Origin of the sequence: Comamonas piscis, assembly GCF_014109725.1 — a bacterium.
GTDB lineage: Bacteria > Pseudomonadota > Gammaproteobacteria > Burkholderiales > Burkholderiaceae_C > Comamonas > Comamonas piscis.
Genome location: NZ_CP058554.1, coordinates 1,814,498 through 1,929,840 on the forward strand (window position 1 = coordinate 1,814,498; position 115,343 = coordinate 1,929,840).

Sequence of the window (115,343 nt, forward strand, 5' to 3'; positions counted from 1 at the left end):
TGATCCAGGTCGCGCAGGAAGCCGCCTCGCGCAGCCAGATGGCTGGCAAGGTCGCCTTGCGCTCCATCCTGCCGGTGCTGTTGCTGGCGCCGCTGATCATGCTGGTGGTGTGGTGGGTGGTGGCCCGCACCTTGGCACCACTGGCAAGCACGCGAGAACAGTTGGCGGCGCGCCGGGCCGATGATCTGTCGCCCCTGGCCGATGCCGATTTGCCGCTGGAGGTGCAGCCGCTGGTGCAGGAGATGAACCTGCTGCTGGCACGCTTGCAGGCGGCATTTGATGCGCTGCAGCGCTTTGTTGGCGATGCCGCGCATGAACTGCGCACGCCGTTGGCGGCCTTGCGGCTGCAGGTGCAAGGCCTCGCCCGCGCGCCCGATGATGCCGCGCGGCGCGTGGCCAGCGAGCGGGTGATGGCCGGCATCGACCGCGCCACGCGCATGGTCGAGCAGCTGCTGCACCTGGCCCGCCAGGAGGCCGGGCAGATGCAGGCAGCGCCTGCGCAGCTGGTAGCGATGGCTGCGCTGTGCGAGATGGCGGTGGATGAGCTGCAACCACTGGCCCAGCAGGCCGGCCTGGCCTTGCAGCACCAGCTGGACGAGACCCTGGAGCCCGTGCAAGGCCAGCCCGATGCCTTGGGCCTGCTGCTGCGCAACCTGCTGGAGAACGCGCTGCGCTACACCCCTTCTGGCGGGCAGGTGCTGTGCCGCTGGTACCGCGATGCGCAGGGCCAGCGGGTGCTCAGCGTCGAAGACAGCGGACCCGGCGTGGACCCCGAAGAGCGCGAGCGGGTGCTGGACCGTTTCTACCGCGTGCCCGGCACCGTCGCGCATGGCAGCGGGCTGGGGCTGGCGATTGTCAGTGCGGTGGCGCGGCAGCATGGGGCGGAGCTGTTGCTGGATGCGTCGGAAGACTTAGGCGGCCTGCGCGTGCGGGTCATTTTCTAAGAGCCACTAATACGACCCTTGATACGTCGTTGCAAAGCCTTGCCGTACTACTGTACTGCCTGCGGCTTTGCGTCTAGTCTCAACCGCAAACCTGTGGTTTGCTGGGTCGTCTTAGCGGCTCTAAGCGCAGACGGCGCAAACTGATTCGTTGTAAATATCAGCTAATTCAATCTGCGAACTTCTAGGGTAAGCAGGGGGAGGGGGCTGCCGGTAGCTAAGGGATAAAGGAAAGCACAAGAACCTTTAGGAGACCGGCATGAACCCGTGGAGCATAACGCTCAGCGCAGCGTTGTTGGGGGTGTGGGGCGCTGCAGCGCAGGCGCAGCCCAAGGCTTATCCGCAGCAGCCCATCAAGCTGGTGGTGGGCTATTCGCCAGGCGGCTCGGTTGATATCGTGGCGCGCCAGTATGGGCAAAAGCTTTCCGAGCTGCTGGGCCAGAGCGTGATCGTCGAGAACAAGGCCGGCGCCAGCGGCACCCTGGCCGCCAATGCCGTCAAAAACGCGGCGCCTAATGGCTACACCCTGTACTTTGTGGCCAGCCCCACGATCAGCATCACGCCGGCGGTGACCAGCACCAGCTTTGACCCGGTGGCGGATTTTTCTCCGATTGGATCGGTGGTCAAGTACACCAATGTGCTGCTGGTGGGCGCGCAGTCGCCGTTCAAATCCTTGCAAGAGCTGCTGGCCTTTGGCAAGGCCCAGCCTGGCCAGCTGACCTATGCCTCGGCCGGCAATGGCTCGTCCAACCACCTCTCGGGCGTGCTGCTGGGCAAATATGCGGGCATCACGATGACGCATGTGCCCTTCAAAGGGAATGCACCGGCGATGGCCGAACTGATGGCCAACCGCGTCTCGATTTTGTTTGACCTGAACACCACCGCCGTCACCCAAGTGCAGAGCGGTAGCGTGCGCGCGTTGGCGCTGACATCGCCGGTGCGCAACCCACAGCTGCCCCAGACGCCGACGATGGCCGAGTCCGGCTACCCCGACTTCAACTTTGAGGGCTGGATTGGCCTGCTGGCGCCGGCCAAGACGGCGCCCGAGGTGGTCGAGGCGCTGGCCCAGGCCAACCAGAAAATCCTGGCCGATGCCCGCTTTGTCGCCGACATGGAGCGCTCGGGTTATGCCATCGACCCGGTCAGCACGGCCGATCTGAAAAAACGCATCGCCAGCGACTACCAATTCTTCAAGCAATTGGCCCCGGACGTTCAGGCCAGCCAATAACACCACCATGCCCCATACCTTCAATATCGGCGACCTGGTCGCCCAGTTCCTGCATGCCAGCGGTACCGAGCTGGTCTTCGGCATCATCTCCGTACACAACATCCCCATCATGGACGGCATAGCCCGGCAGGGCGGTATCCGCGTGGTGATGACGCGGGGCGAAATGGGCGCCGCCCATATGGCCGATGGCTATGCGCGGCGCAGCGGCAAGCTGGGCGTGCTGGTCTCCAGCACCGGGCCGGGCGCGGCCAATACGGTGTCGGGGTTGCTGGAGGCGTCGTTCGCTTCCACGCCGCTGCTGCATATCACTGGCCAGGTGCCGCGCAAGTTTTTGGGGCGGGATACCGGCGCTACACACAATGTGCGTGACCAGCTCGGCATGCTGCAGTCGGTCTGCAAGGCCAGCTACCGCATTGAGCGCGCCGAAGATGCGCTGCGCATATTGCAGCAGGCGGCCACCGAGGCGCTGACGGCACCGATGGGGCCGGTCAGCATCGAGATTCCGATCGATGTGCAAAAGCAGGCCATCCCGCAGGCTGATGTGGGCGCTAGCCTGGCGCTGCCGCCCATGCCCGCGCGCCCCCGCGCCAGCGATGCCGACATCGCGCAACTGGCCGAGCGCGTGCGCGCTGCGCGGCGGCCTATGCTGTGGGTGGGGCGGGGCGCCATCGATTGCGGCGCGCCCTTGCAGCAGCTGCTGGACAAGGGCTTTGGCATGGCATCGAGCTGGGCCGGGCGCGGCATCGTGCCGGAGGACCATGTCTGCAACCTGGGGGGTCTCAACGGCACCGGCGCGCCCGAGGTCATCGACTTTTACAAGACCGTGGATCTGATGATCGTGGTCGGCTCGCGGCTGCGTGGCCAGGAGACCGTGGACCAAAGCCTGGCCTTGCCGGGCCAGCGGGTGCAGATTGACGTGGACACCGCCGCCGAGGGGCGCAGCTACGACTGCGCGCAGTTTGTCTGCGGCGATGCCTGCGATGTGCTGGAGCGCCTGGTGGCGGTGCTGGGCGACTACCAGGCGGAACCCGGCTACCGCGAGCAATTTGCGGGCATGAAGCAGCGCGCCCGCCAGGCCTTTGCCGGCACCTTGGGCCCTTATGCCGACTTTGCCGAGCAGCTGCGAAGCCAGCTGCCGCGCAATGCGGTCTGGGCGCGCGACATCACGGTGGCGAACTCCACCTGGGGCAACCGCTTGTTCGAGGTCTATGGCCCCCGCGATGCCATGCACCCGGTAGGAGCTGGCATTGGCCAGGGCCTGCCGCTGGGCATAGGCGCGGCCTTTGCAGCAGGCGGTGCCAAGACGGTGGTGCTGAGCGGCGATGCTGGTTTCATGATGAATGTCTGCGAGCTCTGGACCGCCATGCAGGAGCAGCTGGACATGCTGCTCATCGTCATGAACGATGCCGGTTACGGCGTTATCAAGCACATGCAGGATGCCAATTTTGGCGGCCGGCGCGTCTATGGCGATCTGGCGCCGCCGGACTTTGCGCTGCTCGCTCAATCGGCCGGCATGGCCTACCGCAAGCTGGACCGGGCCAATGGCCTGGCAGAGGCGGTGGCGCAGCTGGCGAGCGCGCCGGGGCTGGCGATTTTGGAAGTAGACATGCTGGCCATTGGCGAGGCGCCGCCTTATTTTCCGTACCAAAAATCTTAAGGATGAAAGGAATGCGCGTCTAAGTTTCCGCTAAGTCTGGGCAGGCACATTAGCTCCATCGACGCCATGCATGTGGCATTCAGGAGTACAAAATGTCTGTTCCTTCTTTTCAACTCGGTTCGCGCAAACTGGTAGCTGCCTTGCTGACGGCAGGTGTGTTGGGTGGCGTGGGTGCTTCAGCATTGCAGCATGTGCAGTGGAGCGCCCACGCACAAGGCGCGCCTGCGGTGATGGCGCAATCGGCCCCGGCTGCCGCGCCGATGGTCAGCCTGCCCAATTTCACGGCCATCACCCAGCAGGCGGGCCCTGCGGTGGTCAACATCAGTGTGCGTGGCACCCGCAAGGTCTCGGACGATGAGGACGACGGCGATGATGCCGACGCCGCACCCTCGGCCAACCGGGGCCAGCAGGTGGACCCCAATGATCCGATGCAGCAGTTCTTCCGCCAGTTTGGCTTTGGCGTGCCGCAGCAGGGTATGCCTCGCGGCTTTGGCCGCCAGGTGCCGCAAGAGGTGCCCATGGCCGGCGAGGGTTCGGGCTTCATCATCAGCCCCGATGGCACGATCCTGACCAATGCCCACGTGGTCAAGGGCGCCAAGACGGTGACGGTCAAGCTGACCGACCGGCGCGAGTTCAAGGCCAAGGTGCTGGGCTCGGACCCCAAGACCGATATCGCGGTGATCAAGATCGATGCCAAGGATTTGCCCGTCGCCAAGATCGGTGACTCCAAGACCATCCAGCAAGGCGAATGGGTGCTGGCGATTGGCTCGCCGTTTGGCTTTGAGAACTCGGTGACCGCCGGTGTCGTCAGTGCCAAGGGCCGTGCGTTGCCCGATGACAGCTCGGTGCCCTTTATCCAGACCGATGTGGCGATCAACCCCGGTAATTCCGGCGGTCCGCTGATCAATGCCCGGGGCGAGGTGGTCGGCATCAACTCGCAGATCTACAGCAAGAGCGGTGGCTACCAGGGCCTGTCCTTTGCGATCCCGATTGACCTGGCGGTCAACATCAAGGACCAGATCGTCTCGCACGGCAAGGTTGACCATGCCCGCCTCGGTGTGGTGATCCAAGAAGTCAACCAGGCTTTTGCGGATTCCTTCAAGCTGCCCAAGCCCGAAGGCGCCTTGGTGGCCAGCGTGGAAAAGGGCGGCCCTGCCGACAAGGCCGGCCTGCAGCCCGGCGATGTGATCACCGGCTACAACGGCCAGGCGATTGTGTCGTCCAACGACCTGCCTGCGGCCATTGCCACCGCCCGACCCGGCACCAAGGCTGAGCTGCAAGTCTGGCGCAGTGGCAAGGCCACCAGCGTGCAAGCCACCTTGGGCGGCAACGTCAGCAAGGGCGAGCAGGTCGCCGGCAATGAGAAAGTTGGCAAGGGCAAGCTGGGCCTGGCGCTGCGCGAGCTGACCCCGCAGGAAAAGCGGGCCAGTGGCAGCCAGCAAGGCTTGATCGTCGAGCAAGCGGCTGGGCCGGCCGCGCTGGCCGGTGTGCAGCCCGGTGATGTCGTGCTGTCTGTCAACGGTGCGGCAGTGAACGGGATTGAGGATCTGCGCAAGCAAGTCTCCCAGTCCGACAAGTCGGTGGCGCTGCTGATCGAGCGCAATGGCCAAAAGATTTTTGTACCCGTGCAACTGGGTTAAGAACGTTGAGAAAGGCTAGACCATGACAAACGTATTCCCCACCTGGGCAAAGGATGGCTGAGCACTGAGCCCCCTGGCCGCAAGGCCCGTAAACACTCTCCTCGGGGGTTCTGATACCCCTTTAGGCCGGATCGCAGGATTCGGCCTTTTTTTGTCTGATGGGCAGGGGGCGGATACCGGCCTACATGCGCCAAGCGCGCCACAGCATCAGCGGCCCATCGCCCTTGCCAATCGTGCGGCGCTGCCACAGGCTCTGGCCTTGCAGCGCCTCGACCTTGTCCAGAATGCGCAAGCCCCCTTGCACGACTAGGCGCAGTTCCCAGCCGGCGCGGCCGGGCACGCGGTGTACCAGCGGGGCGCCCTCCAGCATCAAGCGGCGCGCCCAGGCGGCTTGCTGCATCACCAGCTGGCGCAGCGCCGGGCTGTCCTGGCGCTGCTGCATGGCGGTGGGGCTGATGTCGGCGGCCTGGCAGTCGGCATCGTTCAGGTAGTAGCGGCCACGCGGAATATCCACGCTCAGGTCCTGCCAGAAGTTGATCAGCTGCAACGCGCTGCAGATGGCATCGCTCTGGGCCAGAGATGGGGCATCGTTCACCCCATAGAGATGCAGCAGCAAGCGGCCCACCGGGTTGGCCGAGCGGCGGCAGTAGTCAAGCAGCTCGTTGCGATCGGCATAGCGCGCAGCTTGGGCGGTCTTGTCGATGTCCTGCATGAAGGCGCTGATCAAATCATCGAGCAGCACCACCGGCAGCTGCCACTGCTGGATGGCTGCCTGCAGCGGCGCAAACACGGCCTGCCAGCGCGTCAGTGGCGGCTTTCCCTCGGCGATATGGGCCAGCGCATCGCGGTAAGCCTGCAGCTCGGCCAGGCGGGCGGGGGCATCGGCATCGCCTTCGTCGGCAATGTCGTCGGCCGTGCGGGCAAAGTGGTAGATGGCGGCAATGGGCGGGCGCAGGGCGGGCGGGCACAGCCAGGAGGCCACCGGAAAATTCTCGTAGTGGGTGACAGGCGTGGCGGCAGTCGCAGAAGAGGAGGGTGTGGAATCTTTCACAGCGCCGATGCTAGCGCATACCGCGCTGACCACAGGCAAGCATTGACAGCTGAGAGCGAACTGTCTAAATTAGTGACCGTTTGGTCATTAAGGATCTTCTGCACAGCGCTCGTCCGGGGTGTTTTGCAGAGGGTCCTTGCTGCGTCTCCCCCTTTTTTATCTGCCGGGCCAGGGTCTTCTTGGCCTCTCACCGCCCGCATGCACACCATGTTCCTACCTCTCAGAGCGCCCCGCGCACCTGCCGCAGTGCTGTGGCTGTCGATGGCTGCCTTGGCAACGCTAACGGCCTGTTCACGCCAGGAATCCCCGCCAGAGCCGATCCGTGCCGTCAAGCTGCAAACGGTGGGCGCGGCGCCGCTGCAAGCGCAGACAGCCTTTGCCGGCGATATCCGCGCGCGCACCGAGGCGCAGCTGGGCTTTCGCGTGGCGGGCAAGGTGCTGAGCCGCAATGTGGAGCTGGGCCAGGCCATCAAGCCCGGGCAGTTGCTGGCGCAGTTGGATGGCGCTGATTACGCGCTGGCCGCGCAAGGCGCGCAGGCCCAGGTGCAGGCAGCGACCACGCAGCGTGATCTGGAGGCGGCGAACTACCGCCGCTTCAAGGAGCTGCGCGACAAAAACTTTATCAGTGCGGCCGAGATGGAGCGCCATGCAGCGGCGCTGAAATCGGCCCAGGCGCAGCTGGACCAGGCCAAGGCCAATGCGGCCAGCCAAAGCAACCAGACGGCCTATACCCGCCTGGTGGCCGATGTGGCTGGCGTGGTGACTGCCGTGAATGTGGAGCCCGGCCAGGTGGTATCTGCCGGCACCCCCGTGCTGCGCGTGGCCAAGGATGGTGCGCGCGATGCCGTGTTTGCGGTGCCCGAGGACCGGATAGCGCAGCTCAAGCCTGGCCAGCCGGTGCAGGTCAAGGTCTGGCCCGAGGAGCAGGCGCTGGGCGCACACATCCGCGAAGTGGCGGCCAGCGCCGATGCCGCCACCCGCACCTACCAGGTCAAGGCATCGCTGGATGCGGCGCCCAATGATGTGTTGCCCAGGCTGGGCGCCACGGTGACGGTGCTGCCCGCAGAGCGCCCCGCCGGCGCCGATAAGGCGGCCGAGATGATCAAGCTGCCTTTATCGGCGTTGTGGGACAAGGCGGGCAGCAGCCAGGTATGGGTGTTTGACCCGGCCAGTTCCACCGTCAACCCCCAGGCGGTGGCGGTGGCGCGCATGGACGGCAATGACGCCGTCATCCAAAGCGGTCTGCAAGCGGGGCAGCAGGTGGTGATTGCCGGCGTGCATGTGCTCAATGCCGGGCAGAAGGTGACCGTGTTCCAGTCCAAGTACGCGGCCAATGCGCCTGCGCAGACCCAGACGGATGCACCGGTAGTGAATGCGCCTGCCGCTGCAGATTCCGCTTCTCCTCCACCTGCGTCCAAGCAGCAATAAGAGGTGGCCATGCAAACACCTCAGAACACGCCGCAAGGCGATGCAACGCCATCCCCGGCCCCCGGGCCTGATGGCGAGAAGCACAGCAGCAGCCAAGGCTTCAACCTCTCGCGCTGGGCGCTGCAGCATGTACCGCTCACGCGCTACCTGCTGATCATGCTGCTGCTGCTGGGCATTGGCGCGTATTTTCAGCTGGGGCAGGACGAAGACCCGCCGTTCACGTTCCGCGCGATGGTGGTCTCGGCCGCATGGCCCGGCGCCACGGCCCAGCAGATGGCCGAGCAGGTGACCGACAAGGTCGAGCGCACCTTGCAGGATGTGCCCAATGCCGACAAGATCGTCAGCTACTCCAAGCCCGGCGAGATGCTGGTCATCCTGAACCTGCGCGAAGACACGCGCCCGCAGGATGTGCCGCAGACCTGGCTGGCGGTGCGCAAGAAGGTGGGCGATATGCGCGCCAGCTTGCCCCAGGGCGTCCTCGGCCCTTTCTACAACGATGACTTTGGCGATGTCTACGGCGTCATCTATGCGCTGCAGGGCGAGGGCTATAGCTATGCCGAGCTCAAGGAATATGCCGACAGCGTGCGCCAGAGCCTGCTGCGGGTGAAGGATGTCGCCAAGGTCGAACTCTTTGGCGTGCAGGACGAGAAGCTCTATATCGAGATCTCGCGCAGCAAACTGGCCCAGCTGGGGCTGGACATGAACCAGGTCATTGCCCAGCTTGGCCAGCAAAACGCGGTGCAAAGCGGGGGCGAAGTACAAGCCGGTGCCGACCGGGTGCAGGTCGAGGTGACGGGCGAGTTCCGCCAGTTGGATGATGTAAAAGCCATGCCGATCCGGGGGCCCAATGGCAATCAACTGAAGCTGGGCGATATCGCTGATATCTACCGCAGCTACCTGGACCCGGCGAAGACCAAGGTGCATTTTCAGGGCCAGCCCGCGGTGGCCTTGGGTATCTCCATGCGCAAGGGCGGCGATGTGATTGCGCTGGGCAAGCAGCTGCATGCGGCGGTGGACAAGATTGTGCCGACCTTGCCGGCGGGCCTGCGGCTGGAGAATGTGCAGGACCAGCCCAAGGCGGTGGCCACGTCGGTCAATGAATTTGTGCGTGTGCTCATCGAGGCGGTGGTGATTGTGCTGGCCGTGAGCTTTGTGAGCCTGGGCATGCATATCCGCAAGGGCAAGGACCCACTGTGGCGCCGCATCACCTTGGACCCGCGCCCGGGCTTGGTGGTGGGCATCACCATCCCGCTGGTGCTCTGCGCCACCTTCCTGGCGATGTGGTACTGGGGCATTGGCCTGCACAAGGTCTCGCTGGGCTCGCTGATCATTGCGTTGGGCCTGCTGGTGGACGATGCGATCATTGCGGTCGAGATGATGGTGCGCAAGATGGAAGAGGGCTATGACAAGCTGAGTGCGGCCACTGCCGCCTACGACATCACTGCCAAGCCGATGCTGACGGGCACCTTGATCACCGCAGCCGGCTTTATGCCGATTGGCATTGCCAAGTCCACCACCGGCGAGTACACGTTTGCGATCTTTGCGGTGACGGTGATTGCACTGGTCATCAGCTGGGTGGCCTCGGTCTACTTTGTGCCCTATCTGGGCACGGTGTTCCTGAAGAAGCCCAAGCATGCGCCGCAAGAGAGCGATGGTGGTCAGGGTGGCGAGCATGCGATGTTCGACACCCCTTTCTACAACCGCTTCCGCCGTACCGTCTCCTGGTGCGTGGAGCACCGCTGGCTGACGATTGGCGCCACAGTGCTGGTGTTTGCGCTGGGCCTGTTTGGCATGACGCGGGTGCAGCAGCAGTTTTTTCCCGATTCCAACCGCACCGAGATCCTGATGGATGTCTGGCTGCCCGAGGGATCGAGCATGGCCGCCAACGAGGCGGTGACGCGGCGCATCGAGCAGCGCATGCAGGCGCAAGACGGCATCGAGTCGGTCACCTCCTGGATTGGCTCGGGCGTGCCGCGCTTCTACCTGCCGCTGGACCAGATTTTTCCGCAAACCAATGTCTCGCAGCTGATCCTGCTGCCCCACAACCTGGCCGACCGCGACAGCCTGATGAAGCGGCTGCCGACCTTGTTGGCGCAGGAGTTTCCGGAAGTACGCGCCCGCGTCAAGCTGCTGCCCAGCGGCCCGCCGGTGCCGTATCCGGTGCAGTTCCGCGTGATGGGGCAAGACCCCAAACTCCTGCGCAGCCTGGCGACCGAGGTCCGCACCCAGCTGGAGGCCTCGTCCGATATGCGCGGTGTGAATGACAACTGGAACGAGTCCATCAAGGTGCTGCGGCTGGAGGTGGACCAGAGCAAGGCCCGCGCGCTGGGGGTGAGCAACCAGAGCATTGCCCAGGCCACGCGCACCCAGTTGTCGGGCAATACCGTGGGCCAGTATCGCGAAGGCGACAAGCTGATCGACATGGTGCTGCGCCAACCGGTGGACGAGCGCCAGGCCGTTACCGATGTGGGCAATGCCTATGTGGCATCCAGCAGCGGCCAGGCGATCTTGCTGTCGCAGATTGCCAAGCCCAGCTTTGTCTGGGAGCCGGGCATTATGTGGCGCCAGGGGCGGGAGTACGCCATCACCGTGCAAGGCGATGTGGCCGCCGGCCTGCAAGGCCCGACGGTGACCCAGAAGCTCTGGCCTGATCTGCAAAAGCTGCAGCAGGGCTGGGGGGACAAGGGCCTGAACCAGTACCGCATCGAGATTGCTGGTGCGGTGGAAGAAAGCGCCAAGGGCTCGGACTCGATCATGGCGGGCATGCCCATCATGGTGTTCATCGTCTTTACCTTGCTGATGCTGCAACTGCACAGCTTCAGCCGCTCGCTCTTGGTCTATATCACCGGCTTCCTGGGCATTGCGGGGGTGACGGCGGCCTTGCTGCTGCTGAACCGGCCTTTTGGCTTTGTGGCCTTGCTGGGCGTTATCGCATTGATGGGCATGATCCAGCGCAACTCGGTGATCCTGATCGACCAGATCGAGGCCAACCATGCGGCAGGCCTGTCGACCTGGGATGCGATTGTCGAAGCCGCCACCCACCGGCTGCGCCCGATTGCGCTGACCGCTGCGGCTGCGGTGCTGGCGATGATCCCGCTGTCGCGCAGCATCTTCTGGGGGCCGATGGCGGTTGCGATCATGGGCGGTCTGGTGGTTGCCACGGTGCTGACTTTGCTGGCGCTGCCGGCGATGTATGCGGCCTGGTTCCGGGTAAAGAAGGAGCACAGCGAGGTGCCCCTGTCGGCTGCGGTGTAAACCGCTGGCGATGCAAAGCCATGCCGCCGGGGCAAAAGGGCAGTTTTTGCCCGGGTTTGCCCCAGGCAGCAATGGCTTGCATGTAGAATCGCGGATTGACCTAAAAACAGGCAGGTTGGCTCACTAGCCGGCTGTAGCCGCAACCGCGCGGGTGGCGAAATTGGTAGACGCACCAGGTTTAGGTCCTGACGCCAGCAATGGTGTGGGGGTTCGAGTCCCCCCCCGCGCACCAAGAAAAATGATAGCTGCACAGCGATGTGCAGCTTGATGTGGTGATGAATCAGAGCCGAATTTCCAGCAGGAGATTCGGCTTTTTTCTTGTCTAGAGTGGTGCGGGCTTGTCGCCTGCCCGGATCTGACCCCGCTTCATCACGGGCTTGGCAGCTCGGATAAGAGCTGGCTTTATATATAATGTTTGGTTTCGGTCGATGGCGCCTTGCGCTGCACCGCTTTCGTGACCAGGCTGGTTTTTGCCGCGTCACGCCAGGTGTTGCTTGCTACTGAATGCGCTGTCATCGTTTGATTTTTGGGTGTGCTGGGCTTAGGGCCAGTCGCCTATCTAAATGGGACCCCAGGTTGTAAAACGGTGCCAAGCCCCGTTGGTGCCACCTCTGCTGCGACACGGATAGTCCTCGCAGCAGACGCAAGCTTCTCCGCTTGCACAGGTGGTGTTGATGGCGTTTGCACACTGTGGCCGGTAGGGTTCGTGCCTAACTAGGATTAACCATGGCAGTGAATGTTGAAACCCTTGAAAAGCTCGAGCGCAAAATTTCGCTGAGCTTGCCTCTCGCATCCGTGCAAACCGAAGTGGACAGCCGCTTGAAGCGCCTGGCCCGCACCGTGAAGATGGACGGCTTCCGTCCAGGTAAGGTGCCGATGAACGTGGTGGCACAGCGCTATGGCTATTCCGTGCAGTACGAAGTGCTCAACGAGAAGGTCGGCGAGGCTTTTGCCAAGGCTGCCAACGAAGCCGAACTGCGCGTTGCAGGCCAGCCCAAGATCACCGAAAAAGACGGCGCAGCCGAAGGTGAACTGGCATTTGACGCCGTGTTCGAAGTGTTCCCCGAAGTCAAGATCGGTGACCTGGCTTCCGCCGAAGTGGAAAAGCTGGCCGCTGATGTGGACGACGCTGCCATCGAAAAGACCATCGACATCCTGCGCAAGCAACGCCGCACCTTCGCCCAACGCCCAGCCGACACGGCTGCCGTGGACGGCGACCGCGTGACCGTGGACTTCGAAGGCAAGATCGACGGCGAACCCTTCGCTGGCGGCAAGGCTGAAGCCTTCCAGTTCCTGATCGGCGAAGGCCAGATGCTCAAGGAATTCGAAGACGCAGTGCGCGGCATGAAGACCGGTGAATCCAAGACTTTCCCCCTGGCATTCCCTGAGGACTATCACGGCAAGGAAGTGGCTGGCAAGACTGCCGACTTCCTGGTGACCGTCAAGAAGGTGGAAGCCGCCAACCTGCCCGAAGTGAATGAAGCACTGGCCAAGTCCCTGGGCATCGCTGACGGCTCCGTCGAAGGCCTGCGCGCTGACATCAAGAAGAACCTGGAGCGTGAAGTCAAGTTCCGCGTTCAGTCGCGCAACAAGCAAGCCGTGATGGAAGCCCTGGTGTCCAAGGCTGAGCTGGACCTGCCCAAGGCGAGCATCGACGCCGAAGTCGGCCGTCTGCTGGAAGGCGCCCGTGAAGAGCTGAAGCAACGCGGCATCAAGGACGCTGACAAGGCTGAAATCCCAGCCGACGTGTTCCTGCCCCAAGCCGAGCGCCGCGTGCGCCTGGGCCTGGTGGTTGCCGAGCTGGTCAAGTCCAACAAGCTGGAAGCCACGCCTGAGCAAATCAAGGCCCACATCGACGAGCTGGCATCGAGCTACGAGAAGCCAGAAGACGTCGTGCGCTGGTACTTTGGCGACCGCCAACGTCTGGCCGAAGTCGAAGCCGTTGTGATCGAAAACAACGTGACCGAGTTCGTGCTGGGCAAGGCCAAGGTCAGCGACAAGGCTGTGTCCTTCGACGAGCTGATGGGCCAACAAGGCTGATAGCCAGGCGCGCTGGCCGGCTATGGCCGCCAGCGCTTGCCAGTCAAAATCAGGGGCTTGTGCTTTCGGGCACAGGCCCCATTTTATTGGGGTACAGTTAGCGCAGTCACAGTGCATTGACGCTAGCTTCCACCAATCCTGAACGGAGATGTAATGAGCGCACAAGATATTCAGAACTTGGGTTTGATCCCGATGGTGATCGAGCAATCGGGCCGTGGGGAGCGCTCGTTTGACATTTACTCGCGTCTGCTCAAGGACCGTGTGATTTTTCTGGTGGGCGAGGTCAATGACCAGACCGCCAACCTGGTGGTCGCCCAGATGCTGTTCCTGGAAAGCGAAAACCCCGACAAGGAAATTTCGCTCTACATCAACTCGCCAGGCGGCAGCGTGACGGCCGGCATGGCCATCTATGACACCATGCAGTTCATCAAGCCGCAGGTCTCCACCATGTGCCTGGGCTTTGCTGCCAGCATGGGTGCCTTCCTGCTGGCCGCTGGCGAGAAGGGCAAGCGCTACTCGCTGCCCAACTCCAAGATCATGATCCACCAGGTGCTGGGCGGCGCGCGCGGCCAGGCGACGGACATCGAGATCCATGCCCGCGACATCATCCGCACCAAGGAGCAGATGAACCGCATCCTGGCAGACCGCACCGGCCAGCCCTACGAAAAGGTCAAGGCCGATACCGAACGCGACTACTTCATGACGGCGCCTGAAGCCCAGGAGTATGGTTTGGTTGATACTGTGGTAGAAAAGCGTCCATAAGACGGCTTTTACAGATAAGCGGCCGCAACCCTACCGGTTGAGGCCGCTTTGTAGTTGGTTATCATTGTTTCCACATAGATTCGATTGAAGGCATTGCCCCCATGGCCGAGAAAAAAGGCTCATCCAGCGAAAAAACCCTGTACTGCTCGTTCTGCGGCAAGAGTCAGCACGAGGTGAAGAAACTCATTGCCGGACCGTCCGTGTTCATCTGCGATGAGTGCATCAACCTCTGCAACGACATCGTGCGCGACGAGGTGGCTGCAGAAGGCAAGGAGGGCGAGAAGGCCAAGGGTGATGATCTGCCGACACCGGCCGAGATCAAGGCCACCCTGGACAACTATGTCATTGGCCAGGATCCCGCCAAACGCACCTTGGCTGTGGCGGTGTACAACCACTACAAGCGCCTGGCGCACAAGGACAAGGCGGGCAAGGATGATGTGGAGCTGTCCAAGAGCAATATCTTGCTGATTGGCCCCACCGGTTCCGGCAAGACCTTGCTGGCCCAGACCCTGGCCCGGCAGCTGAATGTTCCGTTTGTGATGGCCGACGCTACCACCTTGACGGAAGCCGGCTATGTCGGCGAAGACGTCGAGAACATCGTGCAAAAGCTGCTGCAAAGCTGCAACTACGATGTGGAGCGTGCACAGCGCGGCATTGTCTATATCGACGAAATCGACAAGATCACCCGCAAGGCCGACAACCCTTCGATCACCCGCGACGTATCGGGTGAAGGCGTGCAGCAGGCGCTGCTCAAGCTGATCGAAGGCACGATGGCCTCGATCCCGCCCCAAGGCGGTCGCAAGCACCCGAACCAGGATTTTCTGCAGGTCGACACGACCAATATCCTGTTCATCTGCGGCGGCGCCTTTGCCGGGCTGGAGAAGGTGATCGAGAACCGCTCCGAGGCCTCAGGCATCGGTTTTGGTGCCACCGTCAAGAGCAAGCAGCAGCGTTCCATCTCCGAGGCTTTCCGCGACATCGAGCCGGAAGACCTGATCAAGTTCGGCATCATCCCTGAGCTGGTGGGCCGTCTGCCCGTGGTCACGGCGCTGGCCGAGCTGTCGGAAGACGCGCTGGTCCAAATCCTGACCCAGCCCAAGAATGCGCTGGTCAAGCAGTACAACAAGCTGCTGGGCATGGAAGGCGTGGAGCTGGAAGTGCGCCCCGATGCGCTGAACGCGATTGCGAAGAAGGCGCTGGCCCGCAAGACCGGTGCGCGGGGCTTGCGCTCCATTCTTGAACAATCGTTGATGACCACCATGTTTGACCTGCCCACCACGGACAATGTGGCCAAGGTGGTAGTCGAAGAGGCGACGATCAACGAAGGCAAGCCGCCCCTCCTGGTGTACCGGGAAGCGGCCAAGAAGGCCTGATAGGCCCGGTGGCAGAGTCTTTAGGGGCTCTGCCATCTGCGTTTTACAAGGGTCGCCCGGCGCCGCCGGGCTGTATCCCAAGGGCTTGAGGTGCATTTGCCGGCCTGCACCCGCCCTGGCCCCTGGTTTTTGATGGCCAAGGGTTGAAATTTCACTTTTACGAATCATCTTCGTACAAGTTTCAAAAGGATTTTCATGTCCGACAACCAAACCCAATCCTCCCACCCCCTGGAATTGCCCATGCTCCCTTTGCGGGACGTGGTCGTGTTTCCGCACATGGTGATCCCGCTGTTCGTCGGCCGCCCCAAGAGCATCAAGGCGCTGGAGACGGCGATGGAAGGCGACCGCAAGATCATGCTGGTGGCCCAGAAGACGGCCGCCAAGGACGATCCCACGGTCAATGACATGTTCAGCGTGGGCTGCGTCTCGACCATCTTGCAGATGCTCAAGCTGCCCGACGGCACCGTCAAGGTGCTGGTCGAAGGCGTGCAGCGCGCGCAAGTGCTGGAAATCGCCGAAGGCGAGGACTTTTTCACCGCCAAGATCGAGCCTGTGGAGCCCGGTGATGCAGCCGACAAGGCCAGCGAGATCGAGGCCCTGCGCCGCGCGGTGATGCAGCAGTTCGACCAGTACGTCAAGCTGAACAAGAAGATCCCGTCCGAGATCCTGACTTCCATCTCCGGTATCGACGACGCAGGCCGCCTGGCCGACACCATCGCCGCCCACCTGCCGCTGAAGCTGGAAAACAAACAGGCTGTGCTGGAGCTGCAAAAGGTGCAGGCCCGCCTGGAAAACCTGTACGACCAGCTCGAGCGCGAAGTCGACATTCTCAATGTCGACAAGAAGATCCGTGGCCGCGTCAAAAAGCAGATGGAAAAGAGCCAGCGCGACTTCTACCTGAACGAGCAGGTCAAGGCCATCCAGAAGGAACTGGGCGAGGGCGAAGACGGCGCTGATCTGGAAGACCTTGAGAAGAAGATCAAGCTCGCCAAGATGACGCAGGATGCGCGCAAAAAGGCCGAGGGCGAGCTCAAGAAGCTCAAGCTGATGTCGCCGATGTCGGCCGAGGCCTCGGTGGTGCGCAACTACATCGAAACCCTGGTGAACCTGCCCTGGGCCAAGAAGACCAAGGTCAAGAAAGACCTGGTCATTGCCGAAGATGTGCTGAACGAAGACCATTACGGCCTCGACAAGGTCAAGGACCGCATCCTTGAGTATCTTGCAGTGCAGCAGCGCGTGGATAAGGTCAAGGCACCGATTCTGTGCCTGGTGGGCCCTCCTGGCGTGGGCAAGACCTCGCTGGGCCAGTCGATTGCCAAGGCCACCGGGCGCAAGTATGTGCGCATGGCCCTGGGCGGCATGCGCGACGAGGCCGAGATCCGCGGTCACCGCCGCACCTACATCGGCGCGATGCCGGGCAAGGTGCTGCAGAACCTGTCCAAGGTCGGCACGCGCAATCCACTGTTCCTGCTCGACGAAATCGACAAGCTGGGCATGGATTTTCGCGGTGACCCCTCCAGCGCCTTGCTGGAAGTGCTCGACCCCGAGCAGAACAGCAAGTTCGGCGACCACTATGTGGAAGTCGACTTTGACCTCAGCGATGTGATGTTTGTCGCCACGTCGAACTCGATGAACATCCCGCCAGCGCTGCTGGACCGGATGGAAGTGATCCGCCTGGCGGGTTATACCGAGGACGAGAAGACCAATATCGCAATGCGCTACCTGCTGCCCAAGCAGATCGAGAACAACGGCGTCAAGGCCGGTGAGCTGGAGCTGCGCGAGGATGCGGTGCGCGACATCGTGCGCTACTACACCCGCGAAGCCGGTGTGCGTTCGCTCGAACGTGAGCTGTCCAAGATCTGCCGCAAGGTGGTCAAGAACATCCAGCTGGGCAAGGCGCAGGCACCGGTGCAGGTCACCGCAGACAATCTGCCCGACTACCTGGGCGTGCGCAAGTTCAGCTACGGCCATGCCGAGCAGAAGAACCAGGTCGGCCAGGTCGTTGGCTTGGCATGGACCGAGGTGGGCGGCGATCTGCTGACCATCGAAGCCGCTGCCATGCCCGGCAAGGGCGTCATCAACCGCACCGGTTCGTTGGGCGATGTGATGAAGGAATCGGTGGAAGCTGCCCGCACGGTGGTGCGCAGCCGCGCCCGTTCACTGGGTATCCGTGATGACGTGTTCGAGAAGCGCGACATCCACATCCACGTGCCCGATGGCGCCACCCCCAAGGATGGCCCCAGCGCTGGTGCCGCGATGACGACGGCCCTGGTGTCGGTGCTGACCGGTATCCCCGTGCGCGCCGATGTGGCGATGACCGGTGAGATCACCTTGCGCGGTGAAGTCACCGCCATTGGTGGCTTGAAGGAAAAGCTGCTGGCTGCGCTGCGCGGCGGTATCAAGACCGTGATGATCCCGGAAGAGAACGTCAAGGACCTGGCCGAGATCCCGGACAACGTCAAGAGCGGTCTGGAGATCGTGCCGGTGCGCTGGATCGACAAGGTGCTGGAAGTGGCGCTGGAAGTCACCCCCACGCCACTGAGCGACAGCGATGTGCCGGCGGTGGAGCCCGTGCCCGTGGTGCCTGCTGCAGCCGTGGCCGCCACCGCTGCCAAGGCCGCGCCTGCACGCCGCACGCGTGCCATCAAGCACTGAGCGCCTGCTGGCCAGACAGGAAAACCGGCCCGTCATCAAAAACGGGCCGGTTTGCCAAAAAGTCCAAAAAATATGCGTTACAATGCATACCATCGCGGAGCCCGGTATATAATAGCGGACTTCCGGTAAAACGGATATGCGGGAATAGCTCAGTTGGTAGAGCGATACCTTGCCAAGGTATAGGTCGACGGTTCGAACCCGTTTTCCCGCTCCACATTCGCAGTGCTGAAATTTTTTCAGTGCAGCAAAAAATCCATGGCGCGATAGCAAAGCGGTTATGCACCGGATTGCAAATCCGGTTAGTCCAGTTCGACTCTGGATCGCGCCTCCAGGACATGCTAGTCAGTAAGTTTTGGGTTCGTTGAGATACGAACAATGTTTGCGGGAATAGCTCAGTTGGTAGAGCGATACCTTGCCAAGGTATAGGTCGACGGTTCGAACCCGTTTTCCCGCTCCAGTTTTCAAAGCTGGTGTGATCTGTGTTCATGCTAGTTTTTGCGGGAATAGCTCAGTTGGTAGAGCGATACCTTGCCAAGGTATAGGTCGACGGTTCGAACCCGTTTTCCCGCTCCAGTTTCAAAGCTGGTGTGATCTGTGTTCATGCTGGTTTTTTGCGGGAATAGCTCAGTTGGTAGAGCGATACCTTGCCAAGGTATAGGTCGACGGTTCGAACCCGTTTTCCCGCTCCAACACATTGCAAAAAAGAGTCTTCGGGCTCTTTTTTGCATTTCAGCTCCGGCCTTTTGCGTGGTGGAGCTGGCTGCCACCGCTGCCTGCGGATCGCGCAGGATTGGCAGCTTCCTTCTTCTCTGTCTTCATGCGCTACGACAAGCGCTTGCGATCACTGCTGCAGCGTTGCCCTCAGCCACGATCTGCCGCTGTCTTCGTCCAAGAGCCTGGCTGGAGCAGCTAGAATGGCAGGCTGCGTGCCTCGATGGTGAAATTGGTAGACACCCGGGACTTAAAATCCCGTGCCGCGAAAGCGGCGTGCCGGTTCGATCCCGGCTCGAGGCACCACTGCTGAGATGAATGCTGAACCTGGGTGCAATGCCTGGGTAGATCATCTGCAAAACAGCACATGCTGGCTGACATCGCAGCAGACTCCATCCAATAGACCCCATATAGCGTGCCGTCACAGGCAGGCTAACGGTCCTCCTTTAGCGGAAAACGCTGACCCGGAAAGAACACACGCTCAATCTCTCGCAGCGTGCGTGCGCCAATCGTGTGGATCTTCAATAATTTATGTGGATAGGCCTCGCGCAGTTGCTCAGGCGTCTTGATGCCGGCACGTGCAAGTGTGCGCACCGTCACCAGCGGCAGCCTGCCATTCAAGGCCGAATCCTGGGCAAATCGGATGGATGGCGGGGCAAAGTCTGGCTCAAAGCACTGCTCGGGGAAAAAGGCCATCTCGATCTTGCGAAAGCGCAGAACGCCGATGCCATGCATGCGCAGCAATCGCAGCGGATAGGCATGCTTGACGGCTTCCACTGAATGCACGCCATTCTTGGCCAGGATTCGGATGATGCGGTCTGACAAAAGACCGTTTAGTGGGGTGTGGGGAGGGGGAGATTTGTTGTATTCATTCGACATCCAGCCAGATCGTAGAACCTGCTAGTAGGGACGAACGACGGCCGGCAGAGGGCATCGGCTGTAGGCCTTGGCAGACAGCCGCCGTGGTCATCGCATCGTCAGCGGATGTCCCGTTTGCGGCGCTGGGTCTATTCAGTTACGTAAATAGCTCTTACGGCCGCTGTCTGACAAGCAATAGCGGCCGCCCCGGGGGCCCGTGCAATAGCGGTTGGCGCGGCAAGCGCAGTCCGAACTCGAGGCTTGGGCATTGGAGACCAGTGGCCGTATGCTGGGGGCGGGGGCGTCTGTGGCACTGCAGAGACGTTTAGAGCCGCTGACCGAGCCATCGTTGCAGACAAAACGCGTTCCCGCGCAGTGCGCGACGCCGCCTTTGCTGCCGCTGCAGGGGTAGTTGGCCGCTTGGCTCAGTGGTGCCAGCGCGGCGATAAGCAGGATTGCAGCAAAGCGGCTGGTAGTCCGCACCGCTGCCATAGGCTTTGCTCCGATCTTCGCCATCGCTTGTTCTGCCCTTTTCCCGGCCTGTTTGCGGCCCCTGTATTGCGCGAATCTTGCATCATGTTGTTACACAAGTCAAACTTGGGGGATGCGAAATTCGGTTCACCTGTTCCTCAACCAGGGATGCTCTGTCAAACCCTCGCCAAGCAGGATGGACGCGGATCGGGATGAGACGCAAGGCGTCTTTGCAGTCAATAGCCGTAGCTATTGACAAGGAAGACAACGCAGCGGATCGCCCGAGCCCGCGTTCAGACCACGGCAGGGAGTTTTGCAGAGGGTCCCTAGCGCTCCGCCGGCGTGACTTTGACTGCGCTGGTCTGCATTTCTTCGCGGTCTGCTGATTGATCCTCCTCCAACGGATGCAGCGGTCCCATCCATCGGAATGGCCTGCGGCTGGGACTTTGTTGGCGTGCCAGCGCATCCACCGATCGCAGCCACTGGGTCAGCTCTCCGGCCCGCATTGTGGCGCTGCGCTGGGTCCCCAAGCGGCCCAAAAAGCGGCCCAGTTCCTCGTGCCAAGAAGCATAGTCGCCGCAGCCATGGGTGCACCAGTGCGGGCGCATGCCCAGCCAGGCCTTGATGCTGGGGTGTTGGCTCAGCGCGCTGGTGTCGAGGATGCAATGCACATCGACATGCGGCGGGAACATGGCTTCCACCTCGCGCAGAAACACCAGAAACTCCTGGTGCCGCAGGCGTGGCTTGCACTGCGCGGCAGAGCTTTTGCAGACGCTGTTCAACGCCTTGCAAAGTGCGGCTGAGAGCGGGTGCTGGCAGTCTTCGCTGTCGGGCAGGACTTGGGCTTCGCTGGACTTTGCCGGGGCGGCGGGCAGGCTGAGCGGGCTCTTGGTATCCAGGCAGATAACCAGAGCCTTGTCGCTGCCGCTCAGGTAGAGCGCGGCGGGCGCCTGCAATTGCTCCAGCAGGAGCGGATCGCTGAACAGTGCAAAGTGGGGGCGGGACTTGGTCTTGCCCAGCAGCTGCAGATAGCGGGCCACGCTGCTTTTAGACATGCCCGTGCGTGCAGCCAGCGCACGCACGCTGTCGGATGCTGCTTCCTCAGACGCCAGTGCTGCTTTGGCGGTGGTGGCGATAGCCTGCAGCTGGCGGTCATCGATGGTGCGGGGTTTGCCAGTGCGCATGCTGTCGTACAGACCCAGGATGCGATGGCTCGTAAAGCGGCGGCGCCATTTGCCCACCGTCGCCTGGGTCAGCGCCATGCTGTTGGCAATGCTGACATTGCTGTCGCCCTCCACACTGCGCAGGATGATCCTGGCGCGGGTGGCGAGATGGGCGGGCTGGCCGGGGTGGTTGGCCAGGGTTTCGAGCTGTTCGCGTTCCCGCGCAGTCAGTGTGATCCCTGGCTTGGGTCTGCCTTTTTCCATCGTGGTTTCTCCGTCTCTTGGAATCTTCTGCAAAGCCTCTGCTGAGGGGAATGGCTAGGGACCCTCTGCAAAACTCCCTGCCGTGGTCTGAACGCGGTCTCGGGCGATCCGCTGCGTTGTCTTCCTTGTCAATAGCTACGGCTATTGACTGCAAAAGACGCCTTGCGGCTCATCCCGACCCGCGTCCTTCCCGCTTGGCGAGGGTTTTGCAGAGCATCCCTAGGAGTCGAGATGCAGCGTCAGGCATTTTCGCAAGCCAACATTCAGCGCTCGACTTGGGAAGGCCGCTGGGCTCGTCGCCCGAGCCTGCATCCAGACCACTCCAGGGTTTTCCAGAAGATTCCTTGCTATGTATTGAAGCAGCCGTTAATGCTGCTTATTTAGTGGACAGATTAAATGATTACTCGCTAGTTATGGCAAGTTATTCTGGGACGGTATCGAATATCGATTGCATATATATGTTGTGTAGTTGTGGGACGGTGAGCGGTCTGGATGGCTTGGGTCATGATTTCTATGAAATTATTGTGTCATCTCGCAGTTGCTGCTTAGGATTGTTCAATAACCCGTGGATGTCATCAATATGACAGTTGAAAAATTTCATCTAGCAACAAATTAATTTTGACAAATAAGCTTATTCAGTCTATTTAAGCGTCGAAACAATTTGTTAACATTTTAATGAAAATCGCATGTACATTGGCAAAACAGATCGATACCATTGCGCCGTTCAGTAATCGTGCTGGGTGGTGACGTGGCATGGTTTCTGAAACCCCTGAATTTTCATCCGAATGATCCATGAATGAGGAGCTAGCCTTGAATATGACAAATCACACCAATTCCCATATTGCAACCATCTCCAAGCCCGTGGCCAAGCGCACATCGCGCGGCCAAGGCATGACGGAATACATCATTATCTTGGGCCTGATCGCGATTGCCGCGATTGCCGCATTCAGCTTTTTCGGCCAAACGGTTCGCAGCCAGGTAGCGGGTATGGCTAAAGAAGTCGGTGGTGAATCGGGTAAGGAAGGTATTACTGCAGCGCAGGCTGCTTCGGGTAAGGCGCTGACCAATGCACAGAAGAACATGAATATGTCGACCTACACCGAAGGCGGCAACGACGGCGCCAAGTAAGGGCCAGGGTCGCACCCCCTGGTGCGCTGCTGCAAAGTTGTAGGCCTTCGGCCTCGTGGTACGCCAGTACTGCCTGTGATTTTGCAGCGCGCCTCCAAGCACTATTTGGGTTCTGGGGTTGCGATTATGTCTCTGAGGAATAAACGGGAGGGAGGACCTCCGGAATTGAATGAATTAAATAACATTGGCAATCATGCATAATCCAAATTCGTATCGGTCTAGAGATCGCGTACAAAAAGGGCAGGTGATTGTCTATTTGTTGGCCATGATTCCGGTGGTCTGTCTCAGCATATTCTTGGTCTATAACACGGCCATTGTTGCGCGAGACAAAATGAAGCTGCAAAATAATGCCGATGCGATGACCTATAGTGCATCCACCGTATTTGCGCGGCAATTAAATTTTCTGGCTTATACCAATCGGGCCATGGCCGCGAATGAAGCGGGCGTGGCCATGCTGGCGAGCTTTCAAACCTCCATCGGGATGGTGGTCAGCACGGCGGCCAATATCCAGGTCGCGCGGGTAGAGATCGAAGGGCAGAAGGGCGTCTGGAACCTGGCCCAGGCAGCTGCGGCCGCCGCGCGCTATGACTTCGTCAGCGCTATCAATTACCTGGTCAAGTGGGGCGGCAATGTGCAGGCCGCTGCCAAGTACCAGCGCCAGGCCAACAACATTGCCAAGGCGATCGAACCTTCGGCCCGGCCGTTCCAGATCATGGTGGATGCACTGCGGGTGCTGAACACCGCCATCTCCCTGGCGCAGGCGGCCACCACCGGCGTCAGCATCCCCGAAGCCATCGTGGTGGCCAAGGATGTGCTCAATGACAACGATGACAAGGCCTATTTGCCGGTAGCGGCCAATGCACCGCTGATTGCCAGTTCCTCGCTGGAGTTTCTCAACTTCATCAAGCTCTACAGCACCACGTCGGACCGCCGCAACGACGAAGACGATTTTTTTGATGCGATGCGCTTTGCCCATGCGGCGCAGGCGACACGCGATGACTTCACCAAGGACCGGCGCATTTTCCCGGGGCTGATCGGCCAGGGCATCAGCGGCATGCAGAACGAGGACTCCAGCTTTGACCTGTCCAGCGGCCCGATTGCCACGGCCATGCAAGAGCTGCTCAAGGGCACGGTGTCCTGGAAGGGCGGCACCGAGCTGGTCGCCACCCGGGGCTCCGACATTGCCGATGAGCGTGGCCGCATCCGCTGGCAATCTGCTGATTCGGTGAACGTGGCCGGTGCCGGGATGCTGCTGGCCGAGCGCTTTGTCGGCGATTTCGGGCTGGGCGCAGCCGCTGCCACCGGCGGCTCCGGCTATGCCGACAAGGGCTGGTCCGGCAACCGCCTGGCTCTGCGCTCTTACGACAAGAATTTCAAACCGCGCAATGTCGATCCCGAGTACCAAAGCGATGAAAAGCGCGACTACGGCAAGCTGACCAAGGGCGGGCTGTCCGACAGCGCCATCTATGCTGCTGGTCGGGACAATGATGGCAACAATTTGCTGGTGCCTTACGCGGTGCTGCAGTTCAACTCGGCCTATAAGTACAAGCCCCGCACCGACATTGGCCTGGTCACCAAGAATTTCTCGCTGCCCCGCTATTGGGATGTGCGCCAGCTGCGCACACTCAAGGGCCGCGACCAGGACAAGTGGTACGGCGACCTGTCGATGACGAGCATCAACCCGCGCAAGTGGGGCAGCCTGACCGACAAAGGCCCGACCATTTCGGTCATGGTCGCGCGCAAGGGCAGCGATGTGCGCACCGGGGAGCAAGCCGGCTTTGGCTATGCCAAGGATGACTACAGCATCGGCCTGCGCGACCGCCTGTTTGGCGGCGACATGAGCGCGCTGTCCTCCGCCCGGCTGTATTTCAAGCGGCCGCAGGACCGCTGGCAGCGCCGCGACATGACCAAGGACCAGTACAAGTCGCTGCAGATTGCCGGCCGCACGATCAAGGTCGGTTTTACCGGCGGCTATATCGAGCACAAGAACCTTTTTTCGCCGTACTGGCAGGTCCACCATGTCGAGCCCTCCATCTGGGCACGTGGCGTGGCCGTGGCTGGCTCGGCCCTGGGCGGGTCGGATGGCCTGTTCGGGGGCGGCGAGCCCGACAACCAGGATGCGGCGCAATGATGTTCCAGACTCCCCCGATGAAGGCCCAGCGCCGCCCCGCTCAGCAACGTGCGCAGCAGGGCAGTGCGCTGGTCGAGGTTACCTTGATCAGCGGTTTTGCCGCCTTGCTGATGGCGGCTGTTCCCTTGATTGCCGACTACGGCCAGGCGCGTATGCAGGTCACAGCGGCGGCCAAGCTCAATGCCTGGCAGCGCGCGGTCTGGTTTCCTGGCGCGGCGGAAACCGAAGTCATGTCGGCCGACCAGTACAAGGGAGCGAGCGGGGCCATCCGCAAGTCGGATACCGAGCTGAGCAATGATTTGCGCCGCCATGTGTTCCGCGACCCCAAGCAGGACACGGACACCGGCGTGCATGGCGAAGCCGTGTCCGAGTTCACCAACGGCCAGGCCCGCATGCCCGACTTCAACGAGTCGCTCAGCGCCAAGACCACGGCTGCACCGCTGCCCTCGGTGGCGGCCTTCATGGATACGGTGTTCTCCAAGGTCGGCGAGGTGCAGAACCTGGCCAAGGGCGAGTCGATCGCCAAGTTCCGCTTTGTCACCCAGGGCTATATGCGCACGGAGGTGGCTTTGCAGCGCGGCGCTGGCTTTGCCGCCGAGCGCTTTCCCACCGAATTTGGCAGGGTCGAATCGGCCTTGCACAAGAACGACACTCCGTTGCCGCTCAAGCTCGAGATCAAGGACCATGTGACCATGCTGTCCGAGCCCTGGAGCGCCGGCGGCACCAACCGCGAAGAATCCAAGATCCAGGGCCTGGTGCCGATGAAGCTGCTGGACCGGCCCGAGTACCAGGATTTCCGTGCACCGCTGGGGCAGTTGGGCAGCACGCTCAAGTGGCTCTGGCCCACCTTTGACCATAACAAGCTCACCATGGGCCTGGCGCCGGGTGATGCACAGGAGAAATCGGTACCGCTGGACCGCTATGAGTGGCTGCAGAAGGTACCTGCCGACGAGACCTATAACGACAACCCGGGCGAGCATGAATGCGGACCGCTGGAGAAGCCCGACGGCAAGGACTGCTTCCGCTTCTACCGCGCCTTCCCGCCGCCGCCCGTCGTCAACACCTTGCCATGACGATGAACCCTTTGTGCTGGCCCTGGCTGGGGGCGCGGTGGGCGCGGCTGCTTGGCCTGTTGTTGGCGGTGCTGGCCGTCTCGCTGCCGGTCGCGGCCCGCGCTGCGCCCGGCAACGCCATTGCCTGGCCGGCCATCCTTTTTCCCGATAAGAATCTGTCGCCGTATTGGGTGGCCGAGCTGATCGTTCAGAACAAGATTCCGATGCAGATCCAGGCCTTTGATGTGGATGGCGACACCCGCAAGGCCCAGCGCTTCTACCAGGAATGGCTGGGCGGTAAGGCCGATTTTTCGGAGACCACGCTCGATGGCATTCCGATCCTTGGCGCGCGCGATGGCCATTTCCGCATCACTGCCGAGTTCCGGCCGCTGCCCAACGGCAAGCAGCAGGTGCGCATCTCCTCGGCCTGGCTGCACGGCGCGGTGCCGCAGCTGGTCAGCGATCAGCTGCAGCGCCGCAGTTACCTGGCCGTGCCCATGGGCACCGATGAGTTCTCCGACACCTTTTCGTTTGATGCTGACCGGGTCAACCGCACCACCGTCTGGGGCAATACCTTGAGCGTCGAGGCCAATGAGCTCTACATCCGCGAGCAGGCGCTGGTGGCCGGCTGGACGGTGCTGAGCCGCAAGACCGTCAAGGGTGGCACGCGCGCCCAGGTGGTGCTGCGGCGCGGTGGCCAGGAGGCCGTGATCGCCATCGCCCACAACGGCGTGGGTTGCTCCATCGTCATCAGCAATACCTTGCCGCAGGCCTAGCCGTTTCCCCCATGCCGATACCCCACCCATCCATCCCTGTTCCCCGTGCCAGCCGGCAGTCCGGGCAGATCATGACCGAGTACGTGATCGTCGCGGGCGTGCTGGCGGCCGTTTTCTTTGCACCCATGCCGGGCGCAGACAAATCGCTTTTTCAACTGTTGATTGATGCCTTCCGCTCAGCCTGGGCTTCCTATTCCTACACGATCTCTTTGCCATGGTGACCCCAAACTCTCCCAAACCGAATCGTTTCTCGCGGCTGGCCAATGGCTCGCGCCGTGCTGCCCCACTGATTGCCGCCATCACCCTGGGTGTCGTCGCAGCAGGCCTGGGCTGGTACTACCTCAAGACCTCCGAGGCCGAAATCCAGGCCAATCTGGAATCCGAAGCCGAGCGCCTGCGCACCGATGTGGTGGTGCCGATCCAGAACATCCCCGCCGGTACCGCGCTGCTGCCCGAGATGGTGGCCAAGCGCAGCGTGCCCTCGGCCTATGTGCATGCCGATGTGCTGACCCCCGACATGATCGACGGCTTTCTGGGCCGCCAGCTCTCGGTGGATATCAGCGCCGGCAAGCCCTTGTTGGCCAACTTTTTTGTGACGCCGCGCAAGCTGTTCTCCGAAGAGCTCGAAGCCGGCGTGCGGGCGGTGACCATCCCGGTCGATGAGGTCAGCACCATCTCGGGCATGCTGCGTGCGGGCGACCACATTGACTTTCTGTTCATCGCCGACAAGGATGGCGGCACCCAGGCCGAAGATGCCATCGTCGTGCCGCTCCTGCAGGACGTGGTGGTGCGTGCCACTGGTCAGATCACTTCGGAACAGTTCTCCGAGTTGCGCAAGCGGCCCGACATCGCCAATACCGTCGATCCCTACCGCCAGCGCAGCTACACCACGGTGACCGTGGGCCTGCCACCGGTTGATGCGCAGCGCCTTATCCTGGCGCAGAAGCTCGGCAAGATTGTCGCGGCATTGCGCAATGCCGATGACCGCCAGACGCTCGACACGGGCACCAACGCCCAGCAGCTGGCCAGCTATATCAACAGCTTCCGTCCCCAGCAGCCGGTGGTGCGTGCAGCGCCCGGCCGTGCGCCGGCGATGGTCGAGTACATCGTCGGCGGCGGCGGGGTCAAAACCCAGCTGCAAACGCCGCTGGCAGCCTTGCTGGGCGCTGCTGCGGTGCCCGGCGCCACCGTGCCAACGCCCCAGGCGCCCGCCGTGGCCGGTACCTACTGATAACCGCTTCGCCCTGATTTATTCCCTGGCCTCGCTGCGCCATTCGCTCCAAAGATTTGCTAGACCATGAATTCCTCGATGATCTGTATGTCACGTCCCCGTCCGCCCCTTCAGACCTGGGGTGCGACGGCTTGCGTCGCGCTCGCCCTGGCCCTGCCCACGGCGCCGTTGTTGGCCGCGCAGCCATCCAGCGGCACCACGCAGCCGGCAGCCAATGGCGCACTGGGTGATTTGCTGCGCGCTGCGCAATCTGCCTCGCTGCAGGCGGAGGCCGAGCAGCGTGGCCAAGGCGGAGACGGTGGCGATTTCGCCCGCGACACCGAGGGCCAGACGGCACCTTTGACCTCGCCGGGCTTTCGTACCCTGCCCACCGTCAGCGTCAACACCCAGCCCGCCTCGGATGCATCCAGCATCGGAGGTGTGCAGCCCTTGGTGATCAAGCACCTGCCCGCATCGCTGTCGCTCTATGTCGGGCAGATGACCTTGATCGAGGTGCGCGATGTGGTGCGTGTGGCCGTCGGCAACGGCAAGATCATGGAAGCGCGCGTGGTGGACCAGAAGAGCCTGCTGCTGACGGCATTGGACGCCGGTGAAAGCACGATCCATGTCTGGCGCAAGGACGGCCAGGTCAGCAGCCTCAAGGCGCGCGTCAACGTGGTCGATCTGGACCGCATCGAAGGCGAGATCTCCATGCTGACCGCCGGCATCACCGGTGTGAGCATCTCCCGTGTCGGCGAGAAGATCATCCTCGACGGCTCCAACCTCGACCCCGCCGCAGTCACGCGGCTGCGCGAAATTGCACGCATGTATGGCCCGGCCGTGGTGTCCTTCGCCACTTCCGAGCGCCTGCGCGTGGACCGCATGATCGAGATGGATGTGCGCATTGTGGAGTTCTCCCGCTCGGCACTGGACGACCTGGGCATGAAGTGGGATACGACCGGTGGCGGGTTCAACTTTGGCCTGTTCTCCGATATCGCCTCCAACGGCGGCTACCGCATCCTGCCGGAGAACTCGCCCTTCTCGAACATGGACAGCGGCTACGGCCAGGGCTTTCTGGACCAGCGCCGGCGCAAGGCGCGCTACTACTTTGGCCTGAGCACGGCGCTGACCTCGGCCATCAACCTGCAGGTGCAGCGTGGCAATGCCATGCTGCTGGCATCGCCCAAGCTCACCACCCGCAGTGGCGGCGAAGCGCGCTTCCTCTCGGGCGGTGAAATCCCCTTGCCGGCCATGAGCGCGCTGGGTACCGGCTCGGTCAACTACAAGCCCTATGGCCTGCGACTGCATGTCAAGCCGATGGCCGATGGCGCCGGCAATATCTCCGGCTCGATTCTGGCCGAGGTCAGCAACATCGACCAGTCCATCTCGGTCGATGGCATCCCCGGGCTGCTGACGCGGCGCACCGAGAGCGAGTTCAATGTCGACGACGGCGACACCATCATCCTCTCGGGCCTCATCAGCCGCCAGTCCTCGCGCGCCACCGATGGCCTGCCGGGTCTGCGCAATGTGCCGGTGCTGGGCTGGGCCTTCAAGAACAACAACGACAGCGATAACCAGATCGAGACCGTGGTGTTCATCACCCCGCGTGTGGTGACCGCGCGCGATTCGCGCCCCCGCCTGGAGCGCACCCAGCAGATGGAGGAGCAGATCTCCAACGGCTTCACCGACCTGACCGAAGACCTCCACCGCAACTCCAAAAAGGTCGAGCCGCCGATGCCCGAGCGCGGTCTGGACCCCGATAGCTATTCGCACAACTGATGGCTGCGGCCGCTGATCCCGGAGAACACCGTGCATAAGTTACTAGTCAATTCGCCCCGCCAGAAGGCGCAGGAGTTCGAGCTCGGCGCTGAGACCTTCACCATCGGCAAATCTACCGACCGCTCCTTGCACCTCACCGGCTGGAACGTGGCACGCGACCATGCGGTGGTGATGCTGCATGACGGCGAGGTTTTCATCGAAGACCGGGGCAGCCTGTTCGGCACCTGGGTCAACAACGAGCGCGTGACGCGCTATGGCCCTTGCCGTGGGGGCGAGGAAGTGGTAGTCGGCGGGCATTCGATCATCGTGGTGCTCGATGACAAGCTGGGCGGGCAGCGCGAAGAGGCGCATGCCCCCGGCCAGACCGCCCAGCCCGCACTGGAGCACCAGCGCCCCACGCGCAAAGAGCCCCGGCCGGAAGACCCGATGCTGCAGTGGCGCCGCCTGCTGCACCGCCAGCTGCTGGAGCAGTTGGAAGCGCGCCGCATCGACACCATCAAGATGAAGGACGATGAGCTGCGCTCCAACGTGCGCGCGCTGATTGCCGAGATCATCCGCGACACCCCCAACCTGCCCGAGACCATTGACCGGGCCGAGCTGAGCCAGCAGCTGCTGGACGAGGCCATTGGCCTGGGCCCGCTGGAAGTGCTGCTGCAGGACGATTCGGTGACCGAAGTGATGGTCAACCGCTTTGATGAAATCTGGATCGAGCGGCGCGGCCGGCTGGAGCGCACCGATGTGTCCTTCACCAGCGACCTGGCCGTCAACGGCGCCATCGAGCGCATCGTGACGCCGCTAGGCCGGCGTATCGATGAGAGCTCGCCGATGGTGGATGCGCGTCTGAAAGACGGCTCGCGGGTGAACGCCATCATCCCGCCGCTGGCGATTCGTGGCCCCAGCATCACCATCCGTAAGTTTCCGAAGAAGCGCATGGGCGCCGAGGGCATGGTGCAGTACCAGTCGATCTCGCAGGCCATGGTCGATTTTCTGCAGCTGGCGGTGGAGAACAAGCTGAACATCGTGGTCTCGGGCGGTACCGGCACCGGCAAGACCACCTTGCTGAACATGATGTCCAACTTCATCCCCAACGACGAGCGTATCTTGACGGTGGAGGATGCCGCCGAGCTCTCGCTGAACCAGCCCAACCTGGTGTCGCTGGAAGCGCGCCCGGCCAACGTGGAAGGCAAGGGCGCCGTCTCCATCCGCGACCTAGTCAAGAACTCGCTGCGGATGCGTCCGGACCGCATCGTCGTCGGTGAGTGCCGAAGCGGCGAAGCACTGGACATGCTGCAGGCGATGAACACCGGCCACGATGGATCGCTCACCACCTTGCACGCCAACTCGCCCCGCGATGCCGCTGCGCGTATGGAGGTGTTGGTGACCATGGCGGGCATGAACATCCCCGTCACCGCCATCCGCGAGCAGATCGCCTCGGCCATCCACCTGATGGTGCAGCTCACCCGCTTTCCCTGCGGCAGTCGCAAGATCACCCAGATCACCGAAGTGCTCAATTGCACCGATGGCGTGATCCAGATGCAGGATATTTTCATGTTCCGCAAGACCGGGCTGGATGCCGAGTTCCGCACCCAGGGCCGGTTTGAGGCCACCGGCGTGATTCCCGACTTTGTTGCCAAGCTGGTGGAGCACGGCGTGCCGGTGAACATGGAGGAATTGTTCTTCCAAGGAGAGCCGGTATGAAGAACTGGCAGTTCCTCGGTTTTCTGCTGGCCGCTGCCGGCTTTGTGGTGCTCTCGGGTTGGCTGGTCTACAGCCGCATGGGCGCGTGGCGCGACAAGTCCAATGTCTACCTGCGTGGGCGCGGCCTCAGGATCCTGGGCATCTCGGAGTTCCATGCGCAAAAGGCGCTGACCCTGGCGACCGGCCATGTGGCCATGGTGGTCGTGGCCGGCATCATCACCTACCTGATTGCGCGCAACTGGTTGCTGGTGGTGGTGGTCTGCGGCGCCGTCTACTTTCTGCCAGCGCGCTATTTCGCCTGGCAGCGCAAGAAGCGGCGCGAGCGCATCGAGGCCGAGCTGCCCGATGCCTTGCTCTTCATTGCGAGCGCCTTGCGTGCTGGCAGTGCGCTGTCGGTGGCGCTGCAGATTCTGGTGCGCGACCAGAAAGGCCCGCTGGGCGATGAGTTCGCCATCGTGCTCAAGGAGCAGCGCATTGGCCTGTCCTTCGACGACGCGGTGCAGAACATGGCGCGGCGCATCCAAATTCCGGATTTCATGCTGGTGGTGGTGGCCTTGCGTGTCGCCAAGGAAGTGGGTGGCAACCTGTCCGAGCCGCTGCAGTTGCTGGCCGAAACCCTGCGCAAGAAGGCCATGCTCGAAGGGCGCATCAAGGCGCTCACCGCCCAGGGCCGTATCCAGGGCTTGGTGATGACCATGTTCCCGGTGGTGCTCGGCGGCATTCTGTACCTGATGCAGCCGACCATGCACCTGCTGTTTGTCACCCCCATCGGCTGGGGGGTGCTGGCCGTGATGATTGTGATGCTCACCCTGGGCTATATGTCCATCAAGAAAATTGTCGCCATCGACATCTGAGCCATGAAAAACGCCATTCTGCTTGCCGCCATCTTTCTGTCCGCTGTGATGGCGGCCATCATCTTGCTGTACTTTGTGGCCATCGTGCGCAAGGCCCGACCTTCGGTGCGCGAGCACATGGACCCACTGCCCTGGGGCATCCGGCTCATCTGGCCGGCGGTGAATGTGCTGCAGTTCCATGTCTCGGAGATCGCGCCCACCTCCAGCCTGCTGCGCTGGAAGCGCAAGCTCCAACTGGCGGGGCTGGAGTATGTGCTGAAGGCCGAGGAGATCATCGCCGTGCGGGTGATTGCGATGGGCGTGGTGGCCGCGGCCTTTACCGGCGCTGCGATGGCGCTGAAGATCGATGGACAGTGGGTGCGCCTGGCCTGTTTGACCGGTTTGCTGCTGGGCTGGATGCTGCCTGCCATCTGGGTCAACGACCGCAAAAAGCGCCGGGACAAGGAAGTGCTGCGCACCTTGCCCGGTTACCTGGACCTGATCACCCTGTGCTGCCAGGCGGGCCTGGGCTTGACGGCGGCGATCTCGCAAGCGGTGCAAAAAGGGCCGCGCGGTGCGATGCACGAAGAGCTGGAGCGCCTGCTGCGCGAGATGCGCACGGGCATGAGCCGCATGGATGCCTTCAACGCCATGGCCGAGCGCATGGACAACAAGCATGTGCGCGGCCTGGTCTCCAACCTGACCCAGGCCGAATCGCTGGGTGCCAGCGTCACCGATACCCTGGTCGCCATCTCCGAGCAGCGCCGTACCGAGCGCTTCCAGCACGCCGAAAAGCTGGCGATGGAAGCGCCCGTGAAGATGCTTGGCCCGCTGGTGATCTTTATCTTTCCGGTCACCTTCATGGTGATCTTTTTTCCACTCGCGGTGCAGATGTACCAAACCTTGAAATGACGCCGCCAGGTATGCCCGCACTCAAAGTCCAGGTCGCCCGGCGCTTTTCCGAGCGCGCCTTTGGGCTGATCTTTCGCCCACCACCGGCCAGCGGCGAGGCGCTGGCGTTCGATCGCTGCGCGGCCGTGCACACCTGTTTCATGCGCTATGCGATCGATGTGGTGTTTGTCGACGCGCAGCAGCAGGTGCTGCGTATCAGCGCCGGCCTGGCGCCTTGGCGCATGGCCTGGTGCCGGGGCGCACAACGGGTGCTGGAGCTGCGCAGCGGCGAGGCAGCGCGCCTGGGGCTGGCACCGGGCCAGCGGCTGCAACTATGTTGAAAGGGCTTGAAATGCGCATGAAAAAACCAAGCGGTGCTCAGCAGCGCGGCGTGTCGATGACGGAGACCTTGATCGCGTTGCCGGTGGTGCTGGTGTTCACGCTGTCGCTGGTCCAGTTTGCGCTGATCTACCGCGCCCGGCTGACCTTGCAGTACGCCGCCAATGAGGCGGCGCGCGTGGGCTCGCTCAACAATGCCTTGCCGCTGCCCTATGACCTGCGCATTCCGATGGCCAAGAAGGGCATGCTGGCTGATGTCAGCCTGGGCAATGTCAAATCTGCGCTGACCAAGGGCAGCGTCTGGCAAGGCTTTGTGCGGGGCATGATGCCGCTCTATGTATCGGATTCCAGTGTCTCGGGCCTGCTCAAGGGCTGGATCAATACCAACACCGACCTGATCCAGGGCAGCTGTATCGAGTACGTCAACCCCACGCAGAACACCTTTCTGGACTGGGCGATGGTGGAGAACTACGGAGAATCGCGCGGCATTGTGCGCATCCCCAACGACAGCCTGCGCTACCGCAAGCCGCTGCCCTATGAGCGTGATGCCCGTACCGGCGCAACCGACACCTACAACGGCGACACGCCGAACCTGGAAGACACGCGGCTGCGCGGTGCCGTCTCCAACAAGACCTTGGGCGAGACCAATATCCTGCACCTGCGGGTGCACTATGGCTACAAGCTCAGTGTGCCGATTGCCGGGCCGATCATCATCAAGGCCATGCAGGGCTACCGCTATGTCTCCAAGCACATCGGCTCGGTGCTGACCACCGGCGACGATGTGCTCAGCGCCGATGCCACTGGCGTCTCGGCCATCGATGCCTTCTTCCTGTCGAACGACCGCTTCCCGCTGACGCAGGAGGCCTCGGTGGGCATGCAGTCCTCGCTGTACTGGCATCCTTTCTATGCCTTTGGGCCGGCCCGCGATACCTCGGATCTCAATGCCAGCTTCAAATGGGAAGTCGCCGATGGCAACAGCGGCCTGGGCGACTACGCCACCCTGGTGCCCGACCTGGTCGGCAATATCCGCAATGGCGCGCAGTGGGTGACGGCCCATGTCGGCAATGCCGCCCTTGATGGCCTCAAGGACGTAGTGGGCCTGCGCAATGCCTTCTGCCCTGCGATCTGGACCAATCCGATGGGGGTCGAGAATGTTCCCAATCCATTCGATGCGGCGCCTTGAGACGCCACTGGCCGCAGCGGCCGCGCTGCTGCTGTCCGCCGCGCTGAGTGCCGCCCCGGCGGGGGCGCAAACGGTGTGCAAGGACGAAGGCGTTGAATACCTCCTCGGCGGTGCGGCTGCCGCTGGACCCGGCTGCAAGGCCGCTGTTGCGCCGCCAGCACGCCGCACGCTGCGTACAGCCGCTTCCGCTCCAGCCCCAACGCAGACCCCTTCGCAAAGTTCGCGCCCGCGTGAGCGCGCTGATTTTGGCCAGGACGAGCGCCGCCTGATCCTGGAGACCGAGCTGAAAAAGGCCCAGCAGGTGCTGCAGGGCTTTTCGCAGGCATTGGGTGGATCAGCGGGCAGCGCGGCACCGGCAGACAAGACCCGTGCGCTGGCCGATGTGCGCGCGCTGACTGCCGAGCTGGCACGGCTGCCGCAAGCGGTACGTTGACGGCCTAGTCAGGGTTCTCCAGCGACTGCACCAGCTCGGCCTCATGGGGGTAGCCGGAGGCCTTGGCCCGCTTGGCCCAGTACAGTGCGCTGGCGCTGTCATGCTCGTAGATGCCGATCTGGGCCAGGTTGAACTGCGCAGAGGCATGGCCAAGATCTGCCGCCAGGATCAGCCAGTCACGGGCCTGGGCATCGTCGTTTTCCACCGACCGCAGGTGCTGGTAGACATTGAAGGCTGCGCGTTTGTCACCCCCTTGCGCCAGGTGCTTTTGGCGCAGCAGTTCCGCTTCGGACATGCGGGGGATGCCGGCGCTGTTGGCGCCCGGCTCGTAATGGATGCCGGTGGGCGGAGCCGGCAAGGGCACATAGGGGATTTGCTTGCAGCCAGTGCTGGCCAGCACGGCCAACAAGGCAAGGGGGAGGGCGATGGGCGTTATGCGCATCGCCCCATTGTGGCATTGCGCAGCTGGGCGCAGCGTGCAGGGGTCAGCGCACAAAGGTGGAGGGCTGCAGATCCGGTGTCGTGGCCTTGCGCCGCTCCAGCCAAAAAGCCTCGTTCTTGGTCAGCATCTGGAAGTCCTGTGCATCCTGCAGCTTTTGCGCGGCATCCATCGGCCAGTTCGGGTTGTAGATCAGCTCCCGCGCCAGGGCGACGAGGTCCGCATGGCCATTGCGCAAAATCGCTTCGGCCTGCTGCGCATGCACGATCAGGCCCACGGCCATCGTGCGGGCGCCGGTGGCAGCCTTGATGGCCGAGGCCAGTTCCACCTGGTAGCCATAGGTCGCAGACTGGCCGCCGCGCAATGGCGAGCCGGCAATGCCGCCCGACGAGCAGTCGATCACATCCACCCCCAGCGGCAGCAGGCGCTGGACCAGCGCGATGCTGTCTTCCAGCGTCCAGCCGCCGGGCACGCCATCGCTGCAGGACAGGCGCACGAACAGTGGCAGGCCCGCCGGCCACACGGCGCGCACCGCTTCGACGACGGTCAGCAGAAGCCGGCAGCGGTTGTCAAAGCTGCCGCCCCAGGCATCGCCGCGTTGGTTGGCCAGCGGCGACAAAAAGCTGTGCAGCAGATAGCCATGGCCGGCATGCAGCTCCAGCACCTGGTAGCCCGCCTGCGCGGCACGGCGGGCGGCAGCGGCAAAGGCCTCCACCACCTGCTGTATGTCTTGCAGCGACATCGGCAGGGGCGTGTCCAGGCCCTTGCCCGCCGGGATGGCGCTGGGGCCTATCGGCATCCAGGCCTCCCAGTCGGCAATGTCCGCCTGGTAGGGCAAAGCGCCCCGGCCCTGCGCAGGGGTCAGTTGCCGGGCCTTGCGGCCGGCATGCATCAGCTGGATGCCTGGCGTGGTGCCGCAGTCGCGCATCAGCTGCACGATGCGCTGCAAGGGCGCCACCATATCGTCGTGCCACAGCCCTATATCGCCCAGGGTGCCGCAGCCACGCCGCTCCACCCCCGTGCCTTCCTGGAACACCAGGCCGCTGCCGCCTGCGGCCAGGCGCCCCAGGTGCATCAAATGCCAGTCCTGTACCTGGCCGTGGCGGCCCTGGTACTGCCACATGGGGGCGGCGACGATGCGGTTTTTAAGCACCACATCGCGCAGTTGCAAGGGGCTGAAGAGATGGGTCTGGGCCATGGTGCTGCGGCCTACTTCTTGACCAGCGGGCAGGCCGACTCGGACAGCGGCAAAAACGCCTTGTCCGCTGGCACCGTGCTGATGACCTTGTAGTAGTCCCAAGGCGCCTTGGACTCCTGCGGTGACTTGACCTGGAACAGGTACATGTCGTGCACCATCATGCCGTCTTCGCGCAGGCGCCCGTTCTTGGTGAACACATCGTTGATCGGCATCTCGCGCATCTTGGCCATCACCGCTTTGGCATCGGTGCTGCCAGCGGCTTCGACGGCTTTCAGGTAGTGCTTGACGGAGGAGTAGGCGCCCATCTGGCTCATATTGGGCATGGCATTGACCTTGGCGAAGTACTTCTTCGAGAAGGCGCGTGTCTCGTCATTCATGTCCCAATAAAAGGCCTCGGACAGCAGCATTCCCTGCGCGGTGCGCAGGCCCACCGAATGCACATCGTTGATGTACATCAGCAGCGAGGCGAGCTTTTGCTTGCTCTCGGGGGTGATGCCGAATTCGCGTGCGGCCTTGATCGAGTTCACCAGGTCATTGCCAAAGTTGGCCAGGCCAATCACATCGGCCTTGCTGGCCTGGGCCTGCACCACGGCCGACGAAAAATCCGAGCCATTGAGCGGGTGGCGGGTCTCGCCAATCACCTTGCCGCCGACAGTGGCTATGGCCTGGGTGGTGGCCTTGACGATGTCATAGCCGCCCGAGTAATCGGCGGTCAGAAAGTACCACTGCTTGCCGATCTTCTCGGCCGCCGCCTTGCCCACGGTGTTGGCCAGCGCATACGAGTTGTAGGCCCAGTGCGCCACGGTGGGGCCGCACATGTCGCCGGTGATGCGGTCGCTGGCCGGGCCGCTCATCACCAGCACCTTGCCTTTTTCCTTGGCAATGTTCAGCACCGCCAGCGCAGCGGCCGAGCCGCCCACGTCCTGGATCGCGTCCACGCCGTTGTCGTACCATTCGCGCGCCTTGGCTGCGGCCGAATCGGCCTTGCTCTGGTGGTCAAAGGTCAAGAGCTCGACTTTGCGGCCCAGCACCTGACCGCCTGCCTCGTCCAGCGCCATCTGGGCGGCGGTGATGCTGCCCTTGCCGGTGATGGCCGAGTAGACGCCTGACTGGTCGACGATCAGGCCGATGCGCACCGGCGGGCCCGATTGCGCCATGGCGCCCAGCGACAGGCAGAGCAGCGCTGCCGCCAGGCCCAGGGGTTGGAGGTGGGCGCGCAGCGCGGGGATCTGAGAAATACGCATGGTTTTGTCTCCTGTTCAGCTTGTGGTCAGTACCTGGGATTCGCGGATCATCTGTTGCCAGCGCAGGCGCTCGGCCTGCAGAAATTTCTCGTAGGCCTCGGGGCCTTGGGCGGTGACGGAGACGCCTTGTTTTTCGAGCAGGTTCTTCAACTCGGGCGCCTGCAGCTGGGCCACGGTGACCTTGCCCAGGCGATCGACCACCTGGGCGTTGGTCTTGCGCGGCACAAAAAAGCCGTTCCAGATCGGCGCGGCAAAGCCGGGGTAGCCCAACTCGGCCACCGTGGGGACTTCGGGCCAGGAGGCCATGCGCTGCGCGCTCAAGGTGGCCAGCACGCGCAGCTTGCCCGACTGCACCTGGGGCCGTGTAAAGAGCGCCGTCATCATGCCCATGTCCACCCGCTGCTGCAAAAGATCCGGCAGGGCCGGTGCCTCGCCCTTGTAGGGCGCATGGATCATCTGCGCGCCGCTCAGCTTGCCCAGGTATTCCATCGCCACATGCAGCGGGCCCAGCGGCCCCGTGGACATATAGCGCAGCTTGTCTGGTGTCTTCTTGGCATCGGCCAGCAGCTCGCCCAGGGTTTGGTAGGGGCTGTCTTGCGCCACCACCAGCACATAGTCCACATTGCAGATCGAGGCCACTGCCGCAAAGTCGCGCTGCGGCCGGTAGGCCAGGTCGGGCATCGTGTGCTCGAGCACGATATTGGTGCCGACGCCGCCCATCAGGATGTTGTAGCCATCGGGTTCGGCATGCGCCACCTGGGTCGCGCCAATGGCCCCTGCCGCACCCACTTTGTTGTCGACCACCACCGGCTGGCCCAGGCCCGGCTCCAGCGCTTTGGCCAGCAGGCGGCCGAGCACATCGGTGGCGCCGCCTGCCGCAAAGGGCACGACCAGCCGCACCGGGCGTGATGGGTAGGGGTTCTGCGCCCAGGCCTGGTGGCCGGCCAGCAGGCTGGCTGCGCCCCAGGCGGTGCTGCGTGCCAGCCACCGTCGCCTGCCGGGATTGACCGGCGCTTGTTCCAGGGAAAGCTTGTTGTTCATGGCATTGTCTCCGTTTCCTTTTTTGTGGTGTGCCGTGTCCTAAGCGAGATGAGAGAGGCGCTACAACCGGGTGGCGCTGATCGTCAGCCCTCCATCGATATGCAAGGTCTGGCCGGTGATGTAGCCGGCCAGGGGATGCAGCAAAAAGTCGATCGCATGGGCGATCTCCACCGGCTCGGACACCCTTTGCAGCGGCACGGCGGCGAGCAGCGCTTCGGTCTGTGGCGCTCCGGGGGGGCTGGCGGTCTTGAACAGCTCGGTGGCCACGGGGCCGGGGGCGATCACATTGACCGTAATCTGGTCAGTCGCCAACTCCAGCGCCCAGGTGCGGCTCATGCCGATAACGGCAGCCTTGGTGGCGCTGTAGGCGGTGCGGTTGGGCTTGCCCAGCGCGGCGCGCGAGGAGATATTGACGACCCGGCCGGCCCTTGCCTGGCGCATGCCCGGCAGCAGCGCCTGCATGCACACCAAGCAGGCATTCACGTTGAGCGCCATGGCCTCGTTCATATCGGCCACGCTGGTGTGGGCCAGGTCGGTGGTGTGGGCCAGTGCGGCGTTGTTGACCAGGCCGTAGAAGGGGGCCTGCGCGGCCAGGTCGCTGACCAGCGCCCGCGTGCCTTCGAGGTCCATCAGATCGCAGGCAATGAACTGTTCATCAGGCTGCGCATCGCCAGGGATGCTGCGGGCCAGGCCAATGGTCTGGTAGCCCTTGTCGGCCAGGTAGCGCATGGTGGCGCGGCCAATGCCCCGGCTGGCGCCGGTGACCAATACGCGGGGTTTGCGGGAGCTGTCTGTCATGCCAGGCCTTTCAAAATTTGCCGACCGATGATGGTCTTTTGCACTTCGGTCGCCCCTTCGTAGATGCGCATGGGGCGGACTTCGCGGTAGAGGCGCTCGACCACGCTGCCGCAGGTGATGCCCATGCCGCCCCAGAGCTGCACCGCCGCATCGACCACCTGGAAGGCGGCCTCGGTGCCCTGCATCTTGGCCATGGCCGCCTCGGTGCTGATACGACGCTGGCGCACATCGCGGCACCAGGCGGCCTTGTGCACCAGCAGGCGCGCGGCCTCCAATTGCGTCGCCATGTCGGCCAGCTTGTGCTGCACGGTCTGCATCTCGGCCATGGCCTGGCCATAGAGCTGGCGCTGGCTGACCCGCACCAGGGTCTCGTCCAGCGCACGCTGGCCCATGCCCAGCGCGGCGGCACCGACGGAGCTGCGGAAGATATCGAGCACGCCCATCGCCACCTTGAAGCCCTCGCCGGGCTGGCCCAGCAGGCGGTTGGCGGGCACCTTGCACTGCTCAAAATGGATCTCCGCCAGCGGGTGGGGCGCGATGATGTCGATGGCGCGGTGGATGCGCAGGCCCGGGGTATCCGCATCGACCAGCAAGGCCGACAGGCCACTGGCGCCCTTGGCCTCTTCGGTCCGAGCGATGACGACGTAGAAGTCGGCCATGCCGCCGTTGGAGATATAGGATTTCGCCCCTTCGAGCAGGTAGTGGTCGCCCTGCAGCACGGCACGCGTCTTGGTAGCGGCCACGTCCGATCCGCCATCGGGCTCGGTCAGCGCAAAGGCCGCTACCTTGCGGCCCTCGCTGCAGGCCTGCACATAGGGCGCCACCAGGCGTGGATCGCCTTTTTGCCACAGCGCGGCGCTGCCAATGCCCTGCATGCTGAAGACAAAATCCGCCAGCGGCGCGTAGTAGCCCAGGCATTCGCGCACCAGGCAGATGGCGCGAAGGTCCAGCGCTGGCGCCATGCCATCGGCCATCGCTGGCGCTGCATATTCCAGCAGGCCATGCTGGGCCAAGCTCTGCAGCCAGTGGCGGCATTCGGCCTGCAAATCCTGCGGCGTCTCATCAGCCAGAAGCGCGCGGTTGTCGCTGATCCAGCGGTTGAGCCGGGCGATAACTTCGTCATGCTGCTCGTCAAAAAAAGGCGTCTCGGCCAGTTTCCATTGCTGCTTCATGCGGTGGCCTCCTGCGCGAGCAGGCGCTGGGCCAAGTCGCGCAGCTCATTGCGTTTGACCTTCTTGCCATTGGGCCCCATGGTGTAGGGGAAGGTGTCTACCCGGAAGATGCGGATGGGCACCTTGTAGCGCGCAATCTGCTGCTGCAGCTGGGCCTTGATGGCCTCTTCGTCCCAAGGTCCACTGGCGCTGTCGCTGGGCTCCAGCACAAAGGCCACGGGCCGCGAACCGCCCGAGGCATTGACGGCGACCACCTGGCAGGCGCTGGCGCCGCTGAGGGCGATGACCGACTCTTCTATCTCCGCCGGGTTGACCAGAAATCCCCCTATGCGCAGCACATCGCCCAGGCGCGAGATATGGGTAAAGCCACCGTCGCCATTGAGGTAGCCCAGATCGCCGGAGCGCAGATAGCCGTCTTCGGTAAAGGCCTGCTGCGTGGTCTGCGCATCGTGCAGGTACTGCTGCATCAAGGTGGGGCTGTAGAACTCCAGCTCGCCGGGCTCTTGTGCCTCGGCGAGGGCCCCGGTCTCTAGATCACGCACGCGCACCCGCGCCTGTGGGCAGACCGGAAAGCCACCCGATTGCGCGCGGCGGGGCAGGGGAGCGGCCGGGTCCTGGTGGGCGAACAGCGCAAAGGTCTCGCTCATGCCAAAGCAGCCGACCATCGGTATGCCGAACTGGCCGGCGCGGGCCGGCAGTGCATCGAGCCCGGGCACAAAGTTGGCATGGCCAAAGAAGCGCAGCGCCTGTGGCTGCCAGCCGGCGGGCAGGTCGGCGATGAGCTTGTCCACCATGTCATTGGTGCCAAACATGTGGGTGATGGGCTCCTGCTGCAGGCAGGCTGCGGCGCGCGCGGTATCGAACACCTCATGCAGCACCAGGCAGGCGCCTGCGGCCAAGGTGGCCATCGCTGCGGTGTAGCCAAAGGCCCCGCACAGCGGCAAGGCCAGCAGGCTGCGGCAGCTCGCGTCGATGCCAAAGCCGGGTGCCACATCCTGCGCATGCTGGGCCACGCTGGACTGGCGGTGCACGATGAGCTTGGGCTGGCTGGTGGTGCCGGACGAAGACAGGATGATGCAGGTCTGATCGCCCTGGCAGGCGCTGGGGTGCTGGGGTGTTGCGGGCGCTGCCATCAGCGTTTGCCAGGGCTGGATCTGCAGCGCCGTGCCAGCGACTTGCATCGGCGCGGCTGCCGAGCTGGTATGGCCCAGGCTGGCATCGATCAGGCACTGCAGGCTGCCGCCTTGCTGCGCCAGGATCTGCTCCAGACTGTTGCCGGGCAGCAGGCTGGCTGCGCTGGCGGCAGCGCCATTCATAACGGCAAGCGCATTGGCGGTGGCGCGGTCAAAGGCCAGTGCCTTGCAGCCGGAGCGGTCGATAAAGCTGCTGATCTCCTTGACGCCGAGCTTGAGGTTGAGGCTCAAAGTGGTAACGCCCAGCTCGGCGCAGGCCAAGTGCAGCAGCAGCCAGTGGGGGGTGTTGGGCAGCCACAGGCCCAGCACATCGCCAGCGACCAGGCCTTGCTGGCGCAGGCCGGAAGCGCATTGCTGCACCTGGCTGCGCAGCTGCGCATAGCTGTGGGTGCGGCCGCCAAACTGCAGCGCGGGCGCGTCATCAGCGCCCAGCGCCAACAGGCTGCGCACATCGTTGGCCCGCGCGCCGCTAGGCGCGCTGGCCATGGGTTGGAGTGTCATAGGGTGGCCTTCAGACGGTGGCGACGGGGGTCACGGGTGAGCCCACGGCACCGGGCAGGCGCAGCGCCGGCGCGGTGAGCATAAAGCGGTAGCGGCCATGGGCCTCCAGCCACTGCGCCAGCGGGTGCAGGTACCAGAGTTCGCCAAACGGCATGCCGAGCTTGAACAGGCAGAGCTCATGCAGCGGCAGAAAGGCGCAGCTGCCGTCCACTGGCCGGCCGGGCACCGATTCGATGCCGTAGTTGTCAGCCACCAAGGTGGTGATGTGGCTGTCGATGATCCATTGCTGGAGCTCGGGGCAGCGCCCATCGAGCACCGCGCCAACGGTCTCCGGCATGTCGGACTTAGGTGGGCCATCGCAGGCCAGCAGCAGTTCGCTGAAGCCGGTGTACAGCGCCACGATGTCGCCCTGGGTGACCTCGATGCCATCGGCCTTTAGCACCTCCTTGAACATCTTGCCGGACACCAAGGTGTGGCCGTCGCCAAAGTGGCGGCGCAGGTTGACCAGCACGCCCCGGCCCTGGATGGCCTGCTCGGCCAGGCGCTCCACGCCCAGTGCCTTGGCGCGGGACTGGCCGCCCATATCGGGCAGGTCATCCGGGGCCAGGATGTCGATGCCGGCCTGGAAGCCGTTGTAGTAGACCAGCTCGTCCACACCATCGCCATTGATGTCGAAGTGGCTGCCCACGTGCGACAGCGCATCCCATTGCGTCGAGTACTGCAGGTAGATCTCGGCATAGTCGTCGCTGACCACATCGGTGTAGAGCGGGTTCTCGCGCGAGAGCGCAAAGTTCAAGCCCGGGCCCAGCGGCCGGCGCGACGGCTTGATGATGGGTGGGTGGCGGCGCGGGTTGAGCGCATTGCCGCCGGGTTTGTCCAGCGGCAGGCTCAGGCAGAAGCGCTCACCGGTCTGTATCTCCAGCGCCGCTTCCTTCACCTTGTCCGCTGTCAAATAGTTCAGGCGGCCGAGCTGGTCATCGGGGCCAAAGTCACCCCAGTTTGATTGCGCGGGGCGCTGGGTCCAACGGGGCGAGCCAGAGCTGCCGACAACAGGGGACAGGTGCGGGGCATGTACAGGGCGGTAGGCGTTCATAGGGTATTCCAGATAACGGGGGAGACAGGCCCCGACAGCAATCTGCATTAGCTTGTGCGGGCCTTGCGGGGTGACGAGCAACTATGAAACGGGAAGCGCTGGGATGGCAAAAGCTGGCAGCACGGATGTTCACGATATGAACTCAGGTTTTCCCGGGGCGCAAAGCCCTGCGCGCTTGGTTGGGGTGCTGCGGCTGCTGACCCGCCACCATGTACAAGGCCTGTCGATTGCCGATCTGACGGCGCTGTCGGGGCTGGACCGCTCCACCGCGCGGCGGCTGCTGATGGTGCTGGCGCAATCGGGTTATGCAGCCAAGGATGCCGAATCAGGCCGCTACCGGCTGGGGGTGGAGGCCATGCTGACGGGGCTGGCCGCGATGGCCAAGCCGCCGATCTTTGAGGTTTGCCACCCGGTGATGGTGAAGGTGGCGCGGCGCACGGGGGATACCGTGTTTCTGATCATCCGCGTGGGCGACTTTGCCCACTGCCTGCATGTGCAGCCGGGCAGCACGGTGCTGCATGCCCACAGCCTGATGACCGGCCAGATCCGCCTGCTGGGCCAGGGCACGGCCAGCCTGGCACTGGCAGCCAGCCTGCGCGATGCCGAGCTGGAGCAGATCTACCAGCGCCGCCGGCTGGACTACGAGGCCGCCGGCATCAGCCAGGAGCGGCTGATGGACATGGTGCGCCAGACGCGCAAACGCGGCCATTCGCTCAGCGTCAACCTGCTCACCTCGGGCGCCACTGGCGTGGGGCTGGCGATCGAGTTCCAGACCACCCATAGCGCGCACATCGCTGCCATCAGTGTGGCCAACCATGATGCGCAGATGGGTGCCGCGCACCAGGCCCAGGCGCTGCAGGTGCTGCGCGACGAGTTGGCGCAGGCTGGCATTGCACAGGTGGGGGGCGGCTGAAAGTCAGTGCCGCGCTTTGGCACTGTGCTTGGATGCTGGCTTGGATTCTGGCTTGGATGCGGAGGCTGCAAACCGCTGCAGCTCTTCATGGCTGAGGATGAACTCGGGGTTGTCCACCAGGCGCTGCACGGCTAGGTCGATAAAGGCGCGTGCCCGTGCCGGCTGGGAGCTTCTGCTGCCAAAGTACACAAAGTAGTGGATGTACTCGGGCGTGTGCTCGACCAGCAGCGGCACCAAGCGCCCATCGCGGATATAAGGCGCGGCGGTGACGCCCGCCAGTTGGCCCAGCACCTTGCCTGCCAGCACGGCATCGAGCTCAAAGGCTTCGTCATTGCTGCACAGCGCGGGCACCACGGGCAGGTCCACGATCTGCTCGCCCACCAGTAGATGCCAGGGCATGACCTTGCCGCTGGCGGGGTGGCGAAAGGCACTGCAACGATGCGCGGCCAGGGCGTTGAGTGAGGAAGGCGCGCCGTGGCGCTGCAAGTAGGCTGGGGATGCGCAGACCACCATCTGCAGCGCAAACAGCTTGCGCGCAATCACCCCCTCGTGCGGCGATGCACCCAGCCGGAAACCGACATCCACGCGGTCTTCCACCCAGTTGCCGACCCGGTCCTCCAGCAGCACATCGGGCTGGATGCCGGGATGCAGATCACAAAACTCTTCGACCAGGCGCCACAGGATGCCGCCAAACGTGCTGCGCGGCCCTGCGATGCGCAAGGGGCCTTGGAAGTCGTCCTTGCCTTGGCGGGCATTGTCCAGCGCGCGTTGCATGCCTTGGACCGATGGTTGCACTTCGTCGAGCAAACGCTGGCCGGCATCGGTCAGCGACATGACCCGGGTGGTGCGGTGGAACAGGCGAGCGTCGAGATGCGCTTCAAGTTGCGCCAGCGCCTTGCTGGCCGCCTGGGGGCTGATGCCCAGGTCCATCGCGGCTTTGCGCAAGCTGCCCAGCTCGGCCGCCTTGATGAAGGTGGTGATGGATCGCAGTTCGTTGAGGGCCATGCTGTGCTTCCTTTGCTACGTATTGTCATCAATTTGATGCCAATAAATCAACCTATTCACCACTATTCAGTATCAACGCGCTTGCTTAAAGTGGACTTCATCGCGCGCTGGGACCCACAGCGCTGCCCCGCATCACCGGAGTTACGCACTATGAAATCCTTGCTTTGCCTCGCATTGGCCGGCGCCGCCACCAGCGCCGGGGCGCAGCCACAAAGCGGCAACCCGCGCATGGCGGTGGTAGAGGTTCAAACCGCTGCCAGCCAGCCCGCTGCCACGGGGGCCGCAGACCGTTTTAGCGGTGCCGCGCGCATCACCACCCCCTTCAGCGCGCCAACGCCTGGCCGCGCTGGCGGTGGCACCGTCGCCTTTGAAGCCGCTGCACGCACGGCCTGGCACACCCATCCGCTGGGCCAGACGCTGATCGTCGCGCAGGGCGTCGGCCTGGTGCAGCAGCAGGGGCAGCCGGCGCGTGTGATGCGCGTGGGCGATGTCGTCAGCATTCCGGCCCAGGTGCGCCATTGGCACGGTGCAGGGCCGGGCGGGGCCATGGTGCATGTGGCCATCGCTGAGAAGCAGGACGGCCAATCGGTCACCTGGCAGGAGCTGGTCAGCGATGGCGACTACCAGGCAGCCTGGCAAGCCGCGGGCCTGCAGCAGGCCGCTGCGACGCAGCCGCCCACACGCCACTACCCCGGCGCAGACACGCTCAATGCCAAGCAACAGGCGATTCCCTTGATAGCGGCATTTGCCGCCAGTAGCGATATGGCGCAGCTCGATGCCGCCCTGCGCCAGGGCCTGGATGCGGGGCTGAGCATCAGCGAGAGCCAGGAAGTGCTGGTGCAGCTGTATGCCTATGTGGGCTTTCCCAAAAGCCTGAATGCGCTCACGCAGTTGATGAAAGTGCTGGAGGCGCGCCAGCAGCAAGGCATCCAGGATGCAGCCGGCGCAGCGCCCAGCGCTGCCGTGGCAACCGGTGAGGACCTGGTAGCGGTTGGGCGCAGAAACCAGACGGAAATCTCCGGCGGGCCGGTACAAGCGCCGGTGATGGCGTTTGCACCGGTCATCAACCAGTTTTTGCAGGCGCATTTGTTTGGCGACATTTTTGAGCGCGACAACCTCGATTGGCAAAGCCGCGAACTGGCCACCGTGGGCGCATTGGCTGCCACCGTTGGCGCCGAGGCCCAGTTGCGATCGCACATGCTCGCCAGCATGCGGGTGGGGCTGCGTGCCTCGCAGTTGCAGGAGCTCATCCAGCTGTTGGCGGCCAGCGGCCAGACCGCGAGCGCCGAGCGGGCGCAGGTCGCCCTAAGCCAAGCGCTGGCAACGAAAGGAAAACCATGAACATCTCCCAACTCTTGTGTACGACGGCGCTGGTCACCGGATGCGCCACGCAATCTGGTCCGGCTACGGCGCCATTGCAGATCCAGTCCCAAGGCAGCTTTGCCGTGGGCGGTGTGGTGCAGCAGACTCCCGGGCGCTATGACAACAACCAGCCCACTGCCGCAGGACAGAGTTTCCATGGTGACCATCTGTATGCCTTCTACCAGGTGCCGGTGCAGCCCAAGCCACTGCCGATCGTCATGCTGCACGGGGCGTTCCAGTCATCGCGCAGTTGGGAGAGCACACCCGATGGGCGTGAGGGCTTCCAGACCTTGTTTTTGCGGCGCGGATTCTCGGTGTACCTGGTCGACCAGCCGCGCCGGGGCCGGGCGGGTAACAGCACGGTGGCCACGGCGGTGGAACCCACACCGAATGACCAGCTGTTCTTTGACCAGTTTCGCATTGGCCAATGGCCCAAGCGATTTGACAACGTGCAGTTTGACCCGGCGCCAGACACCTTGAACCAGTTTTTGCGCTCGATCACGCCCAACACCGGCCCCTATGACGCCGGCGTGATTGCCGATGCCATGTCGGCGCTGTTCTCCAAGGTAGGGCCCGGTATTTTGTTCACGCATTCGCAAGGGGGCGGCCCCGGTTGGCTGACCGCCATTCGCAACCCGAACGTGAAGGGCATCGTGGCTTTTGAGCCGGGCAGCGGTTTTATCTTTGCGCAGCAGGATGCCCCCGAGCCCATGCCCAGCGCCGCAGGCACCTTGGCGCCGGAGATTGTGCCGCTGGTCGATTTTTTGAAGCTGACCCGTATTCCCATCGTCATCTATTACGGGGACAACTTTCCGACCACACCCACGGCTGAGCGGGGGCAGGACAACTGGCGGGTCCGGCTGGCCATGGCCCAGCGCTGGGTGGCTGCCATCAACCAGCATGGCGGCAATGCGCAACTGGTGCATTTGCCCGAGATCGGTGTGCATGGCAACACGCACTTTCTGATGTCGGACCTCAACAACCGCGAGATTGCGGACCTGGTGGGGCAGTTCCTCACGGCGCAGCAACTTGACTGACATGCGCCAAGCATCCCATTCATCACCTGGAAGCCATTTTTGACATGACCCACCTGACCCGACGTGCGCTGATGAAACATTCCGCGCTTACCTTGTCCCTCACTACTCTCGGAATTTCCACGATGACCACTACTGCTACCGCTGCCGACGCCACCAAGAACCCTTTCACTCTGGTCTACGCTGGCGCAATCACCAAGAACGAACCGGGCAAGGTCAACATCCACCCGGTGGGCTACAAGCTCAATGGCCTGGATATCGTTGCCAACATCTACACCCCCGCCAATTACGACCCCCAGCAGCAGTACCCTGCGGTGGTGGTTGCGCACCCCAACGGGGGAGTCAAGGAACAGGTGGCCGGCCTTTACGCCCAACTTTTGGCTGAGCAAGGCTTTATCACCATCACCGCCGATGCGGCCTACCAAGGCGGCAGCGCTGGCCTGCCGCGCAGCACGGACAAGCCCCAGTTCCGCGTGGAAGATATCCATGGCATGGCGGATTTCATCAGCCGCTTTGCCGGTGTGGACGCCAGCCGCCTCGGCCTGCTGGGTATCTGCGCGGGCGGTGGTTATTCGCTGACGGCGGCCAAGACGGACAAACGCTTCAAGTCGGTAGCGACCATCAGCATGTTCAACTCCGGGCGTGTGCGCCGCGATGGGCTGGCAGGCTCGCAAGTGGCCACGATCCAGCAGCGCCTGAAGCAAGCCACCGATGCGCGCATTCAAGAAGTGGCGGGCGGCGAGGTCTTGTATGCCGGCGATGCCGACCTGAGCGACGCGCAGATTGCAGCGCTACCGTTTGCGCTGTACCGCCAGGGCTATGAATACTACTGGCGCACCCATGCACACCCTGGCTCCACTTTCAAGTACACGATGAGCAGCCTGATGGATTTGATGCGCTGGGATGCCACCGACCAGATCAGCCTGATCGACCAGCCCTTGCTGATGATTGCGGGCAGTGCGGCCGATACCTTGTACATGACCGAGGACGCCTTTGCCAAGGCCACCGGTGCCAAGAACAAGGAGCTGTTCAAAATCGACGGTGCCACCCACATCGAGACCTATTGGGTGCCCAAGTATGTCGATGCCGCCATGGGCAAGCTGACGCCGTTCTATACCAAGACGCTGTAATGGCCGCCAGCAATCGGTCTACGCGGCGGGCACTGTTGGGCACGCTGGCCAGCTTGCCGGTGGTGGCCGCTGCGGCTGAGAAGCCGCCCACCGCCGGTGGCACTGGCGGACGGGTGCTGGTCGTGTACTTTTCACGCACCGGAAACACCCGTGTCATCGCTGGCCTGATCCAGCGCAGCCTGAAAGCGCAGTTGGCCGAGATAGTGCCGGCCACGCCGTACCCCGAGGACTACCTGGAGACGGTGGAGCAGGCCCGGCAGGAGCGCGATGCGGGCCGGACCAGGCCAATGGCTCGCCGTATCGACGTGGCGGCCTTTGACACGGTGTACCTGGGCTTTCCGATGTGGGGCGAGACGGTGCCTCCCGTCGTGCGCGCTTTTCTGGCATCGCAAAACTGGCAAGGCAAGACCCTGGTGCCCTTCCAAACCCATGGCGGCTACGGCTTGGGCAATAGCCAGGAGGTGCTGCGCGGCTACCTGACAAAGGGCCAACTGCAGCCGGGCTTTGTGATGGAGGCCGACCAGGAGCGGCGCACGATGACCCAGGTGGGGGATTGGCTGAAGGACAGGCGCAGCGGGAGCTAAATGTAGGACGACAGCGCAGAACGCCGAATGTGTCGTATTTCTGCGGAACCTGGGTAGCAGCCTTGGCTCCAAGTGCCTTTTGAGCACTTTACTAGCGGAGCCCTGACCCATGACGACTGAAGAAATTCGTGCCACTTTGACCCTGTGCCTGCTTGCCTCGTTCGCCGATGGCGAGAAGCACGAGCGTGAGCGCGAGCAGATCCGCCAAGTGGCCGAGGGCCTGGCGGCCGACCAGCAGATCAACCTGCCCCATCTCTACCAGGATGTGCTGCTGCGCCGCGTGCAGCTGAGCGATGTGCTGGCCCAGCTGCAGACGACGGAGTCGCGCCAGCTCGCCTATGAGATGGCGCTCTGCGTCTGCGAAGCCGATGGCAGCACGAGCCCCAAGGAAGCGGAATTTTTGGCGCAGCTGCGCGAGGCATTTGGTTCGGCAGCGCAGGCGGCAACAGCCTCTGCGCCGGCTACTGCGGTGGCACCTGCTGCGGCTGCCGCTGCGGGTCTGGCTGCTGCAGCCACCTTGGCCACGCCACCCGCGCAGGCGCTGGCTGGCAACCTGGTCGATGCGCCCTTGAATGCCGCCTTGCCCGAAGCGCCATTGGCGCTGACCGAGCCAGCGCCCCATCCGGCAGCGGCTGACCCGCTGGTGCCAGCGCAGACCGAGCGGCGCCCATCGACCCTGTCGGTGGAGGCCATGGACCAGAAGATTCTCAAGTCCTCGATCCTCAACGGTGCCATCGAGTTGCTGCCCGAGAACCTCTCCACCCTGGCTATCATTCCGCTGCAGATGCGCCTGGTCTACCAGATTGGGCAGAACTATGGCTACGAGCTGGACAAGGGCCATATCAAGGACCTGCTGGGTGCCCTGGGTGTCGGTTTGACCTCGCAATACCTGGAGCAGGCGGGGCGCAAACTGCTCGGCGGTCTACTGGGCAAGGCCGGCAAGGGCTTGCTGGGTGGCCTGGGCAAGCAGGCCGTCAGCAGCGGCATGAGCTTTGCGTCCACCTACGCGCTGGGCCATGTTGCCAACCAGTACTACGCGGGCGGTCGCCAACTGTCCACCGAGATGCTGAAAAATGCCTATCAGCATGTGATGCAGGATGGTCGCCAGCTCCAGTCGCGCTACCAGCCGCAGATGCAGGAAACTGCGCGCGGCTTGAATACGGCCAAGATCCTGTCGATGGTGCGCGGCGGTCAGTAAATGCATATCTAAATGTAACTAGTCCTGTAGGAGAAAAACTGGGATTTATGCAGGACGATACCCTCAGTATTGTCAGAATATATGGATTGTAGAATCTGATTTTTGTGACTGAGATATACCCAACCCGCCGTCATCGGCGGGTTTTTTTGTCTGAGTTCGTCGCACTGAAATGTCTTACAGAAATCAGCACTTATCCCAAATTTCTCCTCTGAGATAGGGCTGGCAGCGACCGGAAATTTCGGTTCGCATTATGAGGTTGTGGCGGAGATTTTGCTGCTTTTCACAGGGAGTGGGACAGAAGCGCGGAGTTGGCTTTGCTTTATTGACCGGAACTAGTGGTGTTTATATGTTCTTTCAATAAATTAATTTACGGTTTACCAAAGATTCAAAGTACGGTTGCCTTTGTGAATGCTTGTGTTTGTATGAGTAATCAGCGGCACCCGTCCTCGCGCGTCAGTTGGTATGGCCTGAGTTGATCTCTGCCCATTCTGGCGTCTTGGTGTGGTGCACAAGGAGACGCTATGAACCCGATTGGTGCGCAGAGGACACTTCGCCGTCTGCTGTACGGGGGGCTTGCCAGCCTGGCCCTCGTTTGCAGTTTTAACGCTTCGGCGGCATCGGCAGGATCCGGTCGGGCCTATGGCCTGCAGGTGACCGCCGATGTGGCGGGTTTGGGGCTTGGCGTCCCGATTGCCGATACCGGGCTAAAAACGGCACCACCGGATTTCAACACGCCCAGCTCTGTCCTCAATGCGTCGGTCGCTGCTGGCGCAGGCAATTTGCTGACCGTGCGTACCGGCGTTCTCACCAGTTCCACCCAAAGCAAGCTGGCGCAAAACAGCGTCGCGTCCTCATCGTCCGTCAGCGGCTTGGCCCTCAAGCTGGCTGGGTTGGGGCTGGGGGCAGACACCATCAGTTCGCAAGCCAAGATGTCCTGCGTCAATGGGACGCTGACGCCAGAGGGCAGTGCACAAATTCTGGGCGCTTCGGGATCGCTTGTCGGCGTCAGTGTTGCGGCAAATACCCGGGTCGATCTGACGATTGGTGTGCCCACCCTCGGAACCATGGTGGGGGTCATTCTCCACACCAATGAGCAAACCCTGAGCCCAGACGGCAAGACCTTCAGCGTCAATGCGCTGCGGGTGGAGCTCGTAGCGTCTGCGCTGGGTATTCGCTTGCTCGGTGCGTCCGTCATCGTGGGCAACTCCAGCGCCACGATGGCCGATTGCGCGCCCACGGTCACCTTGGGCCCCTTGCCCTTGATTACTACTAGCAACCAGGCGGCTATCCCCGTCAGCGGAAGCTGCAGCGCCGGCAGTGGCAATGTGACGATCAGCTCCACGCCCACAGGCGCGACGCAGTCGCTGCCTTGCTCGGCCACTGGCAGCTATTCCGGTTCGGTGAACACCACCGGGCTAGCCGATGGCCCCGTGACGCTGACGGCATCACAGCCCCCCGCAGGGCCGGCTAGATCTGCGAGCCAGTCCACCACCAAGAACACGGCCCCGGTCTTGCAACCGCCGGTCGTGACCGTCGTGTCTGCGCCCCATATCACCGCAGCCAACCAGGCGTCCTACAGCGTTTCGGGGACTTGCTCGGCCAACGGCGCGAGTGTTGCCATCACCATCGGCAGCGTCGGAGGCGCCACGTCCACTGCGCAGTGCAGCGGCGGCCTCTGGTCCGCGACGGGCCTGAATGTCGCCAGCCTGGTCAATGGGCCCATCACGGTCACGGCTTCGCAAACGGTCAGTAACCTGACCGGCACGGGCAGCCTGCTGACCAGCAAGGATTCCACCGGCGCTGTGCCTGTGGTGGTGGTGACTTCGGCACCCGCGATCACCGCAGCGAATCAGACCTCCTACACCGTATCGGGCACCTGCTCGGTGAACGGCACCAACGTATCCGTTGCGATCGACGTTGTCGAAGCCACGGTGCCCTGTACCGGCAATATCTGGGCCGCCGCAGGTCTGGATGTCAGTGGTTTGCTCAATGGCGCCCTCACGGTCACGGCCACGCAAACCGCCAACGGCCAAACAGGTACGGGTAGCCTGGGCACCACGAAGGACTCGGCCGGGGCCATTCCTGTCGTGACCATCAGCTTGGCGCCCGCCATCACGCTGGCCAACCAGGCTGCTTATACGGTCTCGGGCAGCTGCTCGGTGAACGGCAACAACGTGGCCGTGCTGGTGGGCTCTGTCTCTGCCTCTGCGCTGTGTACCAACGGCGGCTGGTCTACTGCGGGCCTGGATGTCAGTGCCTTGCCCAATGGTTCGGTCACGGTCATGGCTTCCCAAACCGTCGGCGCGCAAACCGGATCGGCGACCCTGGTCACCAGCAAGGATGTGACGGGTGCTGTGCCTGTCGTCGCCGTTACCTCGGCTCCCACGATCACCCCAGCGAACCAGGCGTCTTACACCGTCTCAGGCAACTGCTCGGTCAATGGCAATGATGTGGCCGTTCTGGTCGGCTCCGTTTCTGCCACGGCGACCTGCAATGGAGGCATTTGGTCCTCAACCGGGGTCAATGTCAGTAGCTTGCTCGATGGATCGGTCACCGTGACGGCCTCACAGACGGCGAACGGCCAGACCGGATCGGGCAGCCTGGTGACCAGCAAGAACACGGTGGTAGATGCACCCGTGGTGACCATTAGCTCCGCACCTGCCATCACGGCGCAGAACGAGGCGGCGTATACCGTCTCGGGCACCTGTTCGGCCGATGGCACGAATGTCGCTGTTCAGGTCGGCTCCGTTACGGCCTCGGCGCCCTGTACTGGCAACATCTGGTCCAGTCCGGGGCTCGATGTCAGCGGCTTGACGGATGGGGCGGTCTTGGTCACAGCTTCGCAAACCGTGGGTGGCCAAACGGGATCGGGTAGCTTGGTGACCGCCAAGGACACGGCGGGTATCGCACCGGTGGTGGCCATCAGCGCGGCGCCTGCCATCACGGCAACGAACCAATCTGCCTATACCGTTTCGGGCACTTGCTCGGTCAACGGCACGAATATGGTGGTGCTGATCGGCTCCATCGCTGCATCGGCAGCCTGCGACGCTGGCCTCTGGACGACTTCGGCGGTGAATGTGGGCGCCTTGCCCGATGGCGCGGTCACGGTGACCGCTTCGCAAACCGCCAATGGCCAAACGGGATCGGGCACGCTGGTGATCGCCAAGGACACGGCAGGGGTCGCACCCGCTGTGGCGGTCACCTCGGCACCCGCCATCACGGGTGCCAACCAGGCTTCCTATGTCGTTTCCGGCACCTGCTCGGCCAACGGCACCAACGTGGCGGTATTGGTGGGCTCCATCGCTGCATCCGCCATGTGCGACGGTAGTGTCTGGGCTACTGCAGGCCTGGATGTCAGCAGCTTGCCGGATGGCGCGGTCACGGTCACGGCCGCACAGACGGTGAATGGCCAAACGGGATCGGGCAGTCTGGTGACCAGCAAGGCTGCGGCCGGGATTGCGCCTGTGGTGACCATCAGCTCGGCACCGGCGATCACGGCGGCGAATGAGCTGTCCTATACCGTCTCTGGCACCTGCACGGCCAATGGCACGGACGTAGATGTTCTGGTTGGCTCCGTCGCTGCCTCGGCACAATGCAGCGGTGGCATCTGGTCCACCGCAGGCCTGAATGTGAGTGGCTTGGCAAATGGACCCATCTCGGTCGTTGCTTCGCAAACGGTGGGTGGTCTGTCAGGCTCGGGCAGTTTGGTGATCAGCAAGGACTCGGAGGGACTTGCCCCGGTGGTCAGCATCACCTCGGCGCCTGTCATCACGGCGGCCAACGAGACGGGCTATACCGTCTCGGGCACCTGTTCGGAAAACGGTCTGGGGTTGACAGTGCACATCGGTGACATCGCCGTTGTGCCGCAGCCGGTCTGCAGCGGTGGCATCTGGTCCACCGCAGCGATCGATGTCAGCAGCTTGCCGGATGAAGCGGTGCTGGTGACGGCTTCGCAGACGGTGGGTACCCAGACGGGTACCGGTAGCCTGGTGACCACCAAGGACACCGCAGGCGCCGCGCCCGTGGTGGCCATCACCTCGGCAGCAGCGATTACGGCGGCGAACCAGTCGGCCTATACCGTCTCTGGCACCTGCACGATAGAGGGCAGCAACGTGGCCGTCCTGGTCGGATCGGTAACGGCATCGGCGTCTTGCACAGGCGGCGTGTGGTCCACTGCAGCGCTGGATGTCAGTGGCCTGCCCAATGGATCGGTCACGGTGACCGCGTCGCAGACAGCGGACGGCCAGACGGGATCGGGCAGTTTCGTCACCAGCAAGGACTCCGCAGGGACTGCACCCTCGGTGACCCTCACTACGGCGCCAGCAATCACGGCCGCCAACCAGGCTGCCTATGTGGTATCGGGCAGTTGCTCGGTCAATGGCACGGATGTCTCCGTTCTGGTGGGCCAGGTCGCTGCAACGGCGCCTTGCAACAACGGCACCTGGACTACTCCGGGCATGGATGTCAGCGGTTTGCCCGCTGGCGCGGTCACGGTCATGGCCTCGCAAACAGCGGCTGGCCAAACGGGATCGGCGAGCGTGGTGGTCAACAAGGAACAGGGGGGGATCGTGCCCTTGGTGAACATCACCCCGCCACCTGATATCACCGCCACTAACCAGACGGCCTATACCGTATCGGGCACCTGCTCGGTGGCGGGTACCAACGTGGCCGTCCAGGTCGGCTCCATCGCGGCCTCGGTAGCTTGCGATGGCAGTACCTGGACCACCGGCCCTCTGGATGTCAGTAGCTTGCCCAATGGATCGGTGACGGTGACCGCCTCGCAGACGGTGAGCGGCGGCTCGGGATCGGCCAGTGTGGTGGTCAACAAGACTGCGGTCGCTACGGCGCCTGTGGTGACCATTGAATCGGCCCCCGTCATTACGCTGGCCAACCAAGCGTCCTATACCGTATCGGGCACTTGCTCGGCCAATGGCACGAACGTGGCTGTCCAGGTCGGCAATGTGACCGCCTCTGCGATGTGTAGCGGTGGAAGCTGGTCTGCTCCGAGCCTGAATGTCAGTGGCTTGCCCGAAGGCGTAGTGGTCGTAACGGCTGAGCAAGTCGTAGGTGGCGAGCCCGGATCGGACCGCGTGGAGACCACCAAGACTACAACAGTGATTGTTCCCGTGGTGGTCATCACCTCGGCACCTGCGATCACTGCATCCAATGAAGCCACCTATGCCGTCTCGGGCACCTGCTCGGCCAACGGTCAAACAGTGAGCGTGCTTGTTGGAACCCTACCTGCAGCGGCACTGTGCAGCGATGGCATCTGGGCTACCGAGCCCATTGATGTCAGTGGCCTGGACGATGGACCAATCACGGTGCAGGCCTCGCAAGACGTCGGTGGTCAAGTGGGGACGGTCAGCCTGGTGATCAGCAAGGACACGGCCGGCGCAGCACCTGCCGTGAGCGTGACCTTGGCACCGGCGATCACGGCAGCGAACCAAGCGGCTTACACCGTCTCGGGCACCTGCTCGGTGGACGGCACGAACGTGGCTGTCCAGATCGGCTCGGTAGCTGCATCGGCGCAGTGCAATGCCGGTATCTGGTCGAGCACGGCCGTGGATGTCACTGCCTTGGCCGATGGCCCGGTGACTGTGACGGCCTCGCAAACGCAGGGTGCCCTAACCGGCTCGGGCAGCCTGGTGACCACCAAGGATGCCGTTGGCGTGACACCCGTGGTGAGCGTGACCTCGGCACCGGCGATCACGGCGGCGAACCAAGCAGCCTATACCGTCTCGGGCACCTGCTCGGTGAACGGCACGAACGTGGCAGTCCTGGTCGGCTCGGTCACTGCATCCGCACAGTGCAATGCAGGCATCTGGACCTCTGGGGCCGTGGATGTCACTGGCTTGCCCGATGGGGCGGTCACGGTCATCTCCTCGCAAACCGCCAATGGTCAATCGGGATCCGGCAGCTTGGTGACCGCCAAGGACGCGGCAGGCGTCGCTCCTGTTGTGGCCATCACGTCCGCCCCTGCGATCACGGCATTGAACGAGTCGGCCTATTCCGTCTCGGGTACCTGCTCGGCCAATGCTGGGGTGGTGACAGTGCTGGTCGGCTCGGTGTCCACATCGGCGCAGTGCAACCTGGGCATCTGGACCACTCCGGCCATCGATGTCAGTGCGCTGGCTGATGGATCGGTTACGGTGACGGCCTCGCAGCTGTTGGACGAGCTGACAGGTTCCGCTAGCCTGGTGATTGGCAAGGACACGGCAGGCGCTGCCCCCGTGGTGACCGTGAGCTCGGCACCGACCATTACTTCGACTAATCAGGCGTCCTATGACGTTTCCGGTACCTGCTCGGCGAATGGCAGCCCTGTTGCGGTTCAGGTGGGATCGGTGGCTGCAACGGCCTCATGCGCGGGTGGTAACTGGGCCGCTACAGGCCTGAATGTCACTGCGCTGGCCAATGGACCGGTCACCGTGACAGCGGCGCAGACGGACGGCGGCCAGACGGGATCGGGCAGCCTGCTGACCCTCAAGGACACGGCAGGCGTAGTCCCTGTGGTGACCGTGGACTCGGCACCCGCCATCACGGCGACCAACCAGGCCGCATATACCGTCTCGGGCAGTTGTTCGGTCAGCGGCACCACTGTGGCAGTTCAGATTGGCTCGGTGCCTGCATCGGCACCATGCACGGCCGGCACCTGGACCGCCGAAGGCGTGAATGTCAGCAGCCTGGCCGATGGTTCGGTCACTGTGACCGCTGCGCAAACAGCGGGCGGAGTGATCGGATCTGGCAGCCTGGTGACCAGCAAGACCACCGGCGCAGTCGAACCTGAGGTGACCATCACGTCGGCACCTGCCATCACGGCAGCCAACCAAGCGGCCTATGTTGTCGCGGGCACCTGCTCGGTGAATGGCACCAATGTGAATGTCGAGGTCGGCTCGGTGCCTGCATCGGTGTCGGCATCGGTGGCCTGCACCAGCAACAGCTGGACGATCGCCGCGTTGGATGTCAGCACGGTACCCGATGGAACGGTGATCGTCACGGCTGCGCAAACGGCGGGCGGACTGACCGGGTCGGACAGTGTGGACGTCAACAAGGCCACCGGCGGAGTGCAACCCGAGGTGAGCATCAGCTCGGCACCTGCGATCACGGCAGCCAACCAAGCGGCCTATACCGTCTCGGGCACCTGCTCGGTCAACGGCACCAACGTGGATGTCGAGGTCGGCTCGGTGCCTACATCGGTGTCGGCATCGGTGCCTTGCACCAGCAACAGCTGGACGACCGCCGCGTTGAATGTCAGCACGGTGCCCGATGGAACGGTGACCGTGACGGCTACGCAAACGGTGGGCGGACAGTCCGGATCGGACAGTATGGACGTCAACAAGACGACCGGCGCAGTCCAACCGGTGGTCACCATCACGTCGGCACCCGCCATCACGGCAACCAATGCGTCGGCGTACTCCGTCTCGGGTACCTGCTCGGCCAACGGCAGCAATGTGGTTGTGGAGGTCGGCTCGGTGTCAGCCACGGCGCTGTGCAATGCCGGCATCTGGGCGACCGAGGGCATGGACGTCAGCGGTCTGGCGGATGGATCGGTTGAGGTGACGGCTACGCAAACGGTGGGCGGCCAGACGGTCACCTTCACCACCAGCAAAGATGTGGCAGGCGCCGCACCTGCGGTGGCGATCACCTCGGCGCCTGCCATCACGGCAGCCAACCAAGCGGCCTATACCGTCTCGGGCACCTGCTCGGCGGAGGGCGCCAACGTGGATGTGCGGATCGGCGGCCTCGCTGCATCGGCGGTTTGCAACACCGGCATCTGGGCCAGCTCGGCGATCGATGTCAGTGGCCTGGCTGATGGCCCGGTCTCTGTGTCGGTGTCGCAGACGGTGGGTGGCCAGACGGGCACCGGCGGTTTTGTGACCAGCAAGGATGCCGCTGGGGTGGTACCTGTGGTGGCCATTAGCTCGGCACCTGCGATCACCGCATTGAACCAGGGCGCCTACACCGTCTCGGGCACCTGCTCGGCCGAAGGCAGCACCGTAACCGTGCTGATCGGATCCATTCCTGCCTCGGTGCAGTGCAATGGTGGCATCTGGGCGACCTCGGGCGTGGATGTCAGTGGCCTGGCCGATGGCGCGATCACAGTGATGGCCTCGCAGAGCGCTGGTGGTCAAACGGGATCGGGCAGCTTGGTGACCAGCAAAGACTCGGCAGGCGCGGCACCATCCGTGGCCATTACCTCGGCCCCTGCGATCACGGCGAGCAACCAGACGGCTTATACCGTCTCGGGTACCTGCTCTGCGGATGGCGCCAACGTGGCCGTGCTGATCGGTTCCCTCTCGGCCTCGGCCGTGTGCAACGGCGGCATTTGGGCGACCTCGCCCATCGATGTCACCGGTTTGCCCGATGGATCGGTCTCCGTGACGGTATCGCAAACGGCGGGTGGCCAGACGGGCACCGGCAGCGTTGTGACCACCAAGGACTCGGCAGGCGCGGCACCATCCGTGGCCATTACCTCGGCACCTGCGATCACGGCAGCCAACCAGACGGCCTATAGCGTCTCGGGCACCTGCTCGGTCAATGGCAGCAATGTGGTGGTACTGATCGGCTCCCTGTCGGTCTCCGCGCCTTGCAATGACGGCACCTGGGCCACCGCGCCCGTGGACGTCAGTGGTTTGCCGAATGGACCGATCACGGTGACGGTGTCGCAAACGGCAGGTGGCCAGACGGGCACCGGTGGTTTTGTGACCAGCAAGGACTCGGTGGGCGTCGTGCCCGTGGTCACGGTGACCTCGGCCCCCGCCATCACGCTGGCCAACCAAGCCTCCTATGCCGTGTCGGGCAACTGCTCGGCGAACGGTAGCAACGTGGCGGTCCTGGTCGGATCCATACCGGCATCGGCAACCTGCAACGCTGGCGCTTGGTCGGTTTCGGGCCTGAATGTCAGTGGCTTGCCGAATGGACCGGTCACCGTAACGGCTGCGCAAACTGTGGGCGGCCAGACAGGGTCGGGCAGCTTGGGGACCAGCAAGCAAGCTGCAGCGGTGGCCGTGACGGTCAATGTGGCGCCTAGCATCACCAGCAGCAACCAGGCCAGCTATGGCGTTGTCTCCGGCAACTGCAGCGCCGCTGCGGGCACGGTGACGGTCAGCATAGGCAGCACCAGCAATACGGTGGCCTGCAATGCCGGCAGCTGGAGCCTGAGCGGTGTGGATGTGCGCAGCCTGCCCGAGGGTCCCGTCGAGGTGAGAGCCTCGCAGACGGTGGCTGGGACGGTTGTTTCCGGCACGCTCAATACCGTCAAGGACACGGCAGCACCGGTGGTGACAATCACCACGGCAGCGAACATCGGCAACGCCAACCAGAACGCCTATAGCTCTGCGGGTACCTGCACCAGCGGCGACGGTCTGGTGACGGTGCGTGTGGGATCTGTCACGGCGACGGTGGCCTGTGTCAACGGGGCCTGGACGGCGCCTGGTATGCGGGTCGGTGCCTTGCCCAATGGATCGGTCACGGTGACGGCATCGCAGACCGATGAAGCGGGCAATACCGGCAGCGACACGCGCCAGGTTTCCAAGAACACGGACTCCGGTGGCGAGCCGCCCGAACCGCCCGTCGCGTCGATCGCGGCCCAAAACGGCACCTGGATCATCAGCGATGAGCTCAATGGAGAGCCTGGTCGCGGCATGGGTATCGAAATCCAGGATGGCGTCCTGTTCATGCAGATCTACAGCTACCGCGAATCGGGTGAACCCACCTTCTTCACGGCCCTGGGGACCTTGCAGGACAACACCGTGACCGCTCCGCTGTACTTCTACGAAGGCGGGCGCTTCTTTGGCAGCGAGCAACGTGATGGCCATGCAGCCGGCAGCCCTGGCAATGTGGTGATCACCTTTACCAGCCGGACCACGGGGACGATCCAGTTCCCGGGCGAACCGGCGAAGGCCATGCAGCGCTTTGACTACGAAGGCACGCCAACGGGGGTCTTCTCCGACCCGGCGTTTGTCGACCGCTGGGCCATGGTCGAGCTCAACAGCAACAACCAACCGGTGCGCAACTGGTGGGCGGATATCGGCAGCAGCGAGCAGGTCTCCCTGAGCGAGGACTGGGCGGCTGCCGCGATGAGCTGGCCTTATCCACCGGGTGTGGCGACGACGGTCCATGGCTTCGGCGGCACCGTATCGGGCCATGTGCTGGCGCAGTGCAGCTACGGCGGCCGTGATCGGGTGTTCAACTGCTCGGGCAACAGGGCGGGCGCCACCGGAGGGCCGGTGATCGCAATGACGATGCAGCGTCATGTGGACCAGATCAACGGTACTTTGCAAGAAGGGGGTGGCGCTGTCCGGCGCCTGGTGGGCTTCCGCGTGGCACGCGCAGCCTACACCTGGCAGGACAACCAGAGCGTGCGCACCAGCTACTACGCACCGGGCTATGCACCCGAGTCGGGCACCTGGGTGGTCAGCAACGAGCTGCGGGGTCTGCCGGGTCGAGGTCTCTCGATCGAGCTGCAAAAGCCCATCAACAGTGAAGACCATATGTTGTTCATGTCGGTCTACGACTATCAAAGCGATGGGAAAGCGACCTTCCACAGTGTGCTGGGTGCGCATGATGCCTCTACCACGCCAGAGCCCAACACGCCGGATCTGCCCACCGTGCAGTACCAGGGTGGGCGCTACTTTGGTGGTCCGGCTGCGATTGCCAGCTTCAAGGATGACGCCGGTCTGACCCAGTCGATCCACTTCAGCGCTCCATCGGTGGGCACCCTGGCCTTCCCAGGTGAGCAGCCGGTGCAGATCGAGCGCTTCTACTACGGTGTGAACAAGGGTTCTGTCCAGTCGCTGCTTGGATCCTGGGCTGTGCTGTCCGCCACGGATGCGATGCCCAGCCGGAACTTCCGCTTCCAGAAGCGCGATGAGAACGCGGTGATCGATACCGACTCGGGCTATGTCTGTGTTGCTGAAGTGCTGCGCCAGTTCAACTTCCGCTGCAGCGCACCGAACGGCGCACCCGACTTCCGCTTTGTGGCCGGCTTCTATGGCGCGAGCACCGGCATTGTGGGAGATGCAGAAGACGCGCCGGCCATCACCGTGATGCGGGTGACCGATCCGAAGGGAGAGAGGGTGCAGACGGGCGACTGAGGAGGAGGGACACCGCTCGCCAGACCTGGCGCAGCGGTGTCCCAGCCCCTGAAGCGCCCAATTTCCTGGGTCATGCGCAATGGACATGGAATCTATGCCGGCCCTTGTTCTTCCCTGTAAGCCGAGGCCTTGATTTGGAGATGGAGGGCGCTGTCAGACATGTCAGACAGCGCTGAATCGGCAAAGGCCTTTGGCCTGCGTTGGCAAGGATCTGCCTTCCAGCCCGCCTTCATCGGCGGGCTTTTTTATGTGAATCGCCAGCGACAGATGGGCTTACAAAATGCAGCATCTCACCTTCATTTCTCCTCTGAAAACTCGCCGCTGAGGAGGACGCATGTGCGTGTTTATGAACGGTTGGAACTCCGCTGCTCTCCGTCGCAATTGGCACCCCACCCCCGCGGGGACGCTGTAACAGGCCATAGCCGAGACCTAGCTCCGCTTATAGATCGGTTCAATAAATTAATTTACCGTTTACCAAAGATTCGCAGTACCTTTGTGCTTGTGAGTAGTTGTGTCTGTATGAGTAATCAGCGGCACCTGTCCTTGACCGCCGGTTGGTAGGGTCTGAATGGATCACACCAAACCCTGGCGTCTTTGCGCGGTGCAGAAGGAGACGCTATGAACCCGCTTGGTGCAAAGAGATCCATCTGTCGTCTGCTGTACGGGGGGCTTGCGAGCTTGGCCCTCGTCTGCAGTTCCACCGCCTTTGCCGCTTCCTCCGGAACCGGCCGGGCCTATGGCCTGGAGGTCACTGCCAATGTGGCGGGCGCGGGACTGAATATCCCGGCGGCCGATACGGGGCAGCAGGCTGCACCACCTGATTTCAACATGCCCGTTTCTGTGGCGAGCGTGGGGGTGACCGCAGGGGTCAATCTTCTGAGTGTGGCGACGGGTGTCATCAACTCCTCCACCCAGAGCAATCTTGCGCAGAACAGCGTGGTGTCCAGCACCTCCGTCGATGGCTTGAACCTGAGTTTGGCAGGTCTGGCGCTGGGCGCCAATACCATCAGCTCGCAAGCGCGCATGGCCTGCGTCAACGGCACGCCACAAGGCTCTGGGGACGCACAGATTCTTGGCGGCACCGGGTCGCTGAGCGGCGTCAGTGCTTCAGTCAACGGCCTGGTCAATCTGACCATCAATGTACCTGGCTTGGGCACGGAGGTCGGCGTCAAGCTCTACACCAATGAGCAAAGCCAAAGCGGCACGTCGATGAGCGTGACTGCGTTGCGGATCGAGTTGGTGGCCAAGGCGCTGACGATTCCCTTGCTGAATGCCTCGGTGATCGTGGGCAATTCCACCGCGTCGATGCCCGATTGCAAGCCCACGGTGAGCTTGAATCCCTTGCCACCGATCAATGCGGGCAACCAGTCGTCCGTGCCGATCAGCGGCAGCTGCAGCGCTGGCAGCGGCAATGTGGCCATCAGCTCCAACCCTGCAGGCGTGGGTCAGTCACTGCCCTGTACGGCTGCTGGTACCTACACCGGCACGGTGAATGCCCAAGGTCTGCCGGATGGAACGGTGACGATCACCGCGATGCAGACGGCGTCCGGGCAGACCAGCTCGGCGAGCCAGTCGACCACCAAGAATTCCGGATCGGTACCTCAGCAGCCGGTGGTGGCCGTGGTCACGGCTCCGCAGATCACGGTGGCCAACCAGGCTTCGTACAGCGTGTCGGGCACCTGCTCGGCCAATGCTGAAGCAGTGGCCGTGACGCTGGGATCGGTGTCCACATCGGCGCTCTGCAGTGCTGGCATCTGGTCAGCCTCGGGCATCAATGTCAGCGGTCTGCCCGATGGTGCGGTGACGGTGACGGCCTCGCAGACTGTCGGCGGTCAGACGGGATCGGGCAGCCTGGTAACGGCCAAGGATGCGACTGCCCCTGCGGTGGCGATTACCTCGGCACCAGTGATCAATGCGGGCAACCAATCATCGTATGGCGTGGCAGGCAGTTGCTCGGAAGGCGGCGCAGCCGTCACGGTGCGGGTGGGCAGTGTCGCCGCTGTGCCCTCGCCAGTCTGCAACAGCGGTATCTGGTCGGCATCAGGCCTGGATGTCAGTGGGCTGCCGGCCGGCTCGGTCACGGTGACGGCGATGCAGACCGATGCCGCGGGCAATACCGGCAATGCCAGCCGCACGACCAGCAAAGACAGCAGCGCTGCCGCGGTGACGGTGCTGGTGGCGCCGCGCATCAACAGCGGTAACCAGGGCAGCTATGGCGGCGTCTCTGGCGCCTGCAGCGCGGCCGATGGCATGGTGACGGTGGCCATTGGCAGCATCAGCAATACGGTGGCCTGCAACGGTGGTGCCTGGGTACTGAGCGGCGTCGATGTGCGCGGCCTGCCGGAAGGCACCGTGCTGGTGAAGGCTTCGCAGACCGTGGCTGGCACGGTCATCTCCGGCTCGCTGAACACGGTCAAGGATACGACCGGGCCTGCGGTGTCGATCAGCACTGCGCCGACCATCGATACCTCCAACCAGGACGCCTACAGCCCCGCAGGAACCTGCACCAGTGGCGACGGCCCGGTCACGGTGAGCGTGGGATCCATCCGGGTGACGGTGGCCTGCGTCAACGGCAACTGGACGGCGCCTGGCATGCAGGTGGGCGCCTTGCCCAAGGGGCCTGTCACGGTGACGGCATCGCAAACCGATGAGGCAGGCAACACCGGCAGCAGTACCCGCGAAGTGACCAAGACCTCGGATGCTACTGGCGAGCTGCCCACCGGCCTGATCGCGCCCCAGAGCGGCACCTGGATCATCACGGAAGAGCTCAATGGTGAGCCAGGCCGCGGCATGGGCATCGATGTCCAGGACGGCGTGCTGTTCATGCAGGTCTACAACTACCGCCAATCGGGTGCACCCACCTTCCACACGGCCTTGGGTACGCTGAACAACAACACGGTGACCGCTCCGCTGTACTTCTACGAAGGCGGGCGCTTCTTTGGCAGCGAGCAGCGCGATGGCCATGAGGCGGGCAGCCCCGGCAATGTGGTGATCACCTTCAGCAGCCGCAGTACGGGCACGATCCAGTTCCCCGGAGAAGCGGCCAAGCCTATGCAGCGCTACGACTACGAGGGCACGCCTGTCGGTGTCTTCTCCGACGCGGCCTTTGTCGATCGCTGGGCCATGGTGGAGTTCAACAGCAATAACCAACCAGTGCGCAGCTGGTGGGCAGATATCGGCAACAGCGGACAGGTGGCTATGAGCGAGGATTGGGCCACTGCTGCGCTGACCTGGCCTTACCCGCCCACCGTGGCGACGGCTGTGCATGGCTTTGGCGGTACCTTGTCCGGCCATGTGGTGGCGCAGTGCAGCTACAGCGGCAGCGGTCTGCAGTTCAACTGCGCGGGCAACCGGCAGGGTGGCGCAGGCGGTGGGGCTGTGGTGGCGCTTACCTTGCAGCGCGGTGTGGACCAGCTGAGCGGCACGGTGCGCGAGGGCGGTGACGAGGCCCGGCGCCTGGTGGGCTTCCGTGTCGGACGCGCGGCCTACACACTGCAGAACAACCAGAATGTGCGTACCAGCTACTACGCGCCAGGCTATGCCCCAGAGTCGGGCACCTGGGTGGTCAGCAGCGAACTGCGCGGCCTGCCGGGCCGGGGTATTTCGATCGAGCTGCAGAAGCCGACCAACAGCGAGGACCATATGCTGTTCATGTCGGTATACAACTACGAGGCTGACGGCCAGGGCACCTTCCATAGCCTGCTCGGCGCCCATGATGCATCGACGACGCCAGAGCCCAACACGCCGGATCTGCCCACCGTGCAGTACCAGGGCGGGCGCTACTTTGGTGGCCCGGCTGCCATCGCCAGCTTCAAGGCCGATGCCGGTCTGACCAAGGCCATCCACTTCGCTGCGCCTTCGGTGGGAACGCTGGCCTTCCCCGGCGAGCAAGCGCTGCAGATCGAGCGCTTCTACTACGGCGTGAACAAGGCCTCGGCCCAGTCGCTGCGTGGATCCTGGGTGCTGCTGTCCTCCACGGATGCGATGCCCAGCCGGAACTTCCGCTTCCAGACCCGGGATGAGAACTCGGTGATCGATACCGACTCGGGCTATGTCTGTGTCGCGGAGGTGCTGCGCCAGTTCAACTTCCGCTGCACCGCGCCTTCTGGATCTCCGGTGTTCCGTTTCGTCGCCGGTTTCTACGGCGCCAGCACCGGCATCGTCGGGGATGCGGAAGATGCACCGGCCATCACCGTGGTGCGGGTGACCGACCCGAATGGCGAGATGGTGCAGGCGGGCGACTGAGGTTGGGGCTGCCACCGCGCGCCGGACCCGGCGCGGCGGTGGCCTCTGACCTTGCAGCGCGAGGCCCCGGCGAGGAACTGTTAAAATGCCCGGGCGCCATGCACTACAGAGCAACGGTTTCGCAGAAAACATCTGCAAACCGTTGTTTTTTATTGCCCGCGCCACAGACGCTGGCCCGGCTTTGCGAAGCAGGCTGGCAGCGATGGAGACCGTTTTACAGCTTGGGCCCTTGGGGGCACAGAGGTCGCGCGTCAGCCAGCAGGCATCCTGCTGGCTTTTTCTTCGTCTGTGGTCGACAAACCGGGCACAATGTCCGATATTGTGGATACTGCGCCGCTCGGGTGGGTGGCGCAAGGAGAGTCGCTGGCACAGGCCTTGCAGATGATGAATGTGCAGGCGGGTGTTGGCGCCTTGTGAAGGCGATGCGGCGTGCCGTGTCATCAGGCGTGGGGTTGCAAGCATCGGCGGGCAGCCCCCATTTTGGAAGGTACAGAACATGCCCAGTTACAACCCACCCTTTGAGATCCATGTCCACGGACAAGTGCAGCTGCGTGCCGATGTCGGCTTTGACCAGCTGCAAGAAGCCTTGAAGCCGCTGTGGGCCTATGCGGGCGCCAAGTCGCTGGTCGATGGCTCGGAGAGCGCTTACGAGGAAGAGCCCGGCATTCTGTTCGAGCCCAAGGACCATATGCTGCAGATGTGCTGGACAGTGCGCGGCGATGATGATTTCCGCCAGTCGCTGGACGACATGTGCATGAACCTCAACGAGCTGGCCGACCAGGGTTCGGCCATCGAGATCACCTTCTACGACGCCGAATTCGACGACGAGGAGCAGGACCGCGGCGCGGAGTCGCGCGACGACTTCATGATGCTGTTTGTAGGCCCGACGCCTGCAGCCATCATGCAGGTACAGCGCGATATGCTGGTGCAGGATGTGGTGAGCACGATGGAGCGCCACTTTGACGCTGGCGAACTGGTCGGTGTGGTGGCCGAGATCGACAAGCTGTTCAGCCAGCGCTTTGATGCCCTGGTGGATTCGCTGGAGATCGGCAAGCCCCCGCGTGGCACTGGCGGCCCCGGTGGCGGCCATGGCGGTGGCGGACGCCGCCCACGCCACCTGCACTGATCTCTCGCCAGCGCCCTCCCAGGCGCAGCAAGGTTTTTATCCCCAAGGCAGCCGCAGTGCTGCCTTTGTTATTGGTCTTGCCCATGTCCACCCCCGTCTTGCTTCCTTACCTGCAGTCCTACTCCACCAGCTTGCAGCAGCAGGCTGGCAGCCTGTTGCAATCGGGCAAGCTGGGCCAGTGGCTGCTGCAGCGCCATCCGCAGGCCCACCAGATGCGCTCGGACAAGGCCTTGCATGCCTATGTAATGGGCCTCAAGGGCGAGCACATGCGCAACAGCGCGGGCTTGGCCAAGGTGGTGTATGACAGCAAGCTGCAGCTGGTCTACCAGGCGCTGGGCATCCATGTGCGCACGGGCAAGAACCACGGCGGCAAGACCCAGTCTCGCCACGAGATCCGCATTGGCAGCCTGTTCAAGCACGCACCCGAGTCCTTTCTGCGCATGATTGCCGTGCATGAGCTGGCGCACCTGCGCGAGTCGGACCACAACAAGGCCTTCTACCAACTCTGCGAATACATGGAGCCAAGCTACCACCAGCTGGAGCTGGAAGTGCGGCTCTACCTGACCTGGCTGGACCAGGGCGGCCACCGGCTGTGGCAGGTCGCCGGCGATGCGGCGGACGCCGCTAGCTAATCAGCAGCGTGGCAGAGCTGCGGCGCCAGCCCCAGCCACTGCGCAGCGGCGTACTGCAGCGCCTTCAGCTCACCGGTCGTCGACAGGCGGCAGGCCTCGTCAGCGCCGGGCGCCTGCGCTGGCTTGCGCAGCATGCCGGTGGCATGCAGCAGGCTGTAGGTGCGGCGGGCGACCGGCGTGGCGGTGTCCAGCAGGCTGACCTGGTCGCCGACTAGGGCGCGCAAGGTATCGGCCACAAAAATATAGTGGGTGCAGCCCAGCACCAGAGTGTCGATCTGGTCTGGCTGTGGGCCAAAGGCACCCATGGCTGCCAGGTAGGTTTGGCACAGGCCCTGGATATGCGCAGCATCGGCGGCTGCATCGCGCCCGGGTCGGGTGCTGTCTTCAATCGCGCGCGCCAGCCCATTGCAGGCCTGCACCACAAAGCGGGTCTCGGTGGCATGCGCTGCCTGCAAGGCGGCAAAGCGGCTGCTGTTCACGGTACCCTGGGTGGCGATCACGCCCACCACATGGGTCTGGCTGTGCTGGGCCGCCGGCTTGAGGGCCGGTTCCACCCCGATGATCGGCAGGCCCGGGTGCTGCTCGCGCAGGCCTTCAATCGCGGCGGCCGTGGCTGTGTTGCAGGCAATGACCAGGGCCTTGATGCCGTGGCGCTCACGCATCTGCTGGGTGATGTGGGCGCAGCGCTGCTGCACAAAGGCGTCGCCCCGCTCGCCGTAGGGGGCGTTGCCGCTGTCGGCGAAGTAGACAAACTGCTCATGGGGCAGCACATCGCGCAGCGCCTGCAGCACGCTCAGGCCGCCAATACCGCTGTCAAAAACACCAATGGGGGAGAGGGGGCTGGGCATGGGAACGTGCAGAGGTGAGGGCTTTTGAAAAAACAGCGGGCGAGAGGATTGTAGGCAGGCTGCAGGTTTTATGCATCGACTGCGGCCAGCAGCATCAGGCAGGTGCAGACAATGCTGACCAGCCAGACGCCGAGCGCCACGCCCAGCACATGGGGCCAGCGCGGCCAATGGGGCCAGCAGCGCCGCAGCAGGCAGTGCATCGGCGTTATCAGCAAGGCCTGCAAAAAGCTGGCCGAGATGAGGATGGGCCAGAGGCTGTCACCAGGGATGGCTTTCAGCAGAGCACCATCACCGGCCCAGATGAAGAGCTGTTCGGCCAGTGCGTAGCTGGCAAAGCCGGGCAGGCCCAGCGAGACAAAGGACAGAACCAGGCCGCCCGCGCTCCAAAGCAAGGGGCTGCGCTGGGCCTTGATCCATGGCCAAAGTCGCTGCAAAAAAAGCATGGCGGTATTGTGCCCGCGAATGCTGGCGGCATGCGCTGTAGCGCTTGGATTGCGGTGCCGATGCCCCAGGTTTTTGGCACAGATTTCCCCTTATGCGGCGCATTGCCTTGGGCGGCGGTGTATAAATTTGCCCTGTCAATCTGGGCTTTGCCCGGCATTGTTGCCAGCAGCGACCGCTGCTGCCCAACCAACAACAAGGAAAATGCAGCCATGGGCGCGCAATGGAAAGCAAAGGGCAAGGCGCTGGTCGCCGATGCCAAAGGAAAACTCTTTGGCAAATTGGTCAAGGAAATCACGGTGGCAGCACGGCTGGGTGGCGGTGATGTGGGCAGCAACTCGCGCCTGCGCATGGCCGTCGAAGCCGCCCGCAAGGCATCGATGCCCAAGGACACCTTGGAGCGCGCGATCAAGAAGGGCTCGGGCGCTGGCGCTGATGCCGTGAACTATTCGACCGTGCTGTTCGAAGGCTATGCACCCCACCGCGTGCCGGTGATGGTCGAATGCCTGACCGATAACCCCAACCGCACGGCACCCAATATGCGCGTCTGCTTCCGCAAGGGCCAGCTGACAGCAGTGGCCTGGGATTTTGACCATGTGGGCATGGTTGAGGGCGAGCCAGAAAACGGTGCCGATGTGGAGCTGGCCGCGATCGAAGCCGGTGCGCAGGACTTTGAGCCTGGCGAAGAAGAGGGCGTGACCCTGTTCATCACCGAGCCCACCGACCTCGATACGGTCAGCAAGGCCTTGCCGGAGCAGGGCATCAAGGTGCTGTCGGCCAAGCTGGGTTACAAGGCCAAGACCCCCATCAGCATGGGCAGTCTGCCGGCTGAAGCGCAAGAAGAGGTGCAAGCCTTTTTGGCCGGCCTCGAAAACGACGACGATGTGCAGAACATCTATGTCGGCCTGGTGGACTGAGCAACGCCCGGCAACCCCACCCCAAACGGCCGATCAGGCCGTTTTTTCATGGGCGGGAGGCCAAGCTGCGTAGGCAGTTTGCGCTTCTTCATCATTTGCCCATTGACAGGCCAGGCCAGATATGCAGAAATTCGCTTGCGCTGGTCGTCGGCGTAGTTTAGATAAGAGCCCATACCATGAAAAAACTCATCGTCCTTGCCAGCATCGCGCTGGCATCCCAGTTTGCATTGGCCGCCGACAAGGCCCCTACCGCCCAGCAACAGCTGATGGGCACCTGCAACACTGAGGCCAAGACCAAGGAGCTCAAGGGCGATGACCGCAAGGCCTATATGTCCAGCTGCCTGTCCGACGGCCGCAAGCGCCAGCAAGAACGCATGAAGACCTGCAACGTCGATGCGACGGGCAAGAAGGGCGACGAGCGCAAGGCGTTCATGAGTGAGTGCCTGAAGAAGTAAGCAGCCTTGACGATTCGGCGCGCGAGCGCCGGGTCTGCCGAACCGGCCATAAAAAACGCCAAGCATGCGGACATGCTTGGCGTTTTGCGTTTTGCGTTTTGCGTGGTGCGCCCGGTGGGCGCCACAGGTCCCTACGCGTTTCGATTAGAAGCGGTGGCGGATACCGACGCCAAAGCTGGTGCCGTTGCCAAAGTCCTTGACCTTGTCGTACATCACGATGGCATAGCCATCGGTGCGCTTGGAGAAGTCGTAGTTGTAGCCGACGGAGACGGTGTCGCGCTTGGCATTGCTGTCTTGCAGCTTGCTGTGCGCCCAACCGGCAAGGATGCGGCTGGTGGCGCCCAGCGGCACGGTGGCGCCCAGGCTGGCGGTCTTGATCTTGAAGTCGGTGTCCTTGCCGGTCGTCTGGCCGTAGGTGGCATAGGCCTTCACAAAACCTGCGTCATAGCTGCTGCCGAGCATCCAGTTGCGGTGGTTCTCAGCCAGTACCGCTGGCACGGGGTTGCTCATGTCCACGTCTTCATAGAAGCCGGTGATGGCGAAAGGCCCGTTGGCGTAAGTGGCATTCAGACCGATGTTGTTCTTGCCGCCTTGGCCAGCTTGCTCGCCAAACTGGTAGTGCAGGTTGCCGCTGAAGCCGCCGACCTTGGGCGTGCTGTAGATCACCTGGTTGCTCCAACCGGTGTCGGAGGGGTTGCTGCTCTGCCAGCCGCTCTTGTTGAACAGCGACACGTTTTGGTGCAGCACCAGGGGCGAGAAGGTGAAGGAATCACCAAAGGGGTTCATCGAGATCGACGGCACGAAGTTCGGCGCCACGGTGCGGCCCAGGGTCACGGCACCAAAATCGCCGGACAGCGACACCAGCGCATCGCGCGACCAGAAAACGTCGCCAGTGAAGCGGCCGGGCGTGCCAGTGTCGGCGCGCATGAAGCTGGTCAGCAAAAAGCTGGCCTTGAGGCCGCCGCCCAGGTCTTCCGTGCCTTTGAAGCCGAACCAGGAGGTGGTCATGCCACCGCTGCCCAAGGTAGTGGTGCGGCCGTCATCGCCGGGGGCTTTCATCGAGCCGATATACATATCGACCAAGCCGGTGGCGGTGACCGATGACTGGGCCTGCGCTGCAGAGGCGCAGGCTGCCATCACGGCGAGGGCGAGCAGTTTGTTGTTGTTCATGGCATTCCTTTGTTACAAGCGTGTGAATTTGTGATAGCGGTGAATTGTGAAGTCAGTGCCGACCGCTCTGAGCAATATGTGTGCCAAAAGCCGAAAAAACCGCTGGTAAAGACCCGAGGTGTGGTGTGTACGCCGCATATCGGGCCTATACGGTTTTGGGTGGGCTTGGGCGCTGTTGGCTGGTTAGGGCGGCGGGTAGAGCGTGGAAGCAGCCAGGATGCTGCGACCGATTGCTGTCCAACATTGATGTAGCTCAATGTGTGCAGCGCGCAATCGCGGCACAGTGCGGACCATGCCTGACTCACTCCGCCTGGATGAATTTGCCCTGACCAGCGCCAGCGCTGGTGCCCTGCTGCGCCAGCGCCACCAGCCGCTGCAAGAGGCGCTGTACCTGGAGCGGGGCTCCGTTGCCTTTGGTGTCCAGGAGGAGGGGCGTATGCGCCATCTGCTGGGCATCATGGAGGGGCCTTGCTGGCTGGATGCGGCCCCCGCGCTGGCCGATCAGCCCTGTGCAGTAGACATGGTGGCGCAGACGCCCGTGCAATGGCGCGCCGTACCGGTGGGCCATCTGCGCAACTATTTGCAGCGATGGCCGGCCGAAGCCCAGGGACTGGTTACCAGCATGGCCCAGGGCTACTGCCAGCAGGCAGCGCTGGCCGTCAGCCGGGTGGCGCAGGATGCAGTGGCGCGCTGCGCGCAGTGGCTGCTGCAGCATGCCGAGCCGGGCGACCAGGGCCTGCGGGTGCAGCTGGCGCAATCCAAGCGGCAGATTGCTGCACACCTGGGCATTGCGCCTGAGACGCTATCGCGCGTGCTGCGCCAGCTGCGCGACCAGGGCCTGCTCGACGGCCTGGGCAAGAACCTCTGGCTGCCGCAGCCCGAATCCTTGCGCCAGCTGGCCAAGGCCTAGGGACCCTCTGCAAAACTCCCTGCCGTGGTCTGAATGCGGACTCGGGCGATCCGCTGCGTTGTCTTCCTTGTCAATAGCTACGGCTATTGACTGCAAAAGACGCCTTGCGGCTCATCCCGATCCGCGTCCATCCCGCTTGGCGAGGGTTTTGCAGAGCATCCCCAGGGACCCTCTGCAAAACTCCCTGCCGTGGTCTGAACGCGGACTCGGGCGATCCGCTGCGTTGTCTTCCTTGTCAATAGCTACCGCTATTGACTGCAAAAGACGCCTTGCGGCTCATCCCGATCCGCGTCCATCCCGCTTGGCGAGGGTCTTGCAGAGCATCCCTAGCCCGCCATTTGTAACGCGGGTTTCCTCCGTCCGGCTTTGTCCCGATACCGGCTCCGGGACTAAACCGCCAAGATGTGCGCACCTGAAAGGATGTGCCACATGCCAAATACTATGATTTGCTATCCCCGTGGCGGCGCCTGCCTCCGGGCCATGCTGGCCAGGTAGCCCGGCATGGATGGCAGGCAGGTGCATTGGCAGCCGGATTCTCCGCCTCCGGTAGACGACCTGCGTGATACGGCCGGACCCTGGCTGTGGCGGCTCTGGGTGGTGGTGCCGCTGATGGTGCTGCTGGGCACGGCCGTGGTGCAATGGTTGGCGATCCATGCCAGCCAGCAGACGGTGATCAGCCAACTGTCAGCCCAGCAGGCCGACGAGACCGAGATGCTGGCCCGGATGATGGGCAGCAAACTGGAGCAAAGCCAGAAAGTGCTGGGCGCGCTGGCCGAAGCGGCGGCGCCCTGGGTGCAAGGCCCGGCATCGCAAGACCCACCGCTGTTGGACCAGGGCGTGGCGGCCACACGCTACTTTGACAGCCTGGTGTTTGCACGCGGCAGCCAGGTCTTCAGGCGCCATGTGCGCGATCCGGGCGAGGGCGATGAGGCGGTCGAGCCGACGGAGCGGGATTTGCTGCGCCGGGTGATGGTGGATGGCAAGCCGCTCGTGTCCGAGCCCTTCAGAAGTGCGCCGGGCGGGCCCAGCATTGCGCTGGGCATTCCACTGCGCGACAAGCAGGGCACCGTGCGGGGCGCGATGGCCGGCGTGCTGCGCCTGCAGTCACAGAGCCTGCTGCCGGTATCGCTGGCCACCACGCCGCCCAACAGCGGGCAACTGGTGCTGATGACCGCTGGCGGAGTTCTGATTTCCCACCCCGACCCCGCCCGCATTCTGGGCACGACCGAAGACGATAGTTTGCTGGCCCAAGTGCTGCAGCGCTGGCAGGAGCGAAGCGCCAGCGGCGGCGCCCAGCCAGCGCAGTCCTGGTGGCTGGCGCCCCACCTGGTGAGCGTGGCGCAGATGCCTGCCGCCCGCTGGCTGGTGGTGCGGGTGATGCCCCATGAGCAGAGCCTGCAAAGCTGGGGACGCCAATGGCGCAGTTGGTGGTGGCTACTGCTGATGCCCTTGGCGCTGGCGGCCCTGACCTGGCTGTGGCTCTGGACGCATAGCCGTCGCTTTAAACAGTTGGTGGCGCAGACGCCGCTGCCGCTGGCCCCGGCACCGGTGCTGGCGTTGGCCTCGGGGCCGGTTCAGGCGGCCGACCCGGCCAGCGGCCCGCCGCCCGACGAGATCGACCGCATGGGCATGCACCTGCAAGAGCTGGGTCAGCAGCGCGAATCGCTCGCCGAGCAGCTGCGCCAGCAGCAGCAATTGTCTGAGAGTGTGCTGGCGCATGCGCGCTTTTCGTTTTTGCTGCTGGAGGGGGACCAGATCCAGCAGGTCTCGCAGGCGCTGGCGCATTTGCTGGGCTACAGCCGCCAGGATCTGCAGGGCCAGCCGGTGCGCATGTTGGCCATGGCCGACCAGGATTTTGACCAGGCCTGGGAGCAACTGGCCCCGGATCTGGAGCGCCAGGGCAGCGCCGAGACCAGCGTGGTGCTGCGCCACCAGTCGGGCGCGCCGGTCACCGTCAGCCTGCACCTGGTGAATATTGCGGACGCCGGCCCCAACCTGCGCTGGTGCTTTGTGCGCGCCGGCCAAGCCCGGGTTGCAGCGCTGTCGCCCAGCCGCATGGACAAGCTCACCTTGTTGCCCAATTACGAAGCGCTGCTGCTGCACCTGACCGCCTTGCTGCAAGCCCGGCGCGAGGGGCTGGACCAGTCCTCGCCCAGCGCGCCGGTGCTGTTCTATGTGAATGTCGACAATATGTCGGCCATCAATGCGCTGGCCGGCCATGCGCAGGGCGATCTGGTACTGCAGCATGTGGCGCGCCAGCTGCAACTGCTGCAGCCTTTCCAGGGCTATGCGGCGCGGGTGGCAGGCGACAAGTTTGCGCTGGTGCTGCGCCAGTGCAGCCCGGAAAAGGCCCATGAGCTGGCCGCGCAACTCTGCGACACCTTGCAGAACTGGCAGCCCCAGCTGCGTAGCAAGCATTTTGTGGTCACCGTCAGCATCGGACTGCTGCAGATGGATGCCACGTTTGCCGATGCCCTGCAGGTGGTGCGTGCCGCCGACATGGCCAGCTACAGCGCCAAGCGCCAGGGCGGCAACCGCGCCTGCTGGCGTGAGGCCAAGGTGGCCTGAGTGCTGGTCGGCAGCGCAAGGAGCAACGTGAACAGCTTGGGGTAAGAACCGGGACGGCCTGTAGGTGGCAACTGCTAAGCTTGAATGTCTTCATTCAAAACACTCGCATGCGCGACCAAGCCCTGTTTGACAAGATTGACCTGCACCTGATCCGGGTGCTGCACACGGTGCTGACCGAGCGCAGCGTCTCGCGGGCGGCCTTGCGCCTGGGCATGTACCAGCCGGCGGTGTCGGCAGCGCTCAAGCGTCTGCGCGATCTGGCCGGCGACCCCTTGTTGGTGCGCTCGGGCGCGGCCATGATGCCCACGGACAAGGGCCAGCGCATGGTCGAGCCCGCGGCAGCCATCTTGCGCGCGGCCGAAGGCCTGTTCAGCGATGCCCGCGATTTTGACCCGCAGACAGCGACCCGCACCTTCCGCATTGCGGCGAGCGATTACTTTGATCCGCTGTTCTTGCCCGCGCTGGTGACCCGCATCAAGTCCGAGGCGCCGCTTTGCGTGGTGGAGATATACCCGCTGTCGTCCGAGACCCATTACCATGCGCAACTCGCCCAGGGCGATATCGATGTGGTGGTCGGCAACTGGCTGCAGCCGACCGGCGACCTGCACATGACCAGCCTGATGAGCGACGAAGTGGTCAGCCTGGTCAGCCAGCGGCACCCGGCAGTGCGGAGGGGCTGGGATGTGGAGGCCTGGCTGCAGGCTGAGCACATTGCCCCGACTCCCACCCACCCGGGCGCGCGCGGCATCATTGACGCGCGGTTGGATGCGCTGGGGGTGGAGCGGCGCATCATGGCGCGCTGCGCGCATTTCAGTGCCATCCCGGGGATGGTGGCATCGAGTTTGCTTGTGCTGACCACCGGGCGCCAGTTCTGCGAGCGCTTTGTCGACAAGCATGCGCTGACCATTCTGGAATGCCCGCTCAAGCTGCCGGCACTGGACTATTACCTGCTCTGGCATGCCCGCAGCCATGCCTCCGAAGCTGCCATCTGGCTGCGCGCCTGCCTGAAGAAAACTGCACTGTCGTTGCGCAGCCCCGTGGCTTATTCGGTGTGAGTGCGTGCATCTTCAAGCCCAATGCCCGCGTCGGGTAACAATTTGAGGGACAATTGCCGCCCATGAAAGAACAGACCCCGACACCGACAACCGATGGCGACACGCCACGGTTACAGCTGATCGGCATCACCAAGCGCTACCCAGCGGTTGTAGCCAATAACAAAGTATCGTTGACCGTACGCGCTGGTGAGATCCACGCGGTGCTGGGCGAAAACGGTGCGGGTAAATCGACCCTGATGAAGATCATCTACGGCTCGGTTAAACCCGATGAGGGCCAGATCCTGGTTGACGGTCTGCCCGTACAGATCCGCAATCCGCAGGAAGCACGCCAGCTGGGCATCAGCATGGTGTTCCAGCATTTCAGCCTGTTTGATACCCTGACCGTGGCCGAGAATGTCTGGCTGGGCCAAAGCAAGCAAATGTCTTTGGCGCAAGTGACCGCTCGCATCAGCGAGGTGGCCAGTGAATATGGCTTGGAGATCGACCCGCTGCGCCCAGTACACAGCCTGTCGGTAGGCGAAATGCAGCGAGTGGAGATCATCCGGGGCCTGCTGACCCGGCCGCGCTTGTTGATTCTCGATGAGCCCACCTCGGTGCTCACGCCCCAGGCGGTGGAGAAGCTGTTTGTGGTGCTGCGCAAGCTCGCCGCTGAGGGCTGCAGCATTCTCTATATCAGCCACAAGCTCCATGAAATCCGCGCGCTGTGCAGCGCCTGCACGGTGGTGCGTGGCGGCCAGGTGACGGGTGAATGCGATCCGCGCGAGCACAGCAATGCATCGCTGTCGCGCATGATGATTGGCGCCGAGCCTGCACGGCTGGAGCTGCGCCCCAGCAAAGTGGGCGCTGCTGTACTGCAGGTGCAGCAGCTGCGTTTGGCCCGGCAAGACCCTTTTGGCATGGACCTGGACGGCATTGCGCTGCAGGTGCGCGCTGGTGAGGTGGTGGGCATTGCAGGGGTATCGGGCAACGGCCAGCGCGAGCTGTTGTATGCGCTATCGGGCGAAGACACCCGCGCCGAGCCGCAGATGGTGATGGTGGATACCACGCCCGTGGGCCGCATGGGCCCGGGCCAGCGCCGCGCGCTGGGCCTGCATTTTGTGCCGGAAGAGCGCCTGGGCCGGGGCGCTGTGCCCAGCATGAGCCTGGCGCACAACCTGGTGCTGACGCGCAATGAGATGCTGGGAGCAGGCGGCTGGCTGCGCATGGGCCAGCTCGACGAGATGGCGCGCGGCATCATCGCGCGCTTTGGCGTCAAGGCCGGTGGGCCGCATGCCAGTGCGCAGTCGCTCTCGGGCGGCAACCTGCAGAAATTTATTGTCGGCCGCGAGATCGATGCCAAGCCGCGCTTGCTGATCGTGTCGCAACCCACCTGGGGTGTGGATGTGGGCGCGGCCGCGCAGATCCGGGGCGAGATTTTGGCGCTGCGCGATGCGGGCTGCGCGGTCCTGGTGCTCAGTGAGGAGTTGGAAGAATTGTTTGAGATCAGCGACCGCCTGCATGTGATGGCCAAGGGGCGGCTGTCCCCCTCGGTGAACCGGGCCGATGCCTCGGTGCAACTGATCGGTGAATGGATGAGTGGCCTGTGGGAAGGGCGCGGCGCTGCTGCTGCTGCTGCTGCTGCCACCGCCTCGGTCGAGCCGCAAGGGGGCCAACATGCTTAAGCTGGAGCAACGCCCCCAGGCCTCGCGCTTCTGGACCTTTGGCTCACCGGTGCTGGCTTTGCTGATCACCGTGCTGATAGGGGTCGGCCTGTTTGTGCTGTTGGGCAAGGATCCGGTCAAGGGGCTGCAGGCCTTTTTCTGGGAGCCCATCAAGTCCGGCTATGCGCTGGGCGAGCTGACGATGAAGGCCACGCCGCTGCTGCTGATTGCGCTGGGCCTGGCCGTGTGCTTTCGCTCCAATGTCTGGAACATTGGCGCCGAGGGCCAGTTCGTCATTGGCGCCGTGGCTGCGGGTGGCATGGCCTTGCTGGCCGACAAGAACACCGGCCCCTGGATCATTCCCGTGATTCTGCTGGCTGGCATGCTCGGCGGCATGGTCTGGGCCGGCATCGTCGCCTGGCTGCGTGACCGCTTCAATGCCAATGAGATTTTGGTCAGCCTGATGCTGGTTTATGTTGCGACCCTGGTGCTGGGCTACCTGGTCTACGGGCCCTGGAAGGACCCGATGGGCTACAACTTCCCGCAGACCAAGAGCTTCGAGAAGATCACGCAAATCCCCAAGTTGGTGCAAGGCATGCGCATGAACATCGGCGTGCTGATTGCGCTGGCCGGTGCTGCGATGCTCTGGATCTACCTGTTCCGCACCCGTGCCGGCTTGGCCCAGCAGGTGGGCGGTTTGGCGCCATCGGCGGCCCGCTATGCCGGGTTCTCGTCGCGTAAGGCCCTGTGGACGGCGCTGATGATCTCGGGCGCCACCGCTGGCCTGGCGGGTGCGCTGGAAGTGGCCGGCCCGCTGGGCCAGCTCACCCCCTATGTGCCTGCCGGCTATGGCTTTGCGGCCATCATCGTCGCCTTTGTCGGTCGCCTGCACCCGGTGGGCATGGTTTTCTCCGCGATTCTTATGAGCATGTTCTATATCGGCGGTGAGCTGGCGCAGTCGCGCCTGGGCTTGCCCAAGGCCTTGACGGGCGTGTTCCAGGGCCTGCTGCTGTTCACCTTGCTGGCCTGCGACACCTTGGTGGTCTACCGCCTGCGTTGGGTGGCATTGCGCGCTGCAGTCAAGGGAGGCCTGTGATGGAATCCTATGCACTGCTTTTGGGCGCCACCCTGAGCGCTGGCACTGTTTTGGCGCTGGCCGCGCTGGGCCTGCTGATCAATGAGAAAGCCGGCATCGTCAACCTGGGTGCCGAGGGCATGATGCTCTGCGCTGCCATTGCCGGTTTTGCCACCGTGGTACACACCGGCAGCACCTGGCTGGGCTTTGGCGCGGGTATGTTGGCGGGCGCGGTACTGGCCGCCATCTTTGGCGTGCTGGTGATCTGGCTCAACACCAACCAGTACGCCACGGGCCTGGCGCTGTCGCTGTTTGGCGCAGGCTTCTCGGCCTTTGTCGGCCTGTCCTATGTGCAGGCCAAGCTGCCCAGCCTGCCCAAGTACGCCATCCCTGGCCTGGCCGATATCCCGCTGCTGGGCCCAGCGCTGTTTACCTTGCACCCGCTGGTGTATGGCGCGATGGCGCTGGTGCTGGTGATGATGTGGTTCCTCTACCGCACCCGCGCCGGCCTGGTGCTGCGCGCGGTGGGTGAATCGCCCAGCTCCGCCCATGCGCTGGGCTACCCGGTGCGCCGCATCCGCCTGATGGCGGTGGTGTTTGGCGGCGCGATGTGCGGCCTGGCCGGTGCCTATATCTCGACCGTCTACACCCCCCTGTGGGTGGAAGGTATGGTCTCGGGCCGGGGCTGGATTGCACTGGCGCTGACCACCTTTGCCACCTGGCGGCCGGCCCGCGTACTGTTGGGCGCCTACCTGTTTGGCGGGGTGACCATGCTGCAGTTCCACCTGCAGGCCAGTGGCGTGCAACTGGCCAGCCAGCTGCTGTCGATGTTGCCTTACCTGGCCACCATCGTGGTGCTGGTGCTGATCTCGCGCAATCCGACCTGGATTCGCGCCAATATGCCTGCCTCTTTGGGCAAGCCCTTCTATCCGGGCTCATAAGCGCGTGTCACCACGCGCCCATAACGATAACAACGGCCCGGCTTTCGTTCATTTTTCATAAAAACCAAGGATTCATCCATGCAAACCGTGCGCAAGCGCTCCGTGATCAAGCTGATCGGCCTGTCGGCCCTGTCTCTGGCAACCCTGGCCGCCTGCGGCAAGAAGGAAGAGCCAGCGGCCCCCGCCACGCCAGCGCCGGCTGCTGCAGCGCCAGCGGCTGACAAGCTCAAGGTCAGCTTCATGTATGTGAGCCCGATTGGCGACGGCGGCTGGACCTTCCAGCACGAGTTGGCCCGCAAGGCGATTGCGCAGAAGTTTGGCGACAAGATCGAGACCTCGATGGTCGAGAGCGTGCCCGAATCGGCCGATGCCGAGCGCGTGCTGCGCGACATGGCGGGCCAGGGCAACCAGCTGATCTTTGCGACCAGCTTTGGCTACCAGGAGTTTGTGCAGAAGGCCGCAGCCGATCTGAAGAGCGTGAAGTTCGAGCACGCCACCGGCTACAAGCAGGCCGAGAATGTCGCGGTCTACGACACCAAGACCTTTGAAGGCGCCTACCTGGCCGGTATCGTCGCCGGTTCGATGACCAAGACCAAGACCGTCGGTGTGGTCGCCTCGGTGCCGATTCCGGAAGTGGTGCGCAACATCAACAGCTTTGTGCTGGGCGCGCAAAGCGTGGATCCGAGCATCCAGGCCAAGGTGGTCTGGGTGAACGAATGGTTTGCACCCCCCAAGGAATCGGAAGCGGCCACCAGCCTGATCAACGGCGGTGTGGACGTGATGTACCAGAACACCAACTCGCCAGCGGTGCTGAAGACCGCCGAAGAGCGCGGCGTCTACGCCTTTGGCAAGGACGGCGACATGAGCGCCTTCGCACCCAAGGCCCACCTGGGCTCGGCCGTGATCGACTGGACCCCTTACTACAGCAAGGTGGTGGAAGACACGCTGGCTGGCAAGTGGCAGACGGGCAACTTCTGGTGGGGCGTGAAGGAAGGCGCGATGGATCTGGTCAAGATCGCCGACCAGGTGCCGCAGGAAGCCAAGGACAAGGTCGCCAAGGCCCGGTCCGGCATGAAGGACGGCAGCTTTGCCGTCTGGACCGGCCCGATCATGGACAACAAGGGCCAGGAAGTGCTGGCCAGTGGCGCCGTGGGTGATGACGCCTTCCTGCGCGGCATCAACTTCTACGTCAAGGGCATTGAAGGCGCGGTGCCAGGCGCCAAGTAAACGCGCTGCCCGGCTATCGCTACAGACTGCGGCGGCCGGGCGCGCTGGCAAACAAACAACAAAGCAGCGCCGCTAGCTGGCGGGCACTTGGAACCTGGCCCGATTTATGCATATATTGGCCGGGCGATGTTCTACCCGCTGCAGGGCTGCGTCGCGGCATGCATGGCTCGACATTCCAACAACATTCGAGGACACACAGAGATGACTGATTTCCACAAGCGTTCGCTGATCAAAGTCGCCGCACTTTCCGCGCTGGCCGCTGCCGCCATGGTGGGTTGCAGCAAGAAGGAAGAGGCGCCTGCGCCTGCACCCGCTGCTGCCCCGTCCGCCGCAGCCCCTGCTGCCGATCCTTTGAAGATTGCCTTTGCCTACGTGGGCCCGGTGGGCGACGGTGGCTGGACCTTTGCGCACGACCAGGCGCGCAAGGCGCTGGAGAAGGAATTTGGCGACAAGATCCAGACCAGCTATGTGGAAAGCGTGCCCGAAGGCGCCGATGCCGAGCGCGTGCTGCGCGACATGGCCACCCAGGGCAACAAGCTGGTGTTTGGCACCACCTTTGGCTACATGGATGTGATCCAGAAGCTGGCGCCCGATTTTGCCGATATCAAGTGGGAACATGCCACTGGCTACAAGGTGGCGGGCAATGTCAGCACCTATGACAGCCGCACCTATGAAGGCGCCTACTTGGCCGGTATCATCGCCGGCTCAATGACCAAGTCCAACACCTTGGGCGTGGTGGGCTCGGTGCCGATTCCTGAAGTGATCCGCAACATCAACAGCTTTACCCTGGGCGCGCAAAGCGTCAACCCCAAGATCAGCACCAAGGTGGTCTGGGTCAATGAGTGGTTCAGTCCACCCAAGGAAACCGAAGCAGCGACCAGCCTGATCAACGGCGGCGCGGACATTCTGTTCCAGAACACCGACTCGCCGGCCGTGCTCAAGACCGCCGAAGAAAAGGGCAAGCGCGCCTTTGGTTGGGATTCGGACATGACCGCCTACGGCCCCAAGGCCCACCTGGGTTCGGCCATCATCAACTGGACCCCTTACTACATCGACACCACCCGCAGCGCGCTGGAAGGCAAGTGGACCAGCCGCCAGACCTGGTGGGGCGTGAAGGAAGGCACGATCGACCTGGTGTCGATCGCTGACGACGTGCCCGCCGAAGCCAAGGCCAAGGTGGACGAAGTCAAGAAGGGCCTGAAGGACGGCACGTTCAGCATCTGGAAGGGCCCCATCCTGGGCCAGGACGGTAAGGAAATTCTGGCTGCCGACAAGGTTGCCGATGACGACTTCCTCAAGGGCATCAGCTTCTACATCAAGGGCGTGGAAGGCAATGTGCCGGGCAAGTGATGTGCGGGGGCTGCACCCAGTCTAAGAGCCGCTAACACGGCCCAGCAAACCGAAGGTTTGCGGTTGAGACGAGGCGCCAAGCCGCAGGCAGTACATTAGTACGACAAGGCTTGGCGCGGCCGGCGAGGCAACGAAGTATCAAGGGTTGTGTTATCGGCTCTAAACGCGAGTGGCAGCGGTGCATTTAGCCCCGGTGCTACCATTGCGACCCAAGGCTGCCTCAGGGCAGCCTTGTCATTTATACAAAGAGATTTCCCCCGATGATCGAAGCCCAACAATGGCACCCGGTTGCCTTGTCTGATGCCGTGGTGAGCGCCCCGCTGCCGGTGCGCCTGCTGGACCAGGAACTGGTGCTGTGGCGTGATGCGCAAGGCCAGGTGCAGGCCTTTGTCGACCGCTGCCCGCACCGCGGTGCCCGCCTGTCGCTGGGCCGCGTGCAGGATGGCCAGCTGGAGTGCCCCTACCATGGTTGGCAATTTGCCAGCGGCGGCCAGTGCGTGAAGGTGCCGGCCGTGCCCGCCTTTGTGCCACCTGCCAAGCACTGTGTTGCGTCCTATGGCGTGCAAGAGGCCCATGGCCTGGTGTGGGTGCAGCTGGCGCCCGATTCGGAGGGCCAGCCCGCCACGCCGCTGCCGGTGTTCGAGGCCGAGGCCGATGAGCGCCTGCGCAAGCTCAACTGCGGCCCCTACGATGTGGAGGCCAGCGCGCCCCGCATCATCGAGAATTTTCTGGACATGTCGCACTTCGGCTTTGTTCACGAGGGCTGGCTGGGCAGCCGCGATGCGACCGAAATGTCGCACTACGAGGTGGAAGCGACCGACCGGGGCGTGAAGGCCACCGGCTGCAAGGCCATCCAGCCCCAGTCCAATCTGCACTCGACCAAGCCGGCCGAAGTGGACTACGCCTATGAGGTGACCGCCCCCTATACCGCCTTGCTGACCAAGGTGCCCGAGAGCGGTTCGAGCAAGCAGGGCTGGCGCGAGGCGATTGGCCTCTTTGTCTGCCCGGTCACGCCCGAGCGCAGCCGCGTCTGGTTCCGCCTGGCTGTGGCCGATTTCGAGAGCACCGATGCGCAGCTGCAGCAGTTTCAGCATACGATCTTTACCCAGGACCAGCCGGTGCTGGAATCGCAGATGCCCAAGCCTTTGCCGCTGGATGCCAAGGCAGAACTGAACTCACCGGCCGACCGCATGTCCGTCGCCTACCGCCGCTACCTCAAGGCCAGTGGCGTTACTTTTGGAGTGTGTTGAGATGTACACCGTCCCCCAGATTGAAGCCGCCCGCCTGCCCGGCCTGCTGCGTGCCATGCCCAAGGCCGAGCTGCATATGCACATCGAAGGCTCGCTGGAGCCCGAGCTGATTTTTGCGCTGGCCCAGCGCAATGGCGTGGCCTTGTCCTATGCCGATGTCGAGAGCCTGCGCGCAGCGTATGCCTTCACGAACCTGCAGAGCTTTCTCGATATCTACTACGCGGGCGCCAGTGTCTTGCTGACCGAGCAGGACTTCTACGACATGGCCATGGCCTACCTGGAACGCGCCGTGGCCGACAACGTTGTACACACCGAGATCTTCTTTGATCCGCAGACGCACACTGCCCGGGGCGTGGCCATGGCGCCGGTGATTCAGGGCCTGCACAAGGCCTGTGTGGATGCGGAAAAGCGCTGGGGCATCAGCTCGCAGCTGATTCTGAATTTTCTGCGCCACCTGAGCGAAGAAGAAGCGCTGCAGACCCTGGACGAGGCCCTGCCTTACCGCGCTTACTTCAGTGGTGTGGGCCTGGACAGCAGCGAGGTCGGCAACCCGCCAGAGAAGTTTGCCCGCGTGTTTGCGCGCTGCAAGGACCTGGGCCTGCGCCGCGTAGCCCACGCCGGGGAGGAGGGGCCGCCCGCCTACATCTGGGGCGCCCTGGATCTGCTGCATGCCGAGCGCGTAGACCATGGCGTGCAAGCGGTGCATGATGCGGCGCTGATGCAGCGCCTCAAGGACGAGCGCATTCCGCTCACGGTCTGCCCGCTGTCCAACCAGAAGCTGCAGGTTTTCCCCGATCTGGCTGACCACAATATGCCGCAGCTGCTGGCTGCTGGCCTGGTGGCCACCGTCAATTCGGACGACCCGGCCTATTTTGGCGGCTATATCAACGAGAACTTTGTGCAGCTGTTTGCCGCCACCGGCATGGGATCGGACGAAGCCTACCAGCTGGCCGCCAACAGCTTTGAGGCCAGCTTTGTGCCCCAAAGCCGCAAGCAGGCTTGGCTAGGACAGCTGCAGATGGCCTTTGCGGAGGCGGCCCGTCAAAGCTAAACGCGAAAGCACCAAGGGCGCCGCAAGGCGCCCTTGTTATTGGTGGGTGTGCAGATGTCTTAAGCCGCTGCCGGTACCGACTCGGACAACATCGCATTGCGCAGCTGCAGCGCATAGCCTTCGAGCACCGCGCTACCGGGCTCTTTGCGGGGCCAGCTGAAGCTGACGCCATCGTCGGCATGGCGGGGCACCACATGCAGGTGGAAATGCGCGACGGTCTGGCCGCCTTCGACGCCATTGGCCTGCAACAAGGTCAAGCCGGCGGGCTCAAAAGCGATCTTGGCAGCCAGCGCGACCTTGCGCGCTGTCTGCATCACCGCGGCCGATTCTTCGTTGGTGATCTCGAAGATATTGGCCGCATGGCGCTTGGTGGCTACCAGCACATGGCCGGGGTTTACTTGGCCCAGGTCCATAAAGGCCATCGTCAGTTCGTCCTCATACACTTTGGCCGAGGGAATATCGCCTTGTACCAGTCGGCAGAAAATGCAGACACCGGCAGGGGATGGATCAACAAAATGCGGCATGGGCCAGGCTTCCTCCTAAGGGATCGCGGTGCTGTGTACATGCACAGCGCCTGCGGTAATGGGTTTCACCAACAGGTAAAACAAACACTATAGACCGCAGATATGACCTGCGTGTGCACCTAAGGCTGGTGTTTTCCCTGATTAACCTTTGCGCTGCTGTCAGCCTACATCCCGTGTTGCTGCGCGGCCCACAATCTCGGCTGCCAACAGCACCGCCGCAGCGCATAGAAACTATTGCTGGGCTTGTATAACGGCAGCCCTTGGCAGCCGCTAAGCTGGGCGCCATGCATATTTACCGTTCCGCCCTGTTGCGCTTTGCCGAAGATGGCAGCGCCCTGTATGAAGAAGATGGCCTGCTGGCCGTGGCACCCGGGGCCGATGGCCGCGAGCGGGTGCTGGCCGCTGGCAGCTGGCAGGCGCTGTCGGCACAGCTGCTGGCCCAGGCGGGGGCTGATACCGTCGTCGAGCACCTGCCGGGCCGCATCATTGCGCCAGGCTTTGTGGACATGCACATCCACTACCCGCAAACCGATGTGATCGGCTCGCCCGCCAGCGGCCTGCTGCCTTGGCTCAATGACTACACCTTTCCACATGAATCGCGCTTTGTCGACGCCCAGTACGCCGGCGAAGTCGCGCATTTCTTTGTCGACGAACTGCTGCGCAATGGGGTGACCACGGCGCTGACCTTTGCGACCTCGCACCCGGCATCGGCCGATGCGCTGTTTGCCGAGGCGCAGCAGCGCCAGATGCGGCTGATCACTGGCAAGGTGCTGCAGGACCGCCATTCGCCCGATGGCGTGCGCGATGAGACCGAGCAAAGCCTCATCGATACCGAAGCGCTGATCCGCCGCTGGCATGGGGTGGACCGCCTCGGTTATGCGATCACGCCGCGCTTTGCGCCTACCAGCACCGATGCCCAGCTGCGCGGTGCCGGCGAGCTGGCGGCACGCTACAGCGATGTCTGGATCCAGTCGCATGTGGCAGAAAACCTGGACGAGATTGCCTGGGTGCGCGAGCTCTTCCCCGACAGCCGCAGCTACCTGCAGGTCTATGCCGACAGAGGGCTGATGCGGGAGCGGGCCGTGTATGCGCATTGCATCCACCTGGATGCGCGCGACCGCGCACTGATGCACGAAACCCGCACCGCCGCAGCGGTGAGCCCGACCAGCAACCTGTTTTTGGCCAGCGGCTTTTTCGACTACGCCCAGGCCGACGCGGCGCAGATGCTGTACGGGCTGGCCAGCGATGTGGGCGGTGGCACCAGCTTCAGCCCCTTTCGCACCATGCTGGCGGCCTATTTTGTAGGCCGCGAGGGACGCGACAAGCAGGGCCTGTCGCTGGCGCCCAGCCATTTGTGGTGGCAGCACACGGCGGGCGCGGCGCAGGCGCTGGGCCTGCCAGGCGTGGTGGGCAATCTGCAACCGGGCTGCGAGGCGGATTTTGTGCTGATCAACCCCCAGGCGACTCCGCTGATCGCCCGCAAGACGGCGCAGGCGCGGAACCTGGAGGAGCTGCTGTTCAGCCTGATCGTGCTGGGCGATGACCGGCTGATTGAGCGCAGCCAGATTGCGCAGAAGTTGGGCTGATCCTGGCGTGGCTGTAGCGCATGCCTTTCGCTACAATGCCGCCTAGGAGTTATTCAAGACATGAGCATTCAAAGCGACAAGTGGATTCGCCGCATGGCGGAACAGCACGGCATGATCGAGCCGTTTGAGCCTGGCCAGGTGCGCCAGGTCGATGGCAAGAAGATCATCAGTTACGGCACCTCCAGCTATGGCTACGACATCCGCTGCGCCCGCGAGTTCAAGGTCTTCACCAACATCCACAGCACCGTGGTGGATCCCAAGAACTTCGACGAGAAAAGCTTTGTCGATTTTGAAGGCGATTACTGCATCATCCCGCCCAACAGCTTTGCGCTGGCCCGCACGGTCGAGTACTTCCGCATTCCGCGCGATGTGCTGACCGTCTGCCTGGGCAAGAGCACCTATGCGCGCTGCGGCATCATCGTCAATGTGACGCCGTTTGAGCCCGAGTGGGAAGGCTATGTGACCCTGGAGTTCTCCAACACCACGCCGCTGCCCGCCAAGATTTATGCCGGCGAGGGCTGCGCCCAGGTGCTGTTCCTGCGCGGTGATGAGCCCTGCGAGGTGAGCTATAAGGACCGCAATGGCAAGTACCAGGGCCAGCAAGGTGTGACCTTGCCGAGGGCCTGATAGCGCCGAGCGATGCCACCCAGCCACTCCCATTTTTGGAGTGGCTTTTTTACAGGGCGGCCGCCGGGCGTGGCGGAGATTTGCAAATTTTGTTCAATGGCTGCGCAAGCGGCGGTTTTTCTGCCAGTTCAGGGGCCGGTCTTACGGGCCGGGCCCCCGCAAATGCGCTACTGTACGCGGATCGATAACAGAGGTGGTGCCAGCGCACTGCAAGGAGAGCGACCATGAAATGGGAAGGCAACCGCGAATCAAGCAATGTGGAAGACCGCCGAGGCAGCGGTGGTGGGGGCGGAGGCGGCTTTGGCATAGGCGGGCGCAGCATCGGCATTGGCACCGTGGTGCTGGCGCTGATTGGCTGGGGCGTGTTTGGCATCAACCCGCTCACCACGATTGGTGTGCTGTCGGGCGGTGGCTCGCCCGCGCCCACGCAGCAAGGCCCGGCCAAGGCGCCGCCGGCCAATGATGCGGGCGCCAAGTTTGTCTCCACCGTGCTGGCATCGACCGAGGATGTGTGGACCGATATCTTCACCAAGGGCGGCGCCCAGTACCGCGCACCGCGTCTGGTGTTGTTCACCGGCGTCACGCGCACCGCTTGCGGCACCGGCCAGTCAGCAATGGGGCCTTTTTACTGCCCGGGTGACCAGAAGGTCTACCTGGACATGGATTTCTTCAACACCATGAGCCGCCAGCTGGGCGCGCCTGGCGAGTTTGCGCGTGCCTATGTGGTGGCGCACGAGGTGGGCCACCATGTGCAAAACCTGCTGGGCATCTCGGGCAAGGTCGATGCGATGCGCGGCCGCATCAGCGAGCGCGAGCAAAATGCGATGTCGGTGCGGCTGGAGCTGCAGGCCGACTGCTATGCCGGCATCTGGGCCAACCATTCGCAGCAGGCCAAGAGCTGGCTGGAGCAGGGCGATATCGAATCTGCGATGAATGCTGCCCAGCAAATTGGCGATGACAAGCTGCAGCGCGAGGCCACTGGCACGGTGCGCCCTGACAGCTTTACCCATGGCTCCAGCGCACAGCGGGTGCGTTGGTTCACCCAGGGTTACAAGACGGGTAGCGTCCAGTCCTGCGACACCTTCCAGGCCGGCAGCCTTTAATGCTCCGGGCCCGCCCTGCAAATACAGGGTGGGGCCGGCCGCTGTGGCACCCTGCGCTGCAGTCTTTGGCACCAGCGCTTACGCTGCTCCGCCAGGATTTGCAGCGGCGTGGAGCGAATCCGTGGGGCAAGACAGGGTTAAACCAAGCACCGATTTGTCTGCAGTGCGACAATAGGGGGCTTACATGACAAATTCCTTCTCCAACCTTCATCTGGCCGAGCCCTTGGCCAAAGCCATCTCCGAGATGGGCTACGCATCCATGACGCCGATCCAGGCACAGGCGATCCCTGTGGTTCTGACCGGCAAAGACGTCATGGGCGCCGCACAAACGGGGACCGGCAAGACAGCTGCTTTCTCACTGCCGCTGCTCCAGCGGATGATGGTGCATGAAAACAGCTCCGCATCCCCCGCGCGCCACCCAGTGCGTGCGCTGGTGCTGCTGCCTACCCGGGAGCTGGCCGACCAGGTCGCCCAGCAGATTGCCCAGTTTGCCAAACACACCAAGCTGCGCAGCACCGTGGTGTTTGGTGGTATGGACATGAAGCCCCAGACCCTGGAGCTGAAAAAGGGCGTCGAGATCTTGGTGGCAACGCCGGGCCGCCTGTTAGACCATATCGAGGCCAAGAACGCCGTGCTCAACCAGGTTGAGTACGTGGTGCTTGACGAGGCCGACCGCATGCTGGATATCGGCTTCTTGCCCGATCTGCAACGCATCCTGTCCTTCTTGCCCAAAAAGCGCACCACCTTGCTGTTCTCGGCCACGTTCTCGCCCGAGATCAAGCGCCTGGCTGGCAGTTACCTGCAGGACCCCATCACGATCGAGGTGGCGCGCCCCAACGAGACGGCGTCCACCGTCGAGCAGCGCTTTTACGCCGCCTCCGATGACGACAAGCGCCGTGTTTTGACCAAGGTGCTGCGTGATCGCCAGATCCGCCAGGCCTTTGTGTTCGTCAACAGCAAGCTCGGCTGCTCGCGCCTGGCCCGTACCTTGGAGCGCGAAGGCCTGCGTGCCGCCGCCTTGCACGGCGACAAGAGCCAGGACGAGCGCCTGAAAGCGCTGGAAGCCTTCAAGCAAGGCGAAGTCGACCTGCTGGTCTGCACCGATGTGGCCGCCCGCGGTCTGGACATCAAGGATGTGCCAGCGGTGTTCAACTTTGATGTGCCCTTCAATGCCGAAGACTATGTGCACCGCATTGGCCGTACCGGCCGGGCTGGTGCATCGGGCCTGGCCGTCACCTTGGTATCGCACGCCGATGCCCGCCATGTGTCGGACATCGAGAAGCTGATTAAGAAAAAGATTGACGTCGAGAACTTTGGCCTCGACGAGCAGCCGCAGCGCGAGCGCTTCAACGACGGTAACCGCGAGCGCCGTGAGCGTGAAGCAGGCCGCGAGCGCGAGGGCAGCAGCGCAAGCCGTGAACCTCGTGGCCGTGACCGCCGAGCCCGTGACGATGAGCCCCAAGACCGCCGCGAGCGTTACCGCCCGGCTCCCGTCTCGCGTGATCCCTTCTTTGACAAGCCCTATGAGCCCAAGGCGGCCGAGCCTGCAGCCTGGGATGCCAACGCCAAGCCGGCGCCCACGCGGGGTGCTGGCAGCAGCAAGCCCCGCCGCAAGGTGGCGGCACTGTTCAAGCCATCGCCGGCCTCTGAATAAACACGGAAGTGCTAACGACCAAGGCCTCAGCCCTTACGGCTGAGGCCATTTTTGTTTTTAGCGGCGCTTAACCGGGCTGCTGCGCTTGCTCGCAGTCCACATCGATCAGCTCGCGCTCGGCCAGCGTACTGCCAAAGCGCACCGCCGTCAGGCAGCCGCCCCAGACGCAACCGGTGTCCAGTGCCAGCAGGTGCGGGCGGTTCAGATCGCCCAAGGTAGACCAGTGGCCAAAGGCAATCGTGGTGTTCGCCGCAGCGCGGTTTGGCAGGTCAAACCAGGCGGTCAGGCCCTCGGGGGCATCGGCCAGGCTTTCCGTGCTGTCAAAGTCCAGGCTGCCATCGGCCTGGCAAAAGCGCATGCGGGTCAGCACATTGGTGATCATGCGCAGGCGGTCCATGCCGGTCAGCTGGGGATCCCATTGCGCGGGGGTATTGCCATACATGGCCTGCAAAAACGTATCCAGCTCATTGCTGCGCAGCACCTCTTGCACTTCCGCGGCATAGCGCAAGGTGGCGTCCAGATCCCAGCTTTGGTGGACACCGGCATGCACCATCAACAGCTGCTCCGCACCCAGCGTATGTGTGCGTGCCAGTGGCTGCTGGCGCACCCAAGCCAGAAGCTGGGCCGCATCGGGCGCCTGCAGCACCTCCAGCAAGGTGTCGCGCCGGGAGAACTTGCGCCGGCCCTGCGCGGCCGCGAGCAGGTGCAGGTCATGGTTGCCCAGAATGACCTGGATGCCACCATCAGCCGCCATGCAGCGCCGCAAGGTCTGGGCCGATTCAGGGCCGCGGTTGACCAGGTCGCCGAGCAGATAGACGTTGTCGCGGCTGGGTGAGAAGTCGATCTTGGCCAGCAAACGCCCCAAAGCGCTATCGCATCCTTGGATATCGCCGATACAGTAAAGTGACATGCTTGTAGAACTACCTGTGAACTATTTTGTTAGACGTACTCTTGATCGCCCTGTTGACCCTGCTTAACGGGGTTTTTGCCATGTCCGAGCTGGCCTTGGCCAGCAGCCGCAAGTCCCGTTTGCTGGCCATGGCCGAGAGTGGCGACAAGGGCGCCAAAGCGGCGCTGGATCTGCTCAGCAATCCTACCCAATTTCTGTCGTCGATTCAGGTTGGCATCACCTCGATTGGCATGCTCAACGGTATTTTTGGTGAAGCGGCGTTCAGCGATGGCGTGGCGCAGTGGCTGATTGGCTGGGGCATGCCCAGCGCTGCCGCCTCGATTGTCGCCACCACCACCGTGATTCTGGTCATCACTTATATGACGATTGTGTTTGGCGAGCTGGTGCCCAAGCGCATTGGCCAGATGTACCCGGAAGCCTCATCGCGCATCATTGCGCTGCCTTTGACCTGGGTATCCAGAATCGCCAAACCCTTTGTGTGGCTGCTGTCGGTTTCTGCGCTGGGCGTGCTCAAACTGCTGCGCATCAAGGATGAATCGGACCGCGCCGTGACCGAAGAAGAAATTGTCGCCAGCCTGGATGAAGGCCGCGATGCTGGCGTGATTGAACACCATGAACACCAAATGGTGCAGAACGTGTTCCACCTGGATGACCGTCCGCTGATCTCGATGATGGTGCCGCGCGGCGATGTGGAATGGCTTGACGCCAATCTGACGGTGGCCCAGGCGCTGCACGAGGTGCGCGCGTCCAGTGGCAAGGGCGCGCATTCCTGGTACCCCGTTTGCCGCGATTCATTGGATAACGTGGTCGGCATCGTGGGCGTCGCCCAGCTGCTGGATGTGGCCGATACCCAGAATACGGCGCTTACGCGCGTGGCGATTCCTGCCAGCTATGTGCCCGAGACGCTCAGCGGCTTTGAACTGTTGGAGCAATTCAGGGCACGGGCAGGGCGCATGATTTTTGTTGTTGATGAGTACGGTGTGGTCCAGGGCATCATCACGCCCCGGGACGTACTGGAAGCCATTACTGGCGAGCTGAAACCGGGCGCTACCAGCGAAGCCTGGGCCGAGAAGAACGACGATGGTTCCTGGTATCTGGATGGGCTGATGCCGGTGTCTGAATTGAAGGCCCGATTGGAAATCAAAGAGTTGCCCGATGAAGACAAGGGCCGCTATAACACCTTGGCTGGGATGCTCATGGCAGAGTCAGGCCATTTGCCCCCATTGGGTGAAAAGATTTACTGCGCCGGCTGGGTTTTTGAAGTGCTGGCCTTGGAGGGGAAACGCGTAGATAAAGTAATTGCCAGGTTGGATAGCAAGGCACTTGATTACTAATTGTTACAAATAAGTATACGCAAGTTTACCAAGTCTTTAAATAGAAAGATGTGTGGGCTCACTCGGTTATTGTGTTTTTGGTTATACTGCCCACGTTAACTGAATTGAATGGATATTAAACATGCCTACTTTGAAGGAAATCGACGCCCAACTGGCAGCCCTGCAACAACAGCGTGAAGAAGTTCGTCGCAACGAACTGAAGACGGCTGTAGACCAGGTGCGCAAGCTGGTGACGGATTACGGTCTGACCGAACAAGACGTATTCCCTCCTGCACGCGGCCGTTCGGCTTCCGCTGGCTCCAAAGTGGCACCCAAGTACCGTGATCCGGCAACGGGTGCTACCTGGACGGGCCGCGGCAAGGCACCAAAATGGATCGAAGGCCAAGACCGTGATAAGTTCGCGATTTAAGCTGGACGTCCTTCAAAGAAAAACCTGCTTCGGCAGGTTTTTTTTCGTTGCGGGGTCCACTGGTTGAGCAGCTTTATAAAAATAAACAAAGATCTTCTTAATTTCTCCTATTTTTGATGCATCCGTTTGCCTGCGGTGCTCGCTGCCCGGTAGTGCTCAGTTCTGATCGGCGCTAAATTTATGTATTTGCCAATAGTGCCTTGCTATAATTGTAATTGTTAATCTATAGGCTTATTCATTTTTTGGAACGGTTTAGACATTCGATCCCAAAGCTTTGGCAGCGAACTGGCAGCTTTGGGATTGCGTCGCATTTGCATGCACTGCTGAATGCGGCAGAGAGATTAATGCCGGCGCAGGCCGTGCTCAAGCAGAGATTGCAGATGCGGCTGCAGGGCTTAGCCTTTGGATGACATATAGAAGACCTGGCCCGGGAGTAGACTGTTCGCAGCCCCGGTATCCGCAAAACAGGAGTCACGATGAAATCAGGTGTTCATGAGCCAGCGCAGCATGCGTTCGCCTCGACCTTCAAATCCCTTTCAATCGCTTCGACCAAGAAGTCAGGCAAAAGCAGCAAGGGCAAGTTCTATTCGCTGCCGGAGTTGAGCAAGCAATTCCCAAATATCCAGCGCCTTCCGATGTCCCTGCGCATTGTGCTGGAGTCGGTATTGCGCAATTGCGATGGCCAGCGGGTGCTGCCCGAGCATGTCGAACAGCTTGCCAATTGGAAGCCGCAGGCCGAGCGCACCGAAGAGATCCCGTTTGTGGTCGCGCGCGTGGTGCTGCAGGATTTCACCGGCGTGCCGTTGCTCGCCGATTTGGCGGCGATGCGCAGTACGGCCGAACGCATGGGCAAGGACGCCAGTGCCATCGAGCCGCTGGTGCCGGTCGATCTGGTGGTGGACCACTCGATCATGGTGGATTACTACGGCAGCAAGAATGCGCTGGACCTGAACATGAAGCTGGAGTTTGAGCGCAACAACGAGCGTTACCAGTTCATGAAGTGGGGCATGCAGGCTTTTGACACGTTTGGCGTGGTGCCACCAGGCTTTGGCATCGTGCACCAGGTCAATCTGGAATACCTGGCGCGCGGTGTGCACCAGAACAAGCAGCAGGTGTACTACCCTGACTCGCTGGTGGGTACCGACAGCCACACGACGATGATCAATGGCGTAGGTGTGGTGGCCTGGGGCGTGGGCGGTATCGAGGCCGAAGCCGCGATGCTGGGCCAGCCGGTTTACTTCCTCACGCCCGATGTGGTGGGTTTTGAGCTCTCGGGCACCTTGCGCGAAGGCGTTACCGCCACCGACCTGGTGCTGACCGTGACTGAGATGCTGCGCCGCGAAAAGGTGGTGGGCAAGTTTGTCGAGTTCTTTGGCGAAGGCACCCGCAGCCTGTCGGTGCCGGACCGCGCCACCATCGGCAATATGGCCCCCGAATACGGTGCCACGATGGGCTTCTTCCCGGTCGATGACAAGACCATGGATTACTTCAAGGGCACCGGCCGCAGCAAGGCCGAGATTGCCGCCTTTGAGGCCTACTTCAAGGCCCAGAACCTGTATGGCGTGCCCCAGGCTGGAGACATCGACTATTCCCAAGTCGTGCGCCTGGACCTGGCCACGGTAGCACCTAGCCTGGCGGGCCCCAAGCGGCCGCAGGACCGCATTGAGATCGGCCAGGTGGCGGACAAGTTCGACACGCTGTTCAGCGCTCCGGTTGCACAAAACGGCTTCAACCTGCCTGCGGAGCAGTTGGCCCGACCCGTCAAGGTGCACATCAATGGCGCTGGCGAGACCGCCAAGCCACAGACCAAGCCCTTGCCCGCAGGCTCGCCGCGCAATGCGGAGGAGATGGTTGCCAACAAGCCTGCGGTCGTGGATGAAGCGGCCGCTGTGGATGCCGCCGATGCCCATGCCGAGCGCATTGAAGGCCATGATGTCGATCTGCACAACGGCGATGTACTGATTGCCGCTATCACCAGCTGCACCAATACCTCCAACCCCAGCGTCATGCTGGCGGCAGGTTTGCTGGCCAAGAAGGCTGTCAAGGCGGGGCTGCGCGTGCAGTCGCACATCAAGACATCGTTGGCGCCCGGCTCGCGCCTGGTCACCCTGTACTTGACGGAATCCGGTCTGCTGCCCTATCTGGAGCAACTGGGCTTCAGCATCGCTGGTTATGGCTGCACCACCTGCATCGGTAATGCTGGTGATCTGTTGCCAGAGTTCAACAGCGCCATCCAGCACCACGACCTGGTCTGCGCGGCCGTGCTGTCGGGCAACCGCAACTTTGAAGCGCGCATCCATCCCAATATCCGCGCCAACTTCCTGGCCAGCCCACCGCTGGTGGTGGCCTATGCGATTGCTGGCAATGTGCGCAAGGATTTGATGACCGAGCCAGTTGGGCAGGGCAAAAACGGCCGCGACGTCTACCTGGGCGATATCTGGCCTACGACCGACGAGGTGCAAAAGCTGATGAAGTTCGCAATGAACGGCAAGGCCTTCCGTGCCAACTACGAGAAGGTCAGCAGCGAGCCCGGCAAGCTTTGGGAAAAGATCAAGGGCGTGACCGGCGCGACCTACACCTGGCCGGACAGCACCTATATTGCGGAGCCGCCGTTTTTCAAGGATTTCTCGTTGGCGCCACGCGCGCAGGATGCGGAGCAGGCCGCAGTTGCCGTACGCAAGGCAAGAGTAATGGCCTTATTTGGTGATTCGATCACCACCGACCATATCTCGCCCGCTGGCTCTATCAAGGACAGTTCGCCTGCCGGCCAATGGCTGCTGGCCAACGGCGTCAAGAAGAGCGACTTCAACAGCTATGGCTCGCGCCGTGGCAACCATGAGGTAATGATGCGTGGCACCTTTGCCAATGTGCGCATCAAGAACCTGATGCTGGAGGCCAAGCCCGATGGATCCCGTGAGGAGGGTGGGCTGACGCTGTACCAGAATCCGGGCGACGAACAGGGCAGCAAACTCTTCATTTACGATGCCGCCATGCGCTATATGGCAGCCGGCACGCCTACCGTGGTGTTTGCGGGCGAGGAATATGGCACCGGCTCCAGCCGTGACTGGGCCGCCAAAGGCACCCAGTTGCTGGGCATCAAGGCGGTGGTGGCGCGCAGTTTCGAGCGTATTCACCGCGCCAACCTGGTCGGCATGGGCGTGTTGCCGCTGCAGTTCAAGCAGGGCGAAAGCTGGGAGAGCTTGAACCTTCGCGGTGACGAGCTGATCGACGTTGTGCCAGACCCGTCACTGGCACCGCGCAGCAAGGCTAAATTGATCGTCCAACGTGCGGACGGCAGCGTTACCGAAGCCGAGTTGGTGTTGCGTATTGACACGCCTATCGAGGTGGAATACTACAAGGACGGCGGTATACTCCCCTTCGTTTTGCGCCAGCTGCTGTAAGCGCTGACCTACGCGCGACTAACACGGGCCTTGTAACAACGAGGCCCGTTTGCATTTGTTGACCGTTACTGGTCAAATAGATGGACGTTAGTTTACTTTTAATTACTTTTAGCCAACTATGGCCCATCCTTACACCCCTTTGTCGCTTGGCAGGCGCATGCACGAGATCCATACACGGGTCATGTGGTGCTTGCTCGCTGGCGGGGTGCTCTTGGCTGGCTTGGTGGCGACCGATGCGCAGGGCGTGGGCTTTGCCCGCGCGTTGCAGACCTGGGTCCAGGTCCTGCTTCTGCTCGCTGCGCTAGCCACCTTGGGTTGGGGCGGGCGGCTGCTGCTGCAGGGCTCGGCAGGCAGTGCCTTCATGGGCCGGCCGCTATGGGTGTGCAGCGCCGTGGTGTTGGGGGGCTTTGCGGTGGTGCTAGCGCTGCCTTTGCGCATGTCTGAGCATGGAAGTCGGCCGGCACTGTGGATGGAGCTTGCTGTCAATATCTTGCTATCGATAAGCCTATTGATAGTTTCCATAGATTTATTGTCTTCAAAACAACGCAGCAGCCCGGAAGCGCTGCCCCGAGCCAACCATTGGCTGCATCTGCAAAGCCATGGCGCGGTGCTGGCCGCGCTGGTCCTGTTGGTGACGGCCACGGCCGTGCTGGCGCAGAGCCTGGTCGATCTTGAAAGCGTACGCCGCTATGTCTTGCCGCTGGCCATGCTCGCCTGCTGCGGATGGGCGGCGGTGCAGAGCCGCCACTTTGCGGGCCAGTCCGGGCGCTGGACGGTGCTGAGAATCGCTGGCGCCTTGGCCGCAGGCGCGGTGGCCATTCTGCTGGGGGCCGGTAGCCACTGGGCCATGCTGGTAGAGCAAGCTGCCTGGTGCTATGCACTCTCGGTGCTGGCGCTGGTGCTGATCATGGCCTCGCTGCGCCACAGCCTGGTGGACTGGACCTCGGCCCATCCTGCGCGCCTGCAGGCTGAGGAATGGCTGGAGCAAGCCCCTATTGGGGTGGTACGGGTCGACGGCAATGGCGTCATCGTGCATGCCAACCGCACCCAGCTCGACTGGCTGGGCCTGCCCAGCCTGGTGGACCAACCCTGGACCGAGGCGCTGGCGCCCAGCCTGCGCAGCCAGGCGCCCGACTGGCTGGCACGCCTGCGCGCCGGCCAATCGCTGGCTTTTGAGCAAAGCATTGATACGCCGCAAGGCCTGCGCCACTTCCAGACCGATATTCTGGTCGCGCCCCAAGGCCGAGATGCGCATGCCTTCATGCTGCTCTCTCACGATGTGTCCATGCAAAAGCTGATGGTGGGCCGGGTCCAGGAGCAGCAGTCGCAGTTGGTGTCGTTGGTCAGCGCCATCCCTGATCTGGTGGTGCTCAAGGGCGCCGACGGCCGCTTGCTCCATTGCAACCAGGCCTTCGAGCGCCTGGTGGGCCTGACCCATGGGCAGATCATTGGCCGCACGACCTCGGACCTGGGCCTGCAAGGGCGCATGCCCTCGGACTGGGAGACCGATCTGCGCGCCCGCAACAGCAACACGCCGGTGGTCTATGAGGAGACCCTGCAGTTTGCCGACAACGGTTACCAGGGCCGATTCGAGATCAGTAAATCAGCCATCCGCGCCGCCAATGGCGAGGTCACTGGCTTGCTCTGCATCTGCCGAGATCTGGCCGAACGCAGCCGCGCGCGCAAGGAAATCGAGCGCCTGGAATTCTTCGATGTGCTCACCGGCCTGCCCAACCGCCGCATGCTGATGGACCGGCTCGAATGGTCGATCATCGCCTGCAAGCAACGCGGCACCTATGCCGCCCTCCTGTTTATCGATCTGGACAATTTCAAGGACCTCAACGATTCGCTGGGCCACCAAAAGGGCGATCGGCTGCTGTGCGAGGTGGGCAAGCGCCTGATTGCCAGCGTGCGCAGCGGCGATGTGGTGGCGCGTTTTGGTGGTGACGAGTTTGTGGTGCTGGTCGAGAACCTGGGCGCGGAGCGCATACAGGCCGAGGCCCATGTGCGCTCGGTGGTCGAACATGTGATCACCCGTTTCAAGCAGCCGTTTGCGCTCGATGGCCAGTCGCACCACAGCACCCCCAGCATTGGCGTGACGGTGTTTGGCGACCACGAGTCCCTGACGGTGCAGGAGCTGCTCAAGCGTGCGGACCTGGCGATGTACGAGGCCAAGTCTGCCGGCCGCAACACGCAGCGCTTCTTCGATCCGCAGATGCAGGCCATGGTCAATGCACGCGCCAATCTGGAAAGTGACCTGCGCCAGGCCATCCACGACGGTGAGCTGCAGGTGTACTACCAGCCGGTGATGAATGGCAGCGGTACCTTGATGGGCGCAGAGGCGCTGGTGCGCTGGCGCCATCCCGCGCGCGGCCTGGTCATGCCCATCGAGTTCATCGACCTCGCCGAGCAGACCGGGCTGATCGTCGACCTTGGCCATTTTGTGATGCGCACCGCCTGCGAGCAGCTGGCGCTGTGGGCCGCTCATCCCTCGACCCAGGCGCTGACCATGTCGGTCAATGTCAGCCCCCGGCAGTTCCACAACCAGGGTTTTGTCGATGAGGTGCTGGGCATCGTCGCGCAGACCGGCGCCAACCCGGCACGGCTGAAGCTGGAGCTGACCGAGAACCTGCTGCTGGGCGACGTCAACGAGACCGTGAACCGCATGCGCCAGCTCAAGGAGCGCGGCCTGGGTTTCTCGCTGGACGACTTTGGAGTGGGCTATTCCTCGCTGGCCTACCTCAAGCGCCTGCCGCTGGACCAGCTGAAGATTGACCGCAGCTTTGTCAGCGATGTGCTGAGCGATGTCAGCGACGCGGTGATTGTGCGCACCATCCTGGCCCTCGCCCAAAGCCTGGAGCTGGAAGTGGTGGCTGAAGGCGTGGAGAACTCCGAGCAGGTGGATTTTCTGATCAGCAATGGCTGCAAGCGCTTCCAGGGTTTCCACTTTGGCCGTCCGGTGCCGATTGGCGAGTTCGAGCGCCTGCATGGCTTTCCCAGCTGCCGGCCGGCTTGATCAGCAAGACCTGATCCGGGCTCCCGGCTGGCTACAGCCAGCCGCTGGGCTGTTGCGCTAGCGCACGAGCCAGGCCCTGCAATCTGGGCACAATGGCGGTATGCAAGAACAGATTTTGATCGCTGGTGGCGGTATCGGCGGCCTCGCTGCCGCACTGGCCGCTACGCGCGCGGGTACCGAGGTGCGCTTGTTTGAACGGTCCGCTGCGTTCAGCGAAGTGGGCGCCGGTGTGCAACTCGGCCCCAATGTCGTGCGGCGCCTGCAGGCCTGGGGCTTGCAAAAGCCCTTGCAGGCGGTGGCGGCCTTTCCGCAGGCGCTGGTGTCGCGCAATGCCATCAGCGGCCAGGCGCTGGCCCGGCTGGATCTGGGTGCGCAGGCGGTGGCACGCTATGGCGCTGCCTATGCCACCATCCACCGCGCCGATCTGCACCAGCTGCTGTGCGATGCGGTCAAGGCACATGCCGACCTGCACCTCAACCTGGACAACCCCGTGGATTACCACGAGGACAACGGCCGGGTCGTCACCATCACCACCCACCAAGGCAAACAGATCGAAGGCGATGCGCTGATTGGCGCCGATGGGATCTGGAGCCGCACCCGGCTGCGCCTGCTGCATGATGCGCCCCCGCGTGTCACCGGCCATCTGGCCTACCGTGCCTTGGTGCGCCAGGCAGATTTGCCAGCCACCATGCGCACGGACGTGGTTACCGCCTGGATGGGGCCGCGCTTTCATGCGGTGCAGTACCCCGTGCGCGGCGCTGAGTTGCAGAACCTGGTGGTCATTGTTGAAGGTGCCGCCCCTGATGACCTGGAGCACTGGGACCATGCCGCCAACGGCGCGGATCTGCAGCGCTGCCTGGCCGGCGCGCACCGCCAGTTGCTGGACTTGGTGGATGCGGTGGATGCCACAGGGACCGCCTGGCGGCTCTGGCCGCTGGCGGACCGCGCACCGATGGCGGGCCCACATGAAATGGCACAAGGCCTGGTTGCATTGCTGGGTGATGCCGCCCACCCGATGCGGCCCTACCTGGCCCAGGGTGCGGGCATGGCGATTGAAGATGCGGCCGAGCTGCAGCGCGCCTTGACCATGCACGACCTGGAGCTGCCATTGCGCCTGCGCCGCTATGCGCTCAACCGCTGGCAGCGCAATGCCCGGGTGCAGGCCCGCGCCATTCGCAATGGCGAAATTTTCCATGCGCGCGGCCTTGTTGCCTTGGGGCGCGATACAGCACTGCGCGCGCTGGGCGCCAAGCTGATGGATGTGCCCTGGCTCTACCGAGGCGATGGCTCATCGGCCTCGGTGCTGTAGCCAGCTTCTGATCAAGGGCTGGCTTGGCTCTTGGGCGCCAGCAGTGGCGACTGCGGCAGAAAGCGGAAGGCCAGGCAGCCGATCAGCAGCATGCCGGCGACAAACAGCATCACATACTGGTAGATCTCACCGCCGTGCTGCTGCGCATACGACGCGACAATGCCGGAGAGCCATTGCATCAGCGCCACACCCAGGAACATCGCCATCGTGTACACCGACAGCGCGCGGCCGGTGGTCTCTTTCGGGTAGGACGAGCGCACATCGGCATACTGCAGCACCGAGTAGCCCGAGGCCAGGCCCATGAACATGATCAGCGCCACAGTCGCGACTGGGTGGTGCACAAAGGCCAGCGCACAGAAGGTGCAGGCCATGACGACTGCACCGGCCACGATGCGGCGCCGGCGCCGTTGCGGCCCCGGGTCCAGCCGGCCAAACACCGATGGCGTGAACAGCGAGATCATCGACACCACCAAGGCCACATTGCCGGTCGCCACCAGCGAGAACCCATAGCGGTCGATCAGCATGGGGCTGAGCCATAGGCCGCGCACCGTCAGAAACGAGGCATAGCCGACCATGCCCATGATGGCGATGGCCCAGGTGTGGGGCACCAACAGCAGGCCGCCAAAGCCTTTGACGGCAGTGAGCCAGCTGGGCTTGGGCAGGTCATCGCTGGGCAGGTGCGGCTCATGCACGCGCAAGAAGATGGCGATCCAGGACAGCGCACAGAGCACCGCCAGCAGCCCAAAACCCCAGCGCCAGCCATAGTGCTGCACCAGCCAGGCCAGGGGCGTGCCGGTAAACAGCAGGCCCAGGCCGCCTACGCCCATGCCGACGCCGGACATAAAGGCAAAACGCTCGCTCGGAAAATGCCGCGCAATGAACATGGTGCAAGCCAAAAAGGCCGGCGAGCAGCCAATGCCGATCAGCAGCTGGCCCAGCATCAGTCCGTGGTAGCTGGGCGCCAGCGCCGATATCAGCGAGCCGGCAATCGCCAGCGGAAAGGCGGTGAGCACCGTCTTGCGCAGCCCGTACAGATCCATGCCCACGCCCATGAACAGCTGGGTCACCCCGAAGGACAGGCCAAACAGCCCGGCAAAGGCACCCAGCGATTCGGCCGACAGTCCGAAATCGGTGCGCAGCCCATCGGCAATGATGGAGGTGACGGTGCGGAAGGCCTGGCTCAGCGAGAACGCCGACAGCAAGGTCAGCAGCATGGCCCAGAGCAGGGTGTACGGGGGCGCCGCAGGGCGCCCGGTGGGGGAGGGGGTAGGTGGGACCGGCATGGCTGGGTATGCGGACAACAAGCCAGGGCCAGGCTGGCGTGGTCCATGTTATGTCTGCCATTGGCCAGCGGTGGCTGGCGCGGCTTGTGGTGTGCGCCTGCCACTATAGAGGACTATCGCCAGCTCTGCAGGGGGCCTTGTCACCTGGGGCAACCCCAGGCGTGGTTGCGGAGGTTCAGAGATTGGTGCGCAAGGTCCAGATCTCGGGGAAGAGCACCACGTCGAGCATTTTCTTCAAGTAGCTCACGCCGCCGGTGCCACCGGTGCCGCGCTTGAAGCCGATGACGCGCTCCACGGTGGTCAGATGGCGGAAGCGCCAGAGGCGGAAGGCATCCTCGATATCGGTCAGTTTCTCGCCCAGCTGGTACAGGTCCCAGTATTTGTGCGGATCGCTGTAAACGGTGATCCAGGCCTGCTTGACGCCTTCGCTCTCGGCATAGGGCTGGGTCCAGTCGCGCTGCAGGGCTTCCGCCGGCACGTCAATGCCTTCGCGGGCCAGCAGCTGCAAGGCAATGTCGTACAGGGATGGCGATTCATAAGCCGCCTGCACCTGGGCCAGCAGGTCTGCGCGGTGCGCATGGGGTTTGAGCATGGCGGCGTTCTTGTTGCCCAGCGAGAACTCGATGCAGCGGTACTGTGCGCTCTGAAAGCCGCTGGAGTTGGCCAGGTAGGGGCGCATGGCCGTGTACTCGGGCGGCGTCATTGTTGACAGCACGGTCCAGGCGTTGACCAGCTGCTCCATGATGCGCGAGACACGGGCCAGCATCTTGAAGGCCTCGGGCTTGGTGTTGTCTGCGGGGTTGGCCATCGCCAGCATCGCGGCGCGCAACTCGTGCAGCATCAGCTTCATCCACAGCTCGCTGGTCTGGTGCTGCACGATGAACAGCATCTCATCGTGCGCGGGCGACAGCGGATGCTGGGCATTCAGGATCTCGTCCAGGTGCAGGTAGTCGCCATAGCTCATGTCTTTGCTGAAGTCGAGCTGGGCGCGCTCTTCATGCACAATGGATTCGGGCTTGCTGTTGGTGTCTCGCATGGTGTGTGGGGCAGTAGATGCGGCTTGAATTACAGCGCAAGAATGGCACTGCGCAACCGGGCCGCAAGGCATAAAGTGGCTGCATCGATTGTACTGAGGTGATTTGCATGAAACCGTCTGCCCCCACCACACCGCGCTCCACTTCTGCCGCCAGCCCTGCCGCCTTGGCCGCTTCCCGCGCGCAAGTCACGCTGGCCGATCCGCGCTGGGCCGATGTGCAGGCCCGCAATGCCGCAGCCGATGGCCGCTATGTGTATGCGGTGCGCAGCACCGGCGTGTTTTGCCGGCCGTCTTGCAGCTCTCGGCTGGCCAAACCCGAGAACGTCAGCTTTTTTGACACCGCCGCGCAGGCCCAGACCGCCGGCTACCGCGCCTGCAAACGCTGCCAGCCCGATGCAGCAGCCAAGCCCGGCCACGCCGCGCTGATGGCCCAGCTCTGTGAATGGATCGCCACGGCCGCAGAAGAGCCCAGCCTGGCCGACCTGGCCGAGCGCGCCGGCATGAGCCCTTTCCATCTGCAGCGCGTCTTCAAGGCGGCAGTGGGCGTATCGCCCAAGGCCTATGCCAAGGCCCAGCGCCGCCAGCGTCTGCAAACGGCGCTGGGCGATGCGCAAGAGGCGCCTCGTGTTATCGATGCGATTTTTGATGCCGGCTTTGCCAGCACCGCGCAGCTCTACCGCGACAGCCAGGCCGTGCTGGGTATGACCCCGCGCCAGTACCGCAAGGGCGGCGCTGCGCAGCAGATTCACTTTGGCGTGGCCGAATGCAGCCTGGGCCCCATCCTGGTGGCCGCCACCGCGCAGGGTATTTGCGCCATCTTGCTGGGCGACGATGCCGATGCGCTGGTGCAGGACCTGCAGCAGCGTTTTCCCCAGGCGCAACTGGCTGGCGGCGATGCCAGCTTTGAGCGCTGGATGGCCCAGGTGATCGGCTTTGTCGATGAGCCCACGCGTGGCCTGGCATTGCCACTGGATGTGCGCGGCACCGCTTTTCAGCAGCAGGTGTGGCAGGCGCTGCGGATGATTCCGGTCGGCAGCACCGTCAGCTACAGCGAGCTGGCGCGCAAGCTGGGCATGCCCCAGGCCAGCCGGGCAGTTGCTGGTGCCTGTGCGGCCAATGCGATTGCTGTGGCCATTCCCTGCCACCGGGTGGTGCGCAATGATGGCGGTATCTCCGGCTACCGCTGGGGCGTAGACCGCAAGCGTGCTTTGCTGCAGCACGAGGCCGAGCTGGCGCCCACGGCCCAGCGCGTGGCCCGCCATGCTTAAGCGCGCGCCCAACGCAGCGCAGGCGGCCTTGCCGCTGGACGACGCGCCTGGCGACCCGCCTGCCAGCGCCATCGCAACGGCCTTTGCGGGCGCGGGCGATGGCGATGACACCCTGCAGCGCTATGACTGGCCCGCCGTCAGCCAGCAGGTAGACAGCCAGGGCTGGGGCCTGCTGCCGCGTTTGCTGGATGCCGCGCAATGCCAGCAGATGGCTGCCATGTACGACGAGGCGGCGCATTTTCGCAGCCGCATCCTGATGCAGCGCCACGCCTTTGGCCGGGGCGAGTACCAGTACTTTGCCTATCCGCTGCCGCCGCTGCTGCAGGCGCTGCGCACGCGGCTCTATGCCCGCCTGCAACCGCTGACCGAGCAATGGCGCCAGCAGCTCACCTCCGCCGCGCCGCCTTGGCCTGCGCAGCATGCAGCCTTGCTGGCCCGGTGCCATGCCGCCGGCCAGCAGCGGCCCACACCGCTGCTGCTGCGCTATGGCGCTCAGGATTACAACTGCCTGCACCAGGACCTGTATGGCGAGCTGGTGTTTCCGCTGCAGGTGATCGTGCTGCTGTCGCAGCCGGGCGAGGATTTTGATGGCGGCGAGCTGGTGCTGACCGAGCAGCGCCCCCGCATGCAGTCGCGTGTACAAGTGCTGCCGCTGCAGCGCGGTGATGCGGCCATCATTGCGGTGCGTGAGCGGCCGGTGCAGGGCACGCGCGGCAGCTACCGGGTGCAGCACCGGCATGGCGTGTCCACGGTGCTGCGGGGCCAGCGCCATACGCTGGGGATCGTTTTCCATGACGCGGAATAGGTGCTGCTGGTTGCCACCGTCCTGACTTTATGGCCCGCCGTCCATCATCTATAGTGGGGATCCACGGCAGCCGCCGTCATCTACCGACCACGCCATGCCCCTGGTTCTGCGCACCCAAGTCGCCCTGCCTGCCAACTACCGCCCGCAAGACATGCTGGCCCTGCATGCCCGCGATGCCTTGCAGGCGTCGGAGAAAGTAGAAGGTCTGCGCGTCAGCAAGGGCCTCACCTGGCAGGGCCTGCCGGCACTGCTGCAGTTGGAGGTGGTGGAGGGCGCGGCCCAGGCCGTCGCCAGCTTGGCGGTGGACGGCCAGCCCCCGGCCAGCGCCGGCCCGCCCGATTTGCAGGCCATGGTGGCGCGCATGCTGGGCCTGGGTGACGGGGCCGACCAGCTGGAGCTGCAGCACGCCAAGCACCCGGTGCTGGGCCCCTTGCTGCGCGGCCAAGCGGGCCTGCGTGTGCCCGCCAGCAGCAGCCCTTTTGAGGCCTTGGTATGGGCCATTACCGGCCAACAGATCAGCGTGGCTGCTGCCATTGCGCTGCGCCGGCGTTTGATTGCCACCGCCGCCGTGCAGCACAGCAGCGGCATGCTCTGCCACCCCGATGCCACCGCGCTGGCGGCGCTGACGCCCGAGCAACTGCGCGCTGCAGGCTTTTCCGTCAGCAAGATCGCCACTTTGGAGCGCGTTTGCGCTGCCGTGCTGGACGGCAGCCTGCCGCTGGATACCTGGGCCGCCGAGCCCTTGCAACCCGAGCGTGCCGAGGCGATTGAGGAAGCGCTGCTGGCCATCAAGGGCATTGGCCCCTGGACGGTGCATTACGCGCTGCTGCGCGGCTATGGCTGGCTGGACGGTAGCCTGCATGGCGATGTGGCCGTGCGCAATGCGCTGGCCCGGCTGCTGGATGTTCCCAGCGTCTCGCAGCGCGAGGCCGAGCAATGGCTGGGCGCATTTGCGCCCTGGCGGGCGCTGGTGGCGGCCCACCTCTGGGCCAGCCTCTCCGCCAAAAGCTACTGAGGGGAGGGCACGGTGGCCTGCAGCGCATTGCTGCTGGTCGGGCGCAGCAAGCCCAGCACCACCAGGGCTGAGACCGTCGCAATCGCCGCGAGTACATACAACAGCTGCGCAAAGGCCTGGCCATAGGCTTTTAGTAGATCGGCCGCGTTTGCTGCATCCGGCTGTGCAGGCAGCAAGGCCAACGCCTGGCGCAGCTCGCCCATCGCCAATTGCTGGGCGGCGGTTTGCAGGCTGGCCGCATCCAGTGCTGCTGGCAGGTGCGGGGTGATAAAGCCGGCCAGCAAGGCCGTCACCATTGCCAGCGCAATGCCTTCTCCTGCTACCCGAACGGTGCTGAAAATGCCGGTGGCCATGCCTGCGCGTTCCTTGGGCACCAGGCTCACGGACAACCCATCCATCAGTCCCCAAGGCAGGCCTGCGCCGCTGCCAATCAGCAGCAGCGGCAGCACCCGCGCGATGCCATCGGCATCCACAGGAATCTGTGCCAACCACACGAGGCCAGCAGCAGCCAGCAGCAAGCCCGCTGCAGAAATATGTCCGGCGCTGAACCAGCGCGTCAGCCAGGCTGCTGCCAGGGGCACCAGCAGCATCGGTGCGGACAGCGCCAGCATCCACCAGCCCGCTGCCACTTCGTTGTAGCCGCCAATGCCGATCAGCTGCAGCGGCAGCAGCACCAGCAGCACCACATAGCAGTAGCAGGTCGCAATAGGCAGCACCTGCACGCCGATAAAGCGCGGGTAGCGGAAGAGGCTCAGGTCCAGCATGGGGCGGGCCACCCGGCGCTCCACGGCGATAAAGAGCAGCAGCGCAATGGCCGAGGCCAGCAGCAGCGCGATGACCAGGTGGCTGTGCCAGCCCAGCGCCGCTGCCTCTACCATCCCCAAGGTCAGCAAGGCCAGCATGGCGGTGAACAGCAGCGCGCCCGGCCAGTCCAGGCCCTGGGCTTGCGGGTCTCGTGATTCGCGCATGGCGACCATGCCGACTACCAAGGCCAGCAGCCCCAGGCCGGTGCAGAGCGCAAAACCGGCCTGCCAGCCCGCATGCTCGATCAGCCAGCCCGTCAGCAGCGGGCCAAACGCCAGGCCGGTGCCAAAGGTGGTGCCCAGCAGGCTAAAGGCCTGGGCGCGCTGCGCAGCTGCAAACTCTTGCGCCAAGGCCGCTGTGCCGCCGGCCAAGGTGGCGGCGGCTGCCACGCCTTGCAGCGCGCGCAGCAGGTCAATCTGCCAGATGCTGCGCGCCAGCATCAGCGCCACCCCCGCGAGGCAGAAGGTGGACAGGCCCAGCAAAAACAGCCGCTTGCGCCCCCATTGGTCGGCCAAGGCCCCTGCGGCCATCAGGCAGCTGCCAAAACCCAGCATAAAGCCATTGGTGATCCAGCCCAGGCTGGTGGCGCTGCCGCCCAAAGCACGGCCGATGGCAGGCGTGGCGATAGCACCGCCAGAAAAACTCAGCGGCAGCACCAGGGCTGCAAGACAAACGGATGCCAAAACCATCCAGGGCCCGCGCCAGGCGGCGGGTAAAACGCGATACATAGCCAACTCCTGCAAAAACACGCTGTGGAGCTTAATGAGGAATGGATCGCCAATAAACAGGCGCTTCGTTGTTTGATTAACAACCAAATGTCCGTAATATGCGTGCATGGATAACCTGAACCATATCGCCGCCTTTGTGCAGGCGGCCGAGCGCAGCAGCTTTGTGGCCGCCGCCCGCGCCCTGGGCATCTCGGCATCGGCCGTCGGCAAAAGCGTGGCCAAGCTGGAGGCGCAACTGGGCACGCAGCTGCTGGTGCGCACCACGCGGCGGGTGTCGCTGTCGCACGAGGGCGAGCTGATGTACACGCACTGGCGCCGCATTCTGGACGACTTGCAAGACGCGCAGGCGCTGCTGTCCAGCACGCAGAGCAGCCCCCGGGGCCTCTTGCGCATAGGGCTGCCCACCATTGGCTACCGCTTCTTGCTGCCGGTGATTCCGGCCTTCCGCGCGCGTTATCCGGATATCGAGCTGGACCTGGACTTCAACGACCGGCTGGTCGATGTGGTGGAGGCGCGCCTGGATGCGGTGATCCGCAGCGGGGTGCTGGCTGACTCCAGCCTCAGCGCCCGGCGCCTGGGCCTGTTCCGCTTTGTGCTTTGCGCATCACCGGCCTATCTGGCACAGCGCGGCCGGCCCCAGCGACCCGAGGATTTGGCGACGCATGACTGCTTGCGCTTTCGCTTTCCCACTTCCGGCAAGCTGCAGCCCTGGCAGATGAGCGGGAGCACGGCCGAGGTACAGCAAGATGCCGCTGCCCATCCAGCCGCACTGACTTGCAACAACATGGAGGCCCTGCGCGGCGCGGCAATCGGGGGCCTGGGCATTGCCTATATGCCCGACTTTCTGGCCCGCGACGCGCTGGCCGATGGCAGCCTGCAGACGGTGCTGGACGACTTTCTGAGCCATACCGGCCAGTTCAGCATCCTCTGGCCTTCGGGCCGGCTGATGTCGCCGCGCCTGCGTGTGTTTGTGGATTTTGTGGCCGAGCGGCTGTTTCAGCCACCGCCGCCCTAAAGGCGCCTCGCTGGCAGTCGCCCATATTGCGCAGCCAGGGGCTGCTGAATGTGCTGCTCAGCGCAGTGCTGCTATAGCCTTGGGCAGCAAAGTGTGGGCCAGCTCAGGCAATTGCGGCTGGGTTTGCTGCGCTGAGGTGGTGCTGAACCAGCGCCCCAGGTGCTTGCGCTGGCAGACCTGCAGTTCGCTCAGCAGCGCATGGCTGGGGTCGGGGATATGCCAGCGGCTGCGCAGATCGGCCTGCATGCGCAGCAACAGGTGGGCTGTCATCTCGGCATCGGCCAGTGCCCGGTGGGCCTTGTCGGCGGGGGGCAGTTGCAGGTGGCGCACGATCTTGCCCAGCGAGTGGCTGGGTGCCTCGGGGTAGAGGCGGCGCGACAGCAATACCGTGCAGGCAAACAGACTGCCGACAGGCGCGGCTGCGGCTGAAGCTATGCAGCCGGCACGTTCCAGCTCATCGCGCCAGAACTTGCTGTCAAACGATGCGTTGTGTGCCACCAGCGGCGCCGTGCCGACAAAGTCCGCCGCCTCGCGCATCACCTGCTCGGCGGGCGCTGCCGCCTGCAGCATCGCCGTGGTGATGCCGGTGAGCTGGGTGATGAAGCTGGGCATGCGCTGGCCGGCGTTCATCAGGTTCTGGTAGCGATCGACGATACGGCCGTTCTCGACCATGACAATGCCGACCTCGGCCGCCCGCGCGCCATGCGCCGGGCTCATGCCGGTGGTTTCAAAGTCGAGAATGGCGATGCGTTCGGACATGGCGGGGCGGGTGCTCGGCAATCAGGTCACCGCGTTGATGCGGTTGAATTCGGGCTTTTGCCATTCGCCCGATTCCAGCACCTGGCGCAGGTGCTCGACCGCATTCCACACGTCTTCAAAACGGGTGTAGAGGGGGGTGAAGCCAAAACGCAGAATGTCCTTGTGCGGGCCGTTGCCGCCGTCGCCCTTGCGGAAGTCGCCAATGACGCCACGGGCGATCAGCGCCTGCACGATGGCATAGGCGCCGCTGCCCTGGCCGTCCACACCGGCGCCATCGTCGCGGGTCAGGCAGACCTGGGAGCCGCGCGCAAAGATATCGCGTGGCGTCGCCAGGCCCAGGCCGTAGCCCGCGCAGCGGGTCTCCACCAGCTCGATGAACAGGTCGGTCAGCGCGACCGACTTGCGGCGCAGCGCTGTCATGCCGCCGTACTTTTCGGCTTCGCTGAAGATGTCCAGACCGCACTGCAGGGCCGACAGCGCAATCATCGGCTGGGTGCCGCACATGTAGCGGCGGATGCCGGGCGCAGGCTGGTAGTCGCTGTTAAAGGCGAACTGCTCGGCGTGGCCAAACCAGCCCGACAGCGGCTGCCAGAACTTGTCGGTATGGCGCGCATGCACCCAGACAAAGGCCGGGGCGCCGGGGCCGCCGTTGAGGTACTTGTAGCTGCAACCCACGGCGTAGTCGGCGTTGGCGGCGTTCAGGTCCACCGGCACGGCGCCGGCGGCATGGGCCAGGTCCCAGACGGTCAGCACGCCCTGGGCATGCGCATCGCGCGTGACCTGGTTCATGTCATGCATATGGCCGGTGCGGTAGTTCACATGGCTCAGCAGCAGCACGGCTACGTCGGTGGTCAGGCAGGTGGGCAGCTCCTCGGGCTCGATCAGCACCAGCTCCAGGTTGTGCTGCTTGCACAGCGATTCGGCGATGTACAGATCGGTGGGGAAGTTGCTGCGCTCGCTGATCACCTTGGTGCGCGGTGCCGGGTCGGAGAACTCTTGCTGCGACAGGCGAATGGCCGCGCTCAGCACCTTGTAGAGGTTGACCGAGGTGGTGTCGGTGAACACTACTTCGCCGGGCTTTGCCCCTATCCACGGCGCAAACTGGTCGCCCAGGCGCTGGGGCAGGTCGATCCAGCCGGCATCGTTCCAGCTGCGGATGAGGCCCTGGCCCCATTCGCGCTGCACCACATCGGTGACGCGCGCCGCTGTCGCCTTGGGCAGCGGGCCCAGCGAGTTGCCATCTAGGTAGATAACGCCTTCTGGCAGGTCGAACAGGTGGCGCAGCGGTGCCAGCGGCTCATGCTGGTCAACGTCGCGGCAGGCTTCCAAGGTGGTCATGGCTATGTCTCTTTGTCAATGGTGGCGGGCAGACGCTGGTGTGCCAGGCGCCTGCCGCAAGGTATGAGGGGTTCAGGCGGTGGCCTGATTGTAGGTGCCGGGCAGGGCGCGCAGCACGGCGCGCACCGGCGATGCATCGGCCTGCACCAGCTTCAAAGGCAGTGCGATCAGCTCGTAGTCGCCTTCGGGTACGGCGTCCAGCACCAGGTTCTCCAGCACGCGCATGTCGTGGCGGCGAATGGTCTGGTGGCTGGGGAGGGCCTTGCTGTCGGCCGGGTCGATGCTGGCGGTGTCAATGCCAATCAGCCGCACGCCCAGCGCCGCCAGGCGCTCCACGGTCTCGGCCGCATAGCCGGTCAGGCCGGCATCCCACTGGGTTTGCGGCATCTGCTGGTAGGTGCGCACCAGCACGCGTTCGGGCAGGTCGTTGCCCATCGCGTGCGCGATGTGTTGCCATTCAATCAGCGGTCCGCAGCCGATCGCGTGGACCACGCGGCAGCGGCCCAGGTAGGGCGCCAGGTCAACCTGGCCGATGGTGGCGCCATCGGGCGCGTAGTGCAGCGGTGCATCGGCATGGGCACCCGCATGCGGGGTGCTGGTGATGCTGGCCACATTGACCGGGCAACCCGGCCCGATGCTGGCCACCCATTGCTGCTGGTACGGCGTGTCGCCGGGGAACACCGGCATGCCGACATAGACGGGCGGCGAGATGTCCCAAAGGCTTGGCGCAGAGTGAGGCGTGTTTGGCATAGCTATGCAATGTATCAGCGCTTGCGGTACCAGATCAGGTAGACGGCGGTCATCACCAGCAGCATGGGCACGCCGATCAAGGTCGTCATGTGGAACACATCGGTGAAATAGGTGGTGATGATCACGGCCAGCATCAGCACGGCGCCCAGCAGGGTCAGCACCGGAAAGCCCCACATGCGGAATTGCAGGCGCTCGCCCGGATGCTCACGCTGCCAGCGGCGGCGGAAGAAGAGGTGGGTGACAAACACCATGAACCAGGCAAACATGGCGCCGAACATCGAGATCGACATCATCAAGGTGAGCGACTCCTCGGGCTTGAGCACGTTGAGCACCATGGCGACTGCCATGCCCAGGCAGGAGATGGCAATCGCACCCATCGGCACGCCCCGGCTGTTGACCTTGCCCAGCACTGCCGGCGCATAGCCGCCGCGCGAGAGGCTGAACATCATGCGCGAGGTGACATAGAGCTGCGCGTTCATCGCCGACAAGCTGGCGACCAGCACCACAAAATTGAGCACGCTGGCCGACCCAGGAATGCCGACAATCTCCATCACCTTGACGAAGGGGCTCTTGTCGGTGCTGGCATGGCTCCAGGGCACGATGGCCAGCATCAAGGCCAGCGACAGCAGGTAGAACAGCACCAGGCGCAGTACCGTGGTCTTGAACGCCGAGGTGACCGCCTGGCGCGGGTTCTGCGCCTCACCGGCGGCAATCGCGATCGACTCTAGGCTGAGGTAGCTGAAGATGGCGATGATCACCCCCACCCAGGTGCCCCACCAGCCATTGGGGAAAAAGCCCCGGTCGGCGGTGTAGTTGGCAAAGCCCACGCTCTCGGGCCGCGAGCCGAACACCACATAGGCGCCGATCAGGATAAAGGCGACGATGGCCACGACCTTGATCATGGAGAACACATACTCCATCTGCCCAAAGGCCTTGACGCTGGTGGCATTGACAGCGGCCAGAATGACCGAGAACAGCGCCACCCACACCCACTGCTCCACCTCGGGGAACCAGTACTTCATGTACTTGCCAACGGCGGTGACCTCCATCCCCACCGCCAGCACCACGGCCGCCCAGTAGGCATAGCGCACCACAAAGCCGGCGAGGGGGCTGAGGTAGTGCTCGGCGTAGGCGCCAAACGATCCGCTGGTCGGGTGCGCGACGGTCATCTCCGCCAGGCAGCCCATCAGCAGCAGGCCGATGAGCGCGCCAATGGCGTAGCTGATGAGCACGCTGGGGCCGGCAAAGCCGATGGCAAATGCGCTGCCCATGAAGAGGCCGGTGCCGATGGCGCCGCCAATGGCGATCATCGTCATTTGGGCAGCAGTGAGTTGCTGCTGGAGGCCGCGTTCGCGGCGGGCAATCGATTCAAAAGGGGACACGGGTTTTTTGCTTGTTATGGCTGGGGCGGCGCTGGGGTGGCTTTGGTTGCTGCCTCTGCGCGTGGAAGGTGGGGATTTTAGGATTTGTGGGAAATCCTTGTTGTGTGTTTTTGGTTGTTAGCTTTGCAAGCAGCTGCTGGCCGGGTCTCGCCCCGGCGGGCGAGGTACTTTTCTTGCTCAGCCAAGAAAAGTACCCAAAAGAAGGCTGCCCCTGCTGACTGCGTCCCTTCGCTTCGCTGCGGGCAACCTGTGGTGCTCGGGTATGGGCTGCACCGCGAAACTCACTACGCGCCGAAGGCGCTCCGTTCAAACAGACGCGGTGAGTCAGTTCACGAAGCAGTTGCACTCTTCGGTGCAACTGCCCAGCCCATACCCTGTGCTCCTCGGCGCATTCAGAAGGGGACTAAGCAGACGCAGGCCATCGCTGCGCTCGGCCCCTGTAGGCCGAGCGCAGCGATGGCCTATTGGCATTTGGATGTTGGGTTGTTCGCATCCCCCCTTTTGCATGCGCCTGGGGCGTGGTGTTTGTGGGGTGGCGCTGGCACCGAAGAGTGCCAGCGCATCGTCAACTAGCTTGCCGCGTCTGTTTGAACGGAGCGCCTTGGCGCGTAGAGAGTTTCGCGGCACACCCCGCAAACGCCACGACACAGGTTGCCCTTCGCAACGCGAAGGGTCGCAAGCAGCAGGGGCGACCTTCTTTTGGGTACTTTTCTTGGTCGCCAAGAAAAGTACCTCGCCCGCCGGGCGAAATCCGGCCGACAGCCGTAAAGCTACGGCCGCCGCTAAAACGCACACCCTCGCCCGCCGAGCGAACACCGGCCGACAGCCGTAAAGCTGCAACCGCCGCTAAAAAGATTACCCCTCGCCCGCCGGGCGAAATCCGGCCAGCAGAATGCAATGAACAGCAGAAGCTAAAAAAGCATCAGACCTAAAAAAGGCTCAACGAGCAGAACAAACCACATCCCAACTCAATCCAAACTTCTGCAAATACTTGCGTAACCGATCCGCATCATTCACCACCGCCCTTTGTGCCCGCGAAGCCTGAAACAACTGCCGCCCCGCCTCCGACAAACTGCCAGACGCACGACACACCCCCACCACCGACGCCAACTGCATCCGATCAAACAAATCCATCGCCGCAAGAGCATCACCAGGCAGCAATGCCTCCAAAACCACTTCAGCAGAAAAGTCTGAAGAAGCAGCCACAGCATCCGGCCGCTGCCACAGCCACTGCAAACGCCCAATCTCCGCCTCCACCTGGTCCTCGGTGATGCGACCACTGGTCGACAAAGTAGCCAGCCGCGTCACGCTGGCATGCAGATCGCGGAAATTGCCGCTCCACAGGGCTTGCGGGCTCTGGGCGAACTGCAGGTAGCGCTTGCGCGCCTCGGCGTTGAAGCGCTCGGTGCGGTGGGTTTGCTGGGCGTGCTGCACCAGCAGGTGGTCGATGTTGGGCTCGATGTCTTCGCTGCGCTGGGCCAGGCCGGGCAGGTTGTAGGTCCAGAGGTTGATGCGGGCGAACAGGTCTTCTCGAAAGCGGCCGGCGCTCACCTCCAGGCGCAGGTCGCGGTTGGTGCCGGCTATCAGCTGGAAGTCGCTGCTCACCTCCTTGTCTGAGCCCATGGGGTAGAAACGCTTTTCCTCGATCGCCATCAGCAGCATGGCCTGCTCGTCGGCCCCGAGCTCGCCGATTTCGTCGAGAAAGAGCAGGCCCTGGTCTGCGGTGCGCAGCAGGCCGGCGCGCTCGGTGGCGGCGCCGGTGAACGCCCCTTTTTTGTGGCCGAACAAGGTGCTGGCGGCGCTGTCGCCGCGCAGGGTGGCGCAGTTGACCTCGACAAAGGCGCCGCTGATCTGGTGGCGGGCCTTTTTCAGCTCGTACATGCGGCGTGCCAGAAAGGACTTGCCTGCGCCCGTCGGGCCCACCAGCAGCATGGGGGCCTGGGAGCGGCCTGCTACTTGTTCGATCTCGGCAATCAGCTGGTTGAAGCGCGGGTTGCGGGTGGGGATATGGCTTTTGAGAAAGGCGACCGCATCCTGCTGGGCCTGCGCATGGCGGGTGGCCAGTGCGTCGTAGCGCGACAGATCCAGGTCGATCAGCGCATAGTTGCCCGCCGCGCCATCGATCTGCCGCTTGGGTGGTGAGGCCTGCAGGATCACGCCGGGGATCGTGCGTGACTCCGCCAGCAAAAACAGGCAGATCTGCGCCACATGGGTGCCCGTGGTGATATTAAGCCAGTACTGGGCCTGGTCGCTGTCGAACTGGTAGCTGCTGGTCCAATCGTAGAGCGCGCCGTAGACCTCTTCAAAGTCCCAGGGGTCGCGGATCGGCAGCTCCACCAGGTGGACTTCGGTCTCGGGGCTGACCGTGGCGATGTCCTTTTGCACCAGACGCGCCAGGTCCACATGCGAGCGGGTGTAGAGCAGCTCCATGCGGGCCA

At 63.4% G+C, this 115,343-nt stretch carries 83 protein-coding genes and 7 tRNA genes (2 of these 90 running past the window's edge); 65 read left to right on the forward strand and 25 right to left on the reverse strand.

Going from position 1 to position 115,343, the window contains the following annotated elements; translation table 11 throughout:
* The 4 genes from HS961_RS08140 to HS961_RS08155 all read left to right on the forward strand — a co-directional run.
* Positions 1-944: the 3' portion of an ATP-binding protein gene (locus HS961_RS08140; RefSeq protein WP_182327222.1), read on the forward strand. The gene continues 394 nt to the left of window position 1, outside the view; only the last 944 of its 1,338 coding nucleotides appear in the window; its start codon lies beyond the left edge, outside the window; it ends in the stop codon at positions 942-944.
* 256 nt (positions 945-1,200) lie between these two features.
* Positions 1,201-2,169 (forward strand): Bug family tripartite tricarboxylate transporter substrate binding protein, encoded by a 969-nt coding sequence (locus tag HS961_RS08145; RefSeq protein ID WP_182327223.1) that lies wholly within the window; start codon positions 1,201-1,203, stop codon positions 2,167-2,169.
* Between the two features lie 7 nt (positions 2,170-2,176).
* Positions 2,177-3,826: a thiamine pyrophosphate-binding protein gene (locus HS961_RS08150; RefSeq protein WP_182327224.1), complete on the forward strand. Its 1,650-nt coding sequence runs from the start codon at positions 2,177-2,179 to the stop codon at positions 3,824-3,826.
* A gap of 92 nt (positions 3,827-3,918) precedes the next feature.
* Positions 3,919-5,466: a DegQ family serine endoprotease gene (locus HS961_RS08155; RefSeq protein ID WP_182327225.1), complete on the forward strand. Its 1,548-nt coding sequence runs from the start codon at positions 3,919-3,921 to the stop codon at positions 5,464-5,466.
* A 181-nt stretch (positions 5,467-5,647) separates the two neighbouring features.
* Here HS961_RS08155 and hpnC read toward each other — a convergent pair whose 3' ends face one another.
* Positions 5,648-6,517 (reverse strand): squalene synthase HpnC, encoded by an 870-nt coding sequence (gene hpnC / locus HS961_RS08160; protein ID WP_182327226.1) that lies wholly within the window; start codon positions 6,515-6,517, stop codon positions 5,648-5,650.
* Between the two features lie 207 nt (positions 6,518-6,724).
* Between hpnC and HS961_RS08165 the strand changes: the two genes are divergently transcribed.
* The 13 genes from HS961_RS08165 to HS961_RS08225 all read left to right on the forward strand — a co-directional run bounded on the left by HS961_RS08165 (position 6,725) and on the right by HS961_RS08225 (position 19,047).
* Complete coding sequence (locus HS961_RS08165; RefSeq protein ID WP_182327227.1) at positions 6,725-7,945, forward strand: efflux RND transporter periplasmic adaptor subunit; 1,221 nt, start codon at positions 6,725-6,727, stop codon at positions 7,943-7,945.
* A gap of 9 nt (positions 7,946-7,954) precedes the next feature.
* Positions 7,955-11,200 (forward strand): efflux RND transporter permease subunit, encoded by a 3,246-nt coding sequence (locus HS961_RS08170; protein ID WP_182327228.1) that lies wholly within the window; start codon positions 7,955-7,957, stop codon positions 11,198-11,200.
* 145 nt (positions 11,201-11,345) lie between these two features.
* Positions 11,346-11,432: transfer RNA gene (locus HS961_RS08175), tRNA-Leu, on the forward strand.
* 494 nt (positions 11,433-11,926) lie between these two features.
* On the forward strand, positions 11,927-13,240 hold the full coding sequence (gene tig, locus HS961_RS08180) for a trigger factor (protein WP_182327229.1): 1,314 nt from the start codon (positions 11,927-11,929) through the stop codon (positions 13,238-13,240).
* A gap of 153 nt (positions 13,241-13,393) precedes the next feature.
* Complete coding sequence (gene clpP, locus HS961_RS08185; protein WP_182327230.1) at positions 13,394-14,002, forward strand: ATP-dependent Clp endopeptidase proteolytic subunit ClpP; 609 nt, start codon at positions 13,394-13,396, stop codon at positions 14,000-14,002.
* A 101-nt stretch (positions 14,003-14,103) separates the two neighbouring features.
* Complete coding sequence (clpX, locus tag HS961_RS08190) at positions 14,104-15,375, forward strand: ATP-dependent Clp protease ATP-binding subunit ClpX (RefSeq protein ID WP_182327231.1); 1,272 nt, start codon at positions 14,104-14,106, stop codon at positions 15,373-15,375.
* A 195-nt stretch (positions 15,376-15,570) separates the two neighbouring features.
* The gene (gene lon / locus HS961_RS08195; RefSeq protein WP_182327232.1) at positions 15,571-18,030 is read left to right on the forward strand and encodes an endopeptidase La; all 2,460 of its coding nucleotides are present in this window, start codon (positions 15,571-15,573) and stop codon (positions 18,028-18,030) included.
* A gap of 138 nt (positions 18,031-18,168) precedes the next feature.
* Positions 18,169-18,244, forward strand: a tRNA-Gly gene (locus HS961_RS08200).
* A 43-nt stretch (positions 18,245-18,287) separates the two neighbouring features.
* Positions 18,288-18,361, forward strand: a tRNA-Cys gene (locus tag HS961_RS08205).
* Positions 18,362-18,411: 50 nt separating this feature from the next.
* Positions 18,412-18,487: transfer RNA gene (locus HS961_RS08210), tRNA-Gly, on the forward strand.
* A gap of 40 nt (positions 18,488-18,527) precedes the next feature.
* Positions 18,528-18,603, forward strand: a tRNA-Gly gene (locus HS961_RS08215).
* Between the two features lie 40 nt (positions 18,604-18,643).
* Positions 18,644-18,719, forward strand: a tRNA-Gly gene (locus tag HS961_RS08220).
* 239 nt (positions 18,720-18,958) lie between these two features.
* Positions 18,959-19,047: transfer RNA gene (locus HS961_RS08225), tRNA-Leu, on the forward strand.
* Between the two features lie 126 nt (positions 19,048-19,173).
* Here HS961_RS08225 and HS961_RS08230 read toward each other — a convergent pair.
* Together HS961_RS08230 and HS961_RS08235 are read right to left on the reverse strand one after the other, a co-directional pair.
* Positions 19,174-19,566, reverse strand: coding sequence for a helix-hairpin-helix domain-containing protein (locus HS961_RS08230; protein WP_182327233.1), 393 nt, complete (start codon positions 19,564-19,566; stop codon positions 19,174-19,176).
* An 830-nt stretch (positions 19,567-20,396) separates the two neighbouring features.
* Positions 20,397-21,497 carry a helix-turn-helix domain-containing protein gene (locus HS961_RS08235; RefSeq protein ID WP_182327234.1) on the reverse strand — a complete coding sequence of 367 codons (1,101 nt, stop codon included), beginning with the start codon at positions 21,495-21,497 and terminating at the stop codon, positions 20,397-20,399.
* A 792-nt stretch (positions 21,498-22,289) separates the two neighbouring features.
* On the opposite strand from HS961_RS08235, the gene HS961_RS08240 reads away from it, so the two are divergent.
* The 13 genes from HS961_RS08240 to HS961_RS08300 all read left to right on the forward strand — a co-directional run bounded on the left by HS961_RS08240 (position 22,290) and on the right by HS961_RS08300 (position 34,950).
* Entirely contained in the window at positions 22,290-22,625 is a 336-nt protein-coding gene (locus HS961_RS08240) for a pilus assembly protein (RefSeq protein WP_412101639.1), read from the forward strand.
* A 331-nt stretch (positions 22,626-22,956) separates the two neighbouring features.
* Positions 22,957-24,756, forward strand: coding sequence for a hypothetical protein (locus tag HS961_RS08245; RefSeq protein WP_182327235.1), 1,800 nt, complete (start codon positions 22,957-22,959; stop codon positions 24,754-24,756).
* Positions 24,756-25,829 carry a hypothetical protein gene (locus HS961_RS08250; protein WP_182327236.1) on the forward strand — a complete coding sequence of 358 codons (1,074 nt, stop codon included), beginning with the start codon at positions 24,756-24,758 and terminating at the stop codon, positions 25,827-25,829. The genes HS961_RS08245 and HS961_RS08250 overlap by 1 nt, the downstream gene beginning before the upstream one ends.
* Complete coding sequence (locus HS961_RS08255) at positions 25,826-26,584, forward strand: hypothetical protein (protein ID WP_182327237.1); 759 nt, start codon at positions 25,826-25,828, stop codon at positions 26,582-26,584. The genes HS961_RS08250 and HS961_RS08255 overlap by 4 nt, the downstream gene beginning before the upstream one ends.
* A gap of 11 nt (positions 26,585-26,595) precedes the next feature.
* Complete coding sequence (locus tag HS961_RS08260; RefSeq protein WP_182327238.1) at positions 26,596-26,805, forward strand: hypothetical protein; 210 nt, start codon at positions 26,596-26,598, stop codon at positions 26,803-26,805.
* Complete coding sequence (gene cpaB, locus HS961_RS08265) at positions 26,799-27,815, forward strand: Flp pilus assembly protein CpaB (protein WP_182327239.1); 1,017 nt, start codon at positions 26,799-26,801, stop codon at positions 27,813-27,815. Before HS961_RS08260 ends, cpaB begins: the two co-directional genes overlap by 7 nt.
* Positions 27,816-27,902: 87 nt before the next feature.
* Positions 27,903-29,573, forward strand: coding sequence for a type II and III secretion system protein family protein (locus HS961_RS08270; protein ID WP_182327240.1), 1,671 nt, complete (start codon positions 27,903-27,905; stop codon positions 29,571-29,573).
* Between the two features lie 30 nt (positions 29,574-29,603).
* Positions 29,604-31,271 carry an ATPase, T2SS/T4P/T4SS family gene (locus HS961_RS08275; RefSeq protein WP_182327241.1) on the forward strand — a complete coding sequence of 556 codons (1,668 nt, stop codon included), beginning with the start codon at positions 29,604-29,606 and terminating at the stop codon, positions 31,269-31,271.
* Positions 31,268-32,125 carry a type II secretion system F family protein gene (locus HS961_RS08280; RefSeq protein ID WP_182327242.1) on the forward strand — a complete coding sequence of 286 codons (858 nt, stop codon included), beginning with the start codon at positions 31,268-31,270 and terminating at the stop codon, positions 32,123-32,125. The genes HS961_RS08275 and HS961_RS08280 overlap by 4 nt, the downstream gene beginning before the upstream one ends.
* A gap of 3 nt (positions 32,126-32,128) precedes the next feature.
* Entirely contained in the window at positions 32,129-33,016 is an 888-nt protein-coding gene (locus HS961_RS08285; protein WP_182327243.1) for a type II secretion system F family protein, read from the forward strand.
* An 11-nt stretch (positions 33,017-33,027) separates the two neighbouring features.
* Complete coding sequence (locus HS961_RS08290) at positions 33,028-33,336, forward strand: DUF192 domain-containing protein (protein ID WP_182327244.1); 309 nt, start codon at positions 33,028-33,030, stop codon at positions 33,334-33,336.
* A 17-nt stretch (positions 33,337-33,353) separates the two neighbouring features.
* Positions 33,354-34,517, forward strand: a complete 1,164-nt coding sequence (locus HS961_RS08295) for a TadE family protein (protein WP_238347835.1) — start codon at positions 33,354-33,356, stop codon at positions 34,515-34,517.
* Complete coding sequence (locus HS961_RS08300; protein ID WP_182327246.1) at positions 34,504-34,950, forward strand: hypothetical protein; 447 nt, start codon at positions 34,504-34,506, stop codon at positions 34,948-34,950. Before HS961_RS08295 ends, HS961_RS08300 begins: the two co-directional genes overlap by 14 nt.
* Positions 34,951-34,954: 4 nt before the next feature.
* On the opposite strand, the gene HS961_RS08305 is transcribed toward HS961_RS08300, so the two are convergent.
* From HS961_RS08305 to HS961_RS08340, 8 genes are read right to left on the reverse strand one after another with little or no spacing between them, the layout of a single operon-like run.
* Positions 34,955-35,392 (reverse strand): sel1 repeat family protein, encoded by a 438-nt coding sequence (locus HS961_RS08305; RefSeq protein ID WP_182327247.1) that lies wholly within the window; start codon positions 35,390-35,392, stop codon positions 34,955-34,957.
* Positions 35,393-35,435: 43 nt separating this feature from the next.
* Positions 35,436-36,587, reverse strand: coding sequence for an NADH:flavin oxidoreductase/NADH oxidase (locus tag HS961_RS08310; RefSeq protein WP_182327248.1), 1,152 nt, complete (start codon positions 36,585-36,587; stop codon positions 35,436-35,438).
* An 11-nt stretch (positions 36,588-36,598) separates the two neighbouring features.
* Positions 36,599-37,831 carry an ABC transporter substrate-binding protein gene (locus HS961_RS08315; RefSeq protein ID WP_182327249.1) on the reverse strand — a complete coding sequence of 411 codons (1,233 nt, stop codon included), beginning with the start codon at positions 37,829-37,831 and terminating at the stop codon, positions 36,599-36,601.
* A 15-nt stretch (positions 37,832-37,846) separates the two neighbouring features.
* The gene (locus HS961_RS08320) at positions 37,847-38,872 is read right to left on the reverse strand and encodes a Bug family tripartite tricarboxylate transporter substrate binding protein (RefSeq protein WP_182327250.1); all 1,026 of its coding nucleotides are present in this window, start codon (positions 38,870-38,872) and stop codon (positions 37,847-37,849) included.
* A 60-nt stretch (positions 38,873-38,932) separates the two neighbouring features.
* A complete protein-coding gene (locus tag HS961_RS08325; protein WP_182327251.1) occupies positions 38,933-39,670 on the reverse strand; it encodes an SDR family oxidoreductase in 738 nt (245 codons plus the stop codon).
* Complete coding sequence (locus HS961_RS08330) at positions 39,667-40,842, reverse strand: acyl-CoA dehydrogenase family protein (RefSeq protein WP_182327252.1); 1,176 nt, start codon at positions 40,840-40,842, stop codon at positions 39,667-39,669. The genes HS961_RS08325 and HS961_RS08330 overlap by 4 nt, the downstream gene beginning before the upstream one ends.
* On the reverse strand, positions 40,839-42,536 hold the full coding sequence (locus HS961_RS08335; protein ID WP_182327253.1) for an AMP-binding protein: 1,698 nt from the start codon (positions 42,534-42,536) through the stop codon (positions 40,839-40,841). Before HS961_RS08335 ends, HS961_RS08330 begins: the two co-directional genes overlap by 4 nt.
* A 10-nt stretch (positions 42,537-42,546) precedes the next feature.
* A complete protein-coding gene (locus HS961_RS08340) occupies positions 42,547-43,629 on the reverse strand; it encodes a cyclase family protein (protein ID WP_182327254.1) in 1,083 nt (360 codons plus the stop codon).
* Between the two features lie 136 nt (positions 43,630-43,765).
* On the opposite strand from HS961_RS08340, the gene HS961_RS08345 reads away from it, so the two are divergent.
* The gene (locus tag HS961_RS08345) at positions 43,766-44,542 is read left to right on the forward strand and encodes an IclR family transcriptional regulator (RefSeq protein ID WP_182327255.1); all 777 of its coding nucleotides are present in this window, start codon (positions 43,766-43,768) and stop codon (positions 44,540-44,542) included.
* A 3-nt stretch (positions 44,543-44,545) separates the two neighbouring features.
* On the opposite strand, the gene HS961_RS08350 is transcribed toward HS961_RS08345, so the two are convergent.
* Entirely contained in the window at positions 44,546-45,547 is a 1,002-nt protein-coding gene (locus HS961_RS08350) for a LysR family transcriptional regulator (RefSeq protein WP_182327256.1), read from the reverse strand.
* Between the two features lie 150 nt (positions 45,548-45,697).
* Between HS961_RS08350 and HS961_RS08355 the strand changes: the two genes are divergently transcribed.
* From HS961_RS08355 to HS961_RS08395, 9 genes are all read left to right on the forward strand, one after another.
* On the forward strand, positions 45,698-46,888 hold the full coding sequence (locus HS961_RS08355; RefSeq protein ID WP_182327257.1) for a cupin domain-containing carboxymuconolactone decarboxylase family protein: 1,191 nt from the start codon (positions 45,698-45,700) through the stop codon (positions 46,886-46,888).
* On the forward strand, positions 46,885-47,946 hold the full coding sequence (locus HS961_RS08360; RefSeq protein WP_182327258.1) for an alpha/beta hydrolase: 1,062 nt from the start codon (positions 46,885-46,887) through the stop codon (positions 47,944-47,946). Before HS961_RS08355 ends, HS961_RS08360 begins: the two co-directional genes overlap by 4 nt.
* A gap of 122 nt (positions 47,947-48,068) precedes the next feature.
* Entirely contained in the window at positions 48,069-49,073 is a 1,005-nt protein-coding gene (locus HS961_RS08365) for an alpha/beta hydrolase (RefSeq protein ID WP_238347836.1), read from the forward strand.
* Positions 49,073-49,657, forward strand: coding sequence for a flavodoxin (locus HS961_RS08370; protein ID WP_182327260.1), 585 nt, complete (start codon positions 49,073-49,075; stop codon positions 49,655-49,657). Before HS961_RS08365 ends, HS961_RS08370 begins: the two co-directional genes overlap by 1 nt.
* 109 nt (positions 49,658-49,766) lie before the next feature.
* Positions 49,767-50,855, forward strand: a complete 1,089-nt coding sequence (locus HS961_RS08375; protein ID WP_182327261.1) for a YcjF family protein — start codon at positions 49,767-49,769, stop codon at positions 50,853-50,855.
* A 521-nt stretch (positions 50,856-51,376) separates the two neighbouring features.
* Positions 51,377-61,948 carry a hypothetical protein gene (locus tag HS961_RS08380; protein ID WP_182327262.1) on the forward strand — a complete coding sequence of 3,524 codons (10,572 nt, stop codon included), beginning with the start codon at positions 51,377-51,379 and terminating at the stop codon, positions 61,946-61,948.
* A gap of 678 nt (positions 61,949-62,626) precedes the next feature.
* Positions 62,627-66,193 carry a choice-of-anchor P family protein gene (locus HS961_RS08385; RefSeq protein ID WP_182327263.1) on the forward strand — a complete coding sequence of 1,189 codons (3,567 nt, stop codon included), beginning with the start codon at positions 62,627-62,629 and terminating at the stop codon, positions 66,191-66,193.
* Positions 66,194-66,689: 496 nt separating this feature from the next.
* On the forward strand, positions 66,690-67,319 hold the full coding sequence (locus HS961_RS08390) for a DUF6806 family protein (protein WP_182327264.1): 630 nt from the start codon (positions 66,690-66,692) through the stop codon (positions 67,317-67,319).
* Between the two features lie 83 nt (positions 67,320-67,402).
* Positions 67,403-67,951: a YgjP-like metallopeptidase domain-containing protein gene (locus HS961_RS08395; protein WP_182327265.1), complete on the forward strand. Its 549-nt coding sequence runs from the start codon at positions 67,403-67,405 to the stop codon at positions 67,949-67,951.
* Here the strand turns inward: HS961_RS08395 and murI are convergent.
* Both murI and HS961_RS08405 read right to left on the reverse strand, forming a co-directional pair.
* Positions 67,948-68,799, reverse strand: a complete 852-nt coding sequence (gene murI / locus HS961_RS08400; RefSeq protein WP_182327266.1) for a glutamate racemase — start codon at positions 68,797-68,799, stop codon at positions 67,948-67,950. The genes HS961_RS08395 and murI overlap by 4 nt on opposite strands.
* Before the next feature lie 68 nt (positions 68,800-68,867).
* Entirely contained in the window at positions 68,868-69,242 is a 375-nt protein-coding gene (locus tag HS961_RS08405) for a hypothetical protein (RefSeq protein WP_182327267.1), read from the reverse strand.
* 210 nt (positions 69,243-69,452) lie between these two features.
* Here HS961_RS08405 and HS961_RS08410 point away from each other — a divergent pair, with 210 nt between their 5' ends.
* The gene (locus HS961_RS08410) at positions 69,453-70,157 is read left to right on the forward strand and encodes a YebC/PmpR family DNA-binding transcriptional regulator (protein WP_182327268.1); all 705 of its coding nucleotides are present in this window, start codon (positions 69,453-69,455) and stop codon (positions 70,155-70,157) included.
* Between the two features lie 176 nt (positions 70,158-70,333).
* The gene (locus tag HS961_RS08415) at positions 70,334-70,612 is read left to right on the forward strand and encodes a PsiF family protein (RefSeq protein ID WP_182327269.1); all 279 of its coding nucleotides are present in this window, start codon (positions 70,334-70,336) and stop codon (positions 70,610-70,612) included.
* Positions 70,613-70,756: 144 nt separating this feature from the next.
* On the opposite strand, the gene HS961_RS08420 is transcribed toward HS961_RS08415, so the two are convergent.
* Positions 70,757-71,782 carry a porin gene (locus tag HS961_RS08420; protein ID WP_182327270.1) on the reverse strand — a complete coding sequence of 342 codons (1,026 nt, stop codon included), beginning with the start codon at positions 71,780-71,782 and terminating at the stop codon, positions 70,757-70,759.
* 292 nt (positions 71,783-72,074) lie between these two features.
* On the opposite strand from HS961_RS08420, the gene HS961_RS08425 reads away from it, so the two are divergent.
* From HS961_RS08425 to HS961_RS08470, 10 genes are all read left to right on the forward strand, one after another.
* Positions 72,075-72,692, forward strand: a complete 618-nt coding sequence (locus tag HS961_RS08425) for a Crp/Fnr family transcriptional regulator (RefSeq protein WP_238347838.1) — start codon at positions 72,075-72,077, stop codon at positions 72,690-72,692.
* 501 nt (positions 72,693-73,193) lie between these two features.
* Entirely contained in the window at positions 73,194-75,260 is a 2,067-nt protein-coding gene (locus HS961_RS08430; protein ID WP_182327272.1) for a diguanylate cyclase domain-containing protein, read from the forward strand.
* Positions 75,261-75,367: 107 nt separating this feature from the next.
* Positions 75,368-76,315: a LysR family transcriptional regulator gene (locus HS961_RS08435; protein ID WP_182327273.1), complete on the forward strand. Its 948-nt coding sequence runs from the start codon at positions 75,368-75,370 to the stop codon at positions 76,313-76,315.
* A 62-nt stretch (positions 76,316-76,377) separates the two neighbouring features.
* Positions 76,378-77,976: an ABC transporter ATP-binding protein gene (locus tag HS961_RS08440; protein WP_182327274.1), complete on the forward strand. Its 1,599-nt coding sequence runs from the start codon at positions 76,378-76,380 to the stop codon at positions 77,974-77,976.
* Complete coding sequence (locus HS961_RS08445) at positions 77,969-79,051, forward strand: ABC transporter permease (protein WP_182327275.1); 1,083 nt, start codon at positions 77,969-77,971, stop codon at positions 79,049-79,051. Before HS961_RS08440 ends, HS961_RS08445 begins: the two co-directional genes overlap by 8 nt.
* Positions 79,051-79,971, forward strand: a complete 921-nt coding sequence (locus HS961_RS08450) for an ABC transporter permease (protein ID WP_182327276.1) — start codon at positions 79,051-79,053, stop codon at positions 79,969-79,971. Before HS961_RS08445 ends, HS961_RS08450 begins: the two co-directional genes overlap by 1 nt.
* 78 nt (positions 79,972-80,049) lie before the next feature.
* Positions 80,050-81,198 (forward strand): BMP family ABC transporter substrate-binding protein, encoded by a 1,149-nt coding sequence (locus HS961_RS08455; protein WP_182327277.1) that lies wholly within the window; start codon positions 80,050-80,052, stop codon positions 81,196-81,198.
* Positions 81,199-81,399: 201 nt separating this feature from the next.
* The gene (locus tag HS961_RS08460; protein ID WP_182327278.1) at positions 81,400-82,548 is read left to right on the forward strand and encodes a BMP family ABC transporter substrate-binding protein; all 1,149 of its coding nucleotides are present in this window, start codon (positions 81,400-81,402) and stop codon (positions 82,546-82,548) included.
* Between the two features lie 260 nt (positions 82,549-82,808).
* On the forward strand, positions 82,809-83,798 hold the full coding sequence (locus tag HS961_RS08465) for an aromatic ring-hydroxylating oxygenase subunit alpha (RefSeq protein WP_182327279.1): 990 nt from the start codon (positions 82,809-82,811) through the stop codon (positions 83,796-83,798).
* Between the two features lies 1 nt (position 83,799).
* Positions 83,800-84,849 (forward strand): adenosine deaminase, encoded by a 1,050-nt coding sequence (locus HS961_RS08470; RefSeq protein ID WP_182327280.1) that lies wholly within the window; start codon positions 83,800-83,802, stop codon positions 84,847-84,849.
* Between the two features lie 59 nt (positions 84,850-84,908).
* On the opposite strand, the gene HS961_RS08475 is transcribed toward HS961_RS08470, so the two are convergent.
* Positions 84,909-85,373, reverse strand: a complete 465-nt coding sequence (locus HS961_RS08475) for an HIT family protein (protein WP_182327281.1) — start codon at positions 85,371-85,373, stop codon at positions 84,909-84,911.
* A gap of 284 nt (positions 85,374-85,657) precedes the next feature.
* On the opposite strand from HS961_RS08475, the gene guaD reads away from it, so the two are divergent.
* From guaD to HS961_RS08495, 4 genes are all read left to right on the forward strand, one after another.
* The gene (gene guaD, locus HS961_RS08480) at positions 85,658-86,959 is read left to right on the forward strand and encodes a guanine deaminase (protein ID WP_182327282.1); all 1,302 of its coding nucleotides are present in this window, start codon (positions 85,658-85,660) and stop codon (positions 86,957-86,959) included.
* A gap of 60 nt (positions 86,960-87,019) precedes the next feature.
* The gene (gene dcd, locus HS961_RS08485) at positions 87,020-87,586 is read left to right on the forward strand and encodes a dCTP deaminase (RefSeq protein ID WP_182327283.1); all 567 of its coding nucleotides are present in this window, start codon (positions 87,020-87,022) and stop codon (positions 87,584-87,586) included.
* 224 nt (positions 87,587-87,810) lie between these two features.
* Positions 87,811-88,689, forward strand: coding sequence for a neutral zinc metallopeptidase (locus tag HS961_RS08490; RefSeq protein ID WP_182327284.1), 879 nt, complete (start codon positions 87,811-87,813; stop codon positions 88,687-88,689).
* A 184-nt stretch (positions 88,690-88,873) separates the two neighbouring features.
* Positions 88,874-90,343 (forward strand): DEAD/DEAH box helicase, encoded by a 1,470-nt coding sequence (locus HS961_RS08495; RefSeq protein ID WP_182327285.1) that lies wholly within the window; start codon positions 88,874-88,876, stop codon positions 90,341-90,343.
* 67 nt (positions 90,344-90,410) lie between these two features.
* Here HS961_RS08495 and HS961_RS08500 read toward each other — a convergent pair whose 3' ends face one another.
* Entirely contained in the window at positions 90,411-91,253 is an 843-nt protein-coding gene (locus HS961_RS08500; protein WP_182327286.1) for a symmetrical bis(5'-nucleosyl)-tetraphosphatase, read from the reverse strand.
* Between the two features lie 26 nt (positions 91,254-91,279).
* Between HS961_RS08500 and HS961_RS08505 the strand changes: the two genes are divergently transcribed.
* The 5 genes from HS961_RS08505 (at position 91,280) to HS961_RS08525 (ending at position 100,722) form a co-directional block, all read left to right on the forward strand.
* Positions 91,280-92,587 (forward strand): hemolysin family protein, encoded by a 1,308-nt coding sequence (locus tag HS961_RS08505; protein ID WP_272956294.1) that lies wholly within the window; start codon positions 91,280-91,282, stop codon positions 92,585-92,587.
* A 121-nt stretch (positions 92,588-92,708) separates the two neighbouring features.
* Positions 92,709-92,996 carry an H-NS family nucleoid-associated regulatory protein gene (locus tag HS961_RS08510; protein WP_182327288.1) on the forward strand — a complete coding sequence of 96 codons (288 nt, stop codon included), beginning with the start codon at positions 92,709-92,711 and terminating at the stop codon, positions 92,994-92,996.
* 476 nt (positions 92,997-93,472) lie between these two features.
* Positions 93,473-96,397 carry an aconitate hydratase gene (locus HS961_RS08515; protein WP_182327289.1) on the forward strand — a complete coding sequence of 975 codons (2,925 nt, stop codon included), beginning with the start codon at positions 93,473-93,475 and terminating at the stop codon, positions 96,395-96,397.
* Positions 96,398-96,554: 157 nt separating this feature from the next.
* Complete coding sequence (locus tag HS961_RS08520) at positions 96,555-99,413, forward strand: putative bifunctional diguanylate cyclase/phosphodiesterase (protein ID WP_182327290.1); 2,859 nt, start codon at positions 96,555-96,557, stop codon at positions 99,411-99,413.
* A 100-nt stretch (positions 99,414-99,513) separates the two neighbouring features.
* Positions 99,514-100,722, forward strand: coding sequence for an FAD-dependent monooxygenase (locus HS961_RS08525; RefSeq protein WP_182327291.1), 1,209 nt, complete (start codon positions 99,514-99,516; stop codon positions 100,720-100,722).
* 11 nt (positions 100,723-100,733) lie between these two features.
* Here the strand turns inward: HS961_RS08525 and HS961_RS08530 are convergent, their stop codons facing one another.
* Positions 100,734-102,005, reverse strand: coding sequence for an MFS transporter (locus tag HS961_RS08530; RefSeq protein WP_182327292.1), 1,272 nt, complete (start codon positions 102,003-102,005; stop codon positions 100,734-100,736).
* Positions 102,006-102,180: 175 nt separating this feature from the next.
* On the reverse strand, positions 102,181-103,041 hold the full coding sequence (gene kynA / locus HS961_RS08535; protein WP_182327293.1) for a tryptophan 2,3-dioxygenase: 861 nt from the start codon (positions 103,039-103,041) through the stop codon (positions 102,181-102,183).
* 107 nt (positions 103,042-103,148) lie between these two features.
* Between kynA and ada the strand changes: the two genes are divergently transcribed.
* The 3 genes from ada to HS961_RS08550 all read left to right on the forward strand — a co-directional run bounded on the left by ada (position 103,149) and on the right by HS961_RS08550 (position 106,129).
* Positions 103,149-104,309 (forward strand): bifunctional DNA-binding transcriptional regulator/O6-methylguanine-DNA methyltransferase Ada, encoded by a 1,161-nt coding sequence (gene ada / locus HS961_RS08540; protein ID WP_182327294.1) that lies wholly within the window; start codon positions 103,149-103,151, stop codon positions 104,307-104,309.
* On the forward strand, positions 104,302-105,114 hold the full coding sequence (locus HS961_RS08545; protein WP_182327295.1) for a 2OG-Fe(II) oxygenase: 813 nt from the start codon (positions 104,302-104,304) through the stop codon (positions 105,112-105,114). The genes ada and HS961_RS08545 overlap by 8 nt, the downstream gene beginning before the upstream one ends.
* 94 nt (positions 105,115-105,208) lie before the next feature.
* On the forward strand, positions 105,209-106,129 hold the full coding sequence (locus HS961_RS08550; protein WP_182327296.1) for a DNA-3-methyladenine glycosylase 2: 921 nt from the start codon (positions 105,209-105,211) through the stop codon (positions 106,127-106,129).
* On the opposite strand, the gene HS961_RS08555 is transcribed toward HS961_RS08550, so the two are convergent.
* Positions 106,123-107,661, reverse strand: coding sequence for an MFS transporter (locus HS961_RS08555; protein WP_202883145.1), 1,539 nt, complete (start codon positions 107,659-107,661; stop codon positions 106,123-106,125). The genes HS961_RS08550 and HS961_RS08555 overlap by 7 nt on opposite strands.
* Before the next feature lie 106 nt (positions 107,662-107,767).
* On the opposite strand from HS961_RS08555, the gene HS961_RS08560 reads away from it, so the two are divergent.
* Positions 107,768-108,676: a LysR substrate-binding domain-containing protein gene (locus tag HS961_RS08560; RefSeq protein WP_182327297.1), complete on the forward strand. Its 909-nt coding sequence runs from the start codon at positions 107,768-107,770 to the stop codon at positions 108,674-108,676.
* 57 nt (positions 108,677-108,733) lie between these two features.
* Here the strand turns inward: HS961_RS08560 and HS961_RS08565 are convergent, their stop codons facing one another.
* The 5 genes from HS961_RS08565 to rtcR form a co-directional block, all read right to left on the reverse strand.
* The gene (locus HS961_RS08565) at positions 108,734-109,435 is read right to left on the reverse strand and encodes a PolC-type DNA polymerase III (protein WP_182327298.1); all 702 of its coding nucleotides are present in this window, start codon (positions 109,433-109,435) and stop codon (positions 108,734-108,736) included.
* Positions 109,436-109,456: 21 nt separating this feature from the next.
* Positions 109,457-110,773: a kynureninase gene (kynU, locus tag HS961_RS08570; RefSeq protein ID WP_182327299.1), complete on the reverse strand. Its 1,317-nt coding sequence runs from the start codon at positions 110,771-110,773 to the stop codon at positions 109,457-109,459.
* Between the two features lie 72 nt (positions 110,774-110,845).
* Positions 110,846-111,523, reverse strand: coding sequence for an arylformamidase (gene kynB, locus HS961_RS08575; protein WP_182327300.1), 678 nt, complete (start codon positions 111,521-111,523; stop codon positions 110,846-110,848).
* A 14-nt stretch (positions 111,524-111,537) separates the two neighbouring features.
* Entirely contained in the window at positions 111,538-112,905 is a 1,368-nt protein-coding gene (locus HS961_RS08580; protein ID WP_182327301.1) for an amino acid permease, read from the reverse strand.
* A 939-nt stretch (positions 112,906-113,844) separates the two neighbouring features.
* Positions 113,845-115,343: the 3' portion of an RNA repair transcriptional activator RtcR gene (gene rtcR, locus HS961_RS08585; protein ID WP_182327302.1), read on the reverse strand. It continues 118 nt past the right edge of the window; the window shows 1,499 of its 1,617 coding nt (coding positions 119-1,617); the start codon falls outside the window, past its right edge; the stop codon is at positions 113,845-113,847.

Excerpts from the sequence above, each read along its gene's own strand:
- HS961_RS08325 (WP_182327251.1), bottom strand. The coding sequence starts at position 39,670 with ATGACAGACAGCTCCCGCAAACCCCGCGTATTGGTCACCGGCGCCAGC.
- HS961_RS08250 (WP_182327236.1), top strand. The coding sequence starts at position 24,756 with ATGTTCCAGACTCCCCCGATGAAGGCCCAGCGCCGCCCCGCTCAGCAA.
- HS961_RS08515 (WP_182327289.1), top strand. The coding sequence starts at position 93,473 with ATGAAATCAGGTGTTCATGAGCCAGCGCAGCATGCGTTCGCCTCGACC.
- HS961_RS08440 (WP_182327274.1), top strand. The coding sequence starts at position 76,378 with ATGAAAGAACAGACCCCGACACCGACAACCGATGGCGACACGCCACGG.
- HS961_RS08565 (WP_182327298.1), bottom strand. The coding sequence starts at position 109,435 with ATGTCCGAACGCATCGCCATTCTCGACTTTGAAACCACCGGCATGAGC.
- clpP (WP_182327230.1), top strand. The coding sequence starts at position 13,394 with ATGAGCGCACAAGATATTCAGAACTTGGGTTTGATCCCGATGGTGATC.
- HS961_RS08415 (WP_182327269.1), top strand. The coding sequence starts at position 70,334 with ATGAAAAAACTCATCGTCCTTGCCAGCATCGCGCTGGCATCCCAGTTT.
- HS961_RS08390 (WP_182327264.1), top strand. The coding sequence starts at position 66,690 with ATGCCCAGTTACAACCCACCCTTTGAGATCCATGTCCACGGACAAGTG.
- HS961_RS08350 (WP_182327256.1), bottom strand. The coding sequence starts at position 45,547 with ATGGCCCTCAACGAACTGCGATCCATCACCACCTTCATCAAGGCGGCC.
- HS961_RS08365 (WP_238347836.1), top strand. The coding sequence starts at position 48,069 with ATGACCACTACTGCTACCGCTGCCGACGCCACCAAGAACCCTTTCACT.
- HS961_RS08330 (WP_182327252.1), bottom strand. The coding sequence starts at position 40,842 with ATGAAGCAGCAATGGAAACTGGCCGAGACGCCTTTTTTTGACGAGCAG.
- HS961_RS08260 (WP_182327238.1), top strand. The coding sequence starts at position 26,596 with ATGCCGATACCCCACCCATCCATCCCTGTTCCCCGTGCCAGCCGGCAG.
- HS961_RS08455 (WP_182327277.1), top strand. The coding sequence starts at position 80,050 with ATGCAAACCGTGCGCAAGCGCTCCGTGATCAAGCTGATCGGCCTGTCG.
- HS961_RS08500 (WP_182327286.1), bottom strand. The coding sequence starts at position 91,253 with ATGTCACTTTACTGTATCGGCGATATCCAAGGATGCGATAGCGCTTTG.
- HS961_RS08320 (WP_182327250.1), bottom strand. The coding sequence starts at position 38,872 with ATGAACAACAAGCTTTCCCTGGAACAAGCGCCGGTCAATCCCGGCAGG.
- HS961_RS08435 (WP_182327273.1), top strand. The coding sequence starts at position 75,368 with ATGCGCGACCAAGCCCTGTTTGACAAGATTGACCTGCACCTGATCCGG.
- HS961_RS08270 (WP_182327240.1), top strand. The coding sequence starts at position 27,903 with ATGTCACGTCCCCGTCCGCCCCTTCAGACCTGGGGTGCGACGGCTTGC.
- HS961_RS08155 (WP_182327225.1), top strand. The coding sequence starts at position 3,919 with ATGTCTGTTCCTTCTTTTCAACTCGGTTCGCGCAAACTGGTAGCTGCC.
- tig (WP_182327229.1), top strand. The coding sequence starts at position 11,927 with ATGGCAGTGAATGTTGAAACCCTTGAAAAGCTCGAGCGCAAAATTTCG.
- HS961_RS08525 (WP_182327291.1), top strand. The coding sequence starts at position 99,514 with ATGCAAGAACAGATTTTGATCGCTGGTGGCGGTATCGGCGGCCTCGCT.
- HS961_RS08370 (WP_182327260.1), top strand. The coding sequence starts at position 49,073 with ATGGCCGCCAGCAATCGGTCTACGCGGCGGGCACTGTTGGGCACGCTG.
- HS961_RS08340 (WP_182327254.1), bottom strand. The coding sequence starts at position 43,629 with ATGAACGCCTACCGCCCTGTACATGCCCCGCACCTGTCCCCTGTTGTC.
- HS961_RS08410 (WP_182327268.1), top strand. The coding sequence starts at position 69,453 with ATGGGCGCGCAATGGAAAGCAAAGGGCAAGGCGCTGGTCGCCGATGCC.
- HS961_RS08555 (WP_202883145.1), bottom strand. The coding sequence starts at position 107,661 with ATGTATCGCGTTTTACCCGCCGCCTGGCGCGGGCCCTGGATGGTTTTG.
- HS961_RS08475 (WP_182327281.1), bottom strand. The coding sequence starts at position 85,373 with ATGCCGCATTTTGTTGATCCATCCCCTGCCGGTGTCTGCATTTTCTGC.
- HS961_RS08380 (WP_182327262.1), top strand. The coding sequence starts at position 51,377 with ATGAACCCGATTGGTGCGCAGAGGACACTTCGCCGTCTGCTGTACGGG.
- HS961_RS08335 (WP_182327253.1), bottom strand. The coding sequence starts at position 42,536 with ATGACACTCCAACCCATGGCCAGCGCGCCTAGCGGCGCGCGGGCCAAC.
- HS961_RS08360 (WP_182327258.1), top strand. The coding sequence starts at position 46,885 with ATGAACATCTCCCAACTCTTGTGTACGACGGCGCTGGTCACCGGATGC.
- HS961_RS08245 (WP_182327235.1), top strand. The coding sequence starts at position 22,957 with ATGAAGCTGCAAAATAATGCCGATGCGATGACCTATAGTGCATCCACC.
- HS961_RS08345 (WP_182327255.1), top strand. The coding sequence starts at position 43,766 with ATGAACTCAGGTTTTCCCGGGGCGCAAAGCCCTGCGCGCTTGGTTGGG.
- cpaB (WP_182327239.1), top strand. The coding sequence starts at position 26,799 with ATGGTGACCCCAAACTCTCCCAAACCGAATCGTTTCTCGCGGCTGGCC.
- ada (WP_182327294.1), top strand. The coding sequence starts at position 103,149 with ATGAAACCGTCTGCCCCCACCACACCGCGCTCCACTTCTGCCGCCAGC.
- HS961_RS08460 (WP_182327278.1), top strand. The coding sequence starts at position 81,400 with ATGACTGATTTCCACAAGCGTTCGCTGATCAAAGTCGCCGCACTTTCC.
- HS961_RS08470 (WP_182327280.1), top strand. The coding sequence starts at position 83,800 with ATGTACACCGTCCCCCAGATTGAAGCCGCCCGCCTGCCCGGCCTGCTG.
- HS961_RS08395 (WP_182327265.1), top strand. The coding sequence starts at position 67,403 with ATGTCCACCCCCGTCTTGCTTCCTTACCTGCAGTCCTACTCCACCAGC.
- HS961_RS08240 (WP_412101639.1), top strand. The coding sequence starts at position 22,290 with ATGAATGAGGAGCTAGCCTTGAATATGACAAATCACACCAATTCCCAT.
- HS961_RS08490 (WP_182327284.1), top strand. The coding sequence starts at position 87,811 with ATGAAATGGGAAGGCAACCGCGAATCAAGCAATGTGGAAGACCGCCGA.
- HS961_RS08550 (WP_182327296.1), top strand. The coding sequence starts at position 105,209 with ATGCCCCTGGTTCTGCGCACCCAAGTCGCCCTGCCTGCCAACTACCGC.
- HS961_RS08310 (WP_182327248.1), bottom strand. The coding sequence starts at position 36,587 with ATGGCCCAGACCCATCTCTTCAGCCCCTTGCAACTGCGCGATGTGGTG.
- HS961_RS08560 (WP_182327297.1), top strand. The coding sequence starts at position 107,768 with ATGGATAACCTGAACCATATCGCCGCCTTTGTGCAGGCGGCCGAGCGC.
- HS961_RS08235 (WP_182327234.1), bottom strand. The coding sequence starts at position 21,497 with ATGGAAAAAGGCAGACCCAAGCCAGGGATCACACTGACTGCGCGGGAA.
- HS961_RS08445 (WP_182327275.1), top strand. The coding sequence starts at position 77,969 with ATGCTTAAGCTGGAGCAACGCCCCCAGGCCTCGCGCTTCTGGACCTTT.
- dcd (WP_182327283.1), top strand. The coding sequence starts at position 87,020 with ATGAGCATTCAAAGCGACAAGTGGATTCGCCGCATGGCGGAACAGCAC.
- guaD (WP_182327282.1), top strand. The coding sequence starts at position 85,658 with ATGCATATTTACCGTTCCGCCCTGTTGCGCTTTGCCGAAGATGGCAGC.
- clpX (WP_182327231.1), top strand. The coding sequence starts at position 14,104 with ATGGCCGAGAAAAAAGGCTCATCCAGCGAAAAAACCCTGTACTGCTCG.
- HS961_RS08405 (WP_182327267.1), bottom strand. The coding sequence starts at position 69,242 with ATGCTTTTTTTGCAGCGACTTTGGCCATGGATCAAGGCCCAGCGCAGC.
- HS961_RS08145 (WP_182327223.1), top strand. The coding sequence starts at position 1,201 with ATGAACCCGTGGAGCATAACGCTCAGCGCAGCGTTGTTGGGGGTGTGG.
- HS961_RS08495 (WP_182327285.1), top strand. The coding sequence starts at position 88,874 with ATGACAAATTCCTTCTCCAACCTTCATCTGGCCGAGCCCTTGGCCAAA.
- murI (WP_182327266.1), bottom strand. The coding sequence starts at position 68,799 with ATGCCCAGCCCCCTCTCCCCCATTGGTGTTTTTGACAGCGGTATTGGC.
- HS961_RS08465 (WP_182327279.1), top strand. The coding sequence starts at position 82,809 with ATGATCGAAGCCCAACAATGGCACCCGGTTGCCTTGTCTGATGCCGTG.
- kynB (WP_182327300.1), bottom strand. The coding sequence starts at position 111,523 with ATGCCAAACACGCCTCACTCTGCGCCAAGCCTTTGGGACATCTCGCCG.
- HS961_RS08425 (WP_238347838.1), top strand. The coding sequence starts at position 72,075 with ATGCCTGACTCACTCCGCCTGGATGAATTTGCCCTGACCAGCGCCAGC.
- HS961_RS08510 (WP_182327288.1), top strand. The coding sequence starts at position 92,709 with ATGCCTACTTTGAAGGAAATCGACGCCCAACTGGCAGCCCTGCAACAA.
- HS961_RS08255 (WP_182327237.1), top strand. The coding sequence starts at position 25,826 with ATGACGATGAACCCTTTGTGCTGGCCCTGGCTGGGGGCGCGGTGGGCG.
- HS961_RS08280 (WP_182327242.1), top strand. The coding sequence starts at position 31,268 with ATGAAGAACTGGCAGTTCCTCGGTTTTCTGCTGGCCGCTGCCGGCTTT.
- HS961_RS08520 (WP_182327290.1), top strand. The coding sequence starts at position 96,555 with ATGCACGAGATCCATACACGGGTCATGTGGTGCTTGCTCGCTGGCGGG.
- HS961_RS08150 (WP_182327224.1), top strand. The coding sequence starts at position 2,177 with ATGCCCCATACCTTCAATATCGGCGACCTGGTCGCCCAGTTCCTGCAT.
- HS961_RS08300 (WP_182327246.1), top strand. The coding sequence starts at position 34,504 with ATGCGGCGCCTTGAGACGCCACTGGCCGCAGCGGCCGCGCTGCTGCTG.
- HS961_RS08375 (WP_182327261.1), top strand. The coding sequence starts at position 49,767 with ATGACGACTGAAGAAATTCGTGCCACTTTGACCCTGTGCCTGCTTGCC.
- kynU (WP_182327299.1), bottom strand. The coding sequence starts at position 110,773 with ATGACCACCTTGGAAGCCTGCCGCGACGTTGACCAGCATGAGCCGCTG.
- lon (WP_182327232.1), top strand. The coding sequence starts at position 15,571 with ATGTCCGACAACCAAACCCAATCCTCCCACCCCCTGGAATTGCCCATG.
- HS961_RS08290 (WP_182327244.1), top strand. The coding sequence starts at position 33,028 with ATGCCCGCACTCAAAGTCCAGGTCGCCCGGCGCTTTTCCGAGCGCGCC.
- HS961_RS08165 (WP_182327227.1), top strand. The coding sequence starts at position 6,725 with ATGTTCCTACCTCTCAGAGCGCCCCGCGCACCTGCCGCAGTGCTGTGG.
- HS961_RS08170 (WP_182327228.1), top strand. The coding sequence starts at position 7,955 with ATGCAAACACCTCAGAACACGCCGCAAGGCGATGCAACGCCATCCCCG.
- HS961_RS08305 (WP_182327247.1), bottom strand. The coding sequence starts at position 35,392 with ATGCGCATAACGCCCATCGCCCTCCCCCTTGCCTTGTTGGCCGTGCTG.
- HS961_RS08450 (WP_182327276.1), top strand. The coding sequence starts at position 79,051 with ATGGAATCCTATGCACTGCTTTTGGGCGCCACCCTGAGCGCTGGCACT.
- HS961_RS08285 (WP_182327243.1), top strand. The coding sequence starts at position 32,129 with ATGAAAAACGCCATTCTGCTTGCCGCCATCTTTCTGTCCGCTGTGATG.
- HS961_RS08355 (WP_182327257.1), top strand. The coding sequence starts at position 45,698 with ATGAAATCCTTGCTTTGCCTCGCATTGGCCGGCGCCGCCACCAGCGCC.
- HS961_RS08315 (WP_182327249.1), bottom strand. The coding sequence starts at position 37,831 with ATGCGTATTTCTCAGATCCCCGCGCTGCGCGCCCACCTCCAACCCCTG.
- HS961_RS08295 (WP_238347835.1), top strand. The coding sequence starts at position 33,354 with ATGAAAAAACCAAGCGGTGCTCAGCAGCGCGGCGTGTCGATGACGGAG.
- HS961_RS08545 (WP_182327295.1), top strand. The coding sequence starts at position 104,302 with ATGCTTAAGCGCGCGCCCAACGCAGCGCAGGCGGCCTTGCCGCTGGAC.
- kynA (WP_182327293.1), bottom strand. The coding sequence starts at position 103,041 with ATGCGAGACACCAACAGCAAGCCCGAATCCATTGTGCATGAAGAGCGC.
- HS961_RS08530 (WP_182327292.1), bottom strand. The coding sequence starts at position 102,005 with ATGCCGGTCCCACCTACCCCCTCCCCCACCGGGCGCCCTGCGGCGCCC.
- HS961_RS08420 (WP_182327270.1), bottom strand. The coding sequence starts at position 71,782 with ATGAACAACAACAAACTGCTCGCCCTCGCCGTGATGGCAGCCTGCGCC.
- HS961_RS08430 (WP_182327272.1), top strand. The coding sequence starts at position 73,194 with ATGGATGGCAGGCAGGTGCATTGGCAGCCGGATTCTCCGCCTCCGGTA.